A 111,550-nucleotide genomic window follows, 5' to 3' on the forward strand; every position below is an offset into this window, starting at 1 on the left:
CTTATTGATCGTTGTCAAAAATAATCCGTTGTGAGTACTTGAGAAAAAGTATTAGGAGCCGTGATTTCCATCCATCGACATGGACGTGGATTATCCCGATATGTATCATACATATCAGATACACCTTTGGATTTTTCTAATGAATAGGAAGCAACGCCGCGCGCAGAAAATCAGGGGGGAGGCCGTGCGTTCCGGTGTCGTTCCGGTCGGCGTCCGCCATACGGGGCTTCTCGACTCGGCTTTCGCCGCCTTTCAGGAGGGCCGTCTGGCCGAGGCGGAGTTCGCGGTGCGCCAGGTTCTGGCGGAGGCGCCGGACGAGCCGCGCGGATTGCTTCTGCTGGGGCAGGTGGCGCTCGCCGTCGGGCAGCCGGTCCCCGCCGACGCCCTGTTCAGCCGCGTCATCGGCCGACGTCCGGCCTGGGCCGACGCCCATTACCACAAGGGAGTCTGTCTCGTCCGCCTTCAGCGCCTGGACGAGGCGGAGGCCTCGCTTTGCCGGGCGCTCGACCTTGATCCCGCCCATGTCGGCGCGGCGCTTGAACTCGGCGGATTGCTGCGGCCGGCCGAACGGTTCGAGGACATGGTCCGGATTTTGTCCGGCCTGCTGGCCCGACATCCCGATTGCGCCGATGCGGCGCTGCTTCGGTGCGAGGCGCTGATGCGGCTGCGTCGCCACGACGAGGCGGAAGCCTGCTTCCGTGCCGCCATGGCGGCCAGGCCGGGGCATGCGGCGATCGAGACCAGCCTGGCGGCGCTCCTGATCGAGAAGGGCAACGCCGGCGAGGCGCTGACCCTGCTGAACGGGGTTCTGGCCGGGGCTCCCGATGACGAGGGCGTCCTTTATCTGAAGGCGGTCGCCGTCGGGATGCTGGGAGACCGCAAGGAATCGGACGAACTGATCGACAGGGTGCGGAGCGGGATGATGCGTCCGGTCGAACGGCGCGGCCTGCTTCCCCAGGAAGTGTTCGTCCAGTTGTCCAAGCGCTGCAACCTGCGCTGCACCATGTGCGGTCACGCCGGCTGGCAGTCCAACAGCGGGGTGATGGAACCGGCCCTGTTCGAACGGGTGGTCGATCAATGCGTCGCCCACGGCATCGGCCACATGAACATCCTGGCCGGACAGGGCGAACCCTTCTTGCACCCGCAAATCTTCGAACTGCTGGAAAGCGCCGTCGGCAGGGGGCTCAGGGTCAGCGTGGTCACCAACGGCACGCCCTTCACCACTGAGCGCATCGCCCGGCTGGCGGGGCTGGGCCTTGCCCATGTCCAGTTCTCGTTCGCCGGCTGGGACAAGGAGAGCTATGAAAGCGTCTATGTCGGAGCCCAGTTCGAACGGACGGTCTTCAATCTCATGAAGATGAACGCCGCCCTCCAGGGCACCGGCACCGCCTTTTCGGTCAAGGCGGTCACGGTCGACACCTCGCCGGAAACGGTCGCCCGCTGCCGCGCCTTCCTGCGTGAAATCGGAATCGACCGTGTCACCACCGTGTCGCCGAACAACTTCGGCGGCACCGTCGATGTCGGCCGGCATTGGCCCGAATTCGACATCTGGTCCCATCGCGACCTGGGCAAGCATCGCCGGACCATGTGCCGCCTGACCCTGTCGTCACTGGGAATCTTCCATGACGGGCGGGTGACGGCGTGCGGCTGCTACGATACCAATGCCGAACTGGAAATCGGCGACATCACCCGCCAGACTATCGCCGAAATTCGCAACGGGGAGCGTTTCGGCGCCATCCTGGACGCCTTCCGCAAGGGAGACGTCGCCGACATCCCCATGTGCCGGTCCTGCGATGTTCCGTTCGAGTGACCGGGATCAGAGCGACTTGGCCAGCCGGAAGCCCAGATTGGCGTTGTGCAGCGGCTGTTTCAGCGAGGCGCGGTAGAAGGTCTTCACCGCCATGGGCAGGTTCAGGCGGTGAAGCCGCGCAAATCAGCGTTACTTGCAACCTCCAATGGACCCATCGGCGCATGTGCGGCCATCGGTCCAAGTGGCACCGGAAAAATCAGCCCCCTGAAGAAGGGCTTTGGTCAGGTTGGCCCCCTTGAAATTAGCCCCCATGGCAAAGGCTTTGGTCATTGTTGCGCTCGTAAGGTTGGCGCCCGACAGATCGGCGCCCATCAGTTGAGCGGCATGGAGGTGCACACGCTCCAAATTGGCCTTGCTCAGATTAGCCTTGGTCAGATTGGCGACCTGCATGCTTGATCCCGACAGATTGGCGCCTGACAGATTGGCTCCATCAAGCCGGGCTGTGTCGTAATTGCCGTCGTGAAGGTCCTTTCCTGCCAGATTGGCGTTGCGCAACTCACCAAAGGCGCACTGGTTTTCCGGTTCAGGCTTGCACTGCCTGTTAATGACTTCCTTGTCGTTGGCCATGGCGGGGATCGCGAGAGTCGAAGCCAGCACGGCAAGCACGGTGATTTTCAGGAGTCTTGTCATCGTTGAACCCTTCGGTAGGCCGGTGATACGGATATTTTTGTAAAATGCTCGATCACTGTAAGCGGTGATGATGCGCATGCAATTGACATCGATCAATAACAGCATTGTTGTGTAATATTCATGCGGGCAAATCTTTATTTGCTAATATTTCATGCGCTGCTAGCTAGCGTGCCAGCAGGCGGGCGGCCTCGGGGGCGGTGTAGGTCAGGACGGAATCGGCGCCGGCGCGCTTGAAGGCCAGCAGGCTTTCCAGCATCACCTTGTCCCAATCCAGCCAGCCGTTGAGGGCGGCGGCCTTCATCATGGCGTACTCGCCCGAGACCTGATAGGCCAGGGTCGGGACACTGAACGCCTCCTTGACCCGGCGAACGATGTCCAGATAGGGCAGGCCGGGCTTGACCATCACCATGTCGGCGCCCTCGGCGAGGTCCAGCGCCACTTCGCGCAGCGCCTCGTCGGTATTGGCCGGGTCCATCTGATAGGTCTTCTTGTCGCCGCCCTTCAGCGCCGATTTCGATCCCACCGCGTCGCGGAACGGGCCATAGAACGCCGAGGCGTACTTGGCGGCGTAGGACAGGATGCGAACCGAGTCGAATCCCTTTGAATCCAGGGCTTCCCGGATCATCCTGATGCGGCCGTCCATCATGTCGGACGGCGCGATGACGTCGCATCCGGCCTCGGCCTGCACCACCGACTGGCGGCACAGCATCTCGACGGTGCGGTCGTTGACCACGTAGCCGTCGATCACCAGGCCGTCGTGGCCGTCGCTGTTGTAGGGGTCCAGCGCCACGTCGCAGATGATGCCCAGATTGGGAACCGCCTTCCTGACGGCGCGCACGGCGCGGCAGACCAGATTATCGGGATTGACCGCCTCGGCGGCGTCGGGGGTCTTCAGCGCCGGGTCCACCGAGGGGAACACGGCGATGGCGGGGATGCCGAGATCGGCGGCCATCCGCGCCTCCTCGACCAGCAGGTCGATGGAGACGCGGGCGACGCCGGGCATGGAGGCGACTTCCTGCCTCACCCCGGTTCCCTCGACCACGAACAGCGGCCAGATCAGGTCGTCGACCGTCAGCCGGTTTTCCGAAATCAGCCGCCGGGACCAGTCGTCCCGGCGGTTGCGGCGCATGCGGGTCAGGGGGTACTGGGCGTGGGGAAGAAAGGTCGGCACTTTGCTACGCGGCCTCCAGAGCCTGCTTGAGATCGGCGAGGATGTCGTCGATGTGTTCGATTCCGGCCGACAATCTCACATAGCCGGGAGTCACGCCAGAGGCCAGCTGCTCGTCCGCGGTCAGCTGCGAATGGGTGGTGGAGGCCGGGTGGATGGCCAGCGAGCGGGCGTCGCCGATATTGGCGACGTGGTAGAACAGCTTCAATGCGTTGATGAAGCGCTTGCCGGCGTCGGCGCCGCCGGTCAGCTCGAAGCCCAGCAGGCCGCCATAGCCGCCCTTCAGCGCCGCGTCGGCCCGGCGGCGGTGTTCGCCATCCTGCCGGCTGGGATGGATGACGCGGCTGACCTTGGGATGCTTGGCCAGGAATTCGGCCACCGCGTCGGCGTTGCGGCAATGCTCGCGCATGCGCAGCGGCAGGGTTTCCAGCCCCTGCAACGCCTGGAAGGCGTTGAACGGGCTGATGGCGGCGCCGATGTCGCGCAGCAGCACCACCCGGGCGCGGATGATGTAGGCGATGGGGCCCAGCGGCTTGACCGCCTGGCTCCACACCGCGCCGTGATAGCTGGCATCGGGCTCGTTCAGGAGCGGGAAGCGCTTGCCCTGCTTTTCCCAGTCGAAGGTGCCGCCGTCGATGATGGCGCCGCCGATCGAGGTGCCGTGGCCGCCGATGAACTTGGTGGTGGAATAGACCACCACATGGGCGCCGAGCGCCAGGGGCTTGCACAGGATGGGGGCGGCGGTGTTGTCGATGATCAGCGGCACGCCGGCGGCATTGGCCAGGGTGGCGACCTCGGCGATGGGGAATACCTGAAGCTTGGGGTTGGGCAGGGTCTCGGCGTACCAGGCTCGCGTCCTGTCGTCGGTGGCGCGGACGAAGGCCTGCGGATCGGCCGGATCGACGAAGCGGGCTTCGATCCCCATCTGCTTGAAGGTGTTGGCGAACAGGTTCCAGGTGCCGCCGTACAGGTCGGTGGAGGTGACGAAATTGTCGCCGGCCTGGGCCACGTTCAGGATCGAGAACATGGTGGCCGACTGGCCCGACGACACCACCAGGCCGGCGACGCCGCCTTCCAGCGCCGCCAGGCGCTGTTCCAGCACGTCGGTGGTCGGATTCATGATCCGGGTGTAGATGTTGCCGAATTCCTTCAGCGCGAACAGATTGGCGGCATGGTCGGTGTCGCGGAACTGGTACGAGGTGGTCTGGTAGATGGGCACCGCCACCGAATTGGTGGCGGGATCGGCGCGATAGCCGGCGTGCAGCACGATGGTCTCGGGATTGGCGCTCGTCACGGTCATGGGCCTCGGGCTCCTGTCATGTAATTTGTTGTGCCGCCGGGGGCGGAGTGGGCATCATTTCGCAGCGACAGCCTCGGACACCCCAGGCTTCGTGGCAACAGGGAAAAATTTCACACTGATCATGGGCTTCGTCAAGCCAGCACTCCACAAGAACAATAGACAAGAGACGCCGATGAACGAGACGGAAACCATATTCGATTCGACGGGCGGGGTGGGAATGGTCCGCCTCAACCGTCCCAAGGTGCTCAATGCCCTGTCGGCCCGCCAATATCACGACCTGACCCGGCATCTGTCCGCCTGGGAGGACGACGGGCGGGTGAAGGTGGTGGTGCTGGAGGGGGAAGGCGATCGGGCCTTTTGCGCCGGTGGCGACATCCGCATGGTGTGGGATGCCTGGAAGCGGGGGGATCACGCCTTCAACCGGGACATCTTCCGGACCGAATACCGGCTCAACCGCCGTATCCATCATTATCCCAAGCCCTATCTCTCCATTCTCGACGGCATCGTCATGGGCGGTGGGGCCGGCCTGTCCGTCAACGGCCGCTGGCGGGTGGCGACCGAGCGCACCCAGTTCGCCATGCCCGAAACCGGCATCGGCTTTTTCCCCGACGTGGGCGCCACCTACTTTCTTGGCCGCTGTCCGGGACGGACCGGGCTTTACCTCGGGCTGACGGGCGCCCGGTTGGGGCCGGCCGATTGCCTGTGGGCCGGCATTGCCACCCATTTCGTGCCGGCCGATTCGCTGGCCGAACTGCGCGGCGCCATCGGCCGCGCCGCCGGTTCGACCGATCCGGCGGCGGCGGTGGAAGACAGTCTGGCGCGGCTGCATCGCGACCCCGGCCCGGGGCCGCTGCTCCGCCATCGGGAGGAACTGGAGGACGGTTTCGCTCCACGCCGCCTTGATGACATCCTGGCTGGGCTGCGCGCTGGCAAGAGCCAATGGGCCTGGGATACGCTGGACGCCCTGGCCGGCCGCTCGCCGTTCAGTCTGGCGGTGACCCATCGCCAGCTGACCGAGGGCCGCGACCTGGGGTTCGACGACGCCATCCGCCGCGAATTCCGGCTGGCTTGCCGGTTCCTGGGCGGCCATGATTTCTACGAGGGCATCAGGGCGCAGGTGGTCGACAAGGACCGGTCGCCGGCCTGGATTCCGGCATCCGTGGCCGAGGTGGACGCGGCGGCGGTGGCGGGGTACTTTTCCGAACTGGGCGGCGACGAGCTGCCCCTGCCGTGAGGACCCGGTGATGGCCGTCGAGGGCGAGGTACTGTTCGAGTTCCGGCAGGTTGGCGCGACCGTGAAGGTCTCGGCCTTTCATACCGCCTCCTTGACCGAGGTTTCGGTGATGGGACCGGCCAGCGCCGGCCAGCAGCAACTGAAGATGCTGGCCCTGAGAAAGCTGGAATACGTGCTGGCCAAGGGAAGGAAGTAGGCTCAACCCCGCGACGGCGACAGGCGGTATTCCTGAATGCCGTCGATGCCCGACAGGGTTGCGACCAGCAGCGAAGGGTCCAGCGGACCGGCCGCGCGCAGCACAAGCTCGTATTCGAACCGCTTGCCCTGCTCGGCCAGATGGAAGCTCCAGTCCGACACGTCGTAGCCGTGATCGTCCATGATCCGCCGGATCACCTCCACCGACGGGGTTCTGTCCGCCGGAAAGGTCAGCGAGAGATGCAGCATTTCCAGGTGGGGCAGGGCGGATTCGATGCTGCGGACGCCGCTCATCAGGATGATGGTGATGAGCGCCACCGAAATGGCCGCGCCGTAGAATCCCAGGCCGATGACGATGCCGATGGCCGCCGTCATCCAGATGGAGGCGGCGGTGGACAGGCCGCGAATGGAAAAGCCGTCCCGCATGATGACGCCGGCGCCGAGAAAGCCGATGCCGGTGAGAATGCCCTGCATGACCCGCGACGGGTCGGACGCCGTCGGGCCGTGGGCCATGCCGCCGAACCACATTTCCGGATAGGCGTTGACCACGGTCAGGGCGGTGGAGGCGACGCAGACCAGGGCGTAGGTGCGGATGCCGGCCGCCCGGCCATGGTACGAACGTTCGTAGCCGATCATGCAGCCGACCGCCAGCGCGCCCAGCAGGTGCAGCATGATGGGTCCGTTGGTCGCCAATTCGGCCATCGACCAATAGGACATCAGAACATCCATGGGAATTCCTGGGTGAGGACGGCGGCAAAACGGCCGGCACCCACCGATGCCGGCCGTTTCATCGATCGGGTGGAAGGCCGGGTCAGCGGCGGGTCTTGCGGACCGGCTTGTCGTCGGATTCGACGGCCTTGCGGCCCAGTCCGATCTTCTTGGCGAAGTCCGAGCGCTGGGCGGCGTAGTTGGGGGCCACCATGGGATAGTCGGGGGTAAGTCCCCACTTGGCCCGATACTCGTCGGGGGTCATGCCGTAGGTGGTGCGCAGATGACGCTTCAGCATCTTCAGCTTCTTGCCGTCCTCCAGGCAGATGATGTAGTCGGGCGTCACCGACCGCTTCACCGGGATGGCGGGCTTCAGCGCCTCCATCTTTGCTTCGGGCTGGCCGCTCTCCAAGGATGAAAGCGAGGCGTAGACCGTGTTGATCAGTTCAGGAAGCTGACCGGCTGAAACCGGGTTCTTGCCGACATAGGCGGCGACGACGTCGGTGACCATGCGCAACAGATCGTCGCGGCTGGCCTTTTCGGAATTGGTATCGCTCATCAGCTTGTCCGACCAAGGTTTGTTGCGGATATTGAATCAATGAAGGCATGACTTCTCTTCACTGTCAATTCGAAATTGCATCATGTCAATAATGAGTTCTTGCCGCGGGCATTCACACCAATAATCACCCTGGCCGCCATGGCTGAAATACGCCAATGGTCTGTGTTTCATGGGACTGTTCTATTGCGCATACAAGATAGAACGGGAAAACCGGCGACGGTGGAGCGGGAGCCGTCCATGCGTTCCCGCTTCCCCCCATAGGCTTGTGGCGCATTGGCAAGGGCATCCGACATATGGTATCTAGCGCACTCGTTCTTCACGGAATCGGGTCTTGCCGTCATGCGAACCATCGCCATCGCTTCGGATCACGGCGGCGTCGAGTTGAGGGCGCTGCTGGCCAGGGATCTGGCCGAGTGGGGCTGGGGCGTGCTCGACCTGGGCACCGACGGTCCCGCCTCGGTGGATTATCCCGATTTCGCCGTCAAGGTGGCCGGGGCCCTGAAGAGCGGCCAGGCCGAGCGCGGCCTGCTGCTGTGCGGCACCGGCATCGGCATCTCCATCGCCGCCAACCGGTTCGTCCACGTACGGGCCGCCCTGGTCCACGACGCCTTCGGCGCCCGCATGGCGCGCCAGCACAACGACGCCAACGTCCTGGTGATGGGGGCCCGGGTCATCGGACCGGAAGTGGCCCGCGACTGCCTGAAGATTTTCCTGGAAACCGCGTTCGAGGGCGGCCGCCACGCCGGCCGCGTGGCCAAGCTGTCCGACAACGCCTGATCCTTCGCCCTACCCGCCTATTCGAAAGAGAATCGATGTCCAGCACAAACACCGACGCCTTCTTCCGCACCCCCCTCGCCGAGCGCGACCCCGAGGTCTTCGGCGCCATCGCCAAGGAGCTTGAGCGCCAGCGGGAGCAGATCGAACTGATCGCTTCCGAGAACATCGTGTCCCGCGCCGTGCTGGAAGCCCAGGGCTCGGTGATGACCAACAAGTATGCCGAGGGCTATCCCGGCAAGCGTTATTACGGCGGCTGCGAGTTCGTCGACATCGCCGAGCGGCTGGCCATCGAGCGCGCCTGCGAGATTTTCGGCTGCGCCTACGCCAACGTCCAGCCCAGCTCGGGCTCGCAGGCCAACCAGGGCGTGTTCATGGCGCTGCTCCAGCCCGGCGACACCATCCTGGGCATGAGCCTGGCCGCCGGCGGCCATCTCACCCATGGCGCCGCTCCCAACCAGTCGGGCAAGTGGTTCAAGGCGGTGCAGTACGGGGTGCGCCAGCAGGACGCCCAGATCGATTTCGGCGAGGTCGAGGAACTGGCCCGCACCCACAAGCCCAAGCTGATCATCGCCGGCGGCTCGGCCTATCCCCGCGCCATCGACTTCGCCCGCTTCCGCAAGATCGCCGACGAGGTCGGGGCCTTCTTCATGGTGGACATGGCCCATTTCGCCGGTCTGGTGGCGGGCGGCGTCTATCCCAATCCGCTGCCCCACGCCCATGTGGTGACCACCACCACCCACAAGACCCTGCGCGGTCCTCGTGGCGGCATGATCCTGTCCAACGACCCCGACCTGGGCAAGAAGATCAATTCGGCCATCTTCCCCGGCATTCAGGGCGGCCCGCTGATGCACGTCATCGCCGGCAAGGCGGTGGCGTTTGGCGAGGCGCTGCGTCCCGAATTCAAGCTGTATGCCCGTCAGGTGGTCGACAACGCCCGCGCCCTGGCCGACACCCTGGTCCGGCGCGGCCTCGCCATCGTGTCGGGCGGCACCGATTCCCATCTGATGCTGGTCGACCTGCGTCCCAAGAAGCTGACCGGCAAGGCGGCCGAGGCGAGCCTGGAGCACGCCGGCATGACCTGCAACAAGAACGGTATTCCGTTCGATCCGGAAAAGCCCACCATCACCTCGGGCGTCCGCCTGGGTACGCCCGCGGCGACCACGCGCGGCTTCGGCGTCGAGGAATTCAAGGCGGTGGGGGAACTGATCGGCGACGTGCTCGACGGTCTGGCCGCCAACCCCGACGACAATTCGGCGGCCGAGGCCCGCGCCCGCGCCGAGGTGGCGAAGCTGTGCCGGCGCTTCCCCATCTATCAGTAGCACCATGAACGCGGGCGGATGGCCGGACGCCTTCCGCCGCTTACCCGGGGGGGAAATGTCATGCGGTGTCCGTTCTGCGGCCACGACGATACCCAGGTGAAGGATTCGCGGCCGACCGAGGACAACTCGGCCATTCGGCGGCGGCGGTCCTGTCCGGCCTGCGGTTCGCGTTTCACCACCTTCGAGCGGGTGCAGATCCGCGACCTGGTGGTGATCAAGAAGGACGGCTCGCGCTCGCCGTTCGATCGCGAGAAGGTGCTGAAGTCCCTCAAGATCGCGCTCCGCAAGCGGCCGGTGGACGAGGAGCAGATGGAGCGCATCGTCAACGGCATTCATCGCCGCCTGGAAAGCATGGGCGAGAACGAGGTTCCGTCCAAATTCATCGGCGAACTGGTGATGGAGGTCCTGATGGATCTCGACAAGGTCGCCTATGTCCGCTACGCCTCGGTCTACCGCAATTTCCGCGAAGCCAAGGACTTCGAGGATTTCCTGGGGAAGATGGTTGGCCCACGCCGCGACTGATTCTTCACAGCCCGACATCGATCGCGGCCACATGCGGGCGGCGCTGGCGCTGGCGCGGCGCGGCCTGGGCTCGGTGTGGCCCAATCCGGCGGTCGGCTGCGTCATCGTCAGGGACGGCCGCGTGGTCGGGCGCGGCTGGACTCAGCCGGGCGGCAGGCCCCATGCCGAGACCGAGGCCCTGGCCATGGCCGGCGAAGCCGCCGCCAGCGCCACCGTCTATGTCACCCTGGAGCCCTGCGCCCATCACGGTAAGACGCCGCCCTGCGCCGAGGCGCTGATCGCCGCCGGCGTCACCCGCGCCGTGGTGGCGGTGCGCGATCCCGATTCCCGCGTCGCCGGCCGGGGCATCGAGATGCTGCGCCGTGCCGGCATCGAGGTGGTCGAGGGGCTGCTGGCCGACGAGGCGGCGGAGATCAACGCCGGATTCCTGCTGCGCATCACCACCGGCCGCCCGCTGGTCACCTTGAAGCTGGCCAGCACCCTGGACGGCCGCATCGCAACCCATTCCGGCGAAAGCCGCTGGATCACCGGCGAGGCCGCCCGCCGCACCGGGCACCTGCTGCGGGCCGAGAACGACGTGATCATGGTCGGCAGCGGCACCGCCATCGCCGACAATCCCGACCTGACCTGCCGCCTGGATGGATTGGGCGAGCGTTCGCCGGTGCGGGTGGTGGTGGATGGACGGCTGCGCCTGCCGCTGACCTCGCGTCTGGTGGCCACCGCCAACGACATTCCGACCTGGGTGCTGACCCTGGAGGACTGCGACGCGACGAGGCTGCGCGTCTTCGAGGATTCCGGCGTCGACGTGATCGAGATTCCGGCGGGGCCGGAGGGCTCCATCGACCTGACCCAGGCCATGGAGGCTCTGGGCGAAAGCGGCGTCACCCGGGTTCTGGTGGAAGGCGGCGCCCATCTCGCCGCCGCCCTGCTGCGGGCCGATCTGGTCGATCGGCTGATCTGGTTCCGGGCGCCGCGCCTGATGGGGGGCGACGGGCTGCCGGCGGCGGTGGCGTTCGGCATCGACCACCTTTCCCAGACTCCGCGCTTCGAACGGGTCGAAATCCGCCCGGTGGGTGACGATCTGATGGAAGTCTACAAGCGTCTCTGAACCATAAGGACTGCACGGACATGTTTACCGGCATCGTCACCGATCTAGGCGAGGTGCGGCGGGTCATCGGCGGCGAAGGCCGCGAGACCCGCTTCGAGATTTCCAGTCGCTACGATTCCGCCTCCATCGCCCTGGGGGCTTCCATCGCCCATAACGGCGTCTGCCTGACCGTGGTCGAGACCGGGCCGGGCTGGCACGCGGTCGAGGCCTCGGCCGAGACCCTGTCGAAGACCACCCTGGGCGGCTGGGCCGCCGGCACCCGCATCAACCTGGAACGGGCGCTGAAGGTCGGCGACGAACTGGGCGGCCATATCGTTTCCGGTCATGTGGACGGCGTCGCCCGCGTGGTTGACATCCGTCCGGAAAACGAATCCAGGCGCTATACCTTCGAAACGCCCGGGGAACTGGCCAAGTTCGTGGCGCCCAAGGGCTCGGTGGCCCTGGACGGCGTGTCGCTGACCGTCAACGAGGTCGATGGCCGCCGCTTCGGCGTCAACATCATTCCCCATACCCAGTCGGTCACCACGTTCGGCGGCTATGCGGTCGGCGATTCGGTGAATATGGAAATCGACATGCTGGCGCGCTATGTTGCGCGCCTTCTTGATAGGGATTAGCGCCGCCGTGTCGGAATATCACCAGTATCTGTCGTCCATCGAGGACATCATCGAGGAGGCCCGTCAGGGCCGCATGTTCATCCTGGTCGACGACGAGGACCGCGAGAACGAGGGCGACCTCGTCATTCCGGCCGAGAAGGCCAGTCCCGAGGCCGTCAACTTCATGGCCCGCTACGGCCGGGGGCTGATCTGCCTGTCCATGGCCCGCCAGCGGGTGGAGGAACTGGGCCTGCGCCTGATGAGCGCCGACAACGGCACCCGCATGCAGACCGCCTTCACCGTCTCGATCGAGGCGCGGGAAGGGGTCACCACCGGCATTTCCGCCGCCGACCGTTCCCGCACTGTTCAGGTGGCCATCGACCCTGCCAAGGGGCGCCACGACATCGTCACCCCAGGGCACGTCTTTCCGCTGGTGGCCCGCGACGGCGGCGTGCTGGTCCGGGCCGGCCATACCGAGGCGGCGGTGGACATCTCGCGCCTCGCCGGGCTGAATCCGTCGGGCGTGATCTGCGAGATCATGAACGACGACGGCACCATGGCCCGCATGCCCGATCTGGTGACCTTCGCCCGGACCCATGGCCTCAAGATCGCCACCATCGCCGACCTGATCGCCTATCGCCGCCGCAACGACAATCTGGTGGCCCGCGAGCTGGAGACGCCGTTCCATTCCAAGTGGGGCGGCGACTGGACCATGATGGTCTATGTCAATACCGTCGCCTATGCCGAGCACATCGCCCTGGTCAAGGGCGATCTGGCCGGCGGCAAGCCGGTGATGGTCCGCGTCCACGCCGTCAACGTGCTGGACGACGTGCTGGGTGATCAGGGGTCCGGCAAGGCCGGCGAGCTTCATTCCGCCATGGAGATGATCGCCGAGCATGGCTCCGGCGCCATCGTGCTGATCCGCGAACCCCAGCCCACCAGCCTGTCCGACCGGGTCCGCGCCCATCTGGAGCGCCGCCCGCTCACTCCGGCGCTGCGCGATTACGGCGTCGGCGCCCAGATATTGCTGGATCTGGGCATCCATGAAATGATTCTGCTGTCCAACACCAAGCGGTCCATCATCGGCCTCGATGGATACGGCCTCAAGGTGGTGGAACAGCGGCCGATTCCGGTCGGCTGAGGAGGTAATCCCATGTCCCGTGTCCTGATCATCGAGGCCCGCTTCTACGACCATATCGCCGATGGCCTGCTGGCCGGCGCCCGCGAGGAGCTGGACAAGGCCGGAATCTCCCATGACCTGCTGGTGGTTCCCGGCATTTTCGAGCTACCGGCGGCGCTGAAGCTGGTGGTGACCGCCGCCGAGCAGGGCAACGATTCCGCCCGCTACGATGGTTTCGTCACCCTGGGCTGCGCCATCAGGGGCGAATCCGACCATTACCACCATGTGGGGGCCGAGTGCATGCGCGGCATCGCCGACCTGTCCATGGCCTATGATCTGGCGCTGGGCAACGGCGTGCTCACCGTGCACAACGAGGCGCAGGCCCTGGCCCGGTCCGATCCGGCGCGCAAGAACCTGGGGGGGCAGGCGGCGCGGGCCTGCCTGCGGATGATGGCGGTCAAACGCGACCTCGGACTTGCGAAATGAGCCAGAATCCATCCGTTGCCCGGCGTAGCGCCGCCCGCCTGGCGGCGGTGCAGGCGCTCTATCAGATGGAGATGACCGGCGTTTCCGACGAACAGGCGCTGCTCGATTCCAAGGCCCGTCGCGCCGAAGAACCGCGTGGACGCATGGCCGAGCCGGATTCGTCGCTGCTGGGCCAGACGGTCCGGGGCGTCACCGCCGATGCCGCCACTCTCGATCAGCTGATCAGCGGCGCGCTGACAGGCGACTGGACCGCCGAGCGGCTGGAATCGGTGCTGCGCGCCATTCTGCGGTCCGGGGCGTGGGAACTTCGGACCCGGTCCCAGACTCCGACCCGCGTCTGCATCTCGGAATGGGTCGACGTCGCCCATGCCTTTTATTCGGGGCCGGAACCGGGGCTGGTCAACGCCGTGCTCGACCGTCTCGCCCAGACGCTTCGCCCGGAGGAGACCGGCAGGGGAGGGTGATGGAATGACCCGCCCCGCCGCGGACCGACCCGACGAATTCGAGCTGATCGCCGAGTTGTTCGCGCCGCTGGCATCCGGTTGCCCCGGCGCCCTCGACCTGACCGACGATGCCGCCTTTCTGAAGGCGGAACCCGGCTTCGACACCGTCGCCACCATGGATGCCATGGTGGCGGGGGTGCATTTCCTGCCCGACGATCCGCCGGACCTGATCGCCCGCAAGCTGGTGCGGGTCAATCTGTCCGATCTGGCCGCCAAGGGGGCGCGGCCGGCCTTCATCATGCTGGCGGCCGCTTTTCCGGCCGGAACCGGCTGGGATTGGCTACGGTCCTTCGCCGACGGGCTGAAACAGGACGTCGAACATTTCGGCGTCAGTCTGATCGGCGGCGACACCGTGTCCACCCCCGGTCCGCTGACCCTGACCCTGACCGCCCTTGGGCGGGTCGAGGCGGGCAGGGGAGTGCTGCGCTCGGGCGCACGGCCCGGCGACGACGTATGGGTATCGGGCGGCATCGGCGACGGCGCCCTGGGACTGCGGGCCATTCGCGGCCAGCTTTCCGGCCTGGATTCCGCCGATCTGGCCTTCCTTGCCGGCCGCTACCGGCTTCCCACCCCCCGCTGCGGCCTTGGGCGACGCCTGCCGGGGCTGGCGACGGCCGGGATGGATGTCTCTGACGGTCTGGTCCAGGATCTCGGCCATCTCTGCCGCGCCTCGGGCGTCGCGGCCGAGATCGAGGCCGGCCGGGTTCCGCTGTCGGCCGCCGCCGGTCGGGCGGTGGCCGCGGACGAGTCCCTGCTTGCCCTGGTCCTGACGGGAGGCGATGATTACGAATTGCTGTTCACCGCTCCGCCCGCGTCGGCGGCGGCGCTGGCCGGACTATCCGCCGAGGCCGGGGTGCCGCTCTTCCGGATCGGGCGGGTGGCGGCTGCCGCCGAGGGGGAGGGGCTGGTGACGGTGCGGGGCGGAGACGGGCGGGCGCTCGCCCTGAAGCAGGCCGGCTGGCGGCACTTTCGCCACGCCGGACAATAAGGGGGAACCGAGCTTGGTCCGTTTGATACTTATCGTGGTGGCCTTGCTGGTGCTGATCGGCGCCGTGATTGGCGGCCTCTACTTCATGGGCATCGATCCCCTGGCCAAGCTGGGGATCACGGCGCCGATGGTGCAGAAGGACGCGCCGCCGCCGCCGCCGCCGCCGCCAAGTTATGTCGAGTTCGGGGTTCTGATCGTTCCGGTCATCCAGGATCGCGAGGTCAAGAAGCAGGCGGAGATGATCGTTCGCCTGGAGGTCGAGCCCGCCAACAAGGAAATCGTCGCCCGCAACCTGCCCCGGCTTCAGAACGCCTATCTGGCCGACATGATGGAATTCCTCAGCGTCTCCATGCGCGAGGGCCAGCCGCTGGACGTTCCCGCCATCCAGCGGCGGCTGCTGGCCGTCACCGACAAGACCCTGGGAGCCAGCTACCTGAAGGGTGTGGCCATCGAGAATCCGGTGCTGAAGTGAGGTCACCTACCTGAAGGGATGGGGCCGGACCTTCCATTCGGGCTGAAAAAGGCTGGAATTCACCGGCTTTTGGGCGTGGAATCCTGGGTAGGAATTCACCGCCAGCATTTTATTGCATCGCCCGGCTTATTCTGGCAGTTTCTCCACGCTTCCGTCGTCCTCCACACGCACCAGCACTCCTCGCCGGACGTAACGCGAGATGCGACGCTGAGAAGATTCATCAGGGGACTCGAACCAAAATGACCAACCTCTTCGTGATCGCATGCGGCGTCCTGGCGCTGCTGTACGGGGTCTACGCCATCAAGTCGGTGATGGCGACCTCGGCCGGCACCGCCCGGATGCAGGAAATCGCCGCCGCGGTTCAGGAAGGCGCTGCCGCCTATCTGAACCGTCAGTACACCGCCATCGCCTATGTCGGCGTCGCCGTGACCATCATCCTGGCCTGGCGTCTCGGCATCTATCAGGCCGTCGGCTTCGTCATCGGCGCCGTGCTGTCGGGCGTCGCCGGCTATGTCGGCATGAACGTCTCGGTGCGTGCCAACGTCCGCACCGCCGAGGCCGCCCGTTCCGGCGGCATGCAGCAGGCGCTTGACGTCGCCTTCAAGTCGGGCGCCATCACCGGCCTGCTGGTGGTTGGCCTGGGCCTGATCGGCGTCGCCGGCTACTATCTGGTGCTGAAGAATGTCGGCATCGATCCGCGCGGCCTGCTGGAGTCTCTGGTGGCCCTGTCGTTCGGCGCCTCCTTGATTTCCATCTTCGCCCGTCTCGGCGGCGGCATCTTCACCAAGGGCGCTGACGTGGGCGCCGATCTGGTGGGCAAGGTCGAGGCCGGAATTCCGGAAGACGATCCCCGCAACCCGGCCGTCATCGCCGACAACGTCGGCGACAACGTCGGCGATTGCGCCGGCATGGCCGCCGACCTGTTCGAGACCTATGCGGTGACCGTGGTCGGCACCATGCTGCTGGGCTCGATCTTCTTCACCGGCGCCGCCCAGGAAAGCATGATGATGCTGCCGCTGGTCATCTGCGGCGTGTGCATCTTCGCCTCCATCGTCGGCACCTTCTTCGTGAAGCTCGACGCCACCAACAACATCATGAAGGCGCTGTACAAGGGCCTGATCGTCACCGGCGTGCTGTCGGCGGTGCTGATCGCCGTCATCATCAACGTGATGCTCGGCGGTTTCGGCGCCACCTTCGAGACCTCCACCAAGCTGGTCATCAGCGGTTCCGGCCTGTTCGCCTGCGCCATGGTCGGCCTGGTCGTCACCGGCCTGCTGGTGTGGATCACCGAGTACTACACCGGCACCGACTACCGTCCGGTCAAGTCGGTGGCCCAGGCCTCGACCACCGGTCACGGCACCAACGTGATCCAGGGTCTGGCGGTTTCCATGGAAGCCTGCGCCCTGCCGGTGATCGTGATCTCGATCGCCATCATCGTCACCTACAAGATCGCCGGCCTGTTCGGCATCTCGGTGGCGGCGACCACCATGCTGGCCCTGGCCGGCATGATCGTGGCGCTGGACGCCTACGGTCCGGTGACCGACAACGCCGGCGGCATCGCCGAGATGGCGGAACTGCCCAAGGAGGTCCGCAAGATTACCGACGCGCTGGACGCCGTCGGCAACACCACCAAGGCGGTCACCAAGGGCTACGCCATCGGCTCGGCCGGCCTGGCCTCGCTGGTGCTGTTCGCCGCCTATACCGAGGACCTGAAGCACTACTTCCCCAAGCTGAACGTGACTTTCAGCCTTGAGGACCCCTATGTGGTGATCGGCCTGTTCCTCGGCGGTCTGCTGCCCTATCTGTTCGGCGCCATGGGAATGCAGGCGGTCGGCCGCGCCGCCGGTTCGGTGGTGGTGGAAGTCCGTCGCCAGTTCAAGGAAATCCCGGGCATCATGGAAGGCACCGGCAAGCCCGATTACGGTCGTGCCGTCGACATGCTGACCAAGGCCGCGATCAAGGAAATGATCGTTCCCTCGATGCTGCCGGTGCTGTCGCCGATCGTGCTGTACTTCGTGATCCTGCTGGCCGCCGACCAGAAGGCCGCCTTCACCGCGGTCGGCGCCATGCTGCTGGGCACCATCGTCACCGGCCTGTTCGTCGCTATCTCGATGACCTCGGGCGGCGGCGCGTGGGACAACGCCAAGAAGTACATCGAGGACGGCCATCATGGTGGCAAGGGGTCCGACGCCCACAAGGCGGCGGTCACCGGCGACACCGTCGGCGATCCCTACAAGGACACCGCCGGCCCGGCCGTCAACCCGATGATCAAGATCATCAACATCGTCGCCATTCTGCTGCTGGCGATGGTCGCGGGTCACTGATCACCGGACCTTGAGTGAAACGGAAAGCCCCGGTCGGAAACGGCCGGGGCTTTTTGCTGTCCCGGGTCTTCCGCGGTTGCGGAGGACGGGAACGCGCCGGGGTTACGCCTCCGCCGTCGCGCCGGACCGAAGAATGCGGGCGGCCGGAAGCGATACGGTGGCGGTGGTGCCCTTGCCCGGCTCGCTTTCCAGGTCGAGGGTGCCGCCATGGGCGGCGATCAGCGCCTTGGTCAGCGGCAGGCCGAGGCCGCTGCCCTCGTACTTGCGCGACAGCCTGGTATCGGCCTGGACGAAGGGTTCCATCACCCGCACCATGTCCTCGGCGGTCATGCCGATGCCGGTATCCTGGATGCGGATGATGAAGGCTCCGGCGGCGTCCACCCGCGTCGACACCGTCACCCGGCCGCCGTCGTCGGTGAACTTGACGGCGTTGGACAGCAGGTTGAGGACGATCTGGCGCATGCGCCGCTCGTCCGCCAGCAGCAGCGGCAGGTGCGGCGGCACGTCCTCGACGATGTCGATTCCTGCATTGGCGGCGCGGCGCGCCAGCATGCGTCCCGAGGTGCGGATGATGTCCGCCATGTCGACCGGGCTTTCCTGAAGGTCGGTCATGCCGGCCTCGGCCTTCGACATGTCCAGGATATCGTTGATCAGTTCCAGCAGATGCATGCCGCTTTCGTGGATGTCGTCCACGTAGGTTCGGTAGCTGGCCGGTTCCAGCGGCCCGAAGATCTCGTGCTTCATCATCTCGGAGAAACCGATGATGGCGTTGAGCGGCGTGCGCAGTTCGTGGCTTATATTGGCGAGGAAGGTGTTCTTGGCGCGGTTGCCGCGTTCGGCCTCCTCCTTGGCGATCCGGAGGGTTTGCTCGGTGCGCTTGCGGTCGGTGACGTCGGTGAAGCTGAGGATCAGGCCGCCGCCCGGCATCGAGGACGACCGCACTTCCATGATGACGCCGTTGGCCGCCGAGTGCTCGAACACCATTTCCGGCCGCTGGCGGATGTTCTCGGCCAGATCGCTGGTGAGGCGCACCGCGTCGGGCCCCTGCGGGCAGTCGCTGGCCGCCAGCAGCGCCATGAACAAGGAGATGTCGATGGTGCCCGGCGTGATTTCCGCCTTGGGCAGGCCCAGCATGCGGATGGCCGCTTCGTTGAGCGCGATCAGGGAATCATCGGCGTCGAACACCGCCAGCCCCTGGGCCATGTTGTCCATGATCGCCTGCAACCGGGTGGCCTGGGTGCGGAAGCGGGCCTCGCTTCGCACCAGGGCGTTTTCCACCTGCTTGCGCTGGGTGATGTCGCGCACCACGCCGATGAAGGTGATCATGTCGGCGTCGCGCATTTCGGCCACGGCCAGATCGATCGGGAAGATGCGGCCGTCGCGGCGCAGTCCCTGAACCTCGCGGCCGCTGCCGATGATGCGGCGCAGGCCGGATTTCAGATAGTTGTCGATGTAGGAATCGTGGCGCGAGCGGTCCGGTTCCGGCATCAGCATGTTGATGTTGCGGCCGACCACCTCGTCGGCGGCATAGCCGAAGATGCGTTCGGCGGCGGTGTTGAACGACAGCACCGTTCCGCTCTCGTCGATGGTGATGATGCCATCGACCACCGTGTCCATCACCCCCTTCAGCCACGCGACGGTGTTTTCCAGCGACAGCTGGGCCTGCTTGCGGATGGTGATGTCGCGCAGGATGCGCAGCCAGCCGCCATCCTTGATGCGGTAGGCGTTGACCATGACCCAGTGGCCGTCGCGGAACTGTTCCTCGACATTGGTGGCATCGTCCGAGGCCAGCCAATCGGGGCCGTGCCCCTCGGCGCGGGCGAGGGCGGCCATCATCTGGCCGAACGGCGCGCCGGGCTCGATCAGGGGGGTGATCGGCTTCAGCAGGGAACGATAACGTTCGTTGCAGGTGATCAGGCGATTGGCGGAATCGTACAACGCCACGCCGTCGGTGCCGTTGCTCAGCGCGTCCACCAACTGGCGCTGGGCGGCGGCGGCGGTATCCGGCGGCGGCGGCGGCGGCCGGCGGCGCAGGACGGTTGCCAGGGCCAGCGTCGCCGCCGATCCCGCCACCGCCCCCAGCAGCGCCGCCTGAACCGTGATGTCCATCCCGTGCCGGCTTACTCGTCGTAGGCGGCGAGGCTGGCGAAGGGAACGTCCAGTTCCCTCAGCCGCTGGCGGCCCGGCAGGAAGTTCAGTTCGATGATGCTGGCGGCGCCGGTCACATGGGCGCCGATCTTGCGCAGCAATTCGATGCTGGCGCCCAGCGTGCCGCCGGTGGCCAGCAGATCGTCCAGCACCACCACGCGCTGGCCGGGTTCCACCGCGTTTTCCTGAATCTCGATGGTGTCGGTGCCGTATTCCAGGGCGTAGTCGTGGCGGATCGTCTTGCCCGGCAGCTTGCCCTTCTTACGCAGCATGACGAAGCCGCAGCCCAGCTTCAGCGCCAGCGGCGCCGCCACCAGGAAGCCGCGGGATTCGATGCCGGCCAGCACGTCGGGCTGGAACCGGCGCACCTCGCGGGCCAACCGGCCCATGGCGACCTGCCAGGCGTCCGGATGGGCCAGCAGGGTGGAGATGTCGTAGAACAGGATGCCCGGCTTGGGAAAGTCGGGAACGCCGCGGATATGGTCCTTGATGTTCATGATGACGCTCGCGTTACATGGATTCGGGGCATCGTAGCGGCAGGGTCGGCCCCGGTCAAAGCAAACACTTCTCCAGGGATTTCGCGACCTCGGCCGGCGGAATGGCCTCGATGGCGTCGGAACCGAAGTCCTGGGCGCGCAGGATGGTCAGCCGAACGGCGGACGGGGCGAACTTGTCGGCCGGCGTCGGTCCGAACAGCGACACCAGGGGGATGTCGGCGGCGGCCAGCATGTGGCCGGTGCCGCTGTCATTGGCCAGCGCCACCCGCAACCGCCGCCCCAGGGCGATGGTGAGCAGGGGCGAGAGCATTCCGGCCTCTATCTGTTGCAGCGGCAGCAAGGCAGTGGGGACCGCCGTCCGAATCGTGTCGATCCAGCCGCTTTCCGCCGGCCCCAGCAGGAAGACCGGAACCGCTCCCCTGGCGGNGGTCAAAGCAAACACTTCTCCAGGGATTTCGCGACCTCGGCCGGCGGAATGGCCTCGATGGCGTCGGAACCGAAGTCCTGGGCGCGCAGGATGGTCAGCCGAACGGCGGACGGGGCGAACTTGTCGGCCGGCGTCGGTCCGAACAGCGACACCAGGGGGATGTCGGCGGCGGCCAGCATGTGGCCGGTGCCGCTGTCATTGGCCAGCGCCACCCGCAACCGCCGCCCCAGGGCGATGGTGAGCAGGGGCGAGAGCATTCCGGCCTCTATCTGTTGCAGCGGCAGCAAGGCAGTGGGGACCGCCGTCCGAATCGTGTCGATCCAGCCGCTTTCCGCCGGCCCCAGCAGGAAGACCGGAACCGCTCCCCTGGCGGCAAGATGGTTGGCCATCTGGCAGAAGCGGTCCAGCGGCCAGCATTTGTGCTTGCCGCCGGCTCCGGGAGCAAAGCCGGCATAGACCGGGCCGGGCGGCAGCAAGGTTCCGGCCAGGACTTCCACATCGGGCAGGTGGGGCAGGGGAGTGCCGGCGGCGACGGGCCGGCCGGCGGCAAGCTCCGCCAGCGCCATCAGCTGCGCCGCCATGGCCGGCGGTCGTCCGGCGGAGGCCGGGCGGGAATCGGACAGCAGATACCCCGCCGCCGCCGAGATGAAGCGGCGGTGGCGGATGCGCTTCAGGATCAGGGTGGTCATCAGCCGGCGCTGGGTGTCGATGATAAGGTCGAAGGCCCGGCCGGGCAGGGGATCGCGCAGCAATTCGGCCGGGCGGCTGCCGATTCCGGCCTCGTCCATCACCTCGTCGATCAGTCCGCTCACCAGCGGCGCCAGCGCATCGGCGTAGACGGTGTGTCCCTTGCCCGCCATCCAGGTGATGCGGGCGGCGGGGAAGGCGGCGCGCAACGCCCGGACGAACGGCAGCTTGATCAGGCCGTCGCCGACCGCGTCCAGGCCGACATAGACCAGGATGGAGGTGGGAACGGACCCGGGCTCAGGCATCCCGGATCAGGGCGCGGTTGCCCTCGACCGTCACCCGGTCCTCGGCCAGCAGCCGCAGCGCCAGGGGATAGGCCTTGTGCTCCTGCTCCAGCACGCGGGCGGCGAGGCTGTTCTCGTCGTCGCCGGCCAGAACCGGCACGGCGGACTGAACCAGGATGGGGCCGTCGTCCAGATCGGGCGTCACCAGATGGACGGTGCAGCCGTGCAGCTTCACCCCGGCCTCGATGGCGCGGCGGTGGGTGTGCAGACCCTTGAACGAGGGCAGCAGCGACGGATGGATGTTGATCATCCGATCGCGCCAGCTTTCGACGAAGCCCGCCGACAGCAGGCGCATGAAGCCGGCAAGGCAGATGATCTCGATTCCGGCGGCCCGCAGGGCGTTGTCCATTTCTGCGTCGAAGGCCTCGCGGGACGCAAATCCCCCGTGGGGGATGACCAGGGTGGGAATGCCGGCCTTGGCCGCCCGCTCCAGGGCGTAGGCGCCGGCGACGTTGGAGATCACCAGCGCGATGCCGGCCGGATAGGCCGGATCGGCGCAGGCGTCGATCAGGGCTTGCAGGTTGCTACCCCGTCCCGAGACCAGTACGCCGACCTTCCGTCTCACGCCCAGCCGTCCTGGTTCAATACCTGACTCTGGGCCTCGTCGCCGACCCGCCGGCGGATGCGGCCGATGCGCCGCACCGTCTCGCCATGGGCCGTCAGGATGCGTTCGGCCTCGTCGGCCTTGCCGGGGGCCGAGACCACCACCATGCCGATGCCGCAATTGAAGGTGCGGGCCATTTCGTGGGCGGCGACGCCGCCTTGCCGGGCCAGCCAGACGAAGACCGGCGGCAGGGTCCAGGCCGATCCGTCGATCTCGGCCACCACGCCTTCGGGCAGAACGCGCGGCACGTTCTCGATCAGGCCGCCGCCGGTGATGTGGGCCAGCGCCTTGATGGTGTTGGCGCGGATGGCGGCAAGGCAGCTCTTCACATAGATACGGGTGGGGTCCAGCAGGGCCTCGCCCAGGGTGCGGCCGGGGGCGAACGGAGCCGGCTGGCCGTAGGACAGGCCGCCCTTCTCGACGATGCGGCGCACCAGGGAAAAGCCGTTGGAATGGACGCCGGTGGAGGCAAGCCCCAGCAGCACGTCGCCCTCGGTCACGTCTTCCCGGGGCAGCAACTGGCCGCGCTCGGCGGCGCCGACCGAGAAGCCGGCCAGATCGTAGTCGCCGGGGCCGTACATGCCCGGCATCTCGGCGGTCTCGCCGCCCACCAGGGCGCAGCCGGCCTGCCGGCAACCCTCGGCGATGCCGGCGACGATGCTGGTTCCGGCGGCGACATCCAGCTTGCCGGTGGCGAAGTAATCCAGGAAGAACAGCGGCTCGGCCCCCTGGACCACCAGATCGTTGACGCACATGGCCACCAGATCGATGCCGACGGTGTCGTGCCTGCCGGCTTCGATGGCGACCTTCAGCTTGGTGCCGACGCCGTCGGTGGCGGCCACCAGGATCGGGTCCTTGAACCCGGCGGCCCTGGGGTCGAACAGCGCGCCGAATCCGCCGAGACCGGCGGCGCCGCCGGAGCGGGCGGTGGATTTGGCGAGCGGCTTGATGGCCTCGACCAATGCCTCGCCGGCGTCGATGTCGACGCCCGCGTCGCGGTAGGTCAGGCCTTGCTTGTCGTCGTGCGCGGGAATGGGCTTCCTCGTATGCTTCGGTGTGGTATGGTCGGCGCGGAATTCGGTGGAAGATACTTGATCCCGGACGGTTTGCAATGGCTTCTCTCCGCCTTGTATGGGGCGCGCTGATCCTGTCGGCCTGGCTGGCGGCATCGCCGGCGGCGATGGCGGCCGACGCCTTCGCCGTGCGCGGCATTGACGTGGACGTGACCGCGGGCGGCGTCGCCGGCGCCAAGGAACAGGCTATGGCCGAGGCGGAGCGCGTCGGCTTCCGCCGATTGCTGGAACGCCTGACCATGCCCGCCGACCATGTTCGCCTGCCCGGGGGGGAGGCGGCGCAATATGTCCGGGACGTTTCCATCGAGCGCGAGCGATCCTCGGCGGTACGCTACATCGCCACCCTGACGGTACGCTACAATCCCGTCGCGGTGAAGAAGCTGCTGCGCGATTCCGGCATCAAGTACGCCGAACCGCGCTCCCGCCCGGTGGTGATCGTGCCGCTGTTCCGGCCCCAGGGCGGCGGCCGGCCGGTGCTGTGGGACGATCCCAATCCGTGGCGGGCGGCCTGGGCGGCGCAGGGAACCGGCGGCTTGGTGCCGTTGGCGGTTCCCGCCGGAGACACCGCCGATCTGGCCACCCTGACCGTGGACAAGGCGCTGGCCCTGGACGCCGAAGCCCTGGGCGCGCTGGGCGCGCGGTTCCGTACCGGCGACGTGGTGGTGGCGGTGGCGTCCGTCAATTCCGCCGGCACTGCCGTGGATGTGGGCCTGATGGGAGCCCCCGGCGTGCTGCGGCCATTCGAGACCCGCTCCTATCCCTTGCCCGATGGCGACGTGGAGGCCGGGCAGCGCGTCGCCGCCCTCGACATCGCCGCCGGCTTCGATGCCGCCTACAAGCAGCAGAACCTGCTGGCTTTCGACCGGGCCGGCACCATGGGCACGCTGGTGCCGCTGCGCGGGCTGGAAGACTGGCTGATGGTGCGCGAGCGCCTGGGCGGGGTGCCCATGGTGCGGCGCTGGGAGATCGTGTCGCTGTCGCGGGAGGAAGCCGCCCTGGTGCTGCACACCGTGGGCGAGCCCGAGCAGATCAAGGCCGCCCTGGCTTCGGCCGGTCTGGCGCTGGACTGGAACGAGGGCTATTGGACCATGCGGCTGGCCGTGCACAGATAGGATTGGGGGAAGACGACCATGATGCTGGATCGGCGGATGCAGCCGGCCATGACACCGGCCCAGCGGATCAGGTTCTGGGCTTTCTGCGCCCTGCTGTTCCTGGTGGCGCTGTATCTGCTGCGCGGGGTGCTGCTGCCGTTCGTGGCCGGCATGGCCATCGCCTATTTCCTCGACCCGCAGGCCGACCGGCTGGAACGGCTGGGCCTGTCGCGGGTCTGGGCCACCGGCCTGATCACGCTGGCGTTCTTTTCGGTGTTCGGGGTGCTGCTGTTCCTCCTGATTCCGGTGCTGGAGCAGCAAGTCTCCACCTTCGTGCAGCGCCTGCCCGGCTATGTGGCGACCCTCAACGAGCGGGTGCGGCCGCTGCTCAAGGATATTTACGATCACCTGACGCCCGCCGAGGTGGAAAAGCTTCAGGGGTCGCTGGGCGCCTATGCCGGCACCGTCGCCGGCTGGGGGCTTGACCTGTTGAAGCAGGTGCTGACCGGCGGAATCGCCGTGTTCGGCATCTTGTCGTTGCTGTTCATCACCCCGGTGGTGACGTTCTATCTGCTGCGCGACTGGGACCGGATGACCGCCACCATCGACGGCTGGCTGCCGCGCCATCACGCCGACACCATCCGGGAGGAACTGCGCGAGGTCGACCGCACCCTGGCCGGTTTCGTCCGCGGTCAGGCCACGGTCTGCATCGCCATGGCGACCTTCTACGGCATCGGCCTGACCCTGACCGGCCTTGACCTTGGCCTGATGATCGGCATCGGCACCGGTCTCGGCGCCTTCGTGCCCTATGTGGGCATGCTGATCGGCTTGATGGCCAGCGTCGGACTGGCGATCGCCCAGGGGGGCGAGCCGTTCCTGCTGGGCGGCGTGGCGGTGGTGTTCATCCTCGGCAACATCCTGGAAGGCAACATCCTGACTCCCAATCTGGTGGGGGATCGGGTGGGGTTGCATCCGGTATGGATCATCTTCTCGCTGCTGTCGGGGGCGGCGCTGTTCGGATTCGTCGGCGTGCTGCTGGCGGTGCCGGTGGCGTCGGTGGTGGGGGTGGCGACCCGATTCGCCATGGGCAGGTATCGGGCGAGTTCGCTTTACACCGGCAGCGGAGAGCCCGACGGCCAGCCATGACCGAGGCTCAGATTCCTCTCGATCTCGGCCATCGTCCGGCCCTGACCGACGCCGATTTCCTGGTGGCGCCCTGCAACGCCGAGGCCCATGCCTGGCTGGAGCGCTGGGCCGGCTGGCCCGGACCGGCCTCGGTGATCCATGGCCCCGCCGGCAGCGGCAAGACCCATCTCGCCCGGGTGTTCGCCGTCGCCAGCGGCGCCGTCACCATCGCCGCCGCCACCCTGGGCGTGGCCGATCCCCCCCGCCTGCTGGCCGTGTCGCCGGTGGTGGTGGTGGAGGATTGCGACCGGGGCGGTCTTGACGAGGCGGCGCTGTTTCACCTGATCAATCTGGTGAAGGAGACCGGCGGCCGCCTGCTGCTGAGCGGGCGCGAGCCGCCGTCGCGTTGGCCGGTCACGCTGCCCGACTTGCGCTCGCGGCTGCTGGCGATGCCGGCGCTGGCCATCGGCGCCCCCGACGACGAGGTGTTGGCGGCGTTGCTGGTCAAGCTGTTCGCCGACCGTCAGCTTCGCGTTGGAGAAGACGTGGTGTCCTATCTGCTGGGGCGGATGGAGCGCAGCTTCGCCGCCGCCGCCCGGCTGGTGGAGCGGCTGGACCGCGCCGCCATGGCCGGGCGCCGCGCCGTCACGGTTCCGTTGGCGCGGGCGGTTCTGGAGACGGCTCCAGATCCTTCGGCCGGGTGAAGGCGACAAGACGGCCGGTGCCGGCCTCGATCTCGCTCCAGCGGCCGATATCCAGCTCGATCTCGGCCAGGGCACCTGTCGAGAACTTGGCGCCCAAGCGGGCCAGCGCCTCGGAATCGCCGTGATTGCCGGCCAGCGCCTGCGCCAGATTGGCGAATCCGGGGTTGTGGCCGATCAGCATCACCGAGGCGATGTTGTCGTCCAGGCGGCGCAGCCGGTGCAGCAGGGCGCCGCGGCCGGCCTCGTAAAGCTCGTCCTCGATGGCGACGGGGACCCCTTCCAGCTTGGGCTCGATGATGTCCCAGGTGGACCGCGTGCGGCGGCTGGACGAGACCAGAACCAGGGCCGGCCGGATGTGGCCGGCCTCCAGGAAACGGGCCATGGCGCGGGCCGCCAGCCGGCCGCGCTTGGCCAGCGGCCGGTCGATGTCGTCCATGCCGGCGTCGTCCCAGTTGGACTTGGCGTGGCGGAGCAGGAAGAGTTTTCTCATGTTCGTCATCGACCGGGTCATGACAGGCCTGTGCCAAGCATATATAAATGGTGATGGGGACGCCAAGCTACCCTATCGGAGAAACGTCGTCATGACTTCGCAGGCTGCGGATACATCCGCCATCGGCATGGATTCCAAGGAACGCTTCATCAATCGCGAGCTTTCCTGGCTGGCTTTCAATGCCCGCGTCATCGACGAGGCGTACAATCACCATCATCCCCTGCTGGAACGTTTGCGGTTTCTGTCCATCTCGGCGGCGAACCTGGATGAGTTCTACATGGTTCGCGTCGCCGGCCTGAAAGGGCAGGTCGAGGCCGGGGTGATGACCACCAGCCAGGACGGCCTGACCCCGGCGCAGCAACTGGTGGCCATCAACGCCAAGGCGGCCGATCTGCTGTCGGCGCAAAAGCGCTGCTGGCGCGAGCTGAAGGACGAGATGCGCGACGCCGGCATCAAGGTGATCGACCGGACAGAACTGCTCAAATCCGACATGAAGTGGCTGGAAAACCGCTTCATGGAAAACGTGTTTCCGGTCCTCACGCCGCTGGCCATCGATCCGGCGCATCCGTTCCCGTTCCTGCCCAATGCCGGCTTCGCCATGGTGCTGCACCTGTTCCGCCTGGAGGATGGCGACGTGCTGCGGGCGCTGCTGCCCCTGCCCAGCCAGGTCGAGCGCTTCACCCGCCTGCCCGGCGACGATATCCGCTTCCTGCCCCTGGAAGAGCTGGTGCTGGTGTTCATCGGCCACATCTTTCCCGGCTTCAGGGTCGAGGGGCACGGGCTGTTCCGGGTCATCCGCGATTCCGAGATGGATATCGACGAAGAAGCCGAGGATCTGGTTCGGGTGTTCGAATCGGCGCTGAAGCGCCGCCGTCGCGGCCATGTCATCCGTCTGACCTTCGACGCCGGCATTCCCGAGGACCTGAAGCGGCTGGTCATCGCCGAGATGCATGTGGACGAGGAGGACGTGTTCGAGATCGACGGCCTGCTGGGGCTGGTCGACACCCGCAAGCTGATCGTCGACGAACGGCCCGATCTTCTGTTTCCGCCCTACAACGCCCGATTTCCCGAACGGGTGAGGGATTTCGGCGGCGATTGCTTCGCCGCCATCCGCAAGAAGGACATCGTCGTCCACCATCCGTTCGAAAGCTTCGACGTGGTGGTTCAGTTCATCCGTCAGGCGGCCCGCGACCCCCAGGTGGTGGCCATCAAGCAGACCCTGTACCGCACCAGCGCCGACAGCCCCATCGTCAAGGCGCTGGTGGAGGCGGCCGAGGCCGGCAAGTCGGTCACCGCCATGGTCGAACTGAAGGCCCGCTTCGACGAGGAGGCCAATATCCGCTGGGCTCGCGACCTGGAACGGGCCGGCGCCCAGGTGGTGTTCGGATTCCTGGAATTGAAGACCCATGCCAAGATATCGCTGGTGGTGCGCAGGGAAGGCGGCTCGCTGGTCTCCTACGTTCATTTCGGCACCGGCAACTACCATCCCATCACCGCCAAGATCTATACCGACCTGTCGTTCTTCACCTGCGATCCGGCGCTGTGCCGCGACGCCGCCAAGACCTTCAACTACATGACCGGCTACGCCACGCCGGACAAGCTGGAAAGCCTGGCCATCGCGCCGATGTTCCTGCGCAAGAACGTGCTGCGGCTGATCGATGACGAGATCGACAACGTCAAGGCCGGCAAGCCCGGCGCCATGTGGCTGAAGATGAATTCGCTGGTCTGCCCCCAACTGATCGACGCGCTGTACCGCGCCTCGCAGGAGGGGGTGAAGATCGACCTGGTGATTCGCGGCATCTGCTGTCTGCGTCCCGGCGTGCCCGGCCTGTCCGAGAACATCCGGGTCAAGTCCATCGTCGGGCGGTTCCTCGAACATTCCCGCATCTTCTGCTTTGGCAACGGCCATCGCCTGCCGTCGCGCCATGCCAAGGTCTACATCTCGTCGGCCGACTGGATGCCGCGCAACATGGACTGGCGGGTGGAATCCTTCGTTCCCATCGAGAATTCCACCGTTCACCGGCAGGTTCTCGACCAGATCATGGTGGCGAATCTCAAGGATCAGGCCCAGACGTGGCTGCTGCGGCCCGACGGAACCTACGAGCGCTTCCTGGCGGCGGAGGGCGCGTTCAGCGCCCACACCTATTTCATGACCAACCCGTCCCTGTCCGGACGCGGCAGCGCCGGCGCCGGCGAACGGAGCCGCAAGCCCAGGCTGCACGTCGGCCAGCCGGCATGACGGTCCGGTCATGAAGATCAAGCTCCGCCAGGAGCCCATCGGCATCATCGACATAGGGTCGAACTCGATCCGCCTGTGCGTCTACGACATCGCCCACCGGGTGCCGGTGCCGCTGTTCAACGAGAAGGCGGTGTGCGGTCTCGGCATGGGCATCGGTTCGACCGGACGGCTCAATCCGGATGGAATCGAGACGGCCCTGGCCGCGTTGGGCCGGTTCGTGACCCTGTGCCGCGCCATGGACGTCTCGCGCCTCGACATCCTGGCGACCGCGGCGGTGCGCGACGCCGCCGATGGCGAGGCCTTCGTCCGCGAGGTGGAACGGCGCCACCGTGTCCGGATCAAGGTGCTGTCGGGCGGGCAGGAGGCCAAGATGGCGGCGATGGGAGTGCTGTGCGGCACGCCGGACGCCAACGGCATCGTCGCCGACCTGGGCGGCGGCTCGCTGGAACTGGTGACGGTGGAGGGCGGCGATTTCGGCCGTTTCGTCACCATGCCGCTCGGCATGCTGCGGCTGGCCGAGGCGTCGGGCGACAATCGCGACCGCGCCGGCTCCATCGTCGAGGGCCATCTCAACCACATTTCCTGGCTGAAGCAGGGCAGGGGGCGCAACATCTACGCCGTCGGCGGCGCCTGGCGCGCCATCGCCCGCATCTGCATCAACCAGACCCAGCACCCGCTGACCGTTCTGGACAATTTCTCGCTGGAGGCGAAGGAGGCGCTGCGCATCCTCGAACTGGTCTCCCAGCAAAGCCGCAAGTCGCTGGAGAAGATTCCCGGCGTGTCGCGCAAGCGGGTGGGCGGCCTGCCGCTGGCCGCCCTGATTCTGGGCAAGGTGGTCCGCGCCGTGCAGCCGGCGCGGCTGGTATTCTCCATCTACGGCATGCGGGAAGGGCAGTTCTTCAAGCGGCTGCCCGACAAGATGAAGACCGAGGACCCGTTGCTGGCGGTGTGCCGCCAGATGGCGATCCTGAATTCCCGCTTTCCCGAGCATGGCGACGAATTGCTGGCCTGGACGGCGCCGCTGTTTCCCGGCGAGACCCCGCGCGAGACCCAGCTTCGCCACGCCACTTGCCTGGTGTCGGACATCTTTTGGAACGAGCATCCCGACTATCGGGCCGAACAGGCGTTCCTGCGCATTCTCCGCCTGCCGTTCATGGGGGTCGGCCACCGTCACCGCGCCGCCATCGCCTTCGCCATCTATTGCCGCTATCAGGGCAACGAGGACTCGCCGCTGGTCCAGCGCGCCATCGGCCTGATGGAGGAGGGCTGGCTGCATCGCTGCCGGGTGGTCGGGCTGGCGCTTCGTCTTGCCCATACCTTGTCGGGGGGGGCGCCCAACCTGCTGCGCCAGACCCGGCTGTTCGTCGAGAACCGGCTGCTGGTGCTGGAAAGTCCCGCCGCCAATCCCGCCTTCGCCATTGATGCCGAACGCGCCTTCGACCGTCTCGCCAAGGCCCTGGATTGCGAGGCGCTGGCGGTCAGGCGGATCAATTGATCCGCATATTCATTGACGGCGACGCCTGCCCGGTCAAGGACGAGGCGTTCAAGGTGGCGGCCCGCTACGGGCTCAGGACCATCGTGGTGGGCAATGCCTGGCTGCGGCTGCCCGATGATCCGCTGCTGTCCATGGTGGTGGTGCCCGAAGGTCCCGACGCCGCCGACGACCGCATCGCCGAGATGATCGAGGCCGCCGATATCTGCGTCACCAACGACATCCCGCTGGGCGGCCGCTGCCTGGCCAAGGGGGCGCTGGCCATCCGTCCCAACGGCAAGCCGTTCACCGAGGCGTCCATCGGCGACGCCATGGCGACGCGGGAACTGATGAACGCCCTGCGCGAGACCGGCGCCATCACTGGCGGACCGGCTCCGTTCTCCAGGCAGGACCGTTCCCGCTTCCTGTCGGCGCTGGATACCATGGTGCATCAGGCCAGGCGGATGAAACGCTGATCCTGACGCCGGTCGTGGCCTTGCATCCGCCCTGGTTTTGTGTATAGTGCGCCGCTTCCAACCCTTGCCGTCTCCCGTCCGGGATGCCGGCTATGCCCGTTCGTCCATTGGGGATGGACGGGAAGAGAAAAGCCAGAAGGGGTTTTTCACATGTCTTTGTACGAATGCGTGTTCATCGCGCGCCAGGACATCTCCGCCCAGCAGGTGGAGACCCTGACCGCTGAACTGACCAACATCCTCGCCCAGGGCGGCGGTTCCGTCTCGAAGACCGAGTACTGGGGCCTGCGCAACATCGCCTACCGGGTCAAGAAGAACCGCAAGGGCCATTATGTCCTGCTGAACATCGACGCGCCGTCCGCCGCCGTAAAGGAAATGGAGCGCCAGATGTCCATCAACGAGGACGTGCTCCGCACCCTGACCATCCGTGTCGAGGAACTGGAGGAAGGCCCGTCGGCCATGATGCAGTCCAAGAACAGCCGCGACGAGCGTCCGCGCCGTGGCGACGGTGAAGACCGTCCCCGCCGTGAAGATCGTGGCGACCGTCCGCGTCGTGACGACCGCGAACCCCGTCGCATGGAAGGAGGCGAGTAATGTCCGACGACAAGATGAACGAGCGTCCGCGTCCCGCCGCCGGCGGCGCCCAGCGCCGTCCCTTCTTCCGCCGCCGCAAGACCTGCCCGTTCTCGGGCGAGGGCGCGCCGAAGATCGACTACAAGGACACCAAGCTGTTGAGCCGCTTCATTTCCGAGCGCGGCAAGATCGTGCCGTCCCGCATCACCGCGGTGTCGGCCAAGAAGCAGCGCGAACTGGCCCAGGCCATCAAGCGTGCCCGCTTCCTCGGTCTGCTGCCCTACGTGGTGAAGTGAGTTCGGGACCGGCCGGGTCGTGATGACCGGGTCGATTGGCATCGCGCTGGCGTCGGGACTGCTGTCTTCTGTGTTGTTCCTGGCGCTGGCAAAGGGCTTTGCCGCCGGTGTCCTGCTGTCCTATGTCGCCCCCCTGCCGTTGATGATGGTGGGGCTGCATCGGGGGTTCAGGGCGTCGCTGGTGGGAGGTTTGGCCGCCATGGCCGCCGTGTCCGCCGTCGCGGGAGGGGTTTTTCCCCTGCCGTACGCGCTGACGGCGGTCCTGCCCAGCCTGGTTGTGGTCCGTCAGGCGCTTTTGTGGCGTGTCAACGCCGATGAAAGCGTCGAATGGTATCCGCCGGGGCTGGTGCTGGGATGGCTGACCGGCATGGGCGCGGCGCTGATTCTGATCGGCGCCGCCCTGGTGCCCGGTCAGACTTCGGGTGGGGAGACGGGGGGAGTCGAGGCCTGGGTCGCCGATACCGTCGGCAGGATTCTGGAACTCATGGCTCCGTCGCTTTCGGTCGGGCAGCGCGACGAAATGCTCGGCTGGTGGGTCCCGTTCTTTCCGGCCATGGTGGTCGGTTCGTGGCTGGTGATGGTCATCGCCAACGCCGCCGCGGCGCAGGGCCTTCTTGCCCGGTTCGGCAAAAGCCAGCGTCCGACGCCGGCCTACCGGAAGCTGGAGCTTCCGTTCTGGCTTGGGGTGATGCTGGTGGGGGCTTCGGCGGTGGGATCGATGGTCGAGGGCGACCTTGGCTATCTCGCCCGCAGCGTGGCCGTGGTGACGCTGATCCCGTTCGCTCTTCTGGGGCTGGCGGGAATGCATGGATGGGTCGCCGGCCGGCCAAACGCGGGGTTCGTCCTCGCGGCGATGTATACGGTTCTGTTCCTGGCCTCGGCATGGGTGTTCATACCCATCGCCGGTCTGGGACTGGTGAGGTTCGTGACGCGATTCCGCCCCCGGCAGGATGCCGCCGGCGGAAAGGAGGAATAAGATGGAAGTCATCCTGCTCGAACGCATCGAGAAGCTGGGTCAGATGGGCGACGTGGTCAACGTCAAGCCCGGTTTCGCCCGCAATTTCCTGCTGCCCCAGAAGAAGGCGCTGCGCGCCTCCAAGGACAATCTGGCCTTTTTCGAGGTGCAGCGCGCCCAGTTGGAGGCCGTGAACCTCAAGCGCCGCGACGAGGCCCAGGCCGTCGCCGACAAGATGGCCGGCCTTGCCGTCCTGATGGTCCGTCAGGCCGGCGAGAGTGGTCAGCTGTACGGTTCGGTGTCCGGCAAGGACGTGGCCGACGCCGTCAAGGCCGCCGGCTACACCGTCGAGCGCCGTCAGGTCAATCTTGATAACCCCATCAAGACCCTGGGCAGCTATGCGGTGCGCGTGTCGCTTCACCCCGAGGTGTCGGTGATCGTGACCGTCAATGTCGCCCGTTCTCAGGAGGAGGCCGAGCGCGCCGCCGCCGCTGCTGCCGCCCAGGCCGCCGCCGAGTCCGACGCCGCCGACGAGGTCGAGGCCGAGACCGAAGTGGGCGAAGTCGCCGACGAGCCCGCCCAGGACTAAGGGCGTTCTCCACTGAACGGATCGCTCCCTCCCCCCGATGTGTCGGGGGGAGGGAGCGATGTCGTCCGGGTCATGCCCGCCATTGGTTTCGCCCGTTCGGCTTGTACGCCGTCGGCAATACGGATATTCGTTGGTCTCGCCCGCTTCTTTTGGGGGGAGAGGACCATGACCAAGCCCGCCGAGGCCCAGGCCTTGCCCGATCCGTCGGGCGGCGATCACAAGGGCCACCGCGAGCGGCTGCGCCGACGCTTTCGCGATGCCCCCGGAGCCTTGCCCGATTACGAATTGCTGGAGATGCTGCTGGGCATCGCCATTCCGCAGCGGGACGTCAAACCCCTGGCCAAGGCCCTGATCCGGCGGTTCGGCAGCTTCGCCGACGTGGTCACGGCCGAGGTCGAGGACCTGCGGGCGGTCGACGGCATCGGCGATGTCGCCGCCACCGCCCTCAAGGTGGTGCGCGAAGCGGCGATTCGTCTCGCCCGGGCGCCGATCCTGAATACCGTGGTGATATCCAACTGGGATACCCTGCTCGATTATTGCCGGACCGCCATGGCGACCCTGCCCATGGAGCAGTTCCGCCTGCTGTTCCTTGATCGCAAGAATGCCCTGATCGCCGACGAGGTGCAGCAGACCGGCACCGTCGACCATACCCCGCTCTATCCGCGCGAGGTGGTCCGGCGCGCCCTGGCGCTTCATGCCAGCGCGGTGATCATGGTCCACAACCATCCGAGCGGCGACCCGAAGCCGTCGAAGGCGGACATCGATATGACCCGGGTGGTTCGCGATGCCCTGGCGGCGGTCGACATCCAGCTTTACGACCATGTGGTGGTGGGGCGCAAGGGCCACGCCAGCTTCAAGGCCATGGGGCTGTTGTGATCCGCGGTCATTTCCGGGCCAGCGTCTCGTACCAGTGGCGGGGAAAACGGGCCTTGGCCCGGGCGTCGTGATTGAACGGCGGCTTCAGTCCGGCGGGATAGCGGTCGTTCATCCAGGCGTGAAAGGCGGTTCCCGCGTCCTGGTTCCGCCGCTCCGCCAGGAAGGTGAACCAGCGTACTCCCGCCGCCACATGGTGGATTTCGTCGTTGAAGATGATTTCCAGTGCCGGCGGCGTCAGGGTGTCGCCATTGCGCGACAGCTTGTCGATGGTGGCGGGCGTGGTGTCGAGGCCCCTGGCCTCCAGGGTCATGGGCACCACGGCGAGACGCGCCATGGGGTCGTCGGCGGTCTTTTCCGCCGCCTGCCACAGACCGTCATGGGCGGGCAGGTCGCCATAGCGGCTGCCCAGCCGGTTCAGCAGGTCGTCCAGCATCTCGAAATGGCGGGCCTCGTCCAGCGCCACCCGCACCCAGTCGTCATAGAAGCGTCTGGGCAGTTCGTGGCTTGTGAAGCGGGCGACGATGTCCCAGCCCAGGTCGATGGCGTTCAGCTCGATATGGGCCAGGGCGTGAATCAGGCTGATCCGGCCGCGATCGCCGCCATAGGAGCGCCGGGGCATGTCCTTGAACGGCAACAGCCGTGGTTTTTCCGGCCGTGCCGGGCGGTCGGGGGGCGGACAGGCACCCACCTCCACGATACGGCCCTCGGCCCAGTCGGCGGCGATGGCGCGGGTCAGGCGGCATTTCTCCGCCGGATCGGGCGTGGTGAGGACGGCGGTTGCGGCTTCGGCAAGGGTTCGGGTCGTCACAGCGCCCTGGCCGCCTTCAACACCTCGTCGACATGGTCGGTAACCTTGACCTTTCGCCATTCGGCCCGCACCACGCCGTCCTTGTCGATCAGGAAGGTGGAGCGCTCGATGCCCATGTACTGGCGGCCATACATGCTTTTCTGCTTCCACACGCCATAGGCCTCGCACGCTGTTCCGTCGGGATCGGAGCCTAGGCGGAACGGCAATTGGTGCTTGGCGCGAAATCTGGCGTGGCTGGCCACCGAATCCTTCGATATCCCCAGGATCTCGATTCCGGCGGCCTGGTATTCGGCAAAATGATCGCGGAAGGCCTTGGCCTGGCTGGTGCAGCCCGAGGTGTCGTCCTTGGGATAGAAGTACAGCACCAGGGTCTTGCCCCGGTAGTCGTCAAGGCTGGCGGCGCCGTCGTCGCAATCCATGGCGAAGGCGGGGGCGGGATGTCCGATCATGCGGGCTCCTTGATGGTCTTGGCCGGTTCGGCCACCAGCCGGGTGAACACCTCGAACGCCGCCGTGGCGCAATCTTCCATGCGGTCGGTCAGGGTCTTGAAATCGGTCAGGCCGGCGGTGCGCACCAGCACGTCCTTGAGACCCCGTGGCGCGGTGGCCTCGTCGAAGCCGCCGGCGATGGTCTGGCGCAGCACCGTCTGGATCGAGGTCCACAGCCTCAGCGCCTCGACCAGCGCGTCGCGGTCGGCGCGTTCCAGCACGCCGCAGGCGCAGGCGTTCTCCAGCGCCTGGGCGGTATTGGACTCCAAGATGCCGGGATGGGCCGCCGCATGGGCCAGTTGCAGGTATTGGGCGGTGAACTCGATGTCCACCAGCCCGCCGCGCAGATGCTTGACCTCCCAGGGCGAGGCGGCCTTGTGCTCCCTGGCCATGCGTTCGCGCATCTCGGCGACGTCGGCTACCAGCCTGGCGGCATCTCGCGGTCTGGTCAGGGTCTCGGCGATCACCGCCCGGACCCGTTCGGCCAGGGCCGCATCGCCGGCCACCACGCGGGCGCGGGTCAGGGCCATGTGCTCCCAGGTCCAGGCGGCCTCCTCCTGGTAGCGGCGGAACGCCTCCAGACTGGAGGCGATCGGGCCGGAATTGCCCGACGGGCGCAGGCGCATGTCGACCTCGTACAAGGTCCCCTCGCCGGTCTTGGCGGTCAGCGCGTTGACCATGCGCTGGGTCAGGCGGGCGAACCAGGTGGCGGTGGCCAGGGGGCGGCCGCCATCGGATTCCTCGGCCTCGGGCGGGGCGTCGTAGACCAGGATCAGGTCCAGGTCCGAGGTCGCCGACATCTCGCGCCCGCCGGCCTTGCCCATGGCGAGAATCACCCAGGCGCCGCCGGGGACCCGGCCATGGGCGCGGGCGAGTTCGTCCTCGACGCGGGGCGACAGCAGTTTCAGCACCGTGCCGGCGACGTCGGACAGGGCGCGGGCCGCGTCGGTGGCCTCGATGACGTTGCGCAACGTCAGGACGCCCACCTGGAACTTGCGGTCGTTGGCCCAACTGCGGGTGACGTCGAGCACCTGCTGGAAATCGTCGGCCTGATCGAGCGCCTTGGCCAGATCGGCTTCCAGTTCGGCCGGCGGCGGCAGCGCCTCGAAGAAGCGGGCCTGAAGCACCGAATCCAGCAAGGTGGTGTGCCGTGCCAGATGCTCGGCCAGCAGGGGGGCGTCGCCCATGATCTCGGCGACCAGATCAAGCAGCGACGGATTGGCGTGGAACAGCGAGAACAGGGGCACCCCGGCCGGCAACCGCCCCAGGAATTCGTCGAAGCGCATGAAGGCGTCGTCGGGGGCGGCTGTGGTCGCCAGCGCCGACAGCAGCGCCGGCGTCAACTCCGTAAGCAGTTCGCGGGCGCGGGTGGACCGGGTGGCGCGGACGCGGCCGTGATGCCAGCCGCGAATGGTCGAACACACCGCGTCGGCATTGCCGAAGCCCATGCCGGTGATGGTGTGGACGGTCTCGGGGTCGTTCTCGCCGCCGGTGAATACCAGGTTGCCGCCCGCGCCCAGGGCGGGGGCGTCCTCGAACAGGCCGGCATAGTGGCTCTCCACCGCCTGGAGATGGGCGGTCAGTTCGGCGGCGAAGGGGGCTAGGCCGTCATGGCCCATGAAGGCGGCGATCTCGGCCAGCTGTTCGGGATTGGAGGGCATGGTCTGGGTCTGCTTGTCGTCCACCATCTGAAGCCGATGCTCCAGGGTGCGCAGATAGCGGTAGGCGCGGGCCATGTCGGCCACCGCCTCGGGCTGGACATGGCCGGCCGCCGCCAGGGCCTCCAGGGCGGCGATGGTGCCCGGTACCCGCATTTCCGGCTGACGGCCGCCCCAGATGAGCTGTTGGGTCTGGGCGAAGAACTCGATCTCGCGGATGCCGCCGCGGCCCAGCTTGACGTTGTGGCCGGCCACCGCGATGGAGCGTCCGCCCTTGTGGGCGTTGATCTGGCGCTTGATGGAGTGGATGTCCTGGATGGCGGCGAAATCCAGCGACTTGCGCCAGATGAAGGGGCGCAGGAACTTGAGGAAGGCGGCTCCGCTTTCGGCGTCGCCGGCCACCTGACGCGCCTTGATCATGGCGGCGCGTTCCCAGTTCTGGCCGAAACCTTCATAATAGGCCTCGGCCGCCACCAGGGCGACGGCCGGCGGCGTCGAGCCGGGATCGGGCCGCAGCCGGAGGTCGGTGCGAAAGACATAGCCGTCGGCGGTACGCTCATCCAGGATCCTCACCAGATCCTTGGTCAGGGCGATGACGCATTCCTGAATGCTCTTGCGGCCGGTGTAGACCATCTTTTCGTGGTCGTAGAACACGATCAGGTCGATGTCGCTGGAGTAGTTCAGCTCCAGGGCTCCCAGCTTGCCCATGCCCAGCACGATCAGGCCGGAATCGCGTTCCGGATCGTCGGGATGGGCAAGCTCCAGGGTGCCGCGCTCGGCTTCCCGCCGCAGCAGAAGGGCGACGGCAAGACGGATGGCGGTTTCGGCCAGCCGCGACAGCGCCTCGGTCACCTGATCAAGCCGCCACGCCCCGCCCAGGTCGGCCAGGGCCGCCAGCAGCGAGCCCCGCCGCTTGGCGACGCGAAGGCCCTTCATCAGGCGGTTGATGTCGGTTTCCCGTTCGAAATCGGCCTTCAGGTCCGCCAGCAGCCGGTCAAACGCGGCATCGGGGCCGGTATCCAGGATTTGGCGGAGGAAAGCGGGCTCGTTCTCCAGGCACAAGGTGAGAAATGGACTGTTGCCGAAGATGCCGCGCAGCAATTCGCCGATCTCGGGCTGCCGGGGCAGGGCGCGCATGAAGGCGGCCAGACCGGCGTCGTCGACGCCGTCGGCGGCCTCGTGCCAGCGCGCCAGCCCGATGGCGGCGCGGTTGGCGTCGGCGACGCGGGGGAATAAAGCTTGGTTCAGCGGAAAACTCACCTTGTGCGGCCCCATTCGTTGTGGTTGCTTCACACTGCGGAATACGAGAGCAGGGGTCAAGGGAGCATGGAGGCGGTAACGGGTGGTTCACGGCACCGTTAGAACCCTGTTCCAACTCATCGGGGCCATCCTGGTGGGGTTGCTGATCGCGGTTCCCATCCTGATCTGGCGGCTGTCGTCCGGACCGGTCGCGCTGGACTTTCTCACGCCCTATATCGAGCAGGCGCTGACCGCCAGGGACGGCGCGCTGTCGGTGCGGCTGGACGCCACCGTCCTCACTCTGGGCGACGACAACCGCATGCTGGAGATTCACGCCCGCAACGTCCGCGCCCATGTGGCCGGCGCCGAGCAGCCCATCGCCTCGGTTCCCGACATGGGGTTCAGCCTCAGCGGCCGGGCGTTGCTGCGCGGCGTCGTCGCGCCCCACGCCATCCGTCTGAACGGGGCGCGGGTCCGGCTGGTGCGCGATTCCTCCGGAGTGCTGCAATGGGGCATCGGCGGCGGGGAAGGAGGCAGCCCCCGGTCCGAGACTCCCACCGATGCCGGAGCGGTGGTGGCCGCCATCAAGGACGCGCTGCTGGGTGATCCCGATCCGCGCAAGCCCGGACGGGCACTCCAGAGCGTTTCCATCCACGATGCCGACATCCTGGTGGAGGACCGGCGGCTGGGAACGTCGTGGCATGCCTCGGATGCCGACCTGGCCATCCGCCGGGTGGCCGACGGCATCGCCGCCGCCGGGACCTTGCCGCTGGACCTGGCCGGCGAGAAGGGCGGGGTCTCGCTGGAGGCGGTCTATCGCAAGGCCGACGGTTCGACCGACGCCACCTTTCGGATCGTCGGCATCAGGCCGGCGATGCTGGCCCGCTTCGGCGGCCCGATGGCGCCTCATCTCGACGTCATCGACATGCCGCTGGGAGGCACCATCCAGGGGCGGCTTGACGGCGACGGCCGGCTGGACCGGCTGGGCTTCGACCTGTCCGGCGGAGCCGGAACCCTCAATCTGCCGGCGCCGTTCTCGTCGCGCCGGCCCGTGGCCTCGGCGTCGCTGCGCGGCGAGATGGGCGCGGCCATGACCCGGCTTGATCTCGCCGAGGCCCGGCTTGACCTGGGCGGGCCGGTCATCACCCTGGCGGCGGTGGTGGACGGTCTGGGGGGTGAGACCAGCATCAAGGCCGAGGGCAATGTCAGGGACGTCCCGGTGGATTCGGTGCGCGACCTGTGGCCGAACGGGCTGGCCCAGAACGCCCGCGACTGGGTGATCCCCAATCTCACCAAGGGCATGGTGCGCGAGGCCGGCATCGTCATTTCGGCGCGCTCGCCCTCGGGGCGGTTCGACGACGTGGCGATCGACCATCTGAGCGGCGAGGTGCATCCCGAGGGCGTCACCGTCGACTATCTGCGGCCCATGCCGCCAGCCCGCAATGCGGCGGCGGTGTGCACCTTCGACGCCCACACCTTCCGTATCGCCATGACGGCGGGCGAGGTCTACGGCCTGAAGCTGAGGGAAGGCACCATCGTCCTGTCCGGCCTGGACAAGGAGGACCAGTTCGCCGACATCGATCTGGCCATCGCCGGGCCGGCCACCGACGCCCTCAGGCTGATCGACAACCCGCCGCTGCGCTATGCCCGGGCGTTGGGGATCGAACCGGCCAGGGTCGGCGGCGACGCCGTCGCCAGGGTACGGCTCACCTTTCCGCTGCTCAAGGATCTCCGGCTGGACGATATCGGCGTCAAGGCCAGCGCCACCGTCAGGAACGCCCGCATTCCCCAGGTGCTGATGGGGCTGGACCTGACCGACGGCACCCTGGCGCTCGACGTGGACGCCAAGGGGTTGGACGCCACCGGGCCGGTGGTGGTGGGCACCATTCCCGGCTATCTGGAGTGGCGCGAGAATTTCTCCGCCAAGGGGGCGCCGTTCCGAAGCCGCTACCGCCTGAAGGCGCCGGAGGTGAACGAGGACCAGCGCCGTCTGCTGGGCCTGGACGGCCCCCCCTTCGTGGCGCCGTTCGTGGCCGGGCCGGTGGCCGCCGACGTGGTCGCCACCTTCTCGGACGGCGGCCGGGGTATGATCGAGGCCAAGGTCGACATGACCGCCGCCCGCATGCGGCTGCCGGGGCTGGGGTGGTCCAAGGAGGAGGGCAAGCCCGCCGCCGCCGACGTGTCGGTGCGGTTGGAGCGGAAACAGATCGCCTCGGTGCCCGGTTTCAGCGTCAGGGCCGGCGACCTGGAGGCGGACGGACAGGTGAGCTTCACTCCGGACGGCGCGGCCCGGCGGATCGAGTTCGGCCGGTTGGCCTATGGCCGCACCAATGGCGAGGGAACCATCACGCTGCGTCCCGACAAGGCCGGCCTCGACATCGTCTTCAAGGGCGCCAGTTTCGACGCCCGGCCGCTGATCGCCCGCGACGAGGCGGCCAAGGGCGGCCTGGCCCGGCCGGAGGAGCGGGACAAGCCGCCGCCCATGGCGGTCAGCGCCAACGTCAGGACGCTGTGGGTCTCGGACAAGGGCTTCCTGGCCCTGGCCACGGCCAGGATGAGCCGCGACGCCGAGGAGTGGCGGACCATGACCCTGAAGGGTTCGCTTCCCGCCGGCCGGAACTTCACGGCCACCCTTCAGCCCGGCTCTTCCCGGCGGCGCGATTTCACCGTCGCCTCCGACGATGCCGGCGCGGTGATGCGGGCCTTCGACGTCTATGGCGACATGGCCGGCGGCGATCTCGTCATCGAGGGCCACATCGACGACAGCCGGCCGGACCAGCCCTTCATCGGCACCGCCAGGGTCTCGGACTATCATATCCGCAACGCGCCGGCGCTGGCGCGGCTGCTGACCGTGGCGGCCCTGGCCGGCATCCTGGATCTGCTGAAGGGCGAGGGGGTCGGCTTTTCGTCGCTGGAAGTACCGTTCACCCTGTCGGATGGCTTGCTGGAGATCAAGGACGGCCGAGCCTGGGGGGCGGCCCTGGGGCTGACCGGCAAGGGACAGATCGATCTCGACCGTTCCAACATGGCGCTGGAAGGCACGGTGGTGCCGGCCTACGCCCTGAACAGCGTGCTTGGCAACATTCCGCTGCTGGGCTGGCTGGTGACCGGCGGCGAAAAAGGTGGCGGCATCATCGCCTTCAATTACAGCATGAAGGGACCGACGTCGGATCCGAGCGTGGTGGTCAACCCGTTGTCGGCGCTGACTCCAGGCTTCCTGCGCAAGCTGTTCAACATCTTCGACGACGGCAGCGAGACCGACGCCCGCAAGGGAGTCGACAAGCCGCGCTGACATCATTCCGGCCCCACGACCGCGGAGTTCGATCCTTGACCGACATATCAGACGCCATGCTGCGCGACATCTTCGCCGCCACCAGGACCATCGCGGTGGTCGGGGCCAGCGCCAACCCCGAGCGGGCCAGCCATTACGTCATGGCCTTCCTCCAGGGGCGCGGCTACCGGACGATTCCGGTCAATCCCGGTCTGGCCGGACAGCAATTGCTGGGCGAGACCGTCCATGCCGACCTCGCCTCGATTCCTGTCGCCGTCGACATGGTGGATATCTTCCGCAATTCCGAGGCGGCGGGAGAGATCACCGATCAGGCCATCGCCATCGGTGCCAAGGTGGTGTGGATGCAGTTGGGGGTGGTCAACGACGCGGCGGCGGCGCGGGCACGGGCGGCGGGGCTGCGCGTGGTGATGAATCGCTGTCCCAAGATGGAATTGCCGCGGCTGGGATAGGGACGCCGCGGCGTTTCCCGTCGGTTACCCGCGGCGCAGCGGGCCGCCCATGGACGCCCAGCCCATGATGCCGCCCTGCATGCGGTTGATCTCGCCGTCCCAGCCCGCCGCCGTCAGCAGCCCCGCGGCGGAGCCGCAACGCACGCCGCTGCGGCAATGGATCACCAGCTTCTTGCCGGCCTCGGGCTTGGGCACCCGCGTCGGATTGAACGAGCTGAGCGGCAGATTGATGGCGCCCGGAATGCTTTCGGAAGCGAATTCATTGGTTTCGCGCACATCGATCATCACCACCTCGCCGGCCTCCCACCAACCGCGAATGGTGGCGGGGTCGACCACCCGCACCCGCTCGTCGGCGGGCTGAGCCCCAGCCCCGGAACCGCCAAACAACCGGCTGAACATCGCAATCATCCCATTCCTGTCATTGCCTGGGGGGTAATGTAGCCATCGGCCGCCACTCCACAAGAGGTCTCTGCCTGCGCTTTTTGCATGGGGGGGTATTGGAATGCCGGGGCGGCAACCCCACAAATAAGAATGACTTTAAGGGGCGGCTTTCCGGGCTGCCCCGGTCATCCGCCGGTTCCGGCGGGTCGAGACGGCAGGGAGGGCAGTCCACATGAGACGGTCGGCACTGGCGTGGACGGCGGCGATCGCCGTCGTGTATCTGGCTCGGGCGGCATTCGCCTCCGAGCCGCAATCCTGGGCGATGGGGTTTCAGCCGGCGGCGTCTCCGACCATGGAGCGCATCGCCTCGCTGTCCGATTTCATCAACGTGATCATCATCGCCATCACCTTGCTGGTGGTCGGCCTGCTGGGCTACGCCTGCTGGCGCTTCAGCGCCAGCCGCAATCCCAAGCCGGCGACGTGGGCGCACAACACTCCGCTGGAAGTGGCGTGGACCGCCATTCCGGCCGTCATCTTGCTGCTGATCGCGGTGCCGTCGTTCCGGCTGCTGTACTTCATGGACCGCACCCAGGACGCCGAGATGACGCTGAAGATCATCGGCCACCAGTGGTACTGGAGCTACGAATACCCGGACCACGACTTCAGGTTCGACGCCTTCATGGTCCAGGCCGAGGACCTGAAGCCGGGCCAGCCCCGGCTGCTCGCCACCGACAACGAGGTGGTGCTGCCGGCCGGAATCCCCATCCGGATTCAGATGACCGCCGACGACGTCATTCACGCCTGGGCGGTTCCCGCGTTCGGGGTCAAGACCGACGCGGTTCCCGGCCGCCTGTCCGAGACCTGGGTCAAGATCGACCGGCCCGGAACCTATTACGGCCAGTGTTCGGAACTGTGCGGCGTTAACCACGGCTTCATGCCGATTCAGGTCAGGGCGGTCTCCAAGGAGGAATTCGCCGCCTGGACCCGGGAGGCCAAGCAGAAATTCGCCCGCATCGACGGTACGCCGCCGGTCGCCACCATAGCCTCGGCGAAGGAGTAACCGCCATGAGCAGCACCACTCCCCATGGCTGGCGCCGCTGGCTGTATTCCACCAATCACAAGGACATCGGCACCCTCTATCTGGGGTTCGCGGTGATCGCCGGCCTGATCGGCGGCGCCATGTCGGTGATGATCCGCATGCAGTTGGCCCAGCCGGGGGGCACCGTGTTCGGCGGCGACTGGCACCAGTACAACGTGTTTGTCACCTCGCACGCCCTGATCATGGTGTTCTTCACGGTGATGCCGGCCCTGATCGGCGGTTTTGGCAACTGGTTCGTGCCGCTGATGATCGGGGCGCCGGACATGGCCTTTCCCCGTCTGAACAACATCAGCTTCTGGTTGCTGCCGCCGGCCTTCGCCCTGCTGCTGCTGTCGCTGGTGCAAGGCAGCGGCTCGGGCACCGGCTGGACACTCTATCCACCGCTCAGCACCATCGGCCATCCCGATCCCTCGGTGGATTACGCGATCTTGTCGCTGCATCTGGCCGGCATCAGCTCGGTGCTGGGCGCCGTCAACTTCATCGCCACCATCCTCAACATGCGGGCGCCGGGGATGACCATGCACCGCATGCCGCTGTTCGTATGGTCGATGCTGGTCACCGCCTTCCTGCTGCTGCTGTCGGTGCCGGTGCTGGCGGGGGCGCTGACCATGCTGCTCACCGACCGCAATTTCGGCACCACCTTTTTCGCCCCGGCCGGCGGCGGCGATCCGCTGCTGTACCAGCACCTGTTCTGGTTCTTCGGCCATCCCGAAGTCTACATCATGATCCTGCCGGCCTTCGGCATCATCAGCCAGATCATCGCCACCTTCTCCAGAAAGCCGGTGTTCGGTTATCTCGGCATGGCCTACGCCATGGTCTCCATCGGGGTGGTCGGGTTCGCGGTGTGGGCGCACCACATGTTCACCTCGGGCCTGAACGTCGACACCCGGGCCTATTTCACCGCCGCCACCATGGTCATCGCCGTGCCCACCGGCATCAAGGTGTTCAGTTGGATCGCCACCATGTGGGGCGGCTCCATCACCTTCCGGGTGCCGATGTTGTGGGCGGTGGGATTCATCATGCTGTTCACCATGGGCGGCGTCACCGGCGTGGTATTGGCCAACAACCCGGTGGACGTGGCGCTGCACGACACCTACTACGTCGTCGCCCATTTCCATTATGTGCTGAGCCTGGGCGCGGTGTTCGCCATGTTCGCCGGCTTCTACTACTGGGTCGGCAAGATGACCGGCCACGAATATCCTGAGACGCTGGGACGCATCCACTTCTGGGTGACCTTCATCGGCGTCAACCTCGCCTTCTTTCCGCAGCACTTCCTGGGCATCAACGGCATGCCGAGACGGGTTCCCGACTATCCCGACGCCTTCGCCGGCTGGAACATGGTGTCGTCCATCGGCGCCTACATCGCCTTCGCCGGCAGCGTGTTCTTCCTGGTGGTGGTGTGGCGGACCTTCGCCGCCGGCCGCAAGGTCGAGGCCAATCAATGGGGGGATGGCGCCACCACCTTGGAATGGACGGTCAGTTCGCCGCCGCCGGTTCATTCATTCGAGACGCAGCCCCGAATCGGCGGCAGTCCCCACCTCACCTCGGCGGCGGAGTAGGGGCCATGACCCGCGGCATGGCGATGACGGTGGCGGCGACGGTGGCGGTGGTTCTGGCCATGTCCGGTCTGGTGGCGGCCAGCGTGCCGCTCTACCGGGCGTTCTGCGAGGCCACCGGCATCGGCGGGCAGCCCAGGCAGGTGGCCGCCACCTCGGCGGTCCCGGTGGGGCGCGAGGTCACCATCCGCTTCGACGCCTCGGTGGCCAAGGGCCTGGCGTGGCGCTTCGCCCCGCAGGTCCGCGAAATGACGGTCCACCTGGGCGAGGACAGCCTGGCGGTGTTCACCGCCACCAACCTGTCGGATCATCCGGTTACCGGCACCGCGGTGTTCAACGCCACCCCAGACAAGATCGGACGCTACGTCGCCAAGATCGAGTGTTTCTGCTTCACCGAGCAGGTGCTGCAACCGGGCGAGACCGTTCACATGCCGGTCAGCTTCGTGATCGACCCCGCCATGGCCGAGGACCCCCATGCCGGCGAGGTCGGCACCATCACCCTTTCCTACACGTTCTTCCGGGCCGAGGCGCCCGTCACTGGAACTGGAAGAGGACGGTCATGAGCCACGCACCCCACTCCCATCCCTACCATCTGGTCGATCCCAGCCCCTGGCCGCTGCTGGGCGGCGTGTCGGCCTTCGTGCTGGCCTGGGGCGGCGCCCATTACTTCCACAACCGGGATCAGCCCTGGGGGCTGCTGCTGGGGCTGGCGCTGCTGCTGTTCACCATGTTCGCGTGGTGGCGCGACGTGGTGCGCGAGGCCCGATCGGCCGGCACCCACACCGCCGAGGTCCGGCACGGCCTGAAGATCGGCATGGTGCTGTTCATCGCCTCGGAGGTGATGTTCTTCGCCGCCTTCTTCTGGGCGTTCTTCCATTCCAGCCTGAAGGTCGGCCCCATGGTCAGTCAGTGGCCGCCGGCGGGAATCGAGGTGCTGGACACCTGGCACATCCCCTTCGTCAACACCCTGATCCTGATGAGTTCCGGCCTGACCCTGACCCGGTCGCACCATGCCCTGATCCGGGGCGAGCGGAGCGTCAGCGTCCGCTGGCTGGCGGCGACCATCGTTCTGGGAGTGATCTTCCTGGGATTGCAGGCATACGAATACGGCGTCGCGGTGTTCGCCTTCACCGACGGCATCTATCCGTCGGTGTTCTACATGGCCACCGGCTTCCACGGCTTTCACGTCCTGGTCGGGGTCTGCTTCCTGGGGGTGTGCCTGGGGCGGACGCTGAGCGGCGACTTCACCGCCGAGCGGCATGTGGGATTCGAGGCGGCCGCCTGGTACTGGCACTTCGTCGACGCGGTGTGGATCTTCCTGTTCGTATGGGTCTACTGGTGGGGCAACGGCTGACGACGCCTATTCCCACTCGAACGCCTCGGCGGGGCGGGGGCGTCCCAGCAGGTATCCCTGGGCCTCCTCGCAGCCGAGGCCGGTGATCATGGCCATCTGCGCCTCGGTCTCGACTCCTTCGGCGACCACCTTCATGCCCAGGCGATGGCCCAACTGCACCGAGCTTTCGACGATGGCCAGCGAGCCTTCCTCGACCAGCGCCTTGGCGATGAAGGCCTGGTCCACCTTGAGTTCGGTGAAGGGGCCGTGCTGAAGCTGCTTCAGCGACGAATAGCCGGTGCCGAAATCGTCGATGGACAGCCCGAACCGGCGCATGCGCAACCGGGTCAGCACGTCGAGCGAGGCGGTGTAGTCGCTCATCAGGGCGGTTTCGGTGATTTCCAGGGTGATGGTGTCGGGAAACAGCCCCCGCGACGTCACCTTGCGCAGCAGCACTTCGGGCAGGTCGAGATTGCGCAGCGACAGCGGCGACAGGTTGAGGGCGATGCGCGGCTGAATTCCCTGTCCGCGCCACGCCCGGCATTGGTCCAGCGCCTGATCGATGATGGTCCCGGTCAGCCGTTCGATCAGCCCTTCCTTCTCGGCCAGCGGAATGAACTGGTCGGGGCCGATGATGCCACGATCGGGATCGATCCAGCGGGCCAGCACCTCGGCTCCCTTCACCATCCGGTCGGCGACGCCGAACTTGGGCTGGAAATAGGGCGTCACATGCCCCTGGGCCAGGGCGGCGTCCAGGGCGGCGGCATCGGGAACGTAGCGGCTGGCGGCGCGTTCGGCCACCGCCGGGCGGATGGGGTCGTCCACCGCCGCCAGGATGTCGTAGAGCGCGGCCAGATCGGCCAGCACGAACGGCTTGTGCAGAACCCCGGCCACCTTGAGGCCGCGTCCTTCGGCCAACCGGCGGGCGGCGTCCAGCACATGGACGTCGTGACCGCTCATCAGCACCAGATGGGCGGCGGAATTGTTGTCGCCGAGGAAACGGATGATCTCGATGCCGTCCATTCCGGGCATGGCCAGGTCGAGGAAGATGCCGCGCAGGTCGATGGAATAGCGGCAGGCGAAGTCCTCGAAATTATCGCACCATTGGGTGGCGAAGCCCATGTCGTCGCCGACATCGGCGACCAGTTCGCACATGTCGCGCTCGTCGTCGAGGATAAGGACGGGCGGGCGTCTGGTGCCGGCATTATCCGTCATGATGGCGGGGTCTCCTGGGATGTGTCGAGCACCTCGCGGACGAGGCGGGCCAGATCAGCCTTGCCGTAAGGCTTGACCAGCAGATGCCGGTGAAGCTCGGAAGCGGCGCCGGGCCGGTTGTGGGCATATCCGGTGAAACCGGAGGTGAACACCACCTTGCAGCGCCGTCCCAATTCGCGGACGCGGCGTTCAAGCGCGAAGCCGTCGATGCCGTGGGGCATGACGACGTCGGTGAACAGAAGGTCGATATCGTCGCTCCGTTCCAGGATGGTCAGCGCCTCGGCGGGATTGCCGCAGACGATGGTGCGGTAGCCGAGGTCGGAAAGGAATTCCCCGGCGATCTCGGCCAGATGGATCTCGTCATCCACCACCAGCACGGTTTCGGCGCCGCGCGGCATGGCGTTCGCCGTTTCGTCGGTGACGGCGGGGCTTGCCGGGGCGGCGACGGTCAGGCGCGGCAGATAGAGCCGGAAGGTGGTGCCGGTTCCCACCTCCGAATAGGCGCGGATATGGCCGCCCGAGCGCTTGGTGAAGCCGTAGACCATGGACAGGCCGAGGCCGGTGCCCTTGCCGCGCTCCTTGGTGGTGAAGAACGGCTCGAAGATGTGGTCCAGCACGTCCTTGGCGATGCCGGTGCCGGTGTCGCTGACCGATACCGCCACGTAGTCGCCGGCGGTCAGATTGGGATCGATGCGCCGGTATTCCGGGGCGATGACCAGATTGGCCGCCTCGATGATCAGCAATCCGCCGTCGGGCATGGCGTCGCGGGCGTTGATGGCCAGGTTGAGCAGGGAATCCTCGAACTCGCTGCGGTTGATTTCGGTCATCCACAGATCGGGGGCCAGCACCGTCCGGATTTCCACCCTTCGGGTCAAGGTCCGTTGCAGCATCTCGTGCATGCCGGTGATGACCTCGCCGACATCGCAGGCGGCCTTGCCCTGACTGGCCTGATCCTGTCGCGAGAAGGCCAGCAGGCGCCGGGTCAGGTCGGCGCCGCGCCGGGCGCTGTTCAGGGCGGTCGCGACCCGCTTGGAGGCCTTCTCGTTGTCGGCGACGCTCTTTTCCAGCAGTTCCAGATTGCCGGCGATGATGCCCAGCAGATTATTGAAGTCATGGGCGATGCCGCCGGTCAGATGCCCGACCGCTTCCAGCTTCTGCGAGCGTTGCAGCGCCGCCTCGGTGCGTTTCTGGTCGGACAGGTCGCGGATGAAGGCGGTGAACAGCCCGTGATCGGGCAGGTGGGTTATGGTCAGTTCCACCGGCAGGATGGTTCCGCCGGCATGCAGCGCCGTCATTTCCAGCCGCTGGCCGATCAGCCGCGACGGCTGTCCCGACACCACCCGGGCGAAGCCGTGCAGGTGTGCCTGGCGATGTTCTTCCGGAATGATCACGTCACTGACCTCGTGGCCGATGACGGCTTCCGCCCGGACGCCGAAGATGCGTTCGGCGGCGGGGTTGAATTCGACGATGCGGCCGTCGCGGTCGACGGTGACGATGGCGTCCAGGGCCGCGTTGAGAATACTGGTCTTGACTTCCTTGCTGGCCTGGAGCGCCCGCTGCGCCGCCAGTTGCTCGCCGATGTCGCGGAAGGTGATCACCGCCCCCCGCGCGCCGTCCGGCCGGTCGATGGGGGTGGTGGTGTAATGGATGGGAACGCTGCCGCCATCCTTGCGCCAGAACACCTCGCCCTCGACGCTGCACTTGGCGCCGTCGCGCAGCGTCGTGGTCAGCGGGCAATCCTCGGCGGGGTAGGGGCTGCCGTCGACGTGGCTGTGATGCAGCAGCTGATGGGAATCCCGGCCGATCATCTCGTCGGCGCCGTAGCCCACCATCTCCTCGGCGGCGCGGTTGACGAAGATGACGCGGCCGCCAGGGTCGAGGCCGATGACGCCTTCTCCCACCGAACCGAGAATCAGGCGGGTCTGCTCCTCGGCGGCGCCGTGGGCGAGCAATTCCTGGCGCAGGCGGTTCGACATGGGTCTGAACACCCCGAACCAGGCGAAGACGAGGGCTCCCATCTGGACCAGGAGGCCGACGGAGACGTAGCGCTGCAAGCGGGAGGCGTTGGCGCGGCTTTCCATCTCGTAGCGGGCCACCACCTTTTCCAGCCCGGGCAGCAGCACGTTGCGGGCCATGTCCGAAAGATTTTGCAGCAACGGATCTTCGGCCTGGGTCGCCTCGTCGGCGGTCTCGGCATAGTTGCGGGCGAAGATGACGAAGTTGCGGACGCCGGAATCAAGCGCGGTGGCCGGGCCGAAATACAGTTCCCACAGTTCGGGCGACATGCCGCGGCTGTTGCTCTCGTTGATCAGAAAGGCCTGGGCCTCCTTCATCTCGGTGGCGCTGTCGGCCATCAGCTCGCGGAACCGGGCCCGTTCCTCCGGGGCGGCTCTGGCCGCGCTCTGAAAGCCGTAGGCGATGATCCGTTGCGACAGCATGCGCTGGCGTCCCGCCACGTTGATCAGGGTGCCGTCGTCGAACAGATAGGCGACCGTCCATTCCAGGGTCTGGTAGCCGCCCAGCGCCAGAACCAGCAAGGTCGCCAGCACCGCCGCCTGCCGTCGGACCAGGGTGGCCAGCAATATATGGGTTCTTGACCGGACCTCCCCCATGGGGCGAATTCCATCCTGAGCAATATATATCAATCAGCCTATGGCTTAGGCCAATGTCGGCATATTAAATACCGGTATCTGATGTTTATCAAGTTGTCGTCATGGCGCGGGCGACGGGGATTACCGGTTTCAATACGGGCAATCGGAGCGTCCGCACGACTTTGCCGACCCGGCCGGCTGCCAGGTGCCGCAGGCCCGGCATTCCACCAGGGTTTCAGCCTCGATTCCGAAGACGGCCTGGGCCGGTTCGGGAGGCGGCGGCGGTTGGCGTCGCTTCAGTTCGGCCACGCGGGTCAGATGGCGAAATCCGAACCAGATGATGGCGATCACCGCGACGGTGAGGAGAAACTTTCCAAACATGATCCCTTATGGCCCGCGTGGTTCAGGGAATCAAGCCCGCCTTGCCGCGCAGGATCGCCTCGGCTTCGTCGGCATAGGCGCCGTCGGGCCGGTGCAGGACCAGTCCGGGCAGCAACTCCATGGGAGCCTTGGACCCCTTGCGGCCCCGCACGATCACCCGACCGGCCGGACGGTCCGGCTTGGGCCACAGCGGCAGGATGCGGACCTCGCCGATTCCCCGCCCGGCCAGGGCCGCCAGCAAATCGCCCAACCGGTCGGCGCGATGGATGACGCTCAGCCGTCCCTTGGGTCTCAGCAGGCGGACTGCCGCCTTGATCCAGCCGGCCAGATCCAGGTCGCCCTCCACATTGGCGACGGCCTTGACGGGGCCGGGGGGCGACGTGCCCCGGCCCTCGCGATGGAAGGGCGGATTGGTCATGACGTGGTCGAACGGCCCGAGGTCGAGGGAAGGGGCGGCCGCCGATCCTTCCACCACCTTGAATTCGGCGGCGCGGCCGTTGGCCTCGGCGTTGATGCGGGCCAGCATCGCCAGTGCCGGCTGGATTTCCAGCCCGGTAACCCGCAGGTCGGGGTGGCGGGCCAGCAGGCACAAGGCGGCAGCGCCGACGCCGCATCCGAGGTCGAGGACATGGTCGCCGTTCCGCGCCGACACCGCCGCCGCCAGCAGGACCGGGTCGATGGCGGCGCGATAGCCGTCGGCCGGCTGGTGCAGGATCACCGTTCCGTCCAGCAGGCGGTCCTCGGTGATGGTCATGGCGGGCGGGAAGGGCATGAATTCGTCCGAAACCTGGATAGGGGAGTGATGTAAGCTTGACCGGCTTTCCGCCGCGACACTATGTTCGTCCCGCGGGTAGGTCTTGGCCCGCGCGGGAGGAGATTCGGCATCGTGGCGATCGTGGTCAATCTTGAGGACGAGCGCGGCAAGAAGTCAAAAAGCTTCGATGCGCTGGTGGCTTTGGTCAAGGACGACTTGCAGAAGGTCAACAAGACCATTGTCGAGCGCATGCACAGTCCGGTGGCGCTGATCCCTCAACTGGCCGGCCACATCGTCGCCGCCGGCGGCAAGCGGTTGCGTCCGGTGCTGACCCTGGCATCGGCCAGGCTGGCCGGCCATGCCGGCGAACGTCACGTCAAGCTGGCCGCCTGCGTCGAGTTCATCCACACCGCCACCCTGCTGCATGACGACGTGGTCGATGAATCCGACCTGCGGCGCGGCCAGGCCTCGGCCAATGCCCTGTTCGGCAACAAGCCCAGTGTGCTGGTGGGCGATTTCCTCTTCTCGCGCTCGTTCGAACTGATGGTGGAGGATGGGTCGCTGGCGGTGCTGGCGATCTTGTCGCGGGCGTCGTCGGTGATCGCCGAGGGCGAGGTGCTGCAACTGATCACCACCAACGACACAGAGACCAGCGAGGATGCCTACCTGGAGGTGATCCGCTCCAAGACCGCCGCCCTGTTCGCCGCCGCCTGCCGCATCGGCGCGGTGGTGGCCGAGCGTCCGAAGGTCGAAGAAGAGGCGCTGGAATCCTATGGCCTCAACCTGGGAATCGCCTTCCAGTTGATCGACGACGTGCTGGATTACTCGGCCAAGCAGGCGGTGCTGGGCAAGACGGTGGGGGACGATTTCCGCGAGGGCAAGATCACCCTGCCGCTGATCCTGGCTTTCCGGCGTGGCGACGAGGAGCAGCGGACGTTCTGGCGCCGTTGCGTCGAGGACCTGGAGCAGCGGGACGGCGACCTGGACCATGCCATCGCCCTGATGGAGAGGCACGGCAGTCTGGCCGCCACCGTCGCCCGCGCCCGCCATTATGGCGAGATCGCCCGCGATGCCCTGGGCATCTTTCCCGACTCGCCGGTCAAGCAGGCCATGCTGGACGTGATCGATTTCTGCATCGATCGGGCGTATTAGCCGAGCTTCGGTTCTTCCTCTCGCGCCATTCGGCGCAGCAGGGCAAGGCCGTCCTCCAACCCGTCCATGTGGTGATCGAGCCATTTGCGGCCCAGCGGGCCGTTGAACGGCCACGCCGCGCAGCGCGAGGCGCGGGCCGCCATCTCGCACTCATAGGCGTGGATGATGCCGTTGATCTGATGGCGCCGCAATATCGGCGGAAGGACGTCGAGGAAAGCAAGCTTCAGCCGCAATCCCGCCTGTCCGAACGCGCTGAGCGGGGCCGGAACCGGCTGGGTCAGCAGGTCCAGCAGGCGGCGGCGGCCCGATCCGGTCAGCGACAGTTTTTCTTCACCGGGCGGGCAGGAGAGGTGGCCGTGCTCCACCAGCGCTTCGACGGTGTCGAACACCACCTGGCCGGTGGGCGACCACAGCGGCCCGGCCAGGGCCTCGACCGCCAGTCCCACATCCTCGATGGTGATCGGGCCGCGTTCGGCGCAGCCCAGCGCCGCCAGCCAGATATAATCCGACGGCGTCATCAGACGCGGCGCGATGCTGGGCTGGCGGTCGATAAATCCCATGGCGTCACCTATGAATGCAATTGCGAATTAATCGCAATATGTCATGAAGCGACCTTCCGGACAAGAGAAAACGCGCGAGCTATTGCCTGACCAAGGTGTAGTTGAGGGCGTCCTCGGCGGCGCGCACCAGGGCGCGGGCCTTGTTCATGCACTCCTCGTGCTCGGACAGCGGCACCGAATCGGCGACGATGCCGGCGCCGGCCTGAACATACATGGTGCCGTCCTTGACCAGGGTGGTCCGGAGCGCGATGCAGGTGTCCATGTTGCCGTTGCCGTCGAAATAGCCGATGGCGCCGGCATAGAACGAGCGCCGCTCGGTCTCCAGTTCGTCGATGATCTCCATGGCCCTGATCTTGGGTGCGCCCGAGGTGGTGCCGGCGGGAAAGCCGGCCATCAGCGCGTCCATGGCGTCGCAATCCGGGCGAATCCGGCCTTCGACATTGGAAACGATGTGCATGACGTGGGAGTAATACTCCACCGCCATCTTCTTGGTGACCGAGACCGAGCCGATGGCGGCGACCCGCCCGACGTCGTTGCGGCCGAGGTCGAGCAGCATCAGATGCTCGGCCAGTTCCTTGGGGTCGGCCAGCAGGTCGGCGGCCAGTTCCTCGTCCTCGGTGGGGCTGGCGCCGCGCCGCCTGGTGCCGGCGATGGGGCGGATGGTCACCCGTTCATCCCTGAGACGGACCAGGATTTCCGGGCTGGACCCCACCAGCTGGAAATCGCCGAAGTCGAGGAAGAACAGGAATGGGCTGGGATTGAGCCGGCGCAGCGAGCGGTACAGCGAGAACGGCGGTAGCCGGAACGGTACCGCCAGGCGCTGGGACAGCACGACCTGGAAGACGTCGCCGGCGTCGATGTATTCCTTCGCCTTCGCGACCATGGCGCAGTAATGCTCGGGCGACACGCCGGGAACCGGCACCGGCTGGTGCTCGGCCCGCGACGCGCCGGCATAGGTGTGGGGCAGGGGGCATTCCAGCGCCTCGACCACATGCTCCAGGCGTTCCGAGGCAAGGTCCCAGGCCGCCTGCGCGTCCATGCCGGGGCGCGGCCATACCGAGGCCACCGCTGTCAGGGTGCCGTTGACGTTGTCGAACACCGCCATGACGGTGGGGCGCATGAAGATGCCGTCGGGGATGCCGATGGGGTCTGGATTGGAATCGGGCAGCCTTTCCACCAGCCGCACCATGTCGTAGGTCATGTAGCCGATCAGGCCGGCCGACATAGGGGGGAGATGGGGCGGCGTATCGATGCGGCATTCCGCCACCAGCGCCCGCAGGCTGTTCAGCGTGCCCGAGGTCTCGGCCACCGGGCAAGGCGTGAAGCCGCTGGATTTGGAACGGGCGTTGCGATTGATCCAGGCGCGGTTGCCCTGGCATTTCCAGATCAGGTCGGGCTTCAGCCCCAGGATGGAGTAGCGGCCGCGCACGGCGCCACCCTCCACCGATTCCAGCAGGAAGGCGTTGGGTTGGCCGTTGGCCAGCTTGAGGAACGCCGAGACCGGCGTCTCCAGGTCGGCGACCAGGACGCGCCAGACCACCTGGGGCTTGCCGGCATCGTAGGTGGCGGCAAAGTCAGGGAAGTCGGGCTGGAGTCTCATGATCACTCTTCGCGGGAAAGCTGGGACCGGTCGACCTTGACGCCGAACGTGGTATTCAGGGCGGAGACATACTGGTCGGCGATGTCGGCGCCCAGGGATTGCGCCACCCGGCGGCCGGCGGCCTCGGTGATCGGCGGATTGGCCTTGGAATCGAACGGTTCGATCCTGGCGAGGCGGGCGACCAGGGTGGCCGATTGCTGGCTGCCGATGGCGACGCCGCCGGGCTGGACTCGGAACAGCTCGGCGATGATGGCGGGCGGCAGGGTCGATCCCTCGGCCGGTTCGCGGCCGAAGGGCTGGGTGGTCTCGACCTTGGCGCCGACCGACTGGGCCAGGGCGGTGATGGATGATCCGGACTTCAGCTTTTCCGCCAGGGCCTCGGCCTTCTGCCGGGCGAGGTCGTGGCGGCGCTCGGCCTGCCAGGTGGCCACCACCTCGGCCTTGATGTCGGCGAGCGGCTTGGGCGCCGGCGCCGTCACGCCGTCGACGCGCAGCAGGAAGTAGCCGCCGCTGCGCAGCTCGGTCAACGGGCTTTCCGTGTTGGGTTCGGTCTGGAAGGCGACGTCGAGGAACTGGTCCGACTTGGGCAGGTCGCCGATCTGCTTGCCGTTGGGGCCGCGCCCGCCGGCGTCCACCGCCGGAAACTTGGTCAGCTTCAGGTCGAAGCGCTTGGCGGCCTCTTCCAGGGTGGCACCGCCGCCCAGGGCGTCCTCGACCTTGTTGGCCAGCTCGCCGAGGCCGTCCAGCGACTTCTCGCGCAGCAGGTCCTGTTCCAGTTGCTCCCTGACCTCGTCCAGGGTGCGGGTTCGGGCGGCCTGAATCTGGCTGATTTTCACCACATGCCAGCCCAGGGCGGTCTTGACCGGCTGGCTGGTGCCGCCGGCAGGCAGCTTGAACACCGCCTCGGCCAGGCCTTCGGGCAGGTCGCCCTTTTCCACCGAGCCGAGATCGATGCCCTGGCTGTCCAGCGCCTTGGCGATGGCGTCGAACGACTTGCCCTGGGTGACCATGTCGGCGGCCTTGGCGGCGGCGGCCTGGCTGTCGATCACGATCTGCGAGACCTGCCGGCGCTCGGGGGTGTTGAATTCCTCCTGGCGCTGCTGATAGGCCTCCTTGATCATCGTCTCGTCGATGGCGATGGAGCCGGCGACGTCGACCGGTTGCAGCAAGAGAACGGTCAGGGCGCGGTATTCCGGCGCCATGAAGCGGCTGGTGTTTTCCTTGTAGTAGGATTCCAGCTCGGTGATTCCCGGGGCCGCCGGCAGGGGGACGGATTCGTCGCGCACGGTGATGATTTCGGCCACCCGGCGCTCTTCGCGCCAATGCAGCAGCGGCGTCAGCAGGGTGGACGGCGCGACGATGCCGGACCCCAGGGTGCTGGCCATCTGGTTGCGGACCATGTTGGAGCGTTCGGCCCGCATGAAGGAATCTTCCGAATAACCGATCCGGCCGAGGCGGGAGCGGAACAGGTCGCGGTCGAACTGGCCGTTGGCGCCACGGAAGGCGGGGTTGGCGGCGATCTGGCGGATGATGGATTCATCGTTGGCGACCAGACCGAGGGAGCGGGCCGCCTCGTCGATCAGGGAACGGGTGATCAGGGAATCTATGGTGCGTTCCATCATGCCCATCTTGCGGGCGTCGTCGGCGTTCAGCTTGCCGCCGAACAGGGGTTGCAGGCGCTCGACCTCGCGCTTGAACTCGGTATTGACTTCGCTGGCGCTGATGGCGGTCTTGCCCACCTCGATGGCCGGGCCGCGCGACCCGCCGCCGCGAACGACGTCGCCGACGCCCCAGGCCACGAAGGACAAGGCGAGAAGAGCGAACAGCAGTTTGACGACCCAGGTCTTGGAGGCGTTGCGAAATACATCCAGCATCGAGTTCAACCAGATCCCGGGAGAAAGAGGGAAGGCGACCGCGCCCCTCCCCCACGGGAGGCGGTCCTTTTGGAAGCGCGCATAATAAGGGGGGGGGAGGGGGGCCGCAATATGGAAGTGCGGAGACTGTCGACGGCGCGTGACCCGGCCGGATTCCGAAGGCCCTGCGGAGGCGGATGCGATGGAGCGCCCATGTCAATTCACCCATTAACAATTATGACACATACGGCCAAAATCCTGTTTGCCGGGCGGCTCCTATAGTCGCGACTGACCGGTGGTCTGACCACTGTCGCTGATTTCGCGATCATCCGGATGGTTGCCGGCCCCGGTATGTGACATTGTTAAAAGTTGGTGCCGCGGCGCCCTTGCCTCTATGCCGGTTGGAGGGGCGGACGCGATAATCTTGGAGCTTGAATGCACAAGCTGCTGGCCCGTCAACTCCGCAAGGCCGCCGAGGGAAGTCCCGACGGCACGGTGGATCTGGCCCGTCTGGTCGCCATGGTCGATCTCGCCTACGACGAGTCCGACCGGGAACGCCGCCTGAAGGACCGTGCCCTCGACGTGATGCAGGCCGAGGTGGACCAACTGAGCCAACGGGTGGCCGAACAGGCCGAGGCGCGTTTCAACCTGCTGATGGACAATGTCGGCGAGGCGGTGATCGTCATCGGCGCCAGGGGGCATATCGAGGGGTTCAACCGCGAGGCCGAGAAGATTTTCGGCTACGTCGCCGCCGAGGTGATGGGGCGAAACATATCGTGCCTGATGCCGTCCGACCTGGCCGCCGTCCACGACGCATTCCTGGCGGGATCGAAAAAGGACAGCAACACGCGCGTTCTTGGTCAGGGGGGGCGGGAACTGCTGGGAGCCCGCAAGGGGGGCGAGATATTTCCCGTCGAGATCGCCATCGGCGAGGTCTCGACCGGCAGCCATCGCCAGTTCATCGGGGTCGTCCGCGACATCACCCTGCGCAAGCAGGCTGAAATCGAGCTGCGGGAAAGCGAGAGCCGGTTCCGCGATCTGGCGGGATCGGCCTCCGACTGGTTCTGGGAAAGCGATGCCGATCACCGCCTGACTTTCGTGTCCGACCGGATCGGCAGCGTGCTTGGCGTCAAGCCTGTCGCCATCTTGGGGCATACCTGGTTCGAGATCGGCCTGGACGACCATCCCGAGCGTGCCGCCGCCCACTGGAACGACCTGCGCTCGCACGCAAGTTTCCGCGATCTGGTCTTTACCGTCGGCCCCCCGGACGGCAAGGACCGCAAGGTCATCCGCCTCAGCGCCATTCCCATGTTCTCGCACGATGGCGCCTTTCTCGGGTATCGCGGTGTCGGCGCCGACATCACCCGCGAGGCGGCGGCGGTCGAACGGGCCATTCAGGCGCGGGAACAGTTGCGCGACGCCATCGACAGCATCACCGACGCCATCGCCGTCTACGACAGCAGCGAGAAACTGGTGATCTGCAACCAGGCCTATGCCGATACCCTGGACCGTTCCCATGAATTCCTGTTTCCGGGAATCTCGTTCGAACAGGTGCTGAGGAACGGCCACCAGCGCAGATTCTTCGACATCGGAAACCAGGATTTCGACGAATGGCTGGTTGGCCGCATCAACCGTTTCCGCAACGCCGACGGCCGTTCGTTCATCGTCAAGCTGTCGGGAGACCGCTGGGTGCAAAGTCGGGAATGCCCGACCAGCGGTGGCGGCGTGGTGGCGGTTCGCACCGACATCACCGATCTGAAACGTCGCGAGGAGGATCTGGACTTCCTGCGCCGGCGCTACGAACTGATCCTGGATTCGGCGGGAGAGGGGATCGTCGGCCTCGACCATTGCGGCCGCGTCACCTTCGCCAACCGCATGGCCGGGGAAATCCTCGGCCGCGCCTGCGCCGAGATGATCGGCCAGTGCTTCCATTGCCTGGTCCATCCCGATCCGTTGCGGTGCGAAGGCCCATGCCCGGCCTCGGCCTCGCCGGTGGTCGAGGCCTATCTGAGCGGCATCCCCGGCCAGGTCAGCGGCGAGGTGGTCCGCGACAGTGACGGCCAAACCATTCCGGTGGATTACTTCGTCGCGCCCATCATCGACAAGGACCAGCCGTCGGGGGCGGTGCTGGTGTTCCGTGACGCCACCCTGCGGCTTCAGTTCGAGCGGGGCCAGGAGGAGTTGCAGCGCGAGCTGTCCTATCTGGTGGCGGAGCGCACCAGGGAGCTTCAACGCGAGATCGATACCCGGGCGCGGACCGAAACGGCCCTGCGGGCGTCGCGGGAACGGTTGAAGGCCATTACCGACAGCCTGTTCGAAGGGGTTCTGGTGCTGGACCGGGAGGGGTATGTCTCGTTCGCCAATCCATCCGCCAAGCAATTGCTGGAATGTGGCGATCACGGCACCGACATCGAAGGGTATCCCCTCGATATCCTGATGCGGGTCAGGGCGCCGGCGGGGGATCTTGCATTCAAGGACGCGCCGTTCCACCGGGTGATTCGGGACAATGCCGTCTTTCGCGACGACGATGCCGCCTTCGTCACCGCCTCGGGCAAGGTCTTTTCGGTGGCCTATGCCTGCTCGCCCCTGGGCGAGGACGAGGACAAGAGATCGGTCATCGTTTCGTTCCGCGACATCGAGGCGCTGAAGAAGGCCCAGCGCGAGTCGGTGCAGGCGTCCCGTCTCGCCAGCGTCGGCCAGCTCGCCGCCGGAATCGCCCACGAGATCAACACGCCGATCCAATATGTCGGCGACAATCTCCGTTTCATCAACGACGCCCTCGGCAAGCTGATGCTGGCCATGTCGGCCGGGCGGGAACTGGCGGCCGAAGCCGTGTCCCATCCGGACATGGAAGATGCCGTCGCCAGGTTCGAGGCGGCGTTCCGTTCGGCGAAGGTTCCGTTCCTTCTGACCGAGGTCCCCGCCGCCGTCGCCGAATCCCTCGACGGCGTCGCCCAGATCGCCAGAATCGTCCTGTCCATGAAGGAATTCTCCCACCCCGGCACCCGCAACAAGACCATGGCCGACATGAACCGTGCCCTGGACAGCACGCTGACCGTGTCGCGCAACGTATGGAAGCATGCCGCCGAGGTGGAGCGCGATTTCGACCTCTCGCTGCCGCCGATCCTGTGTTACGCCGGAGAGCTGAACCAGGTGTTCCTCAACCTGATCGTCAACGCCGCCCACGCCGTCGAATCGTCGGGAAAATCCCTGCCCGGCAGGATCACCATTTCCACCTCGCGCCATGGCGATGACGTGGTGATCTCCATCGCCGACAGCGGTTCCGGCGTGCCCGAAGCGATCCGGGAGCGGATATTCGATCCCTTCTTCACCACCAAGGAGGTGGGAAAGGGAACCGGCCAGGGATTGGCCATCTGTCGCGACGTGGTCATGACCAAGCATGGCGGCAGTCTGGAGCTTGCCGACAATGACGGCGGCGCCGCCGTGTTCATCGTCCGCCTTCCCATCAACGGGAATGACGAGCCGGGAGTCGAGGAATGACGGAAATGCTGCGTATTCTGTTCGTCGACGACGAACCTCATATCCTGAAGGGGCTTCGGCGATCCATGGCGGGCATGGACGACGAATGGGACATGACGTTCTGCACCTCCGGCGAGGAGGCGCTGGCGGTGATGCAGCGCGACGCCACCTTCGACGTGGTCATCTCCGACATGCGCATGCCGCGCATGGATGGGGCCGAGTTCCTTGGCGTCGTGCGCCAGCGCCATCCCGAAACCATCAGGGTCATCCTGTCCGGTTACGCCGAGATTGAATCGGTTCTCCGCACGGTCGGGCCGGCTCATATCTATCTCGCCAAGCCGTGCAGTGCCGAGGCCCTTCGCGACGCAATCTCGCGGCCCATTTCGCTGAAACGCCTGCTGTCGACCCCGTCCCTGCGTTCGGTGCTGGCCGGGCTCAGCAACCTTCCAAGCCTGCCGGGCCTCTTCCTTCAACTCGACCAGGAACTGCGCTCGCCCCAGTGTTCGGCCCAGACGGTCGCCGCCCTGATCGACAGGGACGTGGCGATGACTGCGGAATTGCTGCGCCTGACCAATTCCGCCTATTTTTCGGTCGCCAGCCCGGTGACCTCCACGTTGCAGGTGGTTCGCACCATTGGTCTGGAAACCGTCCAGGCGCTGGTGTTGCAGATCGGCATCTTCCGCCAGTTCGCCGGCAGCGCGTCCGTCGGTCCCATCCTTCAGGGACTGACGGATTACAGCCTGGCCATCGCCAATCTCGCCGAGGCCATATCCGTGTCCATGGGGACGGACCAGTCCAAGGCCAAGGCCGCCCATTGCGCCGCCATGCTGTCTCGAATCGGCATCCTGGTTCTGCTGGATGCCTATCCGGAGGTTTACGCCCGCCTGCTGTCGGGGGGCGGAACCGCCTTGCCCCTGCATCAGGCGGAGGAGGAGGCGTTCGGGGCCAGCCACGCCCTGGTCGGGGCCTACCTTCTTGGGCTGTGGGGCTTCGCCCCTCCGCTGGTCGAGGCGGTGGCCTTCGCCGGCACGCCGTCGGCCTGTCCCGGCCACGACAACGACACGCTGACCGCCCTTCACGCGGCGATGGGGCTCGGCCCCGCCCTGTCGGCCCTGATGCCGGTAGAAATTCAAAGCGCCACCGCCCTGGACATGGCATATCTTATCGAGGCTCGCAGGGACGGCCAGGTCATGCTTTGGCGTCGGTTGGCGGCGAATTCCCCGGGGGAGACAAGATGATGGCTGAACGAATCCTGGTGATCGACGACGATCACAACCTGCTGTCAGGATTGCGCCGCCAGCTCAGCGACACCTTCGACATCACCACGGCCCAGGGCGGCGCCGAGGCGCTGGAGGCGGTCCAGGCGGCGACGGCGGCGCAAACGCCGTTCGCCGTCGCCCTGTGCGACATGCGCATGCCGGGAATGGACGGCATCGAAACCCTGAAACGGATCAAGGAACTGGCGCCCGATACCGTCAGGGTCATGCTGACCGGCAACGCCGACCAGCAGACCGCCATCGAGGCCATCAACCAGGGCAATATTTTCCGTTTCTACACCAAGCCCTATCCGGTGGACCAACTGCGCGGCGGCCTGGAAGCCGCCTGCGAGCAATATCGCCTGGTGACGGCGGAAAAGGAATTGCTGGAAAAGACCCTGACCGGAAGCATCAAGGTTCTGGTCGACATCGCCTCGATGAACGATGCCGTGGTCGCCGGCCTGGCGACCCGGCTGCGGGATTGGGTGCGGCTGCTGACCACCGAGTTCAAGATGCCCCACCGCTGGCAGCTGGAAATCGCGGCGACCCTGATTCCCGTCGGGCAGGTGGCGATACCGCCGGAACTTATCGCCAAGAAGCGCTCGGGCGAGGCCCTGACCGAGCTGGAGCTGTCGCTGTTCGAGCGCAATCCGGAGGCGGCCCGCAACCTGATCGCCCATATTCCGCGACTGGCCAAGGTTTCCGAGATCGTCTACCTGCAAGACCGGGGGTTCGACGGCAGCGGCTTTCCTCCCGATGGCCCCACCGGCAACGACATTCCGCTGGATGCGCGCCTGCTGAAGATACTGAAGGATCTGGCCGAGGCCACCGATGGCGGGCCGTTGACCCGCGAGGCCTTCGCCGTCCTGGACAGGCGGCGTTCCCAGTACGATCCGGTCCTGCTGTCCAAGGTCAGGACCTGTCTGGAACGGGTGGTCGACATGATGCCCACGACCGCCATGGAGGTGCCGTTGGCTTCGCTCCGGGCCGGGCAGGTGGTGCTCTCCGACATCAGGCTCGCCAACGGCCACCTGATCCTCTCGGCCAATACCCAGTTGTCGGGGGCTCAGATCGAGCGCTTGCAGAACCTGCGCCGGATATTCACCTTCCTCGAACCGGTCAGGGTCCGGGTCTGACCTCGAACAGATAGCGGAGCTCCTCCAGCTTTTCCTTCAGTACGTAGGGAACCGCCTGGGCGAAGGTGTCGAGGATGGCCAGGCCGTTGACCACGGCGTCCTTCGAGAATGCCGCCCGAATCCGCTCCGACATGCCGATGTTGACCCCCGAGGCCGCCTGGTAGGCCGCCTGTAGGCCGGCAAGGGAGGGCGTGGCGCCGCCTTCGCCCCCCGTCTCGATGAACCGGCCGAGCAGATGGGTCGAGAACGCCCGGTACAGGGTTTCCTCCTCGTTGGCGAAGGGCAGGTGGAAGTGGGCCATTGGCCGGAGGAACGCCAGATGCGGGCAACCGCATGTCGCCCCGATCAGGCCGATCAGGGACGACATTCCCTGCTGCAACGCACCGTGGGCGATGACGGTCCGACGCTCGCTCACCACCTCGACGCTGGCGTTTTCGTAGGAATAGAACTGGTCGAAGTGGGCGATGAAGGGGGAAAGGGCCTGTGCGAAGGGGCAATGCGGAGACTGGCTGGAAACCAGGGGGCAATGGGAGCAGGGGTGAAAGTCCAGGGCCACCCACGCGGCGGCGGCGGCAACCGGGGGCAGGCGCAATTCGAAGGATCGCCGGTCGAAGTCCAGGGCGATGTCCTCGCTTGTTCCGGTGGGGAGGTGAAAGCGATAGAGGATGGTGGTGATGTCGGCGTTCACGTCTCGCTCCGAATCTGTCCCTGGCCGTCTTCCAGGAAATGGGTCCAGCCGCACGCCTTGCAAATACCGAGATGGCCGCTTTCCGCTTGATAATAGGTGATCGTGCTGCCGCATTGCGGGCAGGAGGTGACCCGTTTGGCCCGGAACATGTCCTCGATTCTCGACAGGTCGTGCTCGCGGCCCGCCACTTTCCCGCCGACATCGCTGATCTTGTCGGTCACCGCCTCCAGGGCGCTGGCGATGCGGTCGATGCGGGCCGCCAGCGGGCTGACCTCGGCGGTTCCCTTGCGGCGAAGGACGCTGTGAATCCGCGCCACCAACTCGCGCCGGTCGAATGGCTTGCCGACATAGTCGTCGGCTCCGACCTCCAGCCCGATAACCCTGTCGACGGTATCGTTCAGTCCGGTGACCATGATGATGGCGGCGTCGGTTTCCGCCCGCAGCCGCCGCGCGATGGATATTCCGCCTTCTCCCGGCATCTGGACGTCGAGCAGGACCAGGGTCGCCGGAGTCGCGGCCATCACCGACCAGAATTCGACGGCGTCGGCGCAGGTGCTGACCTGGAACCCCTCGCGTTCCAGGATCTGGCGCAGGGTCAGGCGAATGCCGTCGTCGTCGTCGACCACCGCGATATGGGTTGGAACGGACATCATCGACCTCTTTCCTTGCTTTCCGGCGGCGCCATCGGCAGGCGTAGGCGCACCGCCAGCCGGCCGTCATCGTCCATCACGGCGCTGATGGACACGCCGGCGCGGCGAGCCATCGATCCCGCCTGGCTCAGGTCGGCGTCCTGGCCCGGATGCCCGGCGAGCGGTTCGAACAGGCGGGGCAAGGATGCCGGAGAAGGCGGTGGGCCGTCGCCTTGCAGGGTCAGGATCACCGATTCCCGATCGGTGGAAACCCGCAGCCGGCCCTTTTCCCGTATGAAGGCGGTGGAGTGGTGGGCCAGGGCGTCGAGGGTGGCGAGCAGCTCCGATTCCTCGGCCATGACCGGAATATCCATCGCCGGAGCGTCGATCTCGATTGCCGGCGACGTTTCCGCCAGTTGCCCCAGGATTGCGCTCAGGGCGAGTGGCGACGGGGGAGCGCCGGGTGGACGGGCGAAGTCCTGCAACTTCCGGCAGGTTCCCGCCGCGCCCCGGGCGGCGTTCAGGGCGGTTTCCACCAGCGCGGGGTCATGGGGGCGGCCGGCGGCGGCATCCTCCTGCGCCATTTCCAGGTTGGCGATGATCACCGCCAGGGCATTGTTGAAGTGATGCGCCGCCCTCGCGGCCAGACGGGCCTGCGCCGACAGTTCAAGATCGCGTTCGTCCGATGGAGGAGACATGGGGGAAGGCGTCCCATCCAATGCTTGCCGGAAAGCCAGCTTCCTATACGGTGCCGTCGGGGTCAAGAACAGCCGGGTCACGGTGAAAATCGGGTCTCGGCATCTTGCGCCGGCGGCGGGGGCGGATTAGCGTCGGTGGGTCGGTAAATTGATTCGGCTAAATAGATTCGGATGGTGTGACCATGAGTCCTTCGGACATTGACGGCGTGGTTCCGCCCGCGGGCGGCCTGGCTTGGCGCCTGCACGAGCTTCTGCGCGGCAGTTCCGACGGCGCGGGGCGGCGGCTGAGCTTTCTGGCCCTGGACCCCGCCCGCAAGCATTTCGGTCACGACTGGCCCAGGGTATCCGCGAAGGTGCACGGTATCGTCGCCTCGACCCTGCGGAGTTTTCTGTCCGAGGGCGACGTGTATTCTCTGGCCGATGAGTTTTCCTACATCATAATTTCAAGCAACCGGGAATCGAGCGACTTCGACAAACTGATGGAGGACATCAGTTCGGAGATTTCATCGAGAATGGTTGGAAAGGGAATCGCGAAGGAACTGGTCAGCATCGTTCACCTGAATTCCGGCGGTGATTCGGGGGGCGGCACCCGGCACGGAGAGCATGGGGGAGGGGACAGCGCCGAGATGCACCTGGGCAATATCGAGCGGATAATGAACGAGGCCAGCGTCTCCGGCGACGAATTCAGCCTCGGCAGCGTGACCTACCGTTCCTTCCCGGTGCTGTTCACCGGAACGCTGGCGACGGCGGCGTATATGTGTCTGGCGGAAGCGGTGGGCGAGGACAAGACCAAGCGTTACGGCTACGACGTGCTGCCGTTGGAATCCGATCCCCTTCTTTACGCGGAAATGGATGCCCTGACGGTCGAGTTCGCCGCGAGACTGCTGAAGGACGCGACCGACCGGCAGATGGTCGTTCAGATGCCGGTCCACCGGACGACGCTTTCCTCGAAGAAGTATCGGGAGATGTATCTGAAGATCTGTCACGGCATGCTGGCGAACCGCAAGGACCGGGCCATCTTCGATGTCCACGGCATCGACGAGGGAACTCCGTCCAACCGTATTTCTGAATACATGCAATGGCTGCGCCCCTATGCCCGCGCCATCGCAATCACCGTCGATCCCGATTTTTCCATGATCCCGGCGTTTTCCAGCGTCAACGCCTTGTCCGTCGGCATCGACCTGAGGGCCGTGGAAGCCGACCTTGTCGTTCAGAAGGTCGGAAAGTTCATCGCCCGGGTCAAGGCCGCCAACATGAAATGCCATGTCCATGGCGTGTCGTCGAAGGCGCAGGCAGATTTCTGCCTGAGGCTTGGCGCCGATTACCTGGATAGCGAACTCATCGCCGACAGTCTGATCTGATGCCGGGAGAGCGCCATTCTTCCGCCGATGTCTGGGTCCTGGCCGACGACCGGGCCGGCAACGTCAGCCAGTGCCTGGGCGTGGCCGAGGCGCTGGGCCGTCCCTACGAGGTCAAGGCGATCCGCTACGACCGGCTGGGGGCGCTGCCCAACGCCTTGCGCGGCCGCGGCCTGATGGGGGTGGCGGGGGAAAGTCGGGTCCTGCTGGCGCCGCCCTGGCCCCGGCTGGTGATCGCCGCCGGCCGGCGCACCGCTCCGGTGGCGCGCTGGATCAAGCGGCGCTCGGGGGCCTTCCTGGCCCAGATCATGGACCCCGGCTTTCCCGGACGCGGCGACTTCGACCTGATCGCGGTGCCCGTCCATGACCGTCCCAGGGTGGATTCCCGGCTGCTGCCCATCATCGGCGCTCCCCATCGGGTGACGGCGGCCCGGCTGGAGGCCGAAGCGGTGGCATGGCGCGACCGCTTCGCCCATCTGCCGCGTCCGTGGGTGGCGGTGATCGTCGGCGGCGCCACCCGGCGCAGGCCGTTCCCGGTGGCGATGGCCCGCGCCCTGGGCGAGCGGGTGGCCGGACTGGCCGCCGCCCGTGGCGGCTCGGTGCTGCTGACCACCAGCCGCCGCACCGGAACCGGGCAGGAGCGGGCGCTGGCCGAGTCTCTGCCGGGGCCATGCTGGCCGCACCTCTATTCCCAGGGCGGCGACAATCCTTATTTCGGTTTTCTTGCCCTGGCCGACGCCATCGTGGTGACCGGCGATTCCGTCAGCATGTGCTGCGAGGCCTGCGCTTCGCCGGCGCCGGTCTTCATCTGGGCGCCGGACGGCTGGGTGGCGGCCAAGCATGCCCGGCTGCACGCCAGCCTGTTCGAGCGCGGCATCGCCCGGCCGCTGGAGGCGGCGGACAGCCTGGCCGGCTGGGACCGTCCCCGCCTGGATACCGCCGGCGACATCGCCCGGGCCATTCGGGAAAGGATGGGGACATGAGGCTGCTGGCGGCCCTGCTGATGGTTCTGCTGCCTTGCGTGACCGGCGCCGCCGAACCGGGCGAGGCGGCCGGGCGCCGGTTGCACGGCATCAAGGGCGAGGACCAGCGGGTCCGCATGGAGCCGCGCGAATTTCCCTGGAGCGCCACCGGCCGCATCAATTTCGGCCGGGGCCATTGCAGCGGCACCCTGATCGGTCCCCGGCTGGTGGCGACCGCCGCCCATTGCCTGTGGAACCGCCGGACCCAGCGGACGATGCCGGCATCGGCCTATACCTTCGTCGCCGGCTTCGACCGGGGCGAATACCTCAAGGCGTCCAAGGTCAGGGCGGTGCATCCTTCGCCCGACTGGGTGTTCGGCGATCAGGGCCAGCCGCTGGCGGCGCGGGCCAACGACTGGGCGCTGCTGGAACTGGAAGATCCCGTCGGCGACGAAGTCGGCTGGATCGGGCTGGCCGAGCCCCGGCTGGGCATGGTGGTGGCGGTGGCCGGCTATGGCCGTGACCGCGCCCATGTGCCGCTGGCTCATCTCGGCTGCCGGCTGAGGGAGCAGCCGCTGGCCGGCGTGCTGTTCCACGATTGCGACGCCGTCCAGGGTGAATCCGGCGGCCCGGTCCTGGCCTGGGAGAACTCTCAACTACGTCTGGTGGCCATCAACGTGGCGGTGATTCCGTCAAGGGAAGAGATGGGGGTGGCGGCCAGTATCGCGCCGCTGGCGGCGCTGGCGCGGCGGCTGGGAGCGCCGGGCTCGACCAGACCGGGACCGCTGTCCCTGGATTCCAGCCTGGACCTGCCCCATATCCTGGGTGGTCGATAGTCATGGAGAACCGTTTCATGAAACTCATGCTTCCGCTTGTCCTTGCCGCGATGGCGGGATTGGCGTCACCGGTGGTGGCGGGGGACAAGGACGTCACCGTCTGGAAATCGCCCACCTGCGGCTGCTGCACCGGCTGGGCCGAATACCTTCAGCACAACGGCTATTCGGTCAGGCAGATCGACGTCGACGATCTGGACGCGGTGAAGAAGGCCCACGGCGTGCCGGCGGCGATGGAATCCTGCCATACCGCCCGCATCGGCGGCTATGTGGTCGAGGGGCATGTGCCGGTCGAGGCCATCGACAAGCTGCTGAAGGAACGCCCCAAGGTGCGTGGAATCGCCTCTCCCGGCATGCCCATGGGCTCGCCCGGCATGAGCGGCCCCAAGGAGGAGAATGTCATCCATACCTTCGGTGCCGACGGCACCAGGGTCTACGGCCGCTATTGAGCCGGCATCAGCGGAGAAAAGGCCTCGACCTCCTCCGACACCCCCTTGAGACGGATGCTTCCTTGGGGCGCCAGGGGTACCAATCCGTCCAGCCGGGCGGCGGCGGCGGCGCTCATCAGGATCGGCGGGCGCGGGGCCCGCGCCTGGGCCTCCAGCCGGGCCGCCAGGTTGACGGCGTTGCCGATGACGGTGAATTCCAGCCGGTCGGGGCTGCCCAGCAATCCCGCCACCACCTCGCCCACATGCAGGCCGATGCCGTTGGTAAGCCGGCAGGCTTCGGGCCGGTCCCGGTTGAAGCGGCCGAGGCGCACCTGCATGTCCTGGGCGCAGCGCACCGCCGCCAGGGTATGGCCGGGCTCGCCGCCCAGGCCGAACACCGCCATCACGGCGTCGCCGATGAATTTGTCGACCATGCCGCCGTGGGAATGGACGGCGGCCACCATCTCGGCGAAATAGCCGTTCAGCAGGGCGATCAGCTGTTCCGGCTCCATGGATTCGGCCAGGGGGGTGAAGCCGCGCAGATCGGCCATCAGCACGGTCACCTCGATGCGGCGGCCCTCCAGATGGATTCCGGCGCCGCCGTCATGGCTGAACTGGTCGATGACATGAGCGGCGACGGTGGGGTCGACGAAGCGGCCGAAGGCGTCCCTGATGCGTTCGCGCAACGCCAGTCCGGCGGCCATCTCGTTTATGCCGCCCGCCACCAGTCCCAGCTCGTCGGGGCGCGAGGCGTCCACCCGTACCTCGGTGAACCGGCCGTTCCGAACATTTCCCAGGCCGGCGACAATGGCTTGGCAGTCCTGCTTCAGCGCCCTGCCGTAGCGCCAGGACATATAAAGCGCGGCGGCGATGAAGCAGGCCCCCAGGAATCCCACCTCGACGGCGACGCCGGGATGGGCGTAGCCCTCGTAGACCATGCGGATTCCCATCAGCACCATGACCAGGGTGGGAACCACGCTCACCACCAGGAAGCCCTCGGTCAGGCGGCGCGAGATATGCTCGACGGTGGCGGCGGCGGTTTCGGTGTGAAAGCTACGGAAATGGGTCTCCATGGCGACGAATTCCACCTGCGCCAGGATGCCGGCGCCCAAGGCCCAGTAGCCGGCCAGCAGCTTGGCATGGCTGGCCGCCGGAAAATCGGGGTAGATGACGGCATGGGTGACCACCGCCGCGCCACCCATGATCAGCCAGCCGATCACCGACAGGTGAAACCCGTGGCGGGCGACGCTTTCCCGCTTCCATGGCCTGGGAAAGGCGCGCAGCAGCGCTTCCCGCAAGACGACGTGCAGCAGGGACAGCGCCAGCAGAACCAGCGCCACCCGCTGGAACGGCACGGTGGCGATGAAGGGACAGACCGACTTGGCGTAGATGGCGAGAAAGACCGTCGTCGCCACGACGCCCAGGTGAAGGCGAAATCTCAGGGATGGTCCCAGCCCGTCCAGTGTGGTTCCGCCCATGCCGGCCTCCGCCATTTTGCCGTCATTGTCCCATTCGGTCCGCAGTTTTCCGAGGTTACAGTGAAAACACGAAAAGGCCGTGAAACTTTTTCCGTTTACCGCACGAATGGGCAATGACCATGGCACAGAACCGAGGCCTCCCGATGCGGGCGGAACAGGGCGTTTCGGCAAAATTTCGCGATCCGGAGTGGACGGCGGGCGGCGACAGGCGCGCCGCGGTCCCGCTGAGCGGGCTGGAGACGTTGTGGTTCAACACCGGCACCTTGTGCAACCTTGCCTGCCGGGACTGCTACATCGAATCCGGGCCACGCAACGACCGGTTGGCCTATCTGCGGCGCGATGAGGCGCGACGTTTCCTCGACGAGGCGGGGAGGAATCACCCGGAACTGGCCGAGATCGGCTTCACCGGCGGCGAACCCTTCATGAATCCCGATATCCTGGGAATGCTGGAGGACGCGCTGGCGACCGGCCGGCGGACGCTGGTGCTGACCAACGCCATGAAACCCATGCAGCGCCTGAAGGCGCCGCTGCTGGCGCTGAACCGGCGCTTTCCCGGAATGCTGACCCTGCGGGTGTCGGTTGACCACCATGCCCAGGCCCGGCACGAGGAATTGCGCGGTCAAGGTTCCTGGCGGTCGATGATGGAAGGGCTGGCCTGGCTGGTCGACAACGATTTCACAATAGCCATCGCCGGCCGCCGGCGCTGGGGCGAGACGGAGGAGGCCATCCGCGACGGCTATGGCGTCTTGTTCGACCGGCTGGGCCTGCGGCGGCAAGGGGGCGATCTGGTGCTGTTCCCCGAGATGGACCCGGAAGCCGAGGTTCCCGAGATCAGCGAGCGTTGCTGGGGGATTCTCGGCAAGCGGCCGGATTCGGTGATGTGCGCCACCTCGCGCATGGTGGTCCGGCGCAAGGAGGCCGACCGTCCGGTGGTGCTGTCCTGCACCCTGCTGGCTTACGATCCGCAGTTCGAGATGGGGGCCACCCTGGCCGAGGTGGCGCGGCCGGTCAGTCTCAACCATCGGTTCTGCGCCGAGTTCTGCGTGCTGGGCGGCGCGTCCTGCGGTGGCGGGGGACATTGATGCGCCGCCGCCTTCGCGTCTCGGTTTCCGGCGTCCTCGCCCGCATCCGTCCGGACAGGGGGGCATGATGCGACCGGTGAGCGCCAAGCCGCTGAATCGTTACCCGTGGTGGATACGCCTATTCTTTCTGAAGCAGCGCCGCACCTACGGCAAGGTGCTGGACCCCGCCCTGCTGTGGGGGCGCTCACCCTGGGTGTTCGGCGCCGTCGCGCTGCTGTACGGCGCCCTGGACCGGAAATCCTCGCCGGTGGAGCCGCCGTTGCGTTCGCTGCTGACGGTGCGGGTGTCGCAGATCAACCACTGCGCCTTCTGCGTCGACATCAACTCGGCCACCATGCTGAAGCGCGGCATATCGGAAGACAAGCTGGCGGCCCTGGCGAACTGGCGGGATTCGCCGCTGTTTTCCGAGCGGGAACGAGCGGCGCTGGACTATGCCGAGGCGGTGACCGTCACCGATGGCGTGGTCACCGAGGCGATGCGCGCCGCGCTTGGCCGCCATTGGGACGAGGACGGCATCGTCGAGCTGACCGGCCTGATCGCCTTCCAGAACCTGTCGTCCAAGTTCAACGCCGCCCTGGACGTGCCGCCGCAGGGATTCTGCGTGATGCCGAAATAGGCTGACCGCGCTAAGTGCTAAGGGACCGCCGGTCCCTCGCGCCCGCAAGAGAAAACCAGCGGGACCGAGTTGCCCCTTCGGGGCTACCCGCACCACTCCCTTGGTTTTCCCTTGCGGTTGCTACCCCCCCTGCTCTCGGTGAGGGCCAAGGTTGCAGCGCAGGGCTGCAACCTGATATCATCAAGAGTAGAGGAGCCGAAACCATGAGTGCTTCAGCCATTTTAAAGCTTCAATCGGTAGGGTTTTCGAAGGAGCAAGTCGAAGCTCTCGCCGATTTCATGGACACCCAAGCCGCCAGCAAGGCCGATATTCTGACGACGGAAGCAAAGTTGTACAGTGCCATTGCCGACGCCAAGATTGACATCATCAAATGGGTTGTCGGTATGGGGCTTGCCCAAGTCGGTCTGGTTTTCGCGGCGCTTAAGATTTTCGTTCACTGATTCCTTCGACAACCATCAGCCGGGGCGCCAGGCGCCCCGGTTTTTTTCGTGGGCGTTGGCAGGAGATCGCGAAGTTTGCGATTTGCCCGTTGACGTGCGGTGCTCCAGCCGGCTTCATCCCGCCTCATGGCGGAAACACATGGGATGGCCGGGGAACCATCCGCCACGTTCCGGTTCGCTTCTCGAACCAGTGATGGCGGACGGTGTGGAACGCCTCGCCGCCCCAGCCCTGGACGCCGACCTCCATGTGGCCGCCGTCGAGGCGCACCAGGCAATAGCCGTTGGCGTCCTCGCGCAGGCGGGTCGAACAGGCGGTGGACGCCTGGACCAGCACCAGCGATCCGCCGTGAACCCCGTTGATCAGTTCCACATGGGCGTGGTGGACGTGGCCGGCCAGGACCAGGTCGACGTCATGCTCCACCAGGGTTTCGTAAGGGTGGCCGGCACGGGCGCTGGCGGGGGGGTGGTGCAGGAACACCACCTTGGCCGCGCCGTCGGGGGATTCGGCCAACATGGCCTCGAGGTGGTCGAGATGGGTTCCCTTCAGGGCGCCGGATTTCCAGCGCAGGCTCCGGGTGCTGTCGAGCCCGACCACCGTCACCTCGCCGTCGTTCCAGACCGGACTTTCGTCATGGTCGGGCAGGCTGCGGTGGAATTTGGCGCGTGGCCGGAAAATGCGGGCCAGCGGCCGGTAAAGCGGCGAAAGGTCGTGATTGCCAGGCACCACCAGCGACGGCGCGGGCAGCCGTTCCAGGAAGGCCCTGGCCTCGGCGAACTGGCGGGTCCGGGCCCGCTGGGTCAGATCGCCCGAGATGATCACCAGATCGGGACGGTGGCGGTGCAGGTCGGCCAGCAGGGCGTCGACCACCCTGGCCTCGGTCCGGCCGAAATGCAGGTCGGACAGGTGGGCCAGGACCCTCATGACCGGTCCTGGCCACGCCGGGGCATCAGCACCGACAGGGCCTTTGGGCGCGCCTTGAACACCAGCGGCGAGTTCATCACCGTCACCTCGCCGTCCAGCGACACCATCATCCGGTGCTTGCGGCTGGTGACCCTGACCTCCTTGGCGGTGAAGGTCTGGATCAGGCCGCTGTGCCGCCAGCGGCCGATCATCGCCTCCAGCATCAGCAGCAGCAGCGACAGCCGGCCCGAGCAGGCGGCGACATGGATCGCCAGATGGCCGGCATCCAGGGTTTCCCGCGACAGCGGCAGCGGCTCTTCCTTCCAGGAATTGTTGGTGATGAACAGCATGGGGGTGGTGACCGCCCGCGGGCCGTCCTTCAGTTCCAGGGTGACGTCGATCATGGGATAGCGGCGAAAGGCCCGCAACGCCGCCAGCGCCATGGCCGGCCACTTCTTCATTCCGTCGCGCTGGAGGTGGTCGCGCCGCCGCACCGTCCAGGGATGCATGCCGAGCGAGGCCCAGATGGCGAAGGGCAGTCCGTTGACCTCGGCCAGGTCGATCAGGGCCGGCTGGGCCTGCGCCAGGGTGCGGGCGGCCTCGATGGGGTCTGGGGGCAGGCCGAGGTCGCGGGCGAACAGGTTCAGCGTCCCCAGCGGCAGGATGCCCAGCGGCTTCTCGCGTCCCAGCCCGGCCAGGATGGCGGTGAGCAGGGTGCCGTCGCCGCCGCCGATCACCGTGCCGTCCAGGTCCTGGCGCCCGGCCAGGGTGGAGACGGTCCGGGCAAGGTCGCGCCGGCCGACCAGATGGGGCTCGACCGCATGGCCGGCCTCGGCCAGCACCTGGGCGATGGTGGCGACGGTCGTGTCCAGCGGCAGCCTGCGGAAGCTGCCCGCCGAACGATTGATGACGAGGGCGAGGCGCATTCCCTGACAGCATCGCGGATGGCGACTTATGTCAAGAGAGACGATAAATGAACGTGGCCGGTGACGGTTTCCTCTTTTCCTCCGGCGTCCGGCCGTACACATTATGGGGACGGCGGCCAAGGTGGCGCCGGTTGAGGGCACATATGGCATGATGCGCCAATTCGAACTGGTCGAGCGTGTCAAGTCCTACGATCCGGGGGCGGACGAGGACGCCATCAACCGCGCCTATGTCTTCGCTATGAAGATGCACGGCTCGCAGTTGCGGGCCTCGGGCGATCCCTATTTCTCGCATCCCATCGAGGTCGCGGGCATCCTGACCAAGTACCGGCTCGATTCCGCCTCCATCATCACCGCCTTGCTGCACGACACCATCGAGGACACCCCCGCCACCCTGGAGGATATCGAGAAGCTGTTCGGGCGCGAGATCGGGCGGCTGGTGGACGGCGTCACCAAGCTGAACCGGATCGAGCTGCAATCCGACCACGCCAAGCAGGCCGAGAACCTGCGCAAGCTGGTTCTGGCCATGAGCGAGGACATCCGTGTCTTGCTGGTCAAGCTGGCGGACCGCATGCACAACATGCGCACGCTCCACTACATCAAGAACCCCGACAAGCGCCGCCGCATCGCCATGGAGACCATGGAGATTTACGCGCCGCTGGCCGAACGCATCGGCATGCAGGGCATCAAGATGGAGCTGGAGGATCTGGCCTTCGCCGAGCTGCATCCAGACGCCAGGGCATCCATCGTGGCGCGGCTGTCCTTCCTGCGCGAGCAGGGCGGCGACCTGATCAGCCGCATCCTGGAGGAACTGCGCAACATCCTGGGCGAGGCCGGCATCACCGCCACCGTGTCGGGGCGCGAGAAGACGCCTTATTCCATCTGGCAGAAGATGCAGCGCAAGAATGTCGGCTTCGAGCAACTGTCCGACATCATGGCGTTCCGGGTCGCCGTGGGTGGAATCGAGGACTGCTATCGGGCCCTGGGCGTCATCCATTCCCGCTATCCCATGGTGCCGAACCGCTTCAAGGACTACATCTCGACGCCCAAGCCCAACGGCTACCGCTCGCTCCATACCGGGGTGTTCGGGCCGGAGCGCCACCGCATCGAGGTACAGATCCGCACCACCGAGATGCATGAGGTGGCCGAACTGGGCGTCGCCGCCCACTGGAAATACAAGGCCGATTCCGGCAACCTCACCGATGGTCGCCAGTACCGCTGGCTGCGCGAACTGCTCGACATCCTGGAGCATGCCTCGAACCCCGAGGAATTCCTGGAGCACACCAAGCTGGAGATGTTCTCCGACCAGGTGTTCTGCTTCACGCCCAAGGGCGACCTGATCTCGCTGCCGCGCGGCGCCTGCCCGGTGGACTTTGCCTATGCCGTCCATTCGCAGGTGGGCGACACTTGCGTCGGCGCCAAGGTCAACGGCCGCATCATGCCGCTTCGGACCCAGCTCCAGAACGGCGATCAGGTCGACATCATCACCTCGAAGGCCCAGACCCCGAACCCCACCTGGGAACGGTTCGTTGTCACCGGCAAGGCCCGCGCCCGCGTCCGCCGCTTCATCCGCACCCAGCAGCGGGCCCAGTACACCGAACTGGGCCGCGCCATCCTGGTGCGCGCCTTCCGCCAGGAAAGCTACGACTTCACAGAGAAGGCGCTGGAAGGGGTGCTGCGCATCTTCAAGGCCCCCGGCGTCGAGGATCTGCTGGCCATGGTGGGCGAGGGGACCCTGACCGCCCGCGAGGTGGTCTCGTCGGTGTTCCCCGAGTTGAAGGCCCAGCGGCCCGACAACGTGGTGGCGTTGAAGGCCCGCGCCAAGGCCTCGTCCGACAAGAAGGACAAGGGCGGGGCCGTTCCCATCAAGGGCCTGATTCCCGGCATGGCCATGCACTTCGCCGGCTGCTGCCATCCGCTGCCCGGCGACCGCATCGTCGGCATCGTCGCCACCGGGCGCGGCGTCACCATCCACACCATCGACTGCGAGAACCTGGAACAGTTTGCCGACCAGCCGGAACGCTGGCTCGATCTGGCCTGGGACGATGCCGATTCCGCCGCCCATGTCGGCCGCATCGACCTGGTCGTGGCCAACGAACCCGGCGCGTTCGGCGCCATCTCCACCGTGATCGCCAAGAACATGGGCAACATCACCAATCTGAAGATCACCAACCGCACCACCGATTTCTTCGAGATGATCATCGATATCGAGGTGCGCGACGTGAAGCACCTCACCAACGTCATCGCCGCGCTCCGCGCCACTCCGGCCATCAATTCGGTGGATCGGGCGCGCAACTGAGACTAAAGGTTGCCCGCCCCGTCCTCTTTCATCTGGTTTCCAAGGAGCTTCAGCATGACGGCTTTTCGCCTCCTTTCCGCCGGCGCCTTTTTCGCTCTGGCACTGACTTCGCAAGCCCTTGCCCAGGCCCCCGGCGCGGCGCCGTCGTGGTCGGCGCCTGCGGAAGCAGCCAAGGCGGCTACCGAAATGCCGAAGATGGCCGGCAGCGGTGGCATCTGCACGCCCGGTAATCTGATCGAGGCCTTCTCCGAAGGCGGCTGGTATCCGGCGGTGGTGCTCGATCCGCTGCGCGATGGCCGTTGCTTCGTTCATTACGAGAATTATGGCGACGACGACGACGAGGCGTTGAAGCCCAAGCATATCCGGGCGCGCCGCTGACATGGTCCGTCGTCTTCGTCTCGGCGTGAACGTCGATCACGTCGCCACCATCCGCAACGCCCGTGGCGGACGCCATCCCGACCCGGTCAGGGCCGCCCACATGGCTGCCGCCGCCGGGGCCGACGGAATCACCGCCCATCTGCGCGAGGATCGCCGCCATATCTCGGATCGCGACATGGAGCGGCTTGCCAGCGAGATCGCCCTGCCGCTCAATTTCGAGATGGCGGCCACCGACGAGATGGTGGGAATCGCGCTCCGCCACCGGCCGCATGCGGCCTGCATCGTGCCCGAGCGCCGCGAGGAGCGCACTACCGAGGGGGGATTGGACGTGGCGGGCAATCTGGCGACGCTGACGCCCATGGTCGGCCGACTGGCGGACGCCGGCATCCGGGTCTCCATGTTCATCGAGGCCGATCCGCGCCAGCTCGACGCCGCCCGCGCCGTCGGGGCGCCAGTGGTGGAGCTTCACACCGGAGCCTATTGCGAAGCCGAGGGCGAGGCCCGCCTTCGCGAACTGGCGCGGATCGCCGCCGCCGCCGCCCATGCCGAGGCCATCGGCCTGGAATGCCATGCCGGGCACGGCCTGGCATTCGATACAGTGAAGCCGGTGGCGGCCATTCCGACCATCGTCGAGCTGAATATCGGGCATTTCCTGGTGGGCGAGGCCATCTTCATCGGTCTGGAGGCCTCGATCCGCCGCATGCGCCAACTGATGGACGAGGTGCGGGCGTGATCCTGGGGCTGGGCAGCGACCTCATCGACATCCGTCGCATCGAAAAGACGCTGGAACGGTTCGGCGAGCGCTTCATCGACCGGGTGTTCACTCCGGTCGAGCGGGCCAAGGCCGAGCGCCGCACCGAAACCATGCGCGCCGCCACCTACGCCAAGCGCTACGCCGCCAAGGAAGCCGCCGCCAAGGCGCTGGGCACCGGTTTTCGCGAGGGAGTGTTCTGGCGCGACATCGGCGTGGTCAACACCACCAACGGCCGCCCAACCCTGGCCCTGACCGGCGGCGCCGCCGCCCGCCTGGCCCTGCTGTTGCCCGCCGGCATGACCGCCCGCATCGATCTCACCATGACCGACGAATACCCCATGGCCGAGGCGGTGGTGATCATCTCGGCGATTCCGGGCTGACGGCATCGCCTTGTTGCCTCCGTTCCGGGGGGAGCGGCAACCGAAACGGTTCCGCCGGCCGCGTTCCGATGGTATATGGCACGGATCATTTCGGCAGGGGAGACGCCACATGACCGCACGACGCAAGCTGATCGCCGGCAACTGGAAAATGAATGGCCTGAAGTCCGATGGACTGGCCCTGGCCCGGGGCATCGCCGACAGGCTGAAGGCCGGGCCGGCGCCGGCCTGCGACCTGCTGGTCTGTCCGCCCACCACCCTGGTCGCGCTGGTCGCCGAGGCGGTCAGCGGGTCGGGGCTGGCGGTCGGCGGCCAGGACTGCCATGCCAAGGCCGGCGGCGCCCATACCGGCGACACCGCCGCCGCCGCCCTGGCCGATCTTGGCTGCCGTCACGTCATTGTCGGCCATTCCGAGCGCCGCACCGACCACGCCGAGACCGATGCGGTGGTCAAGGCCAAGGCCGAGGCCGCCCTGGCCGCCGGCTTGATCGCCATCGTCTGCATCGGCGAAACCCTGGCCCAGCGCGACGAGGGCCGGACCATCGAGGTCAACCGCTCGCAACTGCTGAACTCGCTGCCTGACGGCGCCACCCCCGACAATGCCGTCATCGCCTACGAGCCGGTCTGGGCCATCGGCACCGGCCGCGTCGCCACCCCGGCCCAGGCGCAGGAGGTGCATGCCGCCATCCGCGCAGCGCTGGCGGAACGGCTGGGCAGTGACGCCGCCGGCCGGATGCGCATTCTCTACGGGGGCTCCATGAAGCCGGACAATGCGCTGGAATTGCTGGCTTTGCCCGACGTGGACGGTGGCCTGATCGGCGGCGCCAGCCTCAAGGTCGCGGATTTCTGGGCCATCGCCGAAAGCTGCTGACCGCGGAGGCGGTCTTGAGGATTAAGCGGCGGCGGATGGAACTTTAGACTAGCCATCCTCCGCCACCGGGTCTAAAAACGCCTCAACATTCCTTGTCCAAATCCGTATGCGCCGCCAAAGGGGGGCGCGTGCGGATTATCAATTTCCGGTGATCATTCCATGGACGTCTTTCCGATCATTCTCGCCATTCACCTGATCGTCGCCATCGCCCTGGTCGGCGTCATCCTGCTGCAACGGAGCGAGGGCGGGGCGCTCGGCATCGGCGGCGGCGCCGGCGGCGGCCTGATGACTGGCCGCGCGGCCGGCAACCTGCTGACCCGCACCACCGCCATCCTGGCGGGAACGTTCTTCGTGACCAGTCTGGTGCTGGCGCTGATCGCCAACAACCGGACCGGCGGCTCCTCGCCGTTCGAGAAGATCAACGACTTGGCCCCGGTGACCGCTCCGGCCGAGCCGGCCGGGCCCAGCGCGCCGATCTCGCGCTAGGCATCGGCGACTGACGGAATGGAACCGGGCCGCCCGTTCGCGGCGGGGCCGGTTTCAAGGTTTGGGATACCGACAATCGAGGGCGAAGGCCAGATGACGCGATTCATCTTCATCACCGGCGGCGTGGTTTCCTCTCTCGGCAAGGGGCTGGCGTCGGCGGCGCTGGGGGCGCTGTTGCAGGCGCGTGGCTTCAAGGTGCGGCTCAGGAAGCTCGACCCCTATCTCAATGTCGATCCCGGCACCATGAGCCCGTATCAGCACGGCGAGGTCTACGTCACCGACGACGGGGCCGAGACCGACCTGGACCTGGGGCATTACGAGCGCTTCACCGGCGTCGCCTCGCGCAAGAGCGACAACATCACCACCGGGCGCATCTATTCCAATGTCATCGCCAAGGAACGGCGCGGCGACTACCTGGGCGCCACCGTCCAGGTGATTCCGCACGTCACCGACGCCATCAAGGAATTCGTGAAAAGCGACCTCACCGACGAGGATTTCTGCCTGTGCGAGATCGGCGGAACCGTCGGCGACATCGAGAGCCTGCCGTTCCTGGAGGCCATCCGCCAACTGGGCAACGAACTGGGCCGCGAGAAGGTGATGTTCGTGCACCTGACCCTGGTGCCCTACATCCCCTCGGCCGGCGAGCTGAAGACCAAGCCGACCCAGCATTCGGTCAAGGAACTGCTGTCGGTGGGCATCCAGCCCGACATGCTGATGTGCCGCTGCGACCGCGAGATTCCCGAAAGCGAGCGCCGCAAGATCGCCCTGTTCTGCAACGTCGCCTCGGACGCGGTGATCGCCGCCCTGGACGTGGACACCATCTATCAGGTGCCGATCAGCTATCACGAGCAGGGGATGGACGCGGTGGTGTGCCGTCACTTCCATCTTGACGCCCCCATGCCCGACCTGAAGCGCTGGCGGACCATCGTCGAGCGCATCCGCCAGCCGGAAGGCGAGGTCACCATCGCCGTGGTCGGCAAGTACACCAGCCTGCTGGACAGCTATAAATCCCTGGCCGAGGCGCTGCATCACGGCGGCATCGCCAACAACGTCAGGGTCCGCCTCAACTGGATCGACAGCCAGATCTTCGAGCAGGGCGACGTGGTCCTGCATCTGGAACCCTGTCACGGCATCCTGGTTCCGGGTGGCTTCGGCGAGCGCGGCGCCTTCGGCAAGGTCGAGGCGGTCAAGTTCGCCCGCGAACGCGGCGTTCCTTATTTCGGCATCTGCTTCGGCATGCAGATGGCGGTGATCGAGGCGGCCCGCAATCTGGCCGACATCAAGGACGCCAGTTCCACCGAGTTCGGCCCCTGCGACAATCCCGTGGTCGGCCTGATGACCGAGTGGATGAAGGGCAACATGCTGGAAAAGCGCTCGGCCAGCGGCGACCTCGGCGGTTCGATGCGTCTTGGCGCCTATGACTGCGACCTGAAGCCGGGATCGCGGGTACGCGAGATTTACGGCATCGACCGCATCAGTGAGCGCCACCGCCACCGTTTCGAGGTCAACCTGGACTACAAGGTCCGGCTGGAAAAGACCGGCCTGTCGTTCTCGGGCCTGTCGCCGGACGGCATCCTGCCCGAGATCGTCGAATTCCCAGACCACCCCTGGTTCGTCGGCGTTCAGTTCCATCCCGAGCTGAAGTCGAAGCCGTTCGACCCGCATCCGCTGTTCACCAGCTTTATCGCCGCGGCGGTGCGTCAATCCCGATTGGTGTGAGGTCGTTCATGACCACCCGTCATCACGTCGCCGTTACCGATCACCTCATCCTCGGCAACGATCTGCCGCTGGTGCTGATCGCCGGCCCCTGCCAGATCGAAAGCCGCGACCACGCCATCGAATGCGCCGGCGCGCTGAAGGAGATGGCCCAAGCCGCCGGCATCGGCTTGATCTTCAAGTCGTCATTCGACAAAGCCAACCGCACCAGCCTCAAGGGCCGGCGCGGCATCGGCCTGGACAAGGCCCTGCCCATCTTCGCCGAGATCAGGGGCGGCCTGGGCCTGCCGGTGCTGACCGACGTCCATACCGAGGAACAATGCGCCATCGCCGCCAAGGCGGTGGACGTCATCCAGATTCCCGCCTTCCTGTGCCGCCAGACCGACCTGCTGATCGCCGCCGGCCGTTCGGGCGCGGTGGTCAACGTCAAGAAGGGCCAGTTCCTGGCGCCGTGGGACATGGCCAATGTCGCCGCCAAGATCGAGAGCACCGGCAATTCCCGCGTTCTCCTGACCGAGCGCGGCGCCAGCTTCGGCTACAACACCCTGGTCACCGACATGCGTGGCCTGCCCATCATGGCCCAGACCGGCTGGCCGGTGATCATGGACGCCACCCACGCGGTGCAGTCGCCGGGCGGCCAGGGCAGTGCCTCGGGCGGCGACCGCCGCATGGCGCCCGTTCTCGCCAGGGCCGCCGTCGCCATCGGCGTGGCCGGCGTGTTCGTCGAATGCCACCCCGATCCCGACAAAGCGCCGTCCGACGGTCCCAACATGATCCGCATGGCCGACATGCCGGCGCTGATCGAGGTCCTGACCAAGCTCGACGCCACTGCCAAATGCCATCCCATTTCCATAGACTGATCCGTTCCAGGGGAGAGTTCCGATGACCGCCATTATCGATATTCACGCCCGCGAGATTCTCGATTCGCGCGGCAATCCCACCGTCGAGGTGGACGTGGTGCTGGAGACCGGCGTGTTCGGCCGCGCCGCGGTGCCGTCGGGTGCCTCGACCGGCGTGCACGAGGCCTGCGAGCTGCGTGACGGCGACAAGTCGCGCTATCTCGGCAAGGGCGTGCAGAAGGCGGTGGAATCGGTCAACGGCGAGATCTACGACGCCCTGTCCGGCATGGACGTCGAGGATCAGGTGGTCCTCGACAAGACCATGATCGACCTGGACGGCACCGCCAACAAGAGCCGCCTGGGCGCAAACGCCATCCTGGGCGTGTCGCTGGCGGCCGCCAAGGCGGCGGCCGAGGAATCCGGCCTGCCGCTGTACCGCTATGTGGGCGGCGCCTTCGCCTCGACCCTGCCGGTGCCGATGATGAACATCATCAACGGCGGCGCCCATGCCGACAATCCCATCGACATCCAGGAATTCATGATCATGCCGGTGGGCGCCGCCACCTGCGCCGATTCGATCCGCATGGGCGCCGAGGTATTCCATGCGCTGAAGAAGACCCTGAAGGACGCCGGCCACAACACCAATGTCGGCGACGAGGGCGGCTTCGCCCCCAACCTGAAGAGTGCCGAGATGGCGCTGGACTTCATCATGAAGTCGATCGAGACCGCCGGCTACAAGCCGGGAGAGGACATCATGCTGGCACTGGACTGCGCCTCGTCCGAGTTCTTCAAGGGCGGAAAGTACGTCATGGAAGGCGCCAAGAAGACCTTCGACCAGAAGGGTCTGGTCAAGTTCTACGCCAAGCTGGTGGCTTCCTATCCCATCATCTCCATCGAGGACGGCTGCGCCGAGGACGACCTGGAGGGCTGGGCCATGCTGACCGACGCCCTGGGCGCCAAGGTGCAGCTGGTCGGCGACGACCTGTTCGTCACCAATCCCGAGCGCCTCGCCATGGGCATCGATACCGGGCTGGCCAATTCCATCCTGGTCAAGGTCAACCAGATCGGCACCCTGTCCGAGACCCTGGAGGCCGTCGACATGGCCCACAAGGCCGGCTACACCGCCGTCATGAGCCACCGTTCCGGCGAGACCGAGGATTCCACCATCGCCGATCTGGCCGTCGCCACCAATTGCGGCCAGATCAAGACCGGCTCGCTGTCGCGCTCGGACCGCATCGCCAAGTACAACCAACTGATCCGCATCGAGGAACTGCTGGGCTCCGCCGCCCGCTATGCCGGCAGGAGCATTGCCCGGCGCTAGCCGCCGGGGGCGTTCGTCCGTGATCTTTCGGCCGGGAAGGCGATTTCCCGGCCACCCCTCTTGCCGCTGTCGAGGCCCCCATGCGTCGTTCCGCCTTTTTCCTGCCGACCCTGAAGGAGACTCCCTCCGAGGCCCAGATCGCCTCGCACCGCCTGATGCTGCGGGCGGGGATGGTCCGCCAGTCGGCCGCCGGCATCTATTCGTGGCTGCCGCTGGGCTGGAAGGTGCTGCGCAGGATCGAGCAGATCGTGCGCGAGGAACAGGACGCCGCCGGTGCCCAGGAACTGCTGATGCCCACCATCCAGTCGGCGGACATCTGGCGGGAAAGCGGCCGCTACGACGCCTACGGCAAGGAAATGCTGCGTATCAAGGATCGCCATGACCGCGAGATGCTGTTCGGCCCCACCAACGAGGAACTGATCACCCAGCTGTTCCGCGACAATGTGCGGTCGTATCGCGACCTGCCCAAGATCCTCTATCACATCCAGTGGAAGTTCCGCGACGAGGTGAGGCCCCGGTTCGGCGTCATGCGCGGGCGCGAGTTCCTGATGAAGGATTCTTATTCCTTCGATATGGATTATGAAGGTGCCAAAAGATCTTATGATGCTATGTTCACTGCGTATCTGAAGACGTTCAAGCGCATGGGCCTGACCGCCATTCCCATGCAGGCGGATTCGGGCGCCATCGGCGGCAACCTGACCCACGAGTTCCACGTCCTGGCCGAGACCGGCGAGAGCGGCGTGTTCTACGATGCCGCCTATGACGAACTGGCCGCCAAGGGCGAGATCGATCTGGAGGCGCTGAACCGTCTTTACGCAGCCACCGACGAGAAGCATGTTCCGGGCGGTCCCAACGTGCCGCCGCCCGAGCGTCTGCGGGAAGCCCGGGGCATCGAGGTCGGCCACATCTTCTATTTCGGCACCAAGTATTCCAAGGCCATGAACGCCCAGGTCCAGAACAAGGCCGGCGAGTCGGTGTTCCCCGAAATGGGGTCCTACGGCATCGGCGTTTCCCGCCTTGTCGGCGCCATAATCGAGGCCTATCACGACGACCGGGGCATCAAGTGGCCGGAGGCGGTGGCGCCGTTCAAGGTGGGACTGGTCAATCTCAAGACCGGCGATTCCCTGTGCGATACGATCTGCGAGGACCTGTACGGCAAGCTGGGCGCCGCCGGAATCGAGGTGCTGTACGACGACCGCGACGAGCGGGCCGGCGTCAAGTTCGCCGACATGGACCTGATTGGCCTGCCATGGCAGTTGGTAGCCGGTCCCAAGGGCCTCGCCCAGGGAATGGTGGAACTGAAGAGCCGCGCCACCGGCGAAAAGCACGAGATGTCGGTGGAATCGGCCCTGGCCCGGCTGATCGGTTAGGTTCCGCCCGGCGACTGAGGGACAAAAATACGGAGCGAGGCGACTAGGCCCAAGGGGCCGCGCCGCTCGTGCGGCGGAAGCCAAGCGAACGGAGTGAGCGCCCGGCGACTGAGGGACTGTTGAATATGATCTTCGACGCGTTCGAACGGATGGTGGCGTTCAGATATCTGCGGGCGCGGCGCAAGGAAGGATTCATCTCGGTGATCGCCGGCTTTTCCCTGGCCGGCATCGGTCTGGGCGTCGCCACCCTGATCGTGGTCATGGCGGTGATGAACGGGTTCCGCCATGAATTGCTGGGCCGCATCCTTGGCATCAATGGCCATATCGGCATCTACGGCAATGGCGGGCCGCTGGCCGATTTCGACCCGCTGGCCCAGGCGATCCGGGGGATTCCCGGCGTCACTCGCGTCATTCCCACCGCCGAGGGCCAGGTGTTCGCCACCTCGGCCAATGGCGGAACCGGGGCGATCGTGCGCGGCGTGCGCCCCGACGACATGCTGAGCCGCCCCATCTTCCAGAAGAATTTCCGGGGCAAGCCCGAGGACTTCCGGGGCGATGATTCCGTCATCGTCGGCTACCGGCTGGCGGAGAAACTGGGATTGCGCATCGGCGACACCATTTCGCTGATCTCGCCCAAGGGCAACGCCACCGCCTTCGGCACCGTGCCGCGCATGCGCGGATACCGCATCGCCGGCACCTTCAATATCGGCATGTTCGAATACGATTCCGGCTTCGTCTTCATGCCGCTGGAGGCGGCGCAGACATATTTCCGCCTGCCCGATTCGGTGACCCAGATCGAGGTGTTCGTAGAGAACCCCGACATGGTTCCCGAGACCCGCAAGGCTATCAACGATCTCACCGGCGGAACGGTGCGCATCTATGACTGGCAGCAGGCCAACGCCAATTTCTTCAACGCCATCCAGGTGGAACGCAACGTCATGTTCCTGATCCTGACCCTGATCATCCTGGTGGCGGCGTTCAACATCATCTCCAGCCTGATCATGCTGGTGAAGGACAAGGGGCGCGACATCGCCGTCCTGCGCACCATGGGCGCGACCCGGGGCATGATCATGCGCATCTTCTTCCTGTCGGGGGCTTCGGTCGGCGTGGTGGGAACGGTGTTCGGCACCGCGCTCGGCGTGTGGTTCGCTACCCATATCGAGCAGATCCGCCAGTTCATCCAGATGATCGTCGGCCGCGAGCTGTTCGCCGCCGAGATCTACTTCCTGACCCAGTTGCCGGCCCGGGTCGAGCCCGGCGAGGTGGTGACCGTGGTCCTGATGGCGCTGGGCTTGTCGTTCGCCGCCACCATCTATCCGTCGTGGCGGGCCGCTAACCTCGATCCGGTGGAGGCCCTTCGCTATGAATGACGGGGGGATGAACGACGGGCTTCGCCTGGAAAGCGTGCGGCGGGCCTTCAGGCAGGGCAAGGACACCCTGGAGGTGCTGTGCGGCGCCGACCTCGATATCCGGGCGGGCGAGATTGTCGCCCTGGTGGGGCCGTCGGGGGCCGGAAAGTCCACCTTGCTCCACATCGCCGGACTGCTGGAAAAGCCCGATGCCGGCGAGGTCCGGCTGGCCGGGCAGGCGGCGGGCGGGCTTTCGGAGCGGGAGCGCACCCGGCTGCGGCGGCTGCATCTCGGCTTCGTCTACCAGTATCATCACCTGCTGCCGGAATTCTCGGCGGTGGAAAACGTCATCCTGCCGCAGATGATCGCCGGCACCGCCCGGTCCAAGGCCCGCGACCGCGCCATGGACTTGCTGGGCCGCATGGGACTGGCCGAGCGGGCCGGGCACCGCCCCGGCCAGTTGTCGGGTGGCGAGCAGCAGCGCGTCGCCATCTGCCGCGCCCTGGCCAATGCCCCCCGCGTGCTGCTGGCCGACGAGCCCACCGGCAATCTCGATCCCCATACCGCCGATGGCGTGTTCCTGGAACTGGTGGCGCTGGTCAAGGGCTCGGGCGTCGCCGCCCTGATCGCCACCCACAATCCAGAACTGGCCAGCCGCATGGACCGGGTGGTTCGGCTGCAAGATGGATTGCTGGTGTAGGGGGAGGGGGCGTCCCGCCCATCTCAAATCGGAGCGCGGGCGTCCCGCCCGCAGGCAGAGTCCCCTTCCATGACCGAGTTCAAGGGCTGGACATCTCGCGGCTATCTCCCCCATTTCGACACCCCCGGTACTGTTCAGGCGGTAACGTTCCGTCTTGCCGACAGCCTTCCCACGGATGTGTTCGAGCGCATTCTGGCCGATCACCCGCCGACGGAACAGGTCGAGGCGGTGGAGATGCTTCTTGACGGAGGTCGGGGCGAATGCCTGCTGTGTCAGACGGTCAACGCCCGGATGGTGGAAGATGCTTTGCTCCATTTCGATGGAGACCGCTATCGTCTTCTGGCCTGGGTGATCATGCCCAATCACGTCCATGTGGTGGTTGAGCCCAACATTCCGCTGGCCGATCTGCTTCATAGCTGGAAATCATTCACGGCGAAGGCGATCAATACCGTGATGGGCAGAAGTGGTCGGGTCTGGCAGCCCGACTATTTCGATCGGTTCGTTCGGGATTCCCGGCACCTGGAACGGGTTATTCAGTATGTGGAGTTCAATCCGGTGACGGCCGGGTTGTGTCGGGCCCCCGCCGCCTGGCGTTGGGGAAGCGCCTATTGGCGGGACGGATGATGCATGCGGGCGGGACGCCCGCGCTCCGAGGTGGAGAGCGCGGGACAAGCACCGTGTTTCAAGGTAGTCTGCCCCCATGCCAGCCCACGCCGATTTCGTCCATCTTCGCGTCCACACCGCCTATTCCCTGTCGGAAGGCGCCATCAAGCTCAAGCAGCTGGTCAAGCTGTGCGAGAAGATGGCCATGCCGGCGGTGGCGATCTGCGACACCGGCAATCTGTTCGGGGCGCTGGAATTCTCGGTATCCTGCGCCGATGCCGGCATTCAGCCCATCATCGGGGTTCAGCTGGCCATTCGCCGCGAGGACGGCCCGCCCTCAAAGGACGGCCGCAAGCCCGAACCCGACTGGCTGGTGCTGCTGGCTCAGACCGAGGCCGGCTATCTCAACCTGCTGAAGCTGGTGTCGAAGGCCTTCCTGGAAACCGAATCCGGCGAGACGCCGCAGGTCACCCTGCACGATCTGGAGACCCGGTCCGACGGCCTGATCGTCCTGACCGGCGGCCCCAGGGGGCCGGTGGGCCGCCTGCTGGCCGACGGGCAGGCCGACAAGGCGGAAATCGTGCTGGTCCGGCTGGCCCAGGCCTTTCCCGGCCGCGCCTATGTGGAACTGATGCGCCACGACCTGGAGGTTGAGGACCGCATCGAGCCGGCGCTGATCGAGCTTGCCTACAGGCATGACCTGCCGCTGGTCGCCACCAACGAGCCGTTCTTCGCCGACCGGGGCATGTTCGAGGCCCATGACGCGCTGATCTGCATCGCCGAGGGGGCCTATGTGGCGCAGGACGAGCGCCGCCGCCTGACACCCGAGCATTATTTCAAGTCGCCGGCCGAGATGCGCGAGCTGTTCGCAGACCTGCCCGAGGCCTGCGACAACACCCTGACGATCGCCCGGCGCTGCGCCACCATGGTGGCCAAGCGAAAGCCGATCCTGCCGCCCTACCGCATGGATGGCCTGACCGAGGCCGAGGTGCTGCGCAACAAGACCCGCGAGGGATTGGAAAAGCGGCTGTGGAAGCACGTCTTCCAGCCCGGCATGACCGATGATCAGCGCGAACATGCCGCCAAGCCCTATCGCGAGCGGATCGAGTTCGAGCTGAACGTCATCGAGCAGATGGGCTTTCCCGGTTATTTCCTGATCGTGTCGGATTTCATCCAGTGGTCCAAGGCCCACGACATTCCGGTGGGACCGGGACGCGGCTCGGGCGCTGGTTCCGCGGTGGCCTGGGCGCTGACCATCACCGATCTCGACCCGCTGCGCTGGGGGCTGCTGTTCGAGCGGTTCCTCAACCCCGAGCGCGTCTCCATGCCGGACTTCGACATCGACTTCTGCCAGGACCGGCGGGAAGAGACCATTCGCTATGTTCAGGAGCGCTACGGCCACGACAAGGTCGCCCAGATCATCACCTTCGGAAAGTTGCAGGCGAGGGCGGTGCTGCGCGACGTCGGCCGGGTGCTTCAGATGCCGTACGGTCAGGTGGACCGGTTGTGCAAGATGGTTCCCAACAATCCGGCCAAGCCGGTCACCCTGGAAGAGGCGCTGGAGAGCGAGCCACTGTTCAAGGAGGTCAAGGAGAGGGACGAGGCGGTCTCGCACCTGATCGATCTGGCCATCAAGCTGGAGGGCCTCTACCGCCACGCCTCCACCCATGCCGCCGGCGTGGTGATCGGAGACCGGCCGCTGGACGAACTGGTGCCGCTGTACCGCGATCCCCGGTCCGACATGCCGGTGACTCAGTTCAATATGAAATGGGTGGAATCGGCCGGGCTGGTGAAGTTCGACTTCCTGGGGCTGAAAACCCTGACGGTGATGGAGACCGCCGTCAGGCACATCAAGAAAACCAAGGGGTTGTCGGTCGATCTTTCAGCGATACCTCTTGATGATCCCAAGTCCTACGAACTGCTGTCGCGGGGCGACGCGGCAGGCGTGTTCCAGTTGGAAAGTTCGGGGATGCGCGACGTGCTGCGCAAGATGGGGCCGAACCGGCTGGAAGACCTGATCGCGGTGGTGGCCTTGTACCGCCCCGGTCCCATGGATCAGATTCCACGCTACATCGCCTGCAAGCACGGCAAGGAAGAGCCGGACTACATGCATCCGCTGCTGGAGCCGATTCTGAAGGAGACCTTCGGGATCATGGTCTACCAGGAGCAGGTGATGCAGATCGCCCAGGTGCTGTCCGGCTATTCGCTGGGCGGCGCCGATCTGCTGCGCCGCGCCATGGGCAAGAAGATCAAGGAGGAGATGGAGGCCCAGCGCAAGACCTTCGTCGATGGCGCGGTGGCCAGGGGCGTCGACGGCGCCCAGGCGTCGATGATCTTCGACAAGGTGGCCAAGTTCGCCGAATACGGCTTCAACAAGTCGCACGCCGCCGCCTATGCCCTGATCGCCTACCAGACCGCCTGGCTGAAGGCCAATCATCCGGCCGAGTTCATGGCGGCGACCATGACCTATGAAATGGCCAATACCGACAAGCTCAATTCCTTCCGCCAGGAACTGGACCGCCTGGGGATCAGGCTGCTGCCGCCCGACATCAACGCCTCGCAGCCGACCTTCTCGGTGGAGGCGCTGCCCGATGGCGCCCAGGCGGTGCGCTATGCCCTGGCGGCGCTGAAGAACGTGGGCGAGGCGGCCATGACATCGCTGGTGGAGGAGCGCGAGCGCGGCGGCCGCTTCAAGGATGTGGGCGATTTCGCCGCCCGCATGGATGCCCGCGTCCTCAACCGCCGCCAGTTGGAAAACATGGTCAAGGCCGGGGTGTTCGACAGCATCGACAAGAACCGGGGACGCCTGTTCAAGAATGCCGATTCCCTGACCCGCTACGCCGCCCAGGCCGCCGAGGACCGGGCGTCGAGCCAGATGAGCCTGCTGGGCGGTTCCAATGCTCCGACCTTGAAGCTGGAGGCCGCTCCCGACTGGTCGCAGCACGAGAGGCTGAACCAGGAATTCGAGGCGGTGGGGTTCTATCTGTCGGCTCACCCGCTGGACGCCTATGCCAAGAGCATGAAGCGCCTGGGCGTGCTGAAATACGCCGAACTGAACCGTCATCTGCAATCGGGCGGCAAGGGCCGCGTCCGGCTGGCGGGATCGCTGCTGTCCAAGCAGGAACGGGTGTCGGCGCGTGGCTCGCGCTATGCCTTCCTGCAATTCTCGGATGCTTCCGGCATGTTCGAGGTCACCTGCTTCGCCGAGATTCTGGCGGTGTCGCGGGACCTGCTCGACGCCGGTGGGCCGCTGCTGATCGAGGTGGACGCCAAGCTGGAGGAAGATCAGATCAAGATGACCTGCCAGCGCGTCGCGTCGCTGGATCAGGAGGCGGCCAGGGCCGCCGCCGGCATCCGCATCGTCATCGAGGACGAAGGTCCGATCCGCGATCTTCAGGGCCTGATCGGCGGCGAGGCGAGGGGGCGCAATTCCATCGCCATCGTCGCCCGGGCCGGCGGGCGCGAGATCGAGCTTGGCCTTGGTGCCAAGATTGCCATCACGCCCAAATTCATGGGAGCGCTGCGCTCGATCCCCGGCATCGCCGAGGTCGAGGAAATCTGATCATTCCCGCCGTTCCAGCAAGGCCTGCTGTTCAAAGTCGGCGCAGACGTCGCGAATCTGCTGGGGCGAGAGGAAGACGCCGAATCCCATCAGGTCATTGCGGATCTTCAGCAGCAGGAAACCTTCCGCCGCCTTGGCCTGGACGCGGGCGAAATCGGCGTCCAGCAGAACCTTCAGATAGGTCTGGCTGTCCTCGTCGGTCAGGTCGCAGGCCCATTTGGCCAGCAATTGGTTGCGTCTGGCCCGAATCCAGAACGCCTCTTCGTTGCCGTGGACGAAGCCGGCCTGACTGGTGCTGCCCTTGGCGGCGAAGGTTTCGAGAAAGGTCGACGACATTCAACTGAACGCCGCTTCGGCTTCGCTCTCGCGGACGATGTCGATGAGGCGGAGCAGGATGTCGGGTTCCTGGGCGCCGGCCAGGGCATAGCTGCCGTCGATGATCAGGCACGGAACGCCGTTGACTCCCAGGCGGTGGGCGCGGGCATTGTCGTTCAGCACCGCCGCCACGTCCTCGTCCGACCGCAGATAGGCCCGCGTCGCCTCGGAATCCATCCCATGGCCGGCGGCGATATCGGCCAGGACGGTGTGATCTCCGATGTCGAGACCGTGGATGAAGTAGGCACGGTACAGCGCCTCCACCACTTCGCTCTCGCGGCTGACGGTGGCGGCGAGGCGAATCAGCCGGTGCGAGGCCAGGGTATTCGGGGTCCTGGTGATGGCGTCGAAGTCGAAAGCGATGCCTTCGGCCTGTCCGGCCGCCAGCACGGCGGCATGCACCCGCTGTACCCGTCCCGGTCCACCGAACTTGCGGTCGAGATAGACCTGTCGGTCGACGCCGTCGGCCGGCAGGTCGGGATTGAGCAGGAAAGGCCGCCACTGCACGGTGATTCTGGCATTGGGACGCTGGGCCAGGGCGCGTTCCAGCCGGCGCTTGCCCACATAGCACCACGGACAGACGGTATCGAAGACATACTCGATCCGCATTGCGGTCAGTCCAGCTTGGCCTGCGCCCTGGCCAGCAGGCTATCCATGCTGTCGTCGGGGCGGGCGTCGGTGCAGGCGACCTGAACCCAGACCTTGACCGGCTGATAAACCTCGCGCACCGCGAAATCGGTATAGGCGAGGACGCCGGCGATGCGGTGCATCACCACCTCGGCTTCCACCAGGGGGGTGTCGGGCAGCACCACGCAGAACTGGTTCTGGGCGTACAGGGCGCTCAAATCCTCGGCCCGCAGCAGGCCGCCGATCCATTGTCCCAATTGCTGGGCCAGATGTTCGGCGGCGTCGTCGCCGAAATGATCGCGGACCCCCTCGATATTGGGAATATAGAAGAAGACCACCGCCAGATGCCGGTGATGAGTGGTGGCCACGGCCAGCCGCTCGGTCAGGTATTTTTCGAGGAAGGCACGGTTGTAGGCGCCGGTCAGCGGATCGCGGCTGGCGTCCTTCAGGCTTTCGAACAGGGCGGCGCGGATGCTCCAGCGCAATTGCTGGCGCCGCACCATCGACAGCACCGACGCCCGCATGATCCCGGGGTCCATGGGGCGGTGCAGAACCCGGCTGACCCCGCGCCGATAGGGCTCGGTGGCCGAGGCCCCCTTGTCCATCAGCATCACCATGGGCAGGTTGAACAGGCGGGGATTGTTGCGGACCTGGGACGAGAACGCCAGCGACGGTTCGATATCGCTGTCGGCGGTGATGATGGCGGCATCGAAATTGCGCCGCTCCAGCAGGTTTTCCGCGTCATACAGGTTGACGCTGGAGATGACCTCGGCGGCGTCGCCCATGACGGCGCCAACGCCGTCGCGGTCATGGCCGACCACCAGGATGGATGGGCGGTTGCCCTCGGGGGCGGTGGCGCGGCTGCGGGCGCTGATGCCAAAGGCGGCGGCGGCGGCGGAACGCTGGCGCAACTCGGCGTGCATGGTGGCGAGGCGGATCAGCGGGCGCAGCCGGGCGAACATCTCGACGTCGTCATAGTCCCAGCACACCACGTCGTCGAGGCCGGCGACATAGGCGTCGGACGCCATGTCGGCGGAAATGCGGGTGACCAGCGCCACCATGGGAATGTCGGCGCATTGGGCATCCTGCCTCAGCGCGCCGCCGGTGACGATCGGGCTTTGTCCGGCGTCGCCGACCAGAATCAGGTCGGGATGTTCGGAGCGGGCGTGGCCGATGGCCTGCTCGGGCGTCTCGGCAACGACGGCGTGATAGCCGTTATGGGACAGCCGCGCCAGCAGCGGTCCGGTCCTGGCCGAATCCGCATCGATGAGAAGTACGTTTGCCAAGCGAATCATTCGGCACAGGCCTCGCGTGTCGGGAGCGCTGATTCAGCATAATACGTTTGGCGTCGGTTCATAAGGGGGAACTGGGAGGATGGCCGCGAATATCGTTCAGCGAAGCGGCACGCCAAGGATCGCTTCCTTGTCCAGGGTCTCGACGATGGCCTCAAGCCGGGCCAGGACATCGGCGGCGCCGGGATAGGATTTGGCGAGCACCAGATAGACGTCCAGCCGGGTGAGCGAATCATAGGCGATGCCCGCGATGGGGTGGTCGGTCAGGACCTCGACCGCCGGGCCGGTGTAGTCCAGCAGATAATCGCCGCGGCCGGCCTCCAGCATGGCGAAAGCGGCATCGTGCTTGATGGCCGTGTTGTTGCTGATGTTGTTGGCCGGATCGGAAAGGAACGGCAGCAGACCGCCATAGCTGTATCCGCGGATGGTGATGATGCGCTTGCCGGCCAGATCCTCCTTGGCGCGGATCGGCGGACTGCCCGCCATGCGGTAGACCCGCAATTCGGTGCTGGCCACCGGGGTCTTGCCCCACAGGCAACATTCGTTCAGTGCCTGCGATTTCACCAGCATGGAGAATTCGGCGGTGCCGTCGTTCAGGTAGCTGAACATCCGGGCGGCGGGATAGCGGCGGCCATGCCAGGGAATTCCGGCCTTCTCGAACATGACGGCGGCAAGGCGAAGCAGGGGGTTGTCGGGGTCGCCGCGTTCGTCGACCTTGGTGGTCCACACCGATTGGTCGGGAAAGGCGTATTCCAGTTCGCGCGGCTTGTCGCCGTTCTGGGCAAACCCCAGGGAAGGAAGCAATCCGATAAGCACTGCGGCTCCTGCCGCCCGGCCCCATCCGAGGAAACCACCTCCCCACATGTCATTCTCCCTTCTTGGTTTTACGATTATTGATTGCTGTTCAAGTATGCTTATAAAGTGCAGTGTTTCCGGGGTGTTCAGTCTTGCCTTTGCGCGTAAGAATCAGTCTTTCATTACAGTATCGGATTATCGGGACGGGCTCAACAACTAGACTGCTGCGTCGGCTGTTGTTTTAGGTGATATTATATGAGATATGTTCTCGGTTACGTTGACGACATCATACGGATTGCCACTCCATGCCGCTTCGCGAACCAGCGCCCCGCCAGCCCATCCACACCCGGACCATGACCATGGACGGATACCGCAGACACGACGGATTGTGGGATATCGAAGGGAAGCTTGTCGACGTCAAGGCCTATGACCTGGAGGGGCTGTACCGCAAGCATGTCCCCGCCGGGGAGCCCATTCATGAAATTCTCGTAATAGTAACTATCGATGATGATTTCACCATTCATAACGTCGAGGCCACCATCGATTTTTCCCCCTTTCCCATGTGCGGCGATATCGCTCCCGACTTCGCGGAACTGAAGGGGCTGGGCCTGGGGGGCGGCTTCATGCGCGAGATTCGCGCCCGGTTTGGCGGGGTGAAGGGCTGTACCCATATCGTCGACCTGCTGGGCGCGGTCGCCACCACCGCCTTTCAGACCATCTATCCGCTGCTGCGCCGCGAGACCGGCCCCGGCCGTCCGGCCCTGATCGACAGTTGCCACGCGTTCGCGGCGGATGGCGAGGTCGTGGCCCGGCAATGGCCGGACCACTCCTCCCGTTCTCCTATTTCTCGATGACATAGGTTCCCGGCGCCGCCGCCAGGACGGGGTGGTCGGCGTCGCCAGCCGCCGCCGGCGCGGGATGGCGGTCGCCGGAATGCCGTTCCAGCCATCCGGCCCAGTGCAGCCACCACGAATCAGGCATGGCCTTGGCCCCGGCCAGCCATTGCTCGGGATCGTCCGGGGTCTCGGGGTTGACGTAGTACTTGGCCTTTGGGGTTCCCGGCGGATTGATCACCGACTGGACGTGGCCGCTGGAGTGCAGCACGAACTCGAACCGGCCGCCGAACAGCCGGGCCGAGTTGTAGACGCCGGTCCAGACGCTGATGTGGTCGGTGATGCCCCCGACCAGATAGGTGTCGTAATCGATCGTCGAAAGGTCGATGGGCGTGCCCAGAACCGTCAGCCCCCCGGGCGTACACAGCAGGTCCTGCGAGAATACGTCCAGGAGCTGGGCGTGCATCCTGGCGGTCAGCCGGGTCGGGTCGTTGTTCCAGTACAATATGTCGAGGGCGGGCGGCTGGCGCCCCAGCAGGTAATTGTTGACCCAGTAGTTCCATACCAGATCGCGGGGTCGCATCCAGGTGAATACCTTGGCCATCTCGTCTCCGTCGAGGATACCCTTGGCGGCGGATTTCCGCTTGGCCTCGGCGATGGCCTGGGGGGTGGCGAACAGGCCCAGCGAACGTCCCTCGTTGCTGTCTAGAACCGAAACCACCATGGTCGCCGAGTTGACGCCCCCCAGCTTGCGACCGGCGATGTGGCCGAGCAGCGCGGTCAGGGGGACCGCGCCGGTGCAAACGGTGAAGGTGTTGATGTCGAAGCAGCCGGTGATGGCGCGGATGGCGGCCATGGCCTCAAGCATGGCGGCGACGTATTCGTCCAGTCCCCAATGTCCGTGTCGCGGCTGGGGATTGCGCCAGCTGATCATGAAGGTCTGGAAACCCTTCTCCACCAGGAACTGGACCAGGCTGCGATCCGGGGCGATGTCCATCATGTAGTATTTGTTGACCACCGGAGGAACCATCATGATCGGGATGGTGAAGACCTCGGCGGTGCGCGGCGCGTACTGGATTAGTTCCAGGACCTGATTGCGGAACACCACGGCTCCCTCGGTCGCCGCCAGGTTCCCTCCCACGGAGAAAGCGGTCTTGTCCACTTGGGACGGGGTGCCGCTGTTGCTGGAGAGATCCTCCAGCATGTTGCGCATGCCGTCCACCAGGCTGCGTCCGCCGGTATCGAGCGCCGCCTTGAGGGCGGCGGGATTGCCGATCAGGGTGTTGTCGGGCGACAGGGCGTCGGTGAACAGCGAGGCGACATAGCGCATGCGCTCGGTCGCGTCCTCTCCGGCGCCGGCGCGGTCGATGATGCGGTTGACGGCGGTCGACCATGCCAGATAGCCGCTCATGCTCATGCGGTGGAACGGGTTGTTCGTCCAGGCGATGTCCTGGAACCGGCGGTCCCCCTTGGGAATCTCGACCGGAATCCGTCCGGTCAGCGCCTCGCCCCACTCGCGGAGCAAGCGGGAGGATTCCTCCAGCACCACATGGGGGGTGCCGGCCAGATGGCCGCCCAGTTCTCCCAGCGTCGACAAGATCTCGCGCGGGCCGATGGCGCCGATGAAGGGCGAGGCCAGCTTGACCTTGCCGTTCCTGGACGGGGCGCGGTCCTGATCCGGTCTGGCCGCCGGCGCGGCCTTGACCATGGTGCGCAGCATCGCCGCCGGTCCCGCCGTGGCCGTGTCGGGCAGGGTGGTGGCCTGCTCGGTCAGGTATCCGGCCATGGACAGAAAGTGATCGGCGGTTTCGGCCATGCCGGCCGGCGGCGAGGACAGCAGCCTGACCATGGCGTCCGCCTGCCTCGACAGCAGGGCGGGGCCGGCGGTGGCCGGTCCTGCCTTGCCTTCAGTGCCGCTGAATAGTTGTTGATGGGGATTCTGGGTCGTCTTAGCTTCTGTTAATGAGCGCATTGCTGTTGTCCACTTCATCGTAAAGATGTTGAGAAGACAAGCTGATATCTCAATAACAGGGGAGCTGCCAGATATTTGCGGCACGCATAAGTTTTACAATTATATCTAGATCAACCAGTGCTTATTAATTTGTATGGCATTGGCGGTGCCGGGATGCGATCCGATCTCCGGCGGAGACCGGCAAGGCGCTTCACCCGTCCGGCAAGTCGATGTACCATAGGGGGTGGAGGGCATTGATGAGCGAAACCCAGAAGAGCATTGCCGTGGCGGGCCAAGCGGGTCCGGACCGGAGTGCCGCCGTCGACGAGGATCGCGCTTCCTCTGGATTGAGTGCCGCCCTGGCGCGTGGTATCGGCCTTCGCCTGCTGGCCGCCATCGTCCTGTTCAGTTCCCTGGTGACCCTGGTTCTGACGGTGTTGCAGCTCTACCTGGACTATCGCGGCGAGATTCAGAGCATCGAGGATCGCTTTTCCGAGATCGAGCAGAGCAACCTCGACAGCCTGGGGGGCAGCCTGTGGAGTCTGGACACCGACCAGATCCAGCGTCAGATCGAGGGCATCAAGCGCCTGCCCGACATGCAATACCTGGAAGTCAGGGAGATCGGGCGGTCACTGAAGCGTCGGGTTGTGGTGTCCATCGGCGAGCGCGGCACCGGGCCGGTCATCAGCCGCGAGTATCCCATCACTTATTCCGAGAACAGGGACGCCGCGCCGTCCGAGACCATCGGCGTCCTGCACATGGAGGCCAGTCTGAGCGGCGTCTACAACCGATTGTTCGAGAAGGCGGTGGTCATCCTGATCAGCCAGGGCGTCAAGACGTTCCTGGTCGCCTTGTTCATCCTCTACATCGTCTATCGGCTGGTCACCCGGCATCTGGTCTTCATCGCCGGCTATGTCGGCGCCTTCAACCTCAGCACGTCGCCGCCCCTGGGGCTGACGCGTCGCCGCCCGGGGCGCGAGGACGAATTGGATCAGGTGGTCGGCGCGTTCAACCGGATGTCGGCGGGACTGCGCGAGGTCTATCGCGAACTGAACGAGGTCAATGCCGAACTGGAGGAGGACATCGCCGCCCGCCGCAAGGCGGAAGAAGAGGTCATCCGGCTTAACGAGGAACTGGAACAGCGGGTCCGCCAGCGGACCGCCGCATTGGAAGCAAGCAACAAGGAACTGGATTCGTTCACCTATTCGGTCTCGCATGATCTGCGGGCGCCGTTGCGCCGCATCGAGGGATTCGGCCAGATTCTCAATGCCGAATATTCTGGAAAGATGGATGACCGCTTCCGGCACTACCTGGAGCGGATCAGGGCCGGCGCCCACGACATGGCCGAGATGATCGACAGCTTTTTGAAGCTGTCGCGCTCCACCCGCAGCGAATTGACCATTGAACCGCTGGATCTGTCGGAAATGGCGGCCAAGGTGGTCGAACGCCTGCGCGAGAAGGAGCCGCAGCGCTCGGTCTCGGTGACCATCGCCCCCGGCATGACGGTCAACGGCGACCGCCGCCTGCTGGATTCCGTGCTGGAGAACCTGCTGGGCAACGCCTGGAAGTATTCCCGCCACAACAAGGCGGCCGCCATCTCGTTCAGCGTCGAGCGGAATGACGGCGCCGACGTCTTTGTCGTCCGCGACAACGGCGCCGGGTTCGACATGAACTACCTCGACCGTCTGTTCATGCCGTTCTGCCGGCTGCACCGCTCGGAGGAATTCGAGGGCACCGGCATCGGGTTGGCCACGGCCTTGCGCATCCTGGCCCGGCACGGCGGACGGGTGTGGGCCGAGGGCGCCCTGGGCAAGGGGGCGACCTTCCGTTTCACCCTGTGGGAAGGGGGGACGTCGCATGGCAAGGCATAAGGTCCTGCTGATCGAGGACAATGCCGACGACGTCGACATGGTTCTTCACGCCTGTAGCCATTCCGGACTGAACGCGGACGTGGTGGTGATCCGCGATGGCGGGGATGCGCTGGACTACCTGTTTCAGGGTCTTCTCCCGCTTCCCGATGTGGTGGTGCTTGACCTGACGCTGCCCCGCCTGGGCGGGCTCGACGTCCTGCGCTCGATTCGCGGCAATCCCGGGACCAGGCGGATTCCGGTGGTTGTCCTGACCTCTTCCTCCTCCGACGCGGACATGAGGACCAGCTATGACCTGGGCGCCAACAGCTTTATTCGCAAGCCGCACGGCTTCGAGGCCTTTGCCGGCGTGATCGGCCAATTGGAACGCTACTGGCTTGGCCTGAATATCCGGCCGCCGGCCTGATGAGAGAGGGGTGAAGACGAAAATGCCACAGGTTCTGCTGGTCGAGGACAACCAGGACGATGTCGAGCTTGCCTTGCACGCCTTTCGGGGCAGCACGGTCGCGCCGACGATCATCGTGGTCAGGGATGGCGAAGAAGCGCTGGAATATCTGTTCGGCACCGGCCGTCACGCCGGCCGGACCAGTCGCGAGCTTCCCGCCCTGGTGCTGCTTGACCTGCAACTGCCCGGCATCGGCGGCCTGGAGGTTCTGCGTCGGCTGCGCGAGCGGCCGGAGACCCGGCGGATTCCGGTGGTCATCCTGACCACGTCCGACGATCAGGCCGACATCATCGGCGGCTATGACCGGGGGGTGAACAGCTATATCCGCAAGCCGACCGCCTTTGAATCGTTCTCCGACATGGTTCGCCAGCTGGAACATTACTGGCTGGTCACCAACCTGGCGCCGCCGTCGTAGGGAGGGGGGCAATGGGAACCCCGCTGAACGTCCTGCTGGTCGAGGATTCACCCGACGACGCCGAGCTGCTGGAGCTTGAACTGCTGCGCGGCGGTTTCGTTCCTGTCGTCCGCCGGGTCGAAACTGGCGAGGAAATGCGCGCGGCCCTGTGGTCGGACATGACGTGGGACGTGGTGTTGAGCGACTACCACCTGCCCACCTTCAGCGCCGACGCGGCGCTGGCCACCTTGCAAGACAGCGGCCGCGACCTGCCGTTCATCATCATGTCCGGGGTGGTCAGGGCTGAGGATGCGGTCAACCTGCTGAAGCGGGGGGCGCACGATTTCCTCGACAAGGCCAGCCTCGCCCGGCTGGTCCCCGCTATCGAGCGCGAGATCAGGGATGCCAGCGAACGGGCCAAGCGGCGGGAGGCGGAAGAGCGGGTGAGGGTGCTGTCCCTGGCCATCGAGCAAAGTCCGGTGTCGGTGGTGATCACCGACCGGGACGGCGTCATCGGCTACGTCAATCCCAAGTTCATCAAGACGACCGGCTATCCCGCCACCGAGTCCCTGGGCCGGCCCATCGACTTCATCCACCGCAGGGATGCGGGCGAGGGAACCTATCGCGCCATGTGGGAAACCCTGAGAAAAGGGCAGGAATGGCGTGGCGAGTTCTGCAATCAGCGCCGCGACGGCCAGCTGTTCTGGGAATACGCGACGGTATCTCCGCTGGAGGATTCGTCCGGGTCCATCACTAATTTCGTCGCGGTCAAGGAGGACATCACCGCCCGGCGCAGCTATGAGGAGAGGCTGCTGCGTCAGGCCAATTTCGACGATCTGACCGGGCTGCCCAACCGGTTGCTGATGCTGGACCGTCTGGAACAAGGCATCGCGGTCGCCCATCGCCGCGATGCCTTGACCGCTCTGCTCTATATCGATCTCGACCGCTTCAAGAACGTCAACGATTCGCTGGGGCACGCCGCCGGCGATTCCCTGCTGAAGGAGGCGGCGCGGCGGCTGAACGAATGCGTGCGCGAGGGTGATACCCTGGCCCGCATGGGCGGCGACGAATTCGTCATCATCCTTCCCGGCGTCGACGACGGGGTGGCCATACAGAAGGTGGCGGATCGGGTGGTCGAGACGTTCGTGCCCCCCTTCGTTATCTCGGGCCAGGATCACTTCGTCACCACCAGCATCGGCATCAGCCTGTTTCCTTCCGACGGCACCGACGGCCAGGTGCTGCTGCGCAACGCCGAACTGTCCATGTACAAGGCCAAGGAGCAGGGCAGGGGGCGCTATCACTTCTTTACCCGCGAACTGAACGAACGGATGCAGGAACGCCTGAAGCTGGAAAGCCAATTGCGTGGCGCCGCCGGCCGCGGCGAACTGTATCTCGACTACCAGCCACTCTATGACATCCAGGCCGGATCGGTGGTCGGCATGGAGTCCCTGGTGCGCTGGAACCGTTCGCCCGAGCAGCGTCTGCAACCCGGCAGCTTTATTCCGCTGGCCGAGGAGGTTGGATTGATCGGCGAGATCGGCGACTGGGTGGTGGCCACCGCCTGCCGACAGGCCGTTGATCTTTTCAATGGGCGGCGCAAGGACTTGCGGGTCGCTGTTAATGTGTCACCACGGCAATTGCAGGGGCCAGCCTTTGGCGATTGGGTCAGGCTGAAATTGGACGAGACCGGTCTGGCGCCCGAGCAACTGGAGCTGGAAATCACCGAAAGCGTGGTGATGGACGGTTCGCCCGAGACCGGGATGACGCTGCGCAAGCTCTGCGACCTGGGGGTCCGTCTTTCCATCGATGATTTTGGAACCGGCTATTCCTCGCTGGGGTATCTCCAGCGCTATCCCTTCGACACCCTGAAGATCGACCGGTCCTTCGTGTCCGGCGCCATTTCCGATCCCAATGCCGCCCGATTGGTGGAAACCATCGTCACCATGGCCCATGGCCTGGGGCTGGAGACCGTGGCCGAGGGAGTGGAAACCGCCGAGCAGCTGGACTTTCTGCGCAATTGCGGCTGTGACCTGGTGCAGGGGTTCCTGTTGGGACGCCCGATGCCGGCCGAGGATCTGGCCCGACGGCTGGGTTAACCACCTGTTCACCGCAGGGCTGCTATGGTGGTGACACGGTGGAACCCGATGGTGGGTTCCGCCGGGCCGTCAGAAGGACGGAGGTTGCCATGATCCCGCGCATGCTCCTTGCCGCCGTTGCCGCCTATCTGGCCGTTGAAGGCTATTCCGTGCTGACCGCGCCGCCCGGACTGATCCGCGAGGCCGTGGCCAAGGCCGCCGCCGCCGCTCATCCCGATCATGGCTGATCCCACGGCCTGCCGTTGCAAGCCCGATTGACAACCGTTGCCCCCGACCGCACTGTCAACGCATTGTTGACGGGGCGGGCATGGATTTATTCGACTTTCTTGGCGAGGACCGCGAGGCCAGGGCGCTTGATCGCCTGACCATCATGCTGGCCGGCTTCGAGGCCGACAGCGAGATCGAGCAGGATCTGGCGCTGGAACGGGCCATCGCCTATTGCCGCAAGGAATGGGGCAGCTACGCCGCCGGCCTGGAAGCCCTGGCCCGGCGGCTGGAGGAAACCCCCGACCATGCCGTGCGGAGCCTGCAATTGCGCGAGGAGGGGAGCGAGCCCGGCACCCTGATCCGCGCCATCCGCCTGCGCCGTCGCCGCGAGCGCGGCCGCGCCGGCGAGATCGAGGCGGTGATCGCCATCTATGGCGGCGAGGACGAAGCCAAGGCGCCGACCGCCTTCGAGACGGTCTTCATCACGGCGGCCGCCCACCTGTCCGATGGCGAGGCGGACCCCTTCGCCCCGCTGGATGGCTGGTCGCTTCCCTGGCACGACGTTCCCGAACGCCTGCGCCGGGTGGTGTCGGAAGCCTGTCCGCTTCCCCGAACCGTGTCCGCCGCCCGTGACGAATGCCTGCGGTGGGAAGAGCGGTTGCTGCACCTCGAGATTCTGTATGACTGTCCGGGGGCCGGGATTTTGCCTACCGCCTGCGCCGCCCGGCGCCGGGTGGTCGAGGATTTGTGGCGCAAGGGGCTGCGGGCGGCCAGTCTGGCCGACCTTTATGCCCGCCTGGATTACTGGGCGGCGCGGGGAGGAGACGACGGCGCCGGTTACGGCGTGCTGCAATCCGACCTGGACGCGGTGGCGGCCATACTCGGCCCCCGGGGTGGGGGAGAGACCACCAAGGATCGGGCCCGGCGGCTGAAGGCCGCCAATCCCCACTGGTCGCTGGCCCGTATCGGTAAGGAACTGGGAATATCGCGTCAGGCGGTTCACAAGCATCTGAAACAAGCGGCCGCGCCGGCATGACGGGTGCGCATGACGGGTTGGCGTGGCCGGTTTTGGCCTGTATGGTAAGACCACTCCTTCCACCGCAGCAGGGGTCCGCCGTGCGTCGCCTTGCCTTTCTCGCCGTCGTCTCCGGTTGCATCGGCGCCGCCGCTCCCGCCGCCGCCCAGCTGATGGACGTGTTGACCGCCCCCAAGACCCTGATCGAACGGGCGGCCGAGGCACGGTCCGCCTCGGACATCGCCAAGGACAACGCCATCGTCGTCAAGGTCAACGCCGCCATGGCGCGGGCGGGAACCGCCAAGGCGGCGACCGAGATATACGAGCAGCGCCTGCTGGTGACCGGCCTGTTCAGCGACAAGGCCGCCCTTGATTCCTTCCACAGGGACGTGAAAGCGATCGAGGGTATAAGGAAACTCTATTGGCATGTCGGCTGGCTGGCCGAGGATGATGCCAAGCGCAAGGGCTTGCCGAGCTGGAGCGATACCCTGGCGGTTACCACCAAGGCCCAGGCCCGGTTGACCAAGGCGGCAGGCGGGCGCTACGTCAATTATCGGGTTGCCGGGGATACCCACGGCACTCTCTACGTCATCGGCCGCGCCTACGGCAAGGCCGAGGCCAATGCGGTGGTCGCCGCCCTCAAGGAGGGCAACGGCGTCAAGGCGGTCGTCAATTATATCGATGCGAGGCCCTAGGACATGTCGAAGAAGCCTCTTCCCCGCCATGTGATCGGCGCCATCAGCGTCGCCATCGGCTTTGTCGTCGGCATTACCTTGCTGCTGGTGTTGCCGCAGAAATTCGGGGTTTCCCCCAAGGTCACCGGCTTCATCGCCCTGGGGGTGTGGGTCGCCTCGACCTGGGTGTTCTGGACCGGTGGAACCGCGCCGCCCAAGCCGGACGCCAAGGACGCTCCGCAGGAATGACCGCTCGCGGCTGGACCTCGGCCATGCCGGGGGTGTTCGTCCTGCTGTGGAGCACCGGCTTCATCGGCGCCAAATACGGCCTTCCCTATGCCGAGCCCTTTACCTTCCTGACCCTTCGGTTCGTGATCGTCGTGCTGTTGCTGGGCGCCGTGGTGGCGGCGCGTGATACCGTATGGCCGCGCGACCCGCGGCTGATCGCCCATCTGGGGGTTTCCGGCCTGCTGGTCCATGCCGCCTATCTCGGCGGCGTGTTCGGCGCCATCCGCGCCGGCGTTCCGGCCGGGCTGGTGGCGCTGGTGGCGGGACTTCAACCGCTGCTGACCGCGTCGGTCGCCGGCCGGTTCCTTGGTGAAACCGTCGGCGGGCGTCAGTGGCTGGGGCTGTGCCTTGGCCTGGTCGGTGTCGCCATGGTCCTGTCAACCCGATTGACGGGGGTTGGGTTCGACACCTTCGGATGGGACGGCATGGCCTTCGCCGTTGCGGCGTTGCTGGCCATTACCGGCGGCACCCTTTATCAGAAACGGTACTGCACCGGAATGGACCTGGGAAGCGGTACCTTCATCCAGTACGTGGCGGCGCTGGTGGTGCTGGCGCCGGTGGCGGTCCTGACCGAGACCATGGAGGTTCGGTGGACGCTGCCTTTCATCCTGTCGCTGGGGTGGTTGGTGCTGGTGCTGTCGCTGGGAGCCATCAGCCTGCTGATGACCCTGATTCGCCTGGGCGAGGCCGCCAAGGTGGCCAGCTTTTTCTATCTGGTGCCGCCGGTGACCGCCATCCTGGCCTTCCTGCTGTTCGACGAAGCCCTGACGCCGCTGGCGCTGGCCGGAATGGCGGCGACGGCTGTCGGGGTCGCCCTGGTGGTGCGCAAGGCCTGATCGCGGGTCAGCGCTCGCTCATGTGATCGATCAGGCGGCGGATGAAGGCCTCGCACTGGGCGACCTGTTCCAGGGTGATGAATTCATCGGGCTTGTGGGCCTGCTGAATGCTGCCGGGGCCGCAGACCACCGCCGGAATCCCGGCCTGCTGGAACAGGCCGGCCTCGGTGGTGAAGGCGACCTTGCCGGTATCGTTGTTGCCGGACAGGGCGCAGACCAGCCTGACGACCGCGTCGTCGCGATCCATGTCCAGCCCGGCGGTGGCGTTGTGCTCGTCGAGCATGATGCCGGCTTCCGCCGAGACCGCCAGCATTTCCGGCGCCAGATCCTGGCACCAGCCGCGAATCTCGGCCATCACGGTCTCGGGATCGTGGCTGGGCAGGTTGCGGATTTCGAATTCGAAGTCGCAGCGCCTGGGGACGATGTTCAGGGCCGTTCCTCCCTTGAAGATGCCGGTATGAAGGGTGGTGTAGGGGGGCTGGTAGCCGGAATCGAACGGCCCGTGGTTACGGAAGCGGTGTTGAAGCGCGCGCAGGCGCGACACCAGATCGGCGGCGATCTCGATGGCGTTGACGCCGTTATGGTTGAGGGCGGAATGGCATTCGTGGCCATCGATCCGGCAGCGCACGCTTTTCTTGCCCTTGTGGCCGATGATCGCCTTCATCTCGGTCGGTTCGCCGACGATGCACATGGCCGGCCGGACCGGAAGATGGTTCATGTCGTCGATCAGCCGGCGCACTCCGACGCAGCCGACTTCCTCGTCGAACGAAAAGGCGAAGTGCGCGGGCATCGCCAGGCGGCGGGCGGCGAATTCCGGTGCCAGGGCAAGGCAGACGGCGATGAAGCTTTTCATGTCGGCGGTGCCGCGGCCGTATAGCCTGTCCTGGCGGCGGGCGATGGTGAAGGGATCGCTGTTCCAGTCCTGTCCGTCCACCGGCACCACGTCGGTATGTCCCGACAAGACGATTCCGGGACGGTCATCCGGTCCCAGGGAGGCGAATAGATTGGCCTTGCGGCGGTCGTCGTCGAACGTCAGCCGAATATCGGCGCCGAGGTCCGAGAGAATATTCGCGGCGAAGTCGATTAACTCTAAGTTAGTCTTATAACTCGTAGTATCGAAGGCCACCAGGCGTTCAATCATGTCGCTGCTGGACGTGGGGTGCTTGGTCAAGGAACAATTCTCACGGCTGGGGGCGTTCGGATGGCATGGATGGGGACGCGGCCGGCTTCCATCGCGGCGCGCCATCATAAGGCGGAGAGCGGCGTGGACGCCAGGGGGCAGGGGCTGTCTATGATATTTCGTCTATGGTGCTGGTGTGGGCGTGCGGGTATGCTGCCGGCCAGCGGGATATGGGCAAGGAGCGCGGGCCGGGCAGCCCGTGACGCGGTGGCATGACGGATTCTGGTGAGGTGCGGGCTGCCGGCGCCGAGGCGCAAGAGGTCAGCATCGCCTCCCTGTCGACCCTCAAGAGCAACATGTTCGATCTGGCCATCAGTTCGTTGTTCCTCAACGTTCTCGGCCTTGCCCTGCCCATGTCGCTGTTGCAGGTCTACGACCGTATCCTGCCCAACAAATCGGTCGGAACCCTGGTCCTGCTGATGGGCGGCGTGCTCGGCGCCCTGATGCTGGAATCGGCGCTGAATTTCTGCCGTTCCTACATCACCGGTTGGGTCGGCGCCAAGTTCGAGCACCGGGCCGGCTGCGCCGCCCTCGACCGGTTGCTGATGTCGTCCATCGACGATTTCGAGAAAGGCGGGTCGGGCGTCCATCTGGAGCGCATGGGATCTTTGCCCATGGTGCGCGAATTCTATGCCGGCCAAGCCATGCTGACCCTGCTCGACCTGCCGTTCGCCATTCTCTATCTGTCGCTGGTGGCCATGATGGGCGGCTGGCTGGTTCTGGTTCCCCTGGCCCTGCTGATCGCCTTCGCCGTCACCGCCATCGTGATCGGGACCAAGCTGCGGGGATCGCTGCAAAAGCGCATGGTCGCCGACGACCGGCGCTTCAATTTCATCATCGAGGTGCTGGGCGGCATTCACAGCGTCAAGGCCTTCGCCATGGAAGCCCAGATGGTCCGCCGCTACGAGCGCCTTCAGGAAGCCTGCGCCGAGGGCGCCTACAAGGTGGCGCTGAACAGCGCCTCGGCCATGGGAATCTCGTCGTTCTTCGCTCAGGCCACCACCATTTGCGTCGCCATGGCCGGAGCCCTGATCGTCATCGACGGCGAGATGACCACAGGCGGTCTGGCGGCTTGTTCCATGCTGGCCGGCCGCGCCATGAACCCGTTGCAGAAAGCCCTGGGCGTGTGGACCCGGTTCCAGTCCTTCATGCTGGCGCGCCACCGGCTCACGGAACTGTTCTCGCTGAGGCCCGAGGCCCCGGAGAACCTTCCCAAGCTGGAAACCGTGCGGGGAGCCCTGGAACTGGAGAACGTCAGCTTCCGCTACAACGACAGCATGCCGTTCGTCATCAAGGACGCCTCGATCTCCATTCGGGAGGGGGAATGCATCGTCATCTCCGCCGGCAACGGCGCCGGCAAGACCACCTTGCTGACCCTGCTGCAAGGGGTGTTGCGGCCGACCTCCGGCCGCCTGCTGATCGACGGGCAGCCGGCGCTTAATTTCGAGCCGCAGAGCATGCGCGACAAGATCGCCTATCTGCCCCAGATGGGCGACCTGTTCCAGGGGACCATCCTCCAGAACATCACCATGTTCCGCAAGAAGCTCGACGACGTGGCGGTGGAGACGGCGGCCCTGCTCGGCCTCGACGAGGTGGTGGCCACCATGGCGCAGGGCTTCGACACCCCGGTTGGCGACGGCGCCTACGATTCCCTGCCGCGCGGCATCAAGCAGCGCATCGCCATCGCTCGCGCCCTGGTCAACAATCCCCGCATCGTCCTGTTCGACGAGGCCAACACCGCCGTCGACGCCACCGGCGACAATTATCTCCGGGTCTGGCTCGAACGCGCCAAGGGCAAGCGGACGCTGGTCCTGGTGACCTCGCGTCCGTCCCTGGCCAAGATGGCCGATCGCATTTTCGAGTTGGACGCCGGCGTCTTGCGGCCGAAGCCCCCCCGCGACGACCGCGGGCCGGCCCCGGTGGGGGCGCCGGGATTGCTGCCCCAGGGAGGCGCGGCATGACCCTGGTTGCCGCCGGTTCCGGCCCCGCCGCCAAGACCAACCTGAAGGCCATAGAGCAATACGAGCAGCAATTGGCCCAGAATGCCCTGGGCGGATTCTCGGCGGCCTCGGATCTGGCCGCCTGCCTGCTGCCGCTGCTGAAATCGCTGGGATGGAAGGGCGATCCGCGTCATGTGGCGGAATCCCTGCCTCATTTCGCCAACGATCTGGATCTCACCGGCCTTCGCAACGTGATGGCGACGCTGAACTATTCCAGCCGGCCGGAAAAGCTGACCATGGAATCCGTCGATTCCCGGCTGCTGCCATGCCTGTTCCTGCCCGATGGCCACCCCGCCATGGTGGTCAAGAGCATCAATGACGAGGGCGAGGCCGAGGTTTTCGACGCCGGCGAGGGCGCTTCCCGGACAATCGATATCCGCGAATACAAGGGCACCGCCTATTTCTTCACCAATCACTCGGGCGACACCGCGGCGGCCCGGCCGGCCAGCTGGTTCTCCAGCGTGCTCGAACGGTTTCGCCCGCTCTACTGGCAGGCCTTCTTCGTCACCCTGATCCTCAACATCTTCTCGCTGTCGACGCCGCTGTTCGTCATGGCGGTCTACGACAAGGTGATCGGCGCCTCGTCGCTGCCCATGCTGGGCGCCCTGTCCATCGGCGTCACCCTGGCCCTGGCCGCCGACGCGGTATTGCGCGAGGTGCGCGCCCGCATCCTCGCCTTCGTCGGCGCCCGCCTCGACAACATCATGGGAAACAACATCTTCCAGCATATCCTGGCGTTGCCGCCGGGCTTCACCGAGCGCGCCACCATCGGCGCCCAGGTCGCCCGCATCAAGGATTTCGAATCGGTCCGCGAGTTCTTCACCGGCCCCCTGGCGGCGGTCTTCATGGAACTGCCGTTCGCCATCTTCTATTTCGCGGTGATCGCCATGCTGGGCGGGATCATCGCCATCGTGCCGATGATCGCCACGGTGCTGTTCCTGATCGGCGGCTATCTGGTGATGCCGGTGGTGCGCAAGAATGTCGGCATCGCATCGCGCGCCGCGTCGCGTCGCCAGGAATTCATCGTCGAGGCGCTGTCCAAGATGCGGGCGGTCAAGCTGGCGGCAGCCGAGCATACCTGGGTCAACCGCTATCGCGAGATGTCGGCCCGCGCCGCCTATGGCGGTTTCAAGAACGGCCTGTTCGCGGCTTCCATCGGCACCTTGTCCAATATTCTGATCATCTCGTCGGGTATCGCCACCATTTCCATCGGCGTGCTGGGCGTGGTTGACGGGACCATGACCATCGGCGGCCTGATCGCAGCCATGATGCTGGTGTGGCGGGTGTTGTCGCCCATGCAGACCGGGTTCACCATGATCCAGCGGGTCGAGCAGGTCCGCGGATCGATCCGCCAGATCGACGGCCTGATGGCCATCAAGCCGGAACGCGATCCCCGCGCCATCGTCACGCCGCTGAAGAATGTGAAGGGCAGGGTGGTATTCTCACGGGTGTCGTTGCGCTATAGCAACGAGGCCGATCCGGCCCTGGTTGGAGTATCGTTCGAGGTCGAGCCCGGCGAGGTCGTGGCGGTGACCGGACGTAACGGGTCCGGCAAGTCCACCGTTGTCAAGCTGCTGCTGGGTCTCTATGCCCCCCAGGCCGGGGCCATCAAGATCGACGCCACCGACATCCGTCAGATCGACCCGATCGAGCTGCGCCACATGATGTCCTACGTGCCGCAGACCTGTAATCTGTTCTTCGGGTCGGTGGCCCAGAACCTTCGCCTGGCCAATCCGACCGCCACCGACGCCGATATCCGCTGGGCCTGCGACCAGGCGGACGTATGGGAAGAGATCGCCGCGCTGCCGCGTGGGTTGGAGACCCGCATCGGCGAAGGCGCTGCCGACCACCTGCCCACCAGCTTCATCCAGAAGCTGTCGCTGGCTCGCGGCTACCTGAAGCGCAGCCCGATCATGCTGTTCGACGAACCGGTCAACGGCCTGGATTTCGAGGGCGACCGCACCTTCATGCAGGCGGTCGAGACCTTCCGCGGTCAATCCACCATCTTCATGGTCACGCACCGCCCCAGCCATCTTCGCATCGCCGACCGCATCCTGGTCTTCGATGCCGGTTACCTGCGTCTTGCCGGGCCGGCGGAAGAGGTCAGGGCGCGCATACCCCCGGATCTGATATGAGCCAAAGTCCAGCGGTCACCAGCACTCGAAATCCCGACAACCTTCCGGTTCCGACCGAACCGGCCAAGCCGCCCATCAAGATATCCTCGCGCCAGTCGCGCCATCTGGCCCAGGCGGTGCTGCTGGAGGAGAGCGGCACCTCCAATCTGGTCCGCTTCACCATGATGGTGGCCAGCGGCACCACCGCCGCCTTCGTCATCTGGGCGGCTCTCACCAACATTCCGGAAATCGCGGTGGCCGATGGCAGCGTCATTCCCAGCGGCCAGATTCAGACCATCCAGCATCTGGAAGGCGGCATCGTCCAGGAGGTGGTGGTCAAGGAGGCCGAGATCGTCGAGGCGGGGCAGGTGATCATCCGCCTCAATCCCGCCCAGGCCATTTCCGATCTGGAACAGACCCGGGCAAGGGAAGCCACCTTGCTGATCAAGGCCGAGCGCCTGCGGGCCTTCGCCGAGGAGCGTCTTCCCAATTTCAAGGATATGCCGCCCGGCTATGAACGCCTGATCGCCGATAACGAGGCCATCTACCAAAGTCAGGCACAGGCCCGCGACACCGCCCGCTCGGTGATCAGTTCCCAGGTCGATCAGAAGCGTTCGGACATGCGCCTGATCCAGACCCAGATCACGTCGTTGCGCGAACAGCTGGGGCCGCTCCAGGAAGAGATGGCCATGCGCCAGGAACTGGTGGCCAAGGGACTTGTCTCCAGGGTGGTCTACCTGGACACCAAGCGCGAGTTGTCGCGGGTGCAAGGCGAGCTGTCGCGGCTGATCGGCCAGGAGATAACCGCCCGCAATGCCCTGATCGAAGTGGAAAACCGGCTGATCGACAGTCGCTCGGCCCTGCAAAAGCAGACCATGGACGAACTGGGGGTTGCCATCAACGAACTGGCCCAGGTGCAGGAAAGCATCGGCCGGCTGGAAGATAGGGTGAACCGTCTGGAGATTGTTTCGCCGGTACGGGGTATCGTCAAAGGCTTGGCGGTCAAGAACCAGGGCGCGGTGATTCAGCCGGCCGGACAGGTCTGCGACGTCATTCCCATCGATTCGCAGATGAAGATTGACGCCAAGATCAGTACCAAGGATGTCGGCCATCTCAAGATCGGGCAACCGGTCAAGGTGAAGGTCACCACCTACGACTTCGCCCGCTATGGCTCGGTGATGGGAACACTGACCAAGATTTCGGCGTCCAGCTTCACCGACGAGAAGGGAAATCCGTTCTTCAAGGGTGTGATCGAACTGGAACGCAACTACGTCGGCGAGGTTCCCGGACGCTTCCTGGTTCAGCCGGGCATGTCGGTTTCCGCCGAAATCATCACCGGCGACAAGACTCTGCTCCAGTACATGCTGAAGCCGATCTTTACCCAGGTGCAGCAGGCGTTCCACGAACGCTGATCGGATCGTTTCGCTGACCGCGCCGGGGGGGGGATGGGGCCGCGCCTTCGCGCTTGACCGCCCTCAATGTCGCTCCGGCGTCTTTCATGGCCTTGTGTCCTCCCCAATCAGGCTCCAGCCCCAAGGACACCGCACCGTCATGTCGAATTCACTTTCCGGAAAAGTCGCAGTCATCACCGGCGCCAGCAGCGGAATCGGCCGGTCCATCGCGGACCGGTTCCTGGCCCAGGGCGCCAAGATCGCCGTCTTCGCCCGCAATGCCGGGGCGTTGGCCGAAATCGCCGCTGGCAACGAGGATCGCGTTCTGGTCGTCGTCGGCGATGTGACCAATGCCGCCGACCTGGACCGTCTGGTGGCGGAAACCACCAAGACGTTCGGCGGAGTCGACATCGTCGTCCCCAACGCCGGCATCGCCAAGGTGGTTTCGTTCGCGGAGAGCGACGTGGCCGCGATCAATCACCAGTTCGACGTCAACTTCACCGGCGCGGTGCAGACCGTGCGTGGTTTCCTGCCGCATATCCGCAAGGGCGGCTCGGTGCTGTTCATCACCACTTTCCTCACCCAGGTCGGTTTCCCCGGTCTGGCGATCTACAGCGCCAGCAAGGCGGCCCTGAAGTCGTTCTCGCAGACCCTGGCGGCCGAGCTGGCCCCCCAGGGCATCCGGGTGAACTCGGTGGCGCCCGGTCCGATCGGCACCCCCATCTGGGGCAGCATCGGCCTGCCCGCCG

105 protein-coding genes (1 of these 105 cut by a window edge) are annotated in these 111,550 nt (G+C 66.0%); 70 read left to right on the forward strand and 35 right to left on the reverse strand.

All coding sequences use genetic code 11. The features are described 5' to 3' along the window. Positions 1-184: 184 nt before the first annotated feature. On the forward strand, positions 185-1,810 hold the full coding sequence (locus MTBSS4_RS02140; RefSeq protein ID WP_173981752.1) for a tetratricopeptide repeat protein: 1,626 nt from the start codon (positions 185-187) through the stop codon (positions 1,808-1,810). A gap of 129 nt (positions 1,811-1,939) precedes the next feature. On the opposite strand, the gene MTBSS4_RS02145 is transcribed toward MTBSS4_RS02140, so the two are convergent. The 3 genes from MTBSS4_RS02145 to MTBSS4_RS02155 all read right to left on the reverse strand — a co-directional run bounded on the left by MTBSS4_RS02145 (position 1,940) and on the right by MTBSS4_RS02155 (position 4,908). Continuing rightward, a complete protein-coding gene (locus tag MTBSS4_RS02145) occupies positions 1,940-2,518 on the reverse strand; it encodes a pentapeptide repeat-containing protein (RefSeq protein WP_173981753.1) in 579 nt (192 codons plus the stop codon). Positions 2,519-2,603: 85 nt separating this feature from the next. Beyond that, the gene (gene hemB / locus MTBSS4_RS02150) at positions 2,604-3,611 is read right to left on the reverse strand and encodes a porphobilinogen synthase (RefSeq protein ID WP_256367397.1); all 1,008 of its coding nucleotides are present in this window, start codon (positions 3,609-3,611) and stop codon (positions 2,604-2,606) included. 4 nt (positions 3,612-3,615) lie between these two features. After that, positions 3,616-4,908: an O-acetylhomoserine aminocarboxypropyltransferase/cysteine synthase family protein gene (locus MTBSS4_RS02155; protein WP_173981754.1), complete on the reverse strand. Its 1,293-nt coding sequence runs from the start codon at positions 4,906-4,908 to the stop codon at positions 3,616-3,618. 172 nt (positions 4,909-5,080) lie between these two features. Here MTBSS4_RS02155 and MTBSS4_RS02160 point away from each other — a divergent pair, with 172 nt between their 5' ends. Both MTBSS4_RS02160 and MTBSS4_RS02165 read left to right on the forward strand, forming a co-directional pair. Further along, positions 5,081-6,142: an enoyl-CoA hydratase/isomerase family protein gene (locus tag MTBSS4_RS02160; RefSeq protein WP_173981755.1), complete on the forward strand. Its 1,062-nt coding sequence runs from the start codon at positions 5,081-5,083 to the stop codon at positions 6,140-6,142. A gap of 10 nt (positions 6,143-6,152) precedes the next feature. Further along, entirely contained in the window at positions 6,153-6,338 is a 186-nt protein-coding gene (locus tag MTBSS4_RS02165; protein ID WP_173981892.1) for a hypothetical protein, read from the forward strand. A gap of 2 nt (positions 6,339-6,340) precedes the next feature. Here the strand turns inward: MTBSS4_RS02165 and MTBSS4_RS02170 are convergent, their stop codons facing one another. Together MTBSS4_RS02170 and MTBSS4_RS02175 are read right to left on the reverse strand one after the other, a co-directional pair. Next, positions 6,341-7,054, reverse strand: a complete 714-nt coding sequence (locus tag MTBSS4_RS02170; RefSeq protein WP_254432334.1) for an MgtC/SapB family protein — start codon at positions 7,052-7,054, stop codon at positions 6,341-6,343. Positions 7,055-7,148: 94 nt separating this feature from the next. Next, a complete protein-coding gene (locus tag MTBSS4_RS02175; protein WP_173981757.1) occupies positions 7,149-7,604 on the reverse strand; it encodes a MucR family transcriptional regulator in 456 nt (151 codons plus the stop codon). Positions 7,605-7,943: 339 nt separating this feature from the next. On the opposite strand from MTBSS4_RS02175, the gene rpiB reads away from it, so the two are divergent. The 11 genes from rpiB to MTBSS4_RS02230 all read left to right on the forward strand — a co-directional run bounded on the left by rpiB (position 7,944) and on the right by MTBSS4_RS02230 (position 17,816). Continuing rightward, entirely contained in the window at positions 7,944-8,381 is a 438-nt protein-coding gene (gene rpiB, locus MTBSS4_RS02180; RefSeq protein WP_173981758.1) for a ribose 5-phosphate isomerase B, read from the forward strand. Between the two features lie 35 nt (positions 8,382-8,416). Next, positions 8,417-9,700: a serine hydroxymethyltransferase gene (gene glyA, locus MTBSS4_RS02185; protein ID WP_173981759.1), complete on the forward strand. Its 1,284-nt coding sequence runs from the start codon at positions 8,417-8,419 to the stop codon at positions 9,698-9,700. A gap of 60 nt (positions 9,701-9,760) precedes the next feature. Next, the gene (gene nrdR / locus MTBSS4_RS02190; RefSeq protein WP_173981760.1) at positions 9,761-10,222 is read left to right on the forward strand and encodes a transcriptional regulator NrdR; all 462 of its coding nucleotides are present in this window, start codon (positions 9,761-9,763) and stop codon (positions 10,220-10,222) included. A gap of 31 nt (positions 10,223-10,253) precedes the next feature. After that, positions 10,254-11,330, forward strand: coding sequence for a bifunctional diaminohydroxyphosphoribosylaminopyrimidine deaminase/5-amino-6-(5-phosphoribosylamino)uracil reductase RibD (ribD, locus tag MTBSS4_RS02195; RefSeq protein WP_173981893.1), 1,077 nt, complete (start codon positions 10,254-10,256; stop codon positions 11,328-11,330). A gap of 20 nt (positions 11,331-11,350) precedes the next feature. Next, positions 11,351-11,944, forward strand: a complete 594-nt coding sequence (locus tag MTBSS4_RS02200) for a riboflavin synthase (protein WP_173981761.1) — start codon at positions 11,351-11,353, stop codon at positions 11,942-11,944. Next, positions 11,916-13,064, forward strand: coding sequence for a 3,4-dihydroxy-2-butanone-4-phosphate synthase (ribB, locus tag MTBSS4_RS02205; protein ID WP_173981762.1), 1,149 nt, complete (start codon positions 11,916-11,918; stop codon positions 13,062-13,064). Before MTBSS4_RS02200 ends, ribB begins: the two co-directional genes overlap by 29 nt. Before the next feature lie 12 nt (positions 13,065-13,076). Next, on the forward strand, positions 13,077-13,529 hold the full coding sequence (ribH, locus tag MTBSS4_RS02210; protein WP_173981763.1) for a 6,7-dimethyl-8-ribityllumazine synthase: 453 nt from the start codon (positions 13,077-13,079) through the stop codon (positions 13,527-13,529). Then, positions 13,526-13,993, forward strand: a complete 468-nt coding sequence (nusB, locus tag MTBSS4_RS02215; RefSeq protein ID WP_173981764.1) for a transcription antitermination factor NusB — start codon at positions 13,526-13,528, stop codon at positions 13,991-13,993. Before ribH ends, nusB begins: the two co-directional genes overlap by 4 nt. A gap of 4 nt (positions 13,994-13,997) precedes the next feature. Continuing rightward, a complete protein-coding gene (gene thiL / locus MTBSS4_RS02220; protein WP_173981765.1) occupies positions 13,998-15,020 on the forward strand; it encodes a thiamine-phosphate kinase in 1,023 nt (340 codons plus the stop codon). A 13-nt stretch (positions 15,021-15,033) separates the two neighbouring features. Further along, the gene (locus tag MTBSS4_RS02225) at positions 15,034-15,492 is read left to right on the forward strand and encodes a flagellar basal body-associated protein FliL (protein ID WP_254432335.1); all 459 of its coding nucleotides are present in this window, start codon (positions 15,034-15,036) and stop codon (positions 15,490-15,492) included. A gap of 239 nt (positions 15,493-15,731) precedes the next feature. Then, a complete protein-coding gene (locus MTBSS4_RS02230; protein ID WP_173981766.1) occupies positions 15,732-17,816 on the forward strand; it encodes a sodium-translocating pyrophosphatase in 2,085 nt (694 codons plus the stop codon). Between the two features lie 102 nt (positions 17,817-17,918). On the opposite strand, the gene MTBSS4_RS02235 is transcribed toward MTBSS4_RS02230, so the two are convergent. The 6 genes from MTBSS4_RS02235 to purM form a co-directional block, all read right to left on the reverse strand. After that, entirely contained in the window at positions 17,919-19,925 is a 2,007-nt protein-coding gene (locus tag MTBSS4_RS02235) for a PAS domain S-box protein (protein ID WP_173981767.1), read from the reverse strand. An 11-nt stretch (positions 19,926-19,936) separates the two neighbouring features. After that, a complete protein-coding gene (locus tag MTBSS4_RS02240) occupies positions 19,937-20,461 on the reverse strand; it encodes an adenine phosphoribosyltransferase (RefSeq protein WP_173981768.1) in 525 nt (174 codons plus the stop codon). Positions 20,462-20,516: 55 nt separating this feature from the next. Beyond that, the gene (locus tag MTBSS4_RS02245) at positions 20,517-20,894 is read right to left on the reverse strand and encodes a glycosyltransferase family 9 protein (RefSeq protein WP_254432336.1); all 378 of its coding nucleotides are present in this window, start codon (positions 20,892-20,894) and stop codon (positions 20,517-20,519) included. Next, positions 20,891-21,880, reverse strand: coding sequence for a glycosyltransferase family 9 protein (locus MTBSS4_RS02250; RefSeq protein WP_173981769.1), 990 nt, complete (start codon positions 21,878-21,880; stop codon positions 20,891-20,893). Before MTBSS4_RS02250 ends, MTBSS4_RS02245 begins: the two co-directional genes overlap by 4 nt. Then, the gene (purN, locus tag MTBSS4_RS02255; RefSeq protein WP_173981770.1) at positions 21,873-22,484 is read right to left on the reverse strand and encodes a phosphoribosylglycinamide formyltransferase; all 612 of its coding nucleotides are present in this window, start codon (positions 22,482-22,484) and stop codon (positions 21,873-21,875) included. Before purN ends, MTBSS4_RS02250 begins: the two co-directional genes overlap by 8 nt. Next, a complete protein-coding gene (purM, locus tag MTBSS4_RS02260; protein WP_254432337.1) occupies positions 22,481-23,635 on the reverse strand; it encodes a phosphoribosylformylglycinamidine cyclo-ligase in 1,155 nt (384 codons plus the stop codon). Before purM ends, purN begins: the two co-directional genes overlap by 4 nt. Here purM and MTBSS4_RS02265 point away from each other — a divergent pair. Genes MTBSS4_RS02265 through MTBSS4_RS02275 form a run of 3 tightly spaced genes read left to right on the forward strand, consistent with a single transcriptional unit; the run spans position 23,635 to position 26,516 of the window. Next, positions 23,635-24,708 (forward strand): DUF2066 domain-containing protein, encoded by a 1,074-nt coding sequence (locus MTBSS4_RS02265; RefSeq protein ID WP_173981772.1) that lies wholly within the window; start codon positions 23,635-23,637, stop codon positions 24,706-24,708. The genes purM and MTBSS4_RS02265 overlap by 1 nt on opposite strands. Positions 24,709-24,726: 18 nt before the next feature. Continuing rightward, positions 24,727-25,833 carry an AI-2E family transporter gene (locus MTBSS4_RS02270; RefSeq protein ID WP_254432338.1) on the forward strand — a complete coding sequence of 369 codons (1,107 nt, stop codon included), beginning with the start codon at positions 24,727-24,729 and terminating at the stop codon, positions 25,831-25,833. Continuing rightward, positions 25,830-26,516, forward strand: coding sequence for a DNA replication protein (locus MTBSS4_RS02275; RefSeq protein WP_173981773.1), 687 nt, complete (start codon positions 25,830-25,832; stop codon positions 26,514-26,516). Before MTBSS4_RS02270 ends, MTBSS4_RS02275 begins: the two co-directional genes overlap by 4 nt. Here the strand turns inward: MTBSS4_RS02275 and MTBSS4_RS02280 are convergent. After that, a complete protein-coding gene (locus MTBSS4_RS02280) occupies positions 26,458-27,006 on the reverse strand; it encodes a histidine phosphatase family protein (protein ID WP_173981774.1) in 549 nt (182 codons plus the stop codon). The genes MTBSS4_RS02275 and MTBSS4_RS02280 overlap by 59 nt on opposite strands. 91 nt (positions 27,007-27,097) lie before the next feature. Between MTBSS4_RS02280 and MTBSS4_RS02285 the strand changes: the two genes are divergently transcribed. From MTBSS4_RS02285 to radC, 8 genes are all read left to right on the forward strand, one after another. Next, positions 27,098-29,245 carry an RNA degradosome polyphosphate kinase gene (locus MTBSS4_RS02285; protein ID WP_254432339.1) on the forward strand — a complete coding sequence of 716 codons (2,148 nt, stop codon included), beginning with the start codon at positions 27,098-27,100 and terminating at the stop codon, positions 29,243-29,245. A gap of 10 nt (positions 29,246-29,255) precedes the next feature. Further along, a complete protein-coding gene (locus MTBSS4_RS02290; RefSeq protein WP_173981775.1) occupies positions 29,256-30,740 on the forward strand; it encodes a Ppx/GppA family phosphatase in 1,485 nt (494 codons plus the stop codon). Further along, positions 30,737-31,192: a YaiI/YqxD family protein gene (locus MTBSS4_RS02295; RefSeq protein WP_173981776.1), complete on the forward strand. Its 456-nt coding sequence runs from the start codon at positions 30,737-30,739 to the stop codon at positions 31,190-31,192. Before MTBSS4_RS02290 ends, MTBSS4_RS02295 begins: the two co-directional genes overlap by 4 nt. Positions 31,193-31,342: 150 nt before the next feature. Continuing rightward, entirely contained in the window at positions 31,343-31,783 is a 441-nt protein-coding gene (gene rpsF, locus MTBSS4_RS02300; protein WP_173981777.1) for a 30S ribosomal protein S6, read from the forward strand. After that, on the forward strand, positions 31,783-32,058 hold the full coding sequence (rpsR, locus tag MTBSS4_RS02305; protein ID WP_217425481.1) for a 30S ribosomal protein S18: 276 nt from the start codon (positions 31,783-31,785) through the stop codon (positions 32,056-32,058). Before rpsF ends, rpsR begins: the two co-directional genes overlap by 1 nt. Before the next feature lie 22 nt (positions 32,059-32,080). Next, complete coding sequence (locus tag MTBSS4_RS02310; RefSeq protein ID WP_173981778.1) at positions 32,081-33,034, forward strand: hypothetical protein; 954 nt, start codon at positions 32,081-32,083, stop codon at positions 33,032-33,034. Between the two features lies 1 nt (position 33,035). Continuing rightward, the gene (gene rplI, locus MTBSS4_RS02315; protein WP_173981779.1) at positions 33,036-33,602 is read left to right on the forward strand and encodes a 50S ribosomal protein L9; all 567 of its coding nucleotides are present in this window, start codon (positions 33,036-33,038) and stop codon (positions 33,600-33,602) included. Between the two features lie 165 nt (positions 33,603-33,767). Then, complete coding sequence (gene radC / locus MTBSS4_RS02320) at positions 33,768-34,478, forward strand: DNA repair protein RadC (protein WP_173981780.1); 711 nt, start codon at positions 33,768-33,770, stop codon at positions 34,476-34,478. A gap of 7 nt (positions 34,479-34,485) precedes the next feature. On the opposite strand, the gene MTBSS4_RS02325 is transcribed toward radC, so the two are convergent. Genes MTBSS4_RS02325 through MTBSS4_RS02335 form a run of 3 tightly spaced genes read right to left on the reverse strand, consistent with a single transcriptional unit; the run spans position 34,486 to position 38,692 of the window. After that, positions 34,486-35,286 (reverse strand): ferritin-like domain-containing protein, encoded by an 801-nt coding sequence (locus tag MTBSS4_RS02325; RefSeq protein WP_254432340.1) that lies wholly within the window; start codon positions 35,284-35,286, stop codon positions 34,486-34,488. Next, entirely contained in the window at positions 35,283-35,735 is a 453-nt protein-coding gene (locus MTBSS4_RS02330) for a peroxiredoxin (RefSeq protein ID WP_173981782.1), read from the reverse strand. The genes MTBSS4_RS02325 and MTBSS4_RS02330 overlap by 4 nt, the downstream gene beginning before the upstream one ends. Then, positions 35,732-38,692, reverse strand: coding sequence for a bifunctional [glutamine synthetase] adenylyltransferase/[glutamine synthetase]-adenylyl-L-tyrosine phosphorylase (locus tag MTBSS4_RS02335; protein ID WP_254432341.1), 2,961 nt, complete (start codon positions 38,690-38,692; stop codon positions 35,732-35,734). Before MTBSS4_RS02335 ends, MTBSS4_RS02330 begins: the two co-directional genes overlap by 4 nt. A gap of 82 nt (positions 38,693-38,774) precedes the next feature. On the opposite strand from MTBSS4_RS02335, the gene MTBSS4_RS02340 reads away from it, so the two are divergent. Beyond that, positions 38,775-41,963, forward strand: coding sequence for an AsmA-like C-terminal domain-containing protein (locus tag MTBSS4_RS02340; RefSeq protein ID WP_173981784.1), 3,189 nt, complete (start codon positions 38,775-38,777; stop codon positions 41,961-41,963). A 56-nt stretch (positions 41,964-42,019) separates the two neighbouring features. Then, positions 42,020-42,412, forward strand: coding sequence for a CoA-binding protein (locus MTBSS4_RS02345; RefSeq protein WP_173981899.1), 393 nt, complete (start codon positions 42,020-42,022; stop codon positions 42,410-42,412). A gap of 24 nt (positions 42,413-42,436) precedes the next feature. Here the strand turns inward: MTBSS4_RS02345 and MTBSS4_RS02350 are convergent, their stop codons facing one another. Continuing rightward, on the reverse strand, positions 42,437-42,811 hold the full coding sequence (locus MTBSS4_RS02350) for a rhodanese-like domain-containing protein (protein ID WP_173981785.1): 375 nt from the start codon (positions 42,809-42,811) through the stop codon (positions 42,437-42,439). Positions 42,812-43,025: 214 nt separating this feature from the next. Between MTBSS4_RS02350 and coxB the strand changes: the two genes are divergently transcribed. From coxB to MTBSS4_RS02370, 4 genes are read left to right on the forward strand one after another with little or no spacing between them, the layout of a single operon-like run. Next, positions 43,026-43,853 carry a cytochrome c oxidase subunit II gene (gene coxB / locus MTBSS4_RS02355; protein WP_173981786.1) on the forward strand — a complete coding sequence of 276 codons (828 nt, stop codon included), beginning with the start codon at positions 43,026-43,028 and terminating at the stop codon, positions 43,851-43,853. A 5-nt stretch (positions 43,854-43,858) separates the two neighbouring features. After that, positions 43,859-45,451, forward strand: a complete 1,593-nt coding sequence (gene ctaD / locus MTBSS4_RS02360; protein ID WP_173981787.1) for a cytochrome c oxidase subunit I — start codon at positions 43,859-43,861, stop codon at positions 45,449-45,451. Between the two features lie 5 nt (positions 45,452-45,456). Then, entirely contained in the window at positions 45,457-46,011 is a 555-nt protein-coding gene (locus tag MTBSS4_RS02365) for a cytochrome c oxidase assembly protein (protein WP_173981788.1), read from the forward strand. Continuing rightward, positions 46,008-46,802 carry a cytochrome c oxidase subunit 3 gene (locus tag MTBSS4_RS02370; RefSeq protein WP_173981789.1) on the forward strand — a complete coding sequence of 265 codons (795 nt, stop codon included), beginning with the start codon at positions 46,008-46,010 and terminating at the stop codon, positions 46,800-46,802. The genes MTBSS4_RS02365 and MTBSS4_RS02370 overlap by 4 nt, the downstream gene beginning before the upstream one ends. 6 nt (positions 46,803-46,808) lie before the next feature. Here the strand turns inward: MTBSS4_RS02370 and MTBSS4_RS02375 are convergent, their stop codons facing one another. The 4 genes from MTBSS4_RS02375 to MTBSS4_RS02390 form a co-directional block, all read right to left on the reverse strand. After that, entirely contained in the window at positions 46,809-47,996 is a 1,188-nt protein-coding gene (locus tag MTBSS4_RS02375; protein ID WP_173981790.1) for an EAL domain-containing protein, read from the reverse strand. Next, positions 47,993-50,578 (reverse strand): PAS domain S-box protein, encoded by a 2,586-nt coding sequence (locus tag MTBSS4_RS02380; RefSeq protein ID WP_254432342.1) that lies wholly within the window; start codon positions 50,576-50,578, stop codon positions 47,993-47,995. Before MTBSS4_RS02380 ends, MTBSS4_RS02375 begins: the two co-directional genes overlap by 4 nt. 159 nt (positions 50,579-50,737) lie before the next feature. Next, on the reverse strand, positions 50,738-50,968 hold the full coding sequence (locus MTBSS4_RS02385) for a hypothetical protein (protein ID WP_173981792.1): 231 nt from the start codon (positions 50,966-50,968) through the stop codon (positions 50,738-50,740). 22 nt (positions 50,969-50,990) lie between these two features. Continuing rightward, the gene (locus tag MTBSS4_RS02390) at positions 50,991-51,740 is read right to left on the reverse strand and encodes a tRNA1(Val) (adenine(37)-N6)-methyltransferase (protein ID WP_173981793.1); all 750 of its coding nucleotides are present in this window, start codon (positions 51,738-51,740) and stop codon (positions 50,991-50,993) included. A 114-nt stretch (positions 51,741-51,854) separates the two neighbouring features. Here MTBSS4_RS02390 and MTBSS4_RS02395 point away from each other — a divergent pair, with 114 nt between their 5' ends. Beyond that, the gene (locus tag MTBSS4_RS02395; protein WP_173981794.1) at positions 51,855-52,874 is read left to right on the forward strand and encodes a polyprenyl synthetase family protein; all 1,020 of its coding nucleotides are present in this window, start codon (positions 51,855-51,857) and stop codon (positions 52,872-52,874) included. Here the strand turns inward: MTBSS4_RS02395 and MTBSS4_RS02400 are convergent. The 3 genes from MTBSS4_RS02400 to MTBSS4_RS02410 all read right to left on the reverse strand — a co-directional run bounded on the left by MTBSS4_RS02400 (position 52,871) and on the right by MTBSS4_RS02410 (position 56,908). Next, positions 52,871-53,434, reverse strand: coding sequence for a hypothetical protein (locus MTBSS4_RS02400; protein ID WP_173981795.1), 564 nt, complete (start codon positions 53,432-53,434; stop codon positions 52,871-52,873). The genes MTBSS4_RS02395 and MTBSS4_RS02400 overlap by 4 nt on opposite strands. Positions 53,435-53,513: 79 nt before the next feature. Further along, positions 53,514-55,034 carry an anthranilate synthase component I gene (trpE, locus tag MTBSS4_RS02405; RefSeq protein WP_173981796.1) on the reverse strand — a complete coding sequence of 507 codons (1,521 nt, stop codon included), beginning with the start codon at positions 55,032-55,034 and terminating at the stop codon, positions 53,514-53,516. A gap of 2 nt (positions 55,035-55,036) precedes the next feature. Then, complete coding sequence (locus MTBSS4_RS02410; protein ID WP_173981797.1) at positions 55,037-56,908, reverse strand: SurA N-terminal domain-containing protein; 1,872 nt, start codon at positions 56,906-56,908, stop codon at positions 55,037-55,039. A gap of 414 nt (positions 56,909-57,322) precedes the next feature. Here MTBSS4_RS02410 and MTBSS4_RS02415 point away from each other — a divergent pair, with 414 nt between their 5' ends. From MTBSS4_RS02415 to MTBSS4_RS02425, 3 genes are read left to right on the forward strand one after another with little or no spacing between them, the layout of a single operon-like run. Next, complete coding sequence (locus MTBSS4_RS02415) at positions 57,323-60,388, forward strand: PAS domain S-box protein (protein WP_173981798.1); 3,066 nt, start codon at positions 57,323-57,325, stop codon at positions 60,386-60,388. Between the two features lie 5 nt (positions 60,389-60,393). Then, positions 60,394-61,605 carry a response regulator gene (locus tag MTBSS4_RS02420; protein ID WP_173981799.1) on the forward strand — a complete coding sequence of 404 codons (1,212 nt, stop codon included), beginning with the start codon at positions 60,394-60,396 and terminating at the stop codon, positions 61,603-61,605. After that, entirely contained in the window at positions 61,602-62,759 is a 1,158-nt protein-coding gene (locus MTBSS4_RS02425) for an HD domain-containing phosphohydrolase (protein WP_254432343.1), read from the forward strand. Before MTBSS4_RS02420 ends, MTBSS4_RS02425 begins: the two co-directional genes overlap by 4 nt. Here the strand turns inward: MTBSS4_RS02425 and MTBSS4_RS02430 are convergent. From MTBSS4_RS02430 to MTBSS4_RS02440, 3 genes are read right to left on the reverse strand one after another with little or no spacing between them, the layout of a single operon-like run. Beyond that, complete coding sequence (locus MTBSS4_RS02430; protein ID WP_173981800.1) at positions 62,743-63,447, reverse strand: hypothetical protein; 705 nt, start codon at positions 63,445-63,447, stop codon at positions 62,743-62,745. The genes MTBSS4_RS02425 and MTBSS4_RS02430 overlap by 17 nt on opposite strands. Next, positions 63,444-64,100, reverse strand: a complete 657-nt coding sequence (locus MTBSS4_RS02435) for a response regulator (RefSeq protein WP_173981801.1) — start codon at positions 64,098-64,100, stop codon at positions 63,444-63,446. Before MTBSS4_RS02435 ends, MTBSS4_RS02430 begins: the two co-directional genes overlap by 4 nt. Next, entirely contained in the window at positions 64,097-64,774 is a 678-nt protein-coding gene (locus tag MTBSS4_RS02440) for a hypothetical protein (protein ID WP_173981802.1), read from the reverse strand. Before MTBSS4_RS02440 ends, MTBSS4_RS02435 begins: the two co-directional genes overlap by 4 nt. A gap of 182 nt (positions 64,775-64,956) precedes the next feature. On the opposite strand from MTBSS4_RS02440, the gene MTBSS4_RS02445 reads away from it, so the two are divergent. The 4 genes from MTBSS4_RS02445 to MTBSS4_RS02460 are packed head-to-tail and all read left to right on the forward strand — an operon-like array spanning position 64,957 to position 68,376. Continuing rightward, a complete protein-coding gene (locus MTBSS4_RS02445; RefSeq protein WP_173981803.1) occupies positions 64,957-66,135 on the forward strand; it encodes a hypothetical protein in 1,179 nt (392 codons plus the stop codon). Further along, positions 66,135-67,115, forward strand: a complete 981-nt coding sequence (locus tag MTBSS4_RS02450) for a mitochondrial fission ELM1 family protein (protein ID WP_173981804.1) — start codon at positions 66,135-66,137, stop codon at positions 67,113-67,115. The genes MTBSS4_RS02445 and MTBSS4_RS02450 overlap by 1 nt, the downstream gene beginning before the upstream one ends. After that, positions 67,112-67,930, forward strand: coding sequence for a serine protease (locus MTBSS4_RS02455; RefSeq protein WP_173981805.1), 819 nt, complete (start codon positions 67,112-67,114; stop codon positions 67,928-67,930). The genes MTBSS4_RS02450 and MTBSS4_RS02455 overlap by 4 nt, the downstream gene beginning before the upstream one ends. A 17-nt stretch (positions 67,931-67,947) precedes the next feature. Continuing rightward, complete coding sequence (locus MTBSS4_RS02460) at positions 67,948-68,376, forward strand: DUF411 domain-containing protein (protein WP_254432344.1); 429 nt, start codon at positions 67,948-67,950, stop codon at positions 68,374-68,376. Here MTBSS4_RS02460 and MTBSS4_RS02465 read toward each other — a convergent pair. Further along, positions 68,370-69,833 carry an adenylate/guanylate cyclase domain-containing protein gene (locus tag MTBSS4_RS02465; RefSeq protein ID WP_173981807.1) on the reverse strand — a complete coding sequence of 488 codons (1,464 nt, stop codon included), beginning with the start codon at positions 69,831-69,833 and terminating at the stop codon, positions 68,370-68,372. The genes MTBSS4_RS02460 and MTBSS4_RS02465 overlap by 7 nt on opposite strands. A 143-nt stretch (positions 69,834-69,976) precedes the next feature. On the opposite strand from MTBSS4_RS02465, the gene MTBSS4_RS02470 reads away from it, so the two are divergent. The 3 genes from MTBSS4_RS02470 (at position 69,977) to MTBSS4_RS02480 (ending at position 71,971) form a co-directional block, all read left to right on the forward strand. Further along, positions 69,977-70,915 carry a radical SAM protein gene (locus MTBSS4_RS02470; RefSeq protein ID WP_173981808.1) on the forward strand — a complete coding sequence of 313 codons (939 nt, stop codon included), beginning with the start codon at positions 69,977-69,979 and terminating at the stop codon, positions 70,913-70,915. A 64-nt stretch (positions 70,916-70,979) separates the two neighbouring features. Next, positions 70,980-71,531 carry a carboxymuconolactone decarboxylase family protein gene (locus MTBSS4_RS02475; protein ID WP_217425483.1) on the forward strand — a complete coding sequence of 184 codons (552 nt, stop codon included), beginning with the start codon at positions 70,980-70,982 and terminating at the stop codon, positions 71,529-71,531. Between the two features lie 203 nt (positions 71,532-71,734). Further along, complete coding sequence (locus tag MTBSS4_RS02480; RefSeq protein WP_173981809.1) at positions 71,735-71,971, forward strand: hypothetical protein; 237 nt, start codon at positions 71,735-71,737, stop codon at positions 71,969-71,971. A 124-nt stretch (positions 71,972-72,095) separates the two neighbouring features. Here MTBSS4_RS02480 and MTBSS4_RS02485 read toward each other — a convergent pair whose 3' ends face one another. Beyond that, positions 72,096-72,893 carry a metallophosphoesterase gene (locus MTBSS4_RS02485; protein WP_173981810.1) on the reverse strand — a complete coding sequence of 266 codons (798 nt, stop codon included), beginning with the start codon at positions 72,891-72,893 and terminating at the stop codon, positions 72,096-72,098. Next, complete coding sequence (gene mamU / locus MTBSS4_RS02490; protein ID WP_173981811.1) at positions 72,890-73,798, reverse strand: lipid kinase MamU; 909 nt, start codon at positions 73,796-73,798, stop codon at positions 72,890-72,892. Before mamU ends, MTBSS4_RS02485 begins: the two co-directional genes overlap by 4 nt. Positions 73,799-73,946: 148 nt before the next feature. On the opposite strand from mamU, the gene MTBSS4_RS02495 reads away from it, so the two are divergent. The 14 genes from MTBSS4_RS02495 (at position 73,947) to dnaE (ending at position 90,420) form a co-directional block, all read left to right on the forward strand. Beyond that, on the forward strand, positions 73,947-76,094 hold the full coding sequence (locus MTBSS4_RS02495; protein ID WP_173981812.1) for a bifunctional (p)ppGpp synthetase/guanosine-3',5'-bis(diphosphate) 3'-pyrophosphohydrolase: 2,148 nt from the start codon (positions 73,947-73,949) through the stop codon (positions 76,092-76,094). A 54-nt stretch (positions 76,095-76,148) separates the two neighbouring features. Further along, positions 76,149-76,472 (forward strand): hypothetical protein, encoded by a 324-nt coding sequence (locus MTBSS4_RS02500; RefSeq protein WP_173981813.1) that lies wholly within the window; start codon positions 76,149-76,151, stop codon positions 76,470-76,472. A gap of 1 nt (position 76,473) precedes the next feature. Beyond that, positions 76,474-77,205, forward strand: coding sequence for a pyridoxine 5'-phosphate synthase (locus MTBSS4_RS02505; RefSeq protein WP_173981814.1), 732 nt, complete (start codon positions 76,474-76,476; stop codon positions 77,203-77,205). Continuing rightward, positions 77,202-77,606 carry a holo-ACP synthase gene (acpS, locus tag MTBSS4_RS02510; protein ID WP_173981815.1) on the forward strand — a complete coding sequence of 135 codons (405 nt, stop codon included), beginning with the start codon at positions 77,202-77,204 and terminating at the stop codon, positions 77,604-77,606. The genes MTBSS4_RS02505 and acpS overlap by 4 nt, the downstream gene beginning before the upstream one ends. 109 nt (positions 77,607-77,715) lie before the next feature. Next, entirely contained in the window at positions 77,716-78,474 is a 759-nt protein-coding gene (tpiA, locus tag MTBSS4_RS02515) for a triose-phosphate isomerase (protein WP_173981816.1), read from the forward strand. A 159-nt stretch (positions 78,475-78,633) separates the two neighbouring features. Next, on the forward strand, positions 78,634-78,960 hold the full coding sequence (secG, locus tag MTBSS4_RS02520) for a preprotein translocase subunit SecG (protein ID WP_173981817.1): 327 nt from the start codon (positions 78,634-78,636) through the stop codon (positions 78,958-78,960). A 93-nt stretch (positions 78,961-79,053) separates the two neighbouring features. Continuing rightward, complete coding sequence (locus MTBSS4_RS02525; protein ID WP_173981818.1) at positions 79,054-80,679, forward strand: CTP synthase; 1,626 nt, start codon at positions 79,054-79,056, stop codon at positions 80,677-80,679. An 8-nt stretch (positions 80,680-80,687) separates the two neighbouring features. Further along, positions 80,688-81,536 carry a 3-deoxy-8-phosphooctulonate synthase gene (gene kdsA / locus MTBSS4_RS02530; protein ID WP_173981819.1) on the forward strand — a complete coding sequence of 283 codons (849 nt, stop codon included), beginning with the start codon at positions 80,688-80,690 and terminating at the stop codon, positions 81,534-81,536. A 22-nt stretch (positions 81,537-81,558) separates the two neighbouring features. Then, positions 81,559-82,836: a phosphopyruvate hydratase gene (eno, locus tag MTBSS4_RS02535; RefSeq protein WP_173981820.1), complete on the forward strand. Its 1,278-nt coding sequence runs from the start codon at positions 81,559-81,561 to the stop codon at positions 82,834-82,836. A gap of 80 nt (positions 82,837-82,916) precedes the next feature. Then, complete coding sequence (gene proS / locus MTBSS4_RS02540) at positions 82,917-84,206, forward strand: proline--tRNA ligase (RefSeq protein WP_173981821.1); 1,290 nt, start codon at positions 82,917-82,919, stop codon at positions 84,204-84,206. Positions 84,207-84,331: 125 nt separating this feature from the next. After that, the gene (locus MTBSS4_RS02545) at positions 84,332-85,576 is read left to right on the forward strand and encodes a lipoprotein-releasing ABC transporter permease subunit (RefSeq protein WP_173981822.1); all 1,245 of its coding nucleotides are present in this window, start codon (positions 84,332-84,334) and stop codon (positions 85,574-85,576) included. Between the two features lie 7 nt (positions 85,577-85,583). Further along, complete coding sequence (locus tag MTBSS4_RS02550; RefSeq protein ID WP_254432345.1) at positions 85,584-86,255, forward strand: ABC transporter ATP-binding protein; 672 nt, start codon at positions 85,584-85,586, stop codon at positions 86,253-86,255. A 69-nt stretch (positions 86,256-86,324) separates the two neighbouring features. Then, positions 86,325-86,879 (forward strand): transposase, encoded by a 555-nt coding sequence (locus tag MTBSS4_RS02555; protein WP_173981824.1) that lies wholly within the window; start codon positions 86,325-86,327, stop codon positions 86,877-86,879. Positions 86,880-86,955: 76 nt separating this feature from the next. Then, positions 86,956-90,420 (forward strand): DNA polymerase III subunit alpha, encoded by a 3,465-nt coding sequence (gene dnaE / locus MTBSS4_RS02560; RefSeq protein ID WP_173981825.1) that lies wholly within the window; start codon positions 86,956-86,958, stop codon positions 90,418-90,420. Here the strand turns inward: dnaE and MTBSS4_RS02565 are convergent, their stop codons facing one another. The 4 genes from MTBSS4_RS02565 to MTBSS4_RS02580 all read right to left on the reverse strand — a co-directional run bounded on the left by MTBSS4_RS02565 (position 90,421) and on the right by MTBSS4_RS02580 (position 93,530). Then, positions 90,421-90,756 (reverse strand): ATPase inhibitor subunit zeta, encoded by a 336-nt coding sequence (locus MTBSS4_RS02565; RefSeq protein WP_173981826.1) that lies wholly within the window; start codon positions 90,754-90,756, stop codon positions 90,421-90,423. Continuing rightward, positions 90,757-91,404, reverse strand: a complete 648-nt coding sequence (locus MTBSS4_RS02570) for a DsbA family oxidoreductase (RefSeq protein ID WP_173981827.1) — start codon at positions 91,402-91,404, stop codon at positions 90,757-90,759. Positions 91,405-91,409: 5 nt separating this feature from the next. Then, on the reverse strand, positions 91,410-92,717 hold the full coding sequence (locus tag MTBSS4_RS02575) for a diguanylate cyclase (RefSeq protein WP_173981828.1): 1,308 nt from the start codon (positions 92,715-92,717) through the stop codon (positions 91,410-91,412). A gap of 96 nt (positions 92,718-92,813) precedes the next feature. Continuing rightward, the gene (locus MTBSS4_RS02580) at positions 92,814-93,530 is read right to left on the reverse strand and encodes an amino acid ABC transporter (RefSeq protein WP_173981829.1); all 717 of its coding nucleotides are present in this window, start codon (positions 93,528-93,530) and stop codon (positions 92,814-92,816) included. 284 nt (positions 93,531-93,814) lie between these two features. Here MTBSS4_RS02580 and MTBSS4_RS02585 point away from each other — a divergent pair, with 284 nt between their 5' ends. Further along, on the forward strand, positions 93,815-94,363 hold the full coding sequence (locus tag MTBSS4_RS02585) for a DUF2889 domain-containing protein (RefSeq protein ID WP_173981830.1): 549 nt from the start codon (positions 93,815-93,817) through the stop codon (positions 94,361-94,363). Here the strand turns inward: MTBSS4_RS02585 and MTBSS4_RS02590 are convergent. Next, a complete protein-coding gene (locus MTBSS4_RS02590) occupies positions 94,350-96,191 on the reverse strand; it encodes an alpha/beta fold hydrolase (protein ID WP_217425484.1) in 1,842 nt (613 codons plus the stop codon). The two genes, MTBSS4_RS02585 and MTBSS4_RS02590, sit on opposite strands and share 14 nt — an antisense overlap. A gap of 359 nt (positions 96,192-96,550) precedes the next feature. Here MTBSS4_RS02590 and MTBSS4_RS02595 point away from each other — a divergent pair, with 359 nt between their 5' ends. The 9 genes from MTBSS4_RS02595 (at position 96,551) to MTBSS4_RS02635 (ending at position 104,116) form a co-directional block, all read left to right on the forward strand. Further along, positions 96,551-98,164, forward strand: coding sequence for an ATP-binding protein (locus MTBSS4_RS02595; protein WP_173981831.1), 1,614 nt, complete (start codon positions 96,551-96,553; stop codon positions 98,162-98,164). Then, positions 98,151-98,567: a response regulator gene (locus tag MTBSS4_RS02600; protein WP_173981832.1), complete on the forward strand. Its 417-nt coding sequence runs from the start codon at positions 98,151-98,153 to the stop codon at positions 98,565-98,567. Before MTBSS4_RS02595 ends, MTBSS4_RS02600 begins: the two co-directional genes overlap by 14 nt. Positions 98,568-98,589: 22 nt before the next feature. Then, the gene (locus MTBSS4_RS02605) at positions 98,590-99,021 is read left to right on the forward strand and encodes a response regulator (RefSeq protein ID WP_173981833.1); all 432 of its coding nucleotides are present in this window, start codon (positions 98,590-98,592) and stop codon (positions 99,019-99,021) included. An 11-nt stretch (positions 99,022-99,032) separates the two neighbouring features. Then, positions 99,033-101,096, forward strand: coding sequence for a bifunctional diguanylate cyclase/phosphodiesterase (locus tag MTBSS4_RS02610; RefSeq protein WP_173981834.1), 2,064 nt, complete (start codon positions 99,033-99,035; stop codon positions 101,094-101,096). An 89-nt stretch (positions 101,097-101,185) separates the two neighbouring features. Further along, entirely contained in the window at positions 101,186-101,323 is a 138-nt protein-coding gene (locus MTBSS4_RS02615) for a hypothetical protein (protein ID WP_173981835.1), read from the forward strand. An 80-nt stretch (positions 101,324-101,403) separates the two neighbouring features. Then, positions 101,404-102,339, forward strand: a complete 936-nt coding sequence (locus MTBSS4_RS02620; RefSeq protein WP_173981836.1) for an HTH domain-containing protein — start codon at positions 101,404-101,406, stop codon at positions 102,337-102,339. Between the two features lie 80 nt (positions 102,340-102,419). Next, positions 102,420-103,013: a hypothetical protein gene (locus MTBSS4_RS02625; protein ID WP_254432346.1), complete on the forward strand. Its 594-nt coding sequence runs from the start codon at positions 102,420-102,422 to the stop codon at positions 103,011-103,013. A 3-nt stretch (positions 103,014-103,016) separates the two neighbouring features. Then, positions 103,017-103,241, forward strand: a complete 225-nt coding sequence (locus MTBSS4_RS02630; protein WP_173981838.1) for a hypothetical protein — start codon at positions 103,017-103,019, stop codon at positions 103,239-103,241. Then, positions 103,238-104,116, forward strand: a complete 879-nt coding sequence (locus MTBSS4_RS02635) for a DMT family transporter (protein WP_254432347.1) — start codon at positions 103,238-103,240, stop codon at positions 104,114-104,116. The genes MTBSS4_RS02630 and MTBSS4_RS02635 overlap by 4 nt, the downstream gene beginning before the upstream one ends. A 7-nt stretch (positions 104,117-104,123) precedes the next feature. Here the strand turns inward: MTBSS4_RS02635 and argE are convergent, their stop codons facing one another. Next, on the reverse strand, positions 104,124-105,287 hold the full coding sequence (gene argE / locus MTBSS4_RS02640; RefSeq protein ID WP_254432348.1) for an acetylornithine deacetylase: 1,164 nt from the start codon (positions 105,285-105,287) through the stop codon (positions 104,124-104,126). A gap of 221 nt (positions 105,288-105,508) precedes the next feature. Here argE and MTBSS4_RS02645 point away from each other — a divergent pair, with 221 nt between their 5' ends. The 4 genes from MTBSS4_RS02645 to MTBSS4_RS02660 form a co-directional block, all read left to right on the forward strand. Next, entirely contained in the window at positions 105,509-107,257 is a 1,749-nt protein-coding gene (locus tag MTBSS4_RS02645; protein ID WP_173981839.1) for a peptidase domain-containing ABC transporter, read from the forward strand. After that, positions 107,254-109,431, forward strand: coding sequence for a peptidase domain-containing ABC transporter (locus MTBSS4_RS02650; protein ID WP_173981840.1), 2,178 nt, complete (start codon positions 107,254-107,256; stop codon positions 109,429-109,431). Before MTBSS4_RS02645 ends, MTBSS4_RS02650 begins: the two co-directional genes overlap by 4 nt. Then, positions 109,428-110,822, forward strand: coding sequence for an HlyD family type I secretion periplasmic adaptor subunit (locus MTBSS4_RS02655; protein ID WP_173981841.1), 1,395 nt, complete (start codon positions 109,428-109,430; stop codon positions 110,820-110,822). The genes MTBSS4_RS02650 and MTBSS4_RS02655 overlap by 4 nt, the downstream gene beginning before the upstream one ends. A gap of 139 nt (positions 110,823-110,961) precedes the next feature. Then, positions 110,962-111,550, forward strand: partial view of an SDR family NAD(P)-dependent oxidoreductase gene (locus MTBSS4_RS02660; protein WP_173981842.1) — the 5' portion only. The gene runs 164 nt beyond the window's last position; the window shows 589 of its 753 coding nt (coding positions 1-589); its start codon is at positions 110,962-110,964; the stop codon falls past the right edge of the window.

Origin of the sequence: Magnetospirillum sp. SS-4 (assembly GCF_902729425.1) — a bacterium.
Taxonomy (GTDB): Bacteria; Pseudomonadota; Alphaproteobacteria; order Rhodospirillales; family Magnetospirillaceae; genus Phaeospirillum.

What these genes read in the sequence shown, in the direction of transcription:
- glyA (WP_173981759.1), top strand. Translation starts at nt 8,417, where the DNA reads ATGTCCAGCACAAACACCGACGCCTTCTTCCGCACCCCCCTCGCCGAG.
- MTBSS4_RS02605 (WP_173981833.1), top strand. Translation starts at nt 98,590, where the DNA reads ATGCCACAGGTTCTGCTGGTCGAGGACAACCAGGACGATGTCGAGCTT.
- MTBSS4_RS02285 (WP_254432339.1), top strand. Translation starts at nt 27,098, where the DNA reads ATGACTTCGCAGGCTGCGGATACATCCGCCATCGGCATGGATTCCAAG.
- MTBSS4_RS02470 (WP_173981808.1), top strand. Translation starts at nt 69,977, where the DNA reads ATGCGGGCGGAACAGGGCGTTTCGGCAAAATTTCGCGATCCGGAGTGG.
- MTBSS4_RS02425 (WP_254432343.1), top strand. Translation starts at nt 61,602, where the DNA reads ATGATGGCTGAACGAATCCTGGTGATCGACGACGATCACAACCTGCTG.
- ribH (WP_173981763.1), top strand. Translation starts at nt 13,077, where the DNA reads ATGTCCCGTGTCCTGATCATCGAGGCCCGCTTCTACGACCATATCGCC.
- mamU (WP_173981811.1), bottom strand. Translation starts at nt 73,798, where the DNA reads ATGCGCCTCGCCCTCGTCATCAATCGTTCGGCGGGCAGCTTCCGCAGG.
- MTBSS4_RS02465 (WP_173981807.1), bottom strand. Translation starts at nt 69,833, where the DNA reads ATGGGCGGAACCACACTGGACGGGCTGGGACCATCCCTGAGATTTCGC.
- MTBSS4_RS02440 (WP_173981802.1), bottom strand. Translation starts at nt 64,774, where the DNA reads ATGTCTCCTCCATCGGACGAACGCGATCTTGAACTGTCGGCGCAGGCC.
- thiL (WP_173981765.1), top strand. Translation starts at nt 13,998, where the DNA reads ATGACCCGCCCCGCCGCGGACCGACCCGACGAATTCGAGCTGATCGCC.
- dnaE (WP_173981825.1), top strand. Translation starts at nt 86,956, where the DNA reads ATGCCAGCCCACGCCGATTTCGTCCATCTTCGCGTCCACACCGCCTAT.
- MTBSS4_RS02555 (WP_173981824.1), top strand. Translation starts at nt 86,325, where the DNA reads ATGACCGAGTTCAAGGGCTGGACATCTCGCGGCTATCTCCCCCATTTC.
- tpiA (WP_173981816.1), top strand. Translation starts at nt 77,716, where the DNA reads ATGACCGCACGACGCAAGCTGATCGCCGGCAACTGGAAAATGAATGGC.
- MTBSS4_RS02230 (WP_173981766.1), top strand. Translation starts at nt 15,732, where the DNA reads ATGACCAACCTCTTCGTGATCGCATGCGGCGTCCTGGCGCTGCTGTAC.
- MTBSS4_RS02525 (WP_173981818.1), top strand. Translation starts at nt 79,054, where the DNA reads ATGACGCGATTCATCTTCATCACCGGCGGCGTGGTTTCCTCTCTCGGC.
- MTBSS4_RS02265 (WP_173981772.1), top strand. Translation starts at nt 23,635, where the DNA reads ATGGCTTCTCTCCGCCTTGTATGGGGCGCGCTGATCCTGTCGGCCTGG.
- MTBSS4_RS02400 (WP_173981795.1), bottom strand. Translation starts at nt 53,434, where the DNA reads ATGGGATTTATCGACCGCCAGCCCAGCATCGCGCCGCGTCTGATGACG.
- MTBSS4_RS02435 (WP_173981801.1), bottom strand. Translation starts at nt 64,100, where the DNA reads ATGATGTCCGTTCCAACCCATATCGCGGTGGTCGACGACGACGACGGC.
- MTBSS4_RS02165 (WP_173981892.1), top strand. Translation starts at nt 6,153, where the DNA reads ATGGCCGTCGAGGGCGAGGTACTGTTCGAGTTCCGGCAGGTTGGCGCG.
- MTBSS4_RS02290 (WP_173981775.1), top strand. Translation starts at nt 29,256, where the DNA reads ATGAAGATCAAGCTCCGCCAGGAGCCCATCGGCATCATCGACATAGGG.
- MTBSS4_RS02390 (WP_173981793.1), bottom strand. Translation starts at nt 51,740, where the DNA reads ATGCCCTTCCCGCCCGCCATGACCATCACCGAGGACCGCCTGCTGGAC.
- MTBSS4_RS02155 (WP_173981754.1), bottom strand. Translation starts at nt 4,908, where the DNA reads ATGACCGTGACGAGCGCCAATCCCGAGACCATCGTGCTGCACGCCGGC.
- MTBSS4_RS02585 (WP_173981830.1), top strand. Translation starts at nt 93,815, where the DNA reads ATGCCGCTTCGCGAACCAGCGCCCCGCCAGCCCATCCACACCCGGACC.
- MTBSS4_RS02280 (WP_173981774.1), bottom strand. Translation starts at nt 27,006, where the DNA reads ATGAGAAAACTCTTCCTGCTCCGCCACGCCAAGTCCAACTGGGACGAC.
- coxB (WP_173981786.1), top strand. Translation starts at nt 43,026, where the DNA reads ATGAGACGGTCGGCACTGGCGTGGACGGCGGCGATCGCCGTCGTGTAT.
- rpiB (WP_173981758.1), top strand. Translation starts at nt 7,944, where the DNA reads ATGCGAACCATCGCCATCGCTTCGGATCACGGCGGCGTCGAGTTGAGG.
- MTBSS4_RS02655 (WP_173981841.1), top strand. Translation starts at nt 109,428, where the DNA reads ATGAGCCAAAGTCCAGCGGTCACCAGCACTCGAAATCCCGACAACCTT.
- ribB (WP_173981762.1), top strand. Translation starts at nt 11,916, where the DNA reads ATGTTGCGCGCCTTCTTGATAGGGATTAGCGCCGCCGTGTCGGAATAT.
- proS (WP_173981821.1), top strand. Translation starts at nt 82,917, where the DNA reads ATGCGTCGTTCCGCCTTTTTCCTGCCGACCCTGAAGGAGACTCCCTCC.
- secG (WP_173981817.1), top strand. Translation starts at nt 78,634, where the DNA reads ATGGACGTCTTTCCGATCATTCTCGCCATTCACCTGATCGTCGCCATC.
- MTBSS4_RS02565 (WP_173981826.1), bottom strand. Translation starts at nt 90,756, where the DNA reads ATGTCGTCGACCTTTCTCGAAACCTTCGCCGCCAAGGGCAGCACCAGT.
- MTBSS4_RS02455 (WP_173981805.1), top strand. Translation starts at nt 67,112, where the DNA reads ATGAGGCTGCTGGCGGCCCTGCTGATGGTTCTGCTGCCTTGCGTGACC.
- MTBSS4_RS02330 (WP_173981782.1), bottom strand. Translation starts at nt 35,735, where the DNA reads ATGATCGGACATCCCGCCCCCGCCTTCGCCATGGATTGCGACGACGGC.
- MTBSS4_RS02275 (WP_173981773.1), top strand. Translation starts at nt 25,830, where the DNA reads ATGACCGAGGCTCAGATTCCTCTCGATCTCGGCCATCGTCCGGCCCTG.
- MTBSS4_RS02595 (WP_173981831.1), top strand. Translation starts at nt 96,551, where the DNA reads ATGAGCGAAACCCAGAAGAGCATTGCCGTGGCGGGCCAAGCGGGTCCG.
- MTBSS4_RS02505 (WP_173981814.1), top strand. Translation starts at nt 76,474, where the DNA reads ATGGTCCGTCGTCTTCGTCTCGGCGTGAACGTCGATCACGTCGCCACC.
- MTBSS4_RS02645 (WP_173981839.1), top strand. Translation starts at nt 105,509, where the DNA reads ATGACGGATTCTGGTGAGGTGCGGGCTGCCGGCGCCGAGGCGCAAGAG.
- MTBSS4_RS02575 (WP_173981828.1), bottom strand. Translation starts at nt 92,717, where the DNA reads ATGATTCGCTTGGCAAACGTACTTCTCATCGATGCGGATTCGGCCAGG.
- rpsR (WP_217425481.1), top strand. Translation starts at nt 31,783, where the DNA reads ATGTCCGACGACAAGATGAACGAGCGTCCGCGTCCCGCCGCCGGCGGC.
- MTBSS4_RS02550 (WP_254432345.1), top strand. Translation starts at nt 85,584, where the DNA reads ATGAACGACGGGCTTCGCCTGGAAAGCGTGCGGCGGGCCTTCAGGCAG.
- radC (WP_173981780.1), top strand. Translation starts at nt 33,768, where the DNA reads ATGACCAAGCCCGCCGAGGCCCAGGCCTTGCCCGATCCGTCGGGCGGC.
- trpE (WP_173981796.1), bottom strand. Translation starts at nt 55,034, where the DNA reads ATGAGACTCCAGCCCGACTTCCCTGACTTTGCCGCCACCTACGATGCC.
- MTBSS4_RS02250 (WP_173981769.1), bottom strand. Translation starts at nt 21,880, where the DNA reads ATGCCTGAGCCCGGGTCCGTTCCCACCTCCATCCTGGTCTATGTCGGC.
- MTBSS4_RS02200 (WP_173981761.1), top strand. Translation starts at nt 11,351, where the DNA reads ATGTTTACCGGCATCGTCACCGATCTAGGCGAGGTGCGGCGGGTCATC.
- ribD (WP_173981893.1), top strand. Translation starts at nt 10,254, where the DNA reads ATGCGGGCGGCGCTGGCGCTGGCGCGGCGCGGCCTGGGCTCGGTGTGG.
- MTBSS4_RS02475 (WP_217425483.1), top strand. Translation starts at nt 70,980, where the DNA reads ATGATGCGACCGGTGAGCGCCAAGCCGCTGAATCGTTACCCGTGGTGG.
- MTBSS4_RS02480 (WP_173981809.1), top strand. Translation starts at nt 71,735, where the DNA reads ATGAGTGCTTCAGCCATTTTAAAGCTTCAATCGGTAGGGTTTTCGAAG.
- MTBSS4_RS02610 (WP_173981834.1), top strand. Translation starts at nt 99,033, where the DNA reads ATGGGAACCCCGCTGAACGTCCTGCTGGTCGAGGATTCACCCGACGAC.
- ctaD (WP_173981787.1), top strand. Translation starts at nt 43,859, where the DNA reads ATGAGCAGCACCACTCCCCATGGCTGGCGCCGCTGGCTGTATTCCACC.
- MTBSS4_RS02450 (WP_173981804.1), top strand. Translation starts at nt 66,135, where the DNA reads ATGCCGGGAGAGCGCCATTCTTCCGCCGATGTCTGGGTCCTGGCCGAC.
- rplI (WP_173981779.1), top strand. Translation starts at nt 33,036, where the DNA reads ATGGAAGTCATCCTGCTCGAACGCATCGAGAAGCTGGGTCAGATGGGC.
- MTBSS4_RS02235 (WP_173981767.1), bottom strand. Translation starts at nt 19,925, where the DNA reads ATGGACATCACGGTTCAGGCGGCGCTGCTGGGGGCGGTGGCGGGATCG.
- nusB (WP_173981764.1), top strand. Translation starts at nt 13,526, where the DNA reads ATGAGCCAGAATCCATCCGTTGCCCGGCGTAGCGCCGCCCGCCTGGCG.
- MTBSS4_RS02650 (WP_173981840.1), top strand. Translation starts at nt 107,254, where the DNA reads ATGACCCTGGTTGCCGCCGGTTCCGGCCCCGCCGCCAAGACCAACCTG.
- MTBSS4_RS02170 (WP_254432334.1), bottom strand. Translation starts at nt 7,054, where the DNA reads ATGTCCTATTGGTCGATGGCCGAATTGGCGACCAACGGACCCATCATG.
- MTBSS4_RS02370 (WP_173981789.1), top strand. Translation starts at nt 46,008, where the DNA reads ATGAGCCACGCACCCCACTCCCATCCCTACCATCTGGTCGATCCCAGC.
- MTBSS4_RS02310 (WP_173981778.1), top strand. Translation starts at nt 32,081, where the DNA reads ATGACCGGGTCGATTGGCATCGCGCTGGCGTCGGGACTGCTGTCTTCT.
- MTBSS4_RS02410 (WP_173981797.1), bottom strand. Translation starts at nt 56,908, where the DNA reads ATGCTGGATGTATTTCGCAACGCCTCCAAGACCTGGGTCGTCAAACTG.
- MTBSS4_RS02365 (WP_173981788.1), top strand. Translation starts at nt 45,457, where the DNA reads ATGACCCGCGGCATGGCGATGACGGTGGCGGCGACGGTGGCGGTGGTT.
- MTBSS4_RS02385 (WP_173981792.1), bottom strand. Translation starts at nt 50,968, where the DNA reads ATGTTTGGAAAGTTTCTCCTCACCGTCGCGGTGATCGCCATCATCTGG.
- MTBSS4_RS02570 (WP_173981827.1), bottom strand. Translation starts at nt 91,404, where the DNA reads ATGCGGATCGAGTATGTCTTCGATACCGTCTGTCCGTGGTGCTATGTG.
- MTBSS4_RS02545 (WP_173981822.1), top strand. Translation starts at nt 84,332, where the DNA reads ATGATCTTCGACGCGTTCGAACGGATGGTGGCGTTCAGATATCTGCGG.
- MTBSS4_RS02145 (WP_173981753.1), bottom strand. Translation starts at nt 2,518, where the DNA reads ATGCGCATCATCACCGCTTACAGTGATCGAGCATTTTACAAAAATATC.
- MTBSS4_RS02630 (WP_173981838.1), top strand. Translation starts at nt 103,017, where the DNA reads ATGTCGAAGAAGCCTCTTCCCCGCCATGTGATCGGCGCCATCAGCGTC.
- MTBSS4_RS02500 (WP_173981813.1), top strand. Translation starts at nt 76,149, where the DNA reads ATGACGGCTTTTCGCCTCCTTTCCGCCGGCGCCTTTTTCGCTCTGGCA.
- MTBSS4_RS02240 (WP_173981768.1), bottom strand. Translation starts at nt 20,461, where the DNA reads ATGAACATCAAGGACCATATCCGCGGCGTTCCCGACTTTCCCAAGCCG.
- MTBSS4_RS02635 (WP_254432347.1), top strand. Translation starts at nt 103,238, where the DNA reads ATGACCGCTCGCGGCTGGACCTCGGCCATGCCGGGGGTGTTCGTCCTG.
- MTBSS4_RS02495 (WP_173981812.1), top strand. Translation starts at nt 73,947, where the DNA reads ATGATGCGCCAATTCGAACTGGTCGAGCGTGTCAAGTCCTACGATCCG.
- MTBSS4_RS02615 (WP_173981835.1), top strand. Translation starts at nt 101,186, where the DNA reads ATGATCCCGCGCATGCTCCTTGCCGCCGTTGCCGCCTATCTGGCCGTT.
- MTBSS4_RS02375 (WP_173981790.1), bottom strand. Translation starts at nt 47,996, where the DNA reads ATGACGGATAATGCCGGCACCAGACGCCCGCCCGTCCTTATCCTCGAC.
- eno (WP_173981820.1), top strand. Translation starts at nt 81,559, where the DNA reads ATGACCGCCATTATCGATATTCACGCCCGCGAGATTCTCGATTCGCGC.
- nrdR (WP_173981760.1), top strand. Translation starts at nt 9,761, where the DNA reads ATGCGGTGTCCGTTCTGCGGCCACGACGATACCCAGGTGAAGGATTCG.
- MTBSS4_RS02460 (WP_254432344.1), top strand. Translation starts at nt 67,948, where the DNA reads ATGAAACTCATGCTTCCGCTTGTCCTTGCCGCGATGGCGGGATTGGCG.
- MTBSS4_RS02485 (WP_173981810.1), bottom strand. Translation starts at nt 72,893, where the DNA reads ATGAGGGTCCTGGCCCACCTGTCCGACCTGCATTTCGGCCGGACCGAG.
- MTBSS4_RS02270 (WP_254432338.1), top strand. Translation starts at nt 24,727, where the DNA reads ATGATGCTGGATCGGCGGATGCAGCCGGCCATGACACCGGCCCAGCGG.
- rpsF (WP_173981777.1), top strand. Translation starts at nt 31,343, where the DNA reads ATGTCTTTGTACGAATGCGTGTTCATCGCGCGCCAGGACATCTCCGCC.
- MTBSS4_RS02620 (WP_173981836.1), top strand. Translation starts at nt 101,404, where the DNA reads ATGGATTTATTCGACTTTCTTGGCGAGGACCGCGAGGCCAGGGCGCTT.
- MTBSS4_RS02345 (WP_173981899.1), top strand. Translation starts at nt 42,020, where the DNA reads ATGCTGCGCGACATCTTCGCCGCCACCAGGACCATCGCGGTGGTCGGG.
- MTBSS4_RS02160 (WP_173981755.1), top strand. Translation starts at nt 5,081, where the DNA reads ATGAACGAGACGGAAACCATATTCGATTCGACGGGCGGGGTGGGAATG.
- MTBSS4_RS02175 (WP_173981757.1), bottom strand. Translation starts at nt 7,604, where the DNA reads ATGAGCGATACCAATTCCGAAAAGGCCAGCCGCGACGATCTGTTGCGC.
- MTBSS4_RS02590 (WP_217425484.1), bottom strand. Translation starts at nt 96,191, where the DNA reads ATGGTCAGGCTGCTGTCCTCGCCGCCGGCCGGCATGGCCGAAACCGCC.
- MTBSS4_RS02420 (WP_173981799.1), top strand. Translation starts at nt 60,394, where the DNA reads ATGCTGCGTATTCTGTTCGTCGACGACGAACCTCATATCCTGAAGGGG.
- MTBSS4_RS02445 (WP_173981803.1), top strand. Translation starts at nt 64,957, where the DNA reads ATGAGTCCTTCGGACATTGACGGCGTGGTTCCGCCCGCGGGCGGCCTG.
- kdsA (WP_173981819.1), top strand. Translation starts at nt 80,688, where the DNA reads ATGACCACCCGTCATCACGTCGCCGTTACCGATCACCTCATCCTCGGC.
- MTBSS4_RS02415 (WP_173981798.1), top strand. Translation starts at nt 57,323, where the DNA reads ATGCACAAGCTGCTGGCCCGTCAACTCCGCAAGGCCGCCGAGGGAAGT.
- MTBSS4_RS02600 (WP_173981832.1), top strand. Translation starts at nt 98,151, where the DNA reads ATGGCAAGGCATAAGGTCCTGCTGATCGAGGACAATGCCGACGACGTC.
- MTBSS4_RS02350 (WP_173981785.1), bottom strand. Translation starts at nt 42,811, where the DNA reads ATGTTCAGCCGGTTGTTTGGCGGTTCCGGGGCTGGGGCTCAGCCCGCC.